Genomic DNA, 110,699 nt, shown 5'->3' on the forward strand with positions numbered 1-110,699 from the left:
CGTGGGCACCTACAAGGTGACGGTGCAGGCCGGCGACATGCTGCGCGGCCTGGCGCAGCGCCTCTACGGCAACAGCAACCTGTGGTACGTGCTGGCAATCCGCTCGATGCCAGCGAGGTAGTAGCCCGATTGCGCCACTCCACATCAGCCGAAAGCGAGCTGAACAATAGAGCCAGCCTTTCGAAATGTGACATCAGCCTCGGAAAAATCTTTCATTGACATGTTTCGCATCGCTTGACACACCTCCCGGGGGAGGTCGTAAAGTTCACACGGTCATCACAGGGGGATGCGGCGAGCTCGCTTCGGGGGATAGTGACTATCAGGATCGATAGCCACGCACGAGCGCTGCAACGACGGGTCCAAAACGTACCAAGGTTTCACCCATCGTTCTCTAGGCCGCCTGGCCTGGCATGGTGGTTTGCGTCTCATGGATGTGGCGATGTCGTCTGTCGATAAACTTCACGCCTATTGGGCACAAGATCCGGCCAATCCGGAGCTTGCCTGCCAGCTGATCGATGCCCTGATCGAAACCGGTCAGTCCGCGCGCGCAGAGGCCGTAATCGCTGCGTTGCCGACCGAGACGGTGCTGCTCGCGGGCGTGCAGTTCCGTGCTGCGCGGCTGGATCTGCTGGCTGGCCGCTATGCGGACGCCGAAGCACGCCTGCAGCCGCTGGCCGAACGCCATGCCGCCCCTGCTCTGGACCATGACATCGCCTTTGCGCAGCTGTGTCAGCAGAATCTGGACGGCGCTGCCGCCACGTTGGAAAAGGCGCGCGCACGCCATGGCGACAGCGCGGAGTTCGCTGTGCTGTCCGCACGTATCGCCCTGATGCATACCGATTACGCCGCCGCCGACGAGGCACTGGCGGCGGCATTGGCGTTTACGCCCGAGCATCCAACCGCATTGGGGTTGAGTGCGCTGTGCGCGCTGGATGCAGGCGATACAACACGTGCCGTAGAGCAGGCACATCGTTGCCTTGCGCTGTTTCCGGATCAGCACGAAGCGCTGCTGACCGCCGGTGCGCTGGCGCTATACGCGCAAGACGGCGCAGCGGCCGGAATGCATTTCGAGCGGGCGCTGGAGCGCTTTCCGATGTCTGGGCGGGCGCTATCTGGATTGGGTCAAGCGCTCATGCTGCAGGGCGCATTGGCGCCGGCCAAGGTGTTGCTGACGCAGGCAGCGCAGGCCATGCCGGACCACATCGGCACCTGGCATGCATTGGGTTGGCTGCATCTGCTCGATGGCGAGCGGTTGGCCGCCGATGCCTGCTACCGGCGCGCTTACGCGCTGGATCGCAACTTCGCCGAATCGCACGGTGGCCTGGCAGTGGTGGCCTTGCTGGATGGGCAGCGCGAAGAAGGCGAGGCGCATCTGCGGCGTGCACTGAAGCTCGATCCCAACAGCATCAGTGGTCGCTACGCACAGTCGCTGTCGCTTGCCGACCATGGCGAGCAGGCGCAATCGGAAGCTGTCTTTGCAGCCTTGATGCGCGAGGGCGCTCTCGCGGGTGCGCATGCGCTTGGCACGCACACGCCGGCGGAGATGGCGCGACGCCTGCGTGCGCGGCTGTCGTCCAACACCGCAGCAGCGCATTGAAGGCCCGCTTGTGGACGCCGACACCGCCATGCATCTGCTGGCAGAGACCTTGCTCGCCTCGGCCAAGATCTCGGCACCGATCCTGCTGATCACCTTGGTGGTCGGGCTGGTGATCTCGGTGCTGCAGGTCGTCACCCAGATCCAGGAAATGACGCTGACCTTCATCCCCAAGCTGATCGCAGTGGGCGCGGTGATCATGGTGCTGGGAAGCTGGATGCTGCTGACCGCCGTGGAGCTGGCCAAGCGCATGTTCGACTTTGCGGCCGGGCTCTGACGATGGAGGCACTGACCGGTCTGGCTCTGTTGTTTGGTTACGCATCGCTGCGCTACCTGCCGGTGATGGTGCTGCCCGGGCTGTCGCCGCTGGGATGGGCGCCGATGTTGGTGCGCATCACCACGATGCTGGCGTTCGCATGGTTGACGCTGCTGTCGCTGCCCGATGGCTACGCCTCTCCGACGATCGGGCAACCGATGGCGCTGCTGGTGGCCGCGCTTGGTGAGCTGATGATCGGCGGAATCTTCGGTCTGGCCTTCATGCTTCCCAATGCCGCGTTGCACACCAGCGGCTGGCTGTTGGACATGCAGGCAGGTCTGGGCGCTGGCGCCCTGCTCAACCCGGCAAGCGCCGACACGCAGGAATCGCTGCTGGGCCACGGGCTGATGCTGGCGGCCACCGTGCTGTTCTTCTCGCTGGATCTGCACGTGCTGCTGTTCAAGGGTCTGGTTGCGAGCACCACAGTGCTGCCGCTCGGACGCATGAGCCGGCCGATCGATGCGGAGGCGTTCTTCGCATTGCTTGGAGGCAGCTTTGTCGGCGCGCTGATGGTGGTGATGCCGGTGGTCCTGGGACTGTTCTTCGTCGATGTCGCGGTGGGCTATGCGTCGCGTTCGATGCCGCAGGCCAACGTGTACTTTCTGGCGCTGCCACTCAAGGTTGCCGTTGCGCTGGGGTTGCTGGCATTGACGTTGGCCTATGCGCCAGGCCTGATCGGCCGGTTGTTCGGCACTGCGTTGGATCAGGCACCGCAGATGCTGGGAGCGCCCTGATGGCCGACGCCGACCAGGACAAGACCGAGCAGCCGACCCAATCCCGGTTGGAAGAAGCGCGCCGCAAAGGTGAAGTCGCCAAGAGCCCGGACCTGACCGCCGTCCTGATGCTGGGGGTTTTTGTGGTGGTCACGATGTTGACCGGGCGCGACATTGCGGTGGCGCTTGCCGACGCCACGCGCAACACCATGCAACTGGCAGGAGTGCAACCACGCATCGGCGCGGATCTGGTGGCCTGGTTGATCGACACCTACAGCGGCCTGCTGCAGGCGATGACCCCACTGATCCTGGCGTTGCTGGTAGTCGCGGTGGTGGCCAATCTCTGCCAGACAGGGCCGATCTTCAGCACGCATGCGCTTGCACCAAGCCTGCAACGCTTGCATCCCATGAACGCGATCAAACGGCTGCTGTCGATGCGCGGTCTTTGGGAGCTGGGCAAGTTGATCCTCAAGCTGTCCTTGCTGGGCCTACTTGCCTATGGCGCGGTCGGCCGCGCAGCGGATTTCGTCGGCAAGATCGCGCTGTCGCCACCGGCACTGCTGATCGAGCAACTACGTTCGGGCTTCTGGACGACGTCGGTCTATGTCTTGCTGGTGCTGCTGGTGGTTGCGGTGGCGGACCTGGCATTCATGCGCAAGGACCATGGCAAGAAGATGCGCATGAGCCGGCGCGAAGTGCGCGACGATGCCAAGCGGCGCGATGGCGACCCGGAAGTGAAATCCAAGCAGCGCCGTCAGATCCGTGAGTTGCTCAAGACGGTGCGCTCGCTGCCGCGCGTGGCCGATGCCGATGTCATCCTGACCAATCCCACCCACTATGCCGTGGCCGTGCAGTACCGCCCGCGCAGCATGCGTGCGCCGATCGTGCTGAGCAAGGGACGCGGTTTGTTGGCCGCTCGCGTGCGGCGTGCCGCGCAGCGTGCCGGCGTGCCGGTGATCCGTATGCCGGCGTTGGCGCGTTCGCTGTATCGCGACTGCGCGATCGACGCACCGGTGCCGGAAGATCTGTTCGACGCCTTGGCACCGGTCTATCGCACGCTCTACGCCAGTCGACGTGCCGGGGGCGCCGCATGAAAGGGATTCTTGCGGCCTTCCTGCAGGACAAGCGCGACCTGGCCTTGGTAGGGCTGGTCGTCGGCATCTTGATGGTGCTGTTCGTACCGGTGCCATCGGCGCTGCTGGATCTGCTGCTGATCATCAATATCAGCCTGGCGCTGCTGATACTGCTGGTGACGTTCTTCACCGAATCGCCGCTGAACTTTTCGACCTTTCCGACCCTGTTGCTGATCGCGACGATGTTCCGGCTGGCGTTGAACGTGTCGGCAACCCGCCTGATCCTGGATGGTGCCGATGCAGGCCGGGTGATTGGTGCGATCGGTACGTTCGTGATCCGCGGCAATTACGTGGTCGGTATCGTGGTGTTCCTGATTCTGGTGGTGGTGCAGTACGTGGTAGTCACCACCGGCGCGCAACGTGTGGCTGAAGTAGCCGCGCGTTTCACGCTGGACAGCATGCCCGGCAAGCAGATGAGTATCGATGCCGACATGAACATGGGGCTGATCGACGAGCACGAGGCACGCCGGCGGCGCAAGCAGATCGAGAAGGAAGCCAATTTCTACGGTGCGATGGACGGTGCCACCAAGTTCGTCAAGGGCGATGCGATCGCCGGCATCGTCATCGTGTTGATCAACATCATCGGCGGTCTGGCGATCGGCATCGCGCAGATGGGGATGCCGTGGACCGAGGCGGTGCAACGTTTTACGTTGCTGACCGTCGGCGACGGCATCGTGACCCAGATTCCGTCGTTGGTGATCGCAGTGGCGACCGGCATCATCATTACCCGCGCTGCGGCGGACGCGCGCCTGGGTGCGGAGATTCCGCGCCAGATTCTATCCAATCCACGTGCGCTTGCGGTGGTTGCCGCCGCGCTGTTGCTGATGCTGACGTTGCCCGGCTTTCCCAAGCTGCCGGTGATCGCCGCGTTGATTGGGGTCGCGGTCTTGATCCGCTACAGCCTGATCAAACGCGATCCCAACGATGACGTGGGTGTGGAAGAGGCATCGCAAGGTCCGACTGCGCAGGAAGAACTGCAGCAGGCCATGCGGGTGGAACCTATCGAAATACGCATGGGTGCCGCATTGCATGAGCTGCTGCTGGGTCCGGCTGGCGACTTCGCGCTACGCATCGTGAACCTGCGCAAGCAGGTCGCCGGCGAGCTTGGATTCGTGATCCCGAAGGTGCAAAGCAGCCTGCGTGCGGAATTGGAGCGCAACCAGTACGAACTGCTGGTGGAGGGTAACCGCGTCGGCCAGGGAGAGATTCATCCGGATCGCTTGCTGGCGATCAATCCAGGCGGCTCGCGCGTCAAGTTGGAAGGGTTGGAAACACGCGATCCCGCATACGGCCTGCCTGCGCAGTGGATCAAACCGGAGGCGCGTCAGGCGGCTCGTGCGGGCGGCTACACGCTGGTCGAGCCCGACACGGTGCTGGTTACGCATCTCAACGAGTTGGTCAAGCGGCATGGCCCGGACCTGCTCAGTCGCAGCGAGACCGAACGCCTGCTGTCGCGCCTGGACGAGCATCGCGCGCCGCTGGTGGCCGAGTTGGTTCCCAATGTGCTGACGTATTCCGATGTGCAGAAGACGCTGCAGCTGTTGTTGCGCGAGCAGGTGAGCATCCGCAATCTGGAAGCCATCGTCGAAGTACTGCTCGATGCCGGGCGCAATCAGAAGCAGCCCGACGAGCTGGCCGAGCGGGTACGTGAGCGCCTGGGCGCGACCATTTGCCAGCGCTTCCAGGATGCACGCGGCGAGCTGCATGTGTTGACGCTGGAGCCGGGAATCGAACGGACGTTGATGGGCCAGCAGCGCAGCGGCGAGGGCCGCAGCGCGTTATTCACCGACATGGCGCAACTGGATGGTTTCATTCGCCAACTCGCCAAACAGGCAGAAGCGATGATGGGGCAGAACCGCCTGCCGGTGCTGTTGTGTCCTTCGCCGCTGCGCAGGCCGCTGCGTGCCTTGATTCAACGCTCACTGCCGCATGTTGCCGTGCTGGCGCTCAATGAGGTCCCTTCCACTGCCCCGGTCCGCTCGTTCGCGGCAGTGGGCACACCCTTGCAGGTTGCAGCATGAGCGACACCATCCAGGCAATCAGCCGAAGTTTGAATGCGGATATCGACGCCTTGACCGCGGTCAGCCAGAACGTGGCCAACCTCAACACGCCCGGTTACCAGAGCGTACGCGCCCGTGGTGATTTTTCCGCAGCCAGCGGGACGACGGCGATGAGCGTGCAGCGCGGCGATGGCGCCTTGCGTGAAACCGGGCGCGGGCTGGATCTTGCGCTGCGCGGCAATGGCTTCTTCGTGACGCAGCAGGACGGCCAGCAGCGGTTGCTGCGCATGGGAAGTTTCGTGCGGGGCGCCGATGGCAGCCTGCAGACCCGCGAAGGAGCCGCTGTACTGACCGATGCCGGCATGCTGACCCTGCCGCAGTCCGACATCCGTGTCGACGAACAGGGCGGCATCTGGGATGGCGATGCACTGCTGGCGCATCTGCGCATCGTCGATGTGGCCGAGCCGGGCCGCCTGATTCCCAGCGACGGCGGCTACCGCTATGACGGCGTGACCGCACCATGGAACGGCACCGTGCAACAGGGCAGCGTCGAACAGTCCAACGTCGATGCGGCGGCCGAAACACTGCAGCTCATCGAACTCTCGCGCCACGCCGAATCGGTACAGCGCGTGATTTCCCTCTACGACCGAGCGATGGATACGGGCATCAACCGTATTGGCGACAACTGACAGGACGGCTTTCATGATCGACGCCCTTTACATCTCATCCACCGGCCTGCGCGGTCAGCAGCAGCAGATCGACGTGATCTCCAACAACGTCGCCAACATGCAGACGCCGGGCTTCAAGCGCGGACGCGTCAACTTCGCCGAGATCGCCAATGCGCCGCTGCCCGGCCAGGGTATCGGCCAGGCCAGCAACGTGCATGGCGGTGGCATTCGTGTGAGCTCCACCTCGGTGGAGTTCGGTGCCGGCGCACTGCAGCCCACGCGCAATCCGTTGGATCTGGCCATCGATGGCGATGGTTTCTTCGAGATCGAGAATGCCAATGGCGAGCGGTTCTACACACGCTCGGGTCGCTTTCATGTCGATGCCGAAGGCTACCTGGCCATCTCCAACGGCATGCGTCTGTCGGCAGGAATCCAGATGCCACAGGGTGCTGCGGATGTGCTGATCTCTTCGGCTGGCGAAGTGAGCGCCAAGCTGGATGGCAGCGCAGAGCGTTCGGTGCTGGGTAGCATCGATCTGGTCAGCTTCGTGTCCACCGAGGGTCTGGAGTCGCGCGGAGAGAACGTGTTTCAGGCGGCGGCCCGTTCCGGCGACGCCATTCCGTTGGCCGCAGGCAGCAATGGGGCCGGGAAGGTGCAGCAGGGCTATCTGGAAGCGGCCAACGTGGACATGATCGATGAGATGACCGGGCTGGTGCTGGCGCAACGGGCGTATCAGCTCAACGCGCGGGTGCTGCAAGCCTCCGACCAGATCCTCGAAACCATCAACAACCTGCGCCGCTGATGACCAGGATGCTTGCCTTGTGGTTGTTGATGGCCTGTGCCAGCGCGCAGGCCAGCAACATCTCGCCCGATCGACTGATCGCGACGGCGCGCGCCTCGCTGGAGGCGTTGTCCAGTACGTTGCCGGGCGAGGTGATTCTGACCGCGTCCGCGCTGCCGGCCTCGCAATTGGACACGGAAACGGTTGCCACAAAGACGACGCTGCAGGCCGGACCGATCGACGGAACCTGGCCCCGCAAGCGTGTGGGCGTACCCGTCCAGATTCTGCTCGATGGCGTGCCGACACAGACCAGGATGGTCTGGTTCACCGTGCAATGGTGGCTGGAGCGGCCGACCTATGCACGTGCATTTGCCAATGGCACGCCGGGTGAGCAGGTGGTTGTCGTGACTAAGCGCATGGACGTGGCCGGTGTGCTTGCCGTCGACGCGCTGGCGGCGCCAGGCAAGGCGCCAGCGGCGGCCCGCTTGAAGCACGCGGTGCGGGCAGGCGATCTGGTGCAGACGCACGATTTCGCTGCCGCCCCTGCGATCGCGCGACGTGATCCGGTGACCCTGCGCATTCGCCGTGGTGCGGTCGAACTGCGGTTGCCGGCGATCGCGGCGGCCGATGGACAGCCCGGTGAGGCGATTGCCGTCCTGCCGCAGGGCGCACGCACGCCGGTGCAGGCACGTGTGGTCGCCAGTGGAGAGGTGTCCATTGAACACTAGAGACACGCTGATGCTCGCTGCGCTGCTGTCGGCGACGGCGAGCCAATGCGCCTTCGCGCAGGAAAGCCTCATCAATCCGAACACGTATCGCGGCATCGCTGCCGACCGACGCGCTTACCGCGTGGGCGATGTGTTGACGGTGAACGTACTGGAAGCGGCCAGGGCGCGCTCCGGTGCGGCCACCGATGCCGGTTCCGATGTTCGCCTGAGTGGCACCGCAGGCAACAATGCCTATCGCGGCAGCTTCGACGCCGGCCTGTCCGGTGCCACCAAGGGCAGCGCGGAAACGTCGCGGGTGGGTGAGTTGCGCACGCAATTGTCCGTACAGGTCAAGGATGTGCTGAGTGATGGATCGCTGGTGGTCGAAGGCGAGCAGTCGCTGTTGATCAACAAGGAAGATCAGCGCATCACGCTGAGCGGCATCGTGCGGCCGGACGACATCCTTGCCGATAACACCGTGTGGTCGCATCGGCTCGCCAATGCGCGTGTGGAATTCAACGGCAAGGGTGTGGTTGCCGAGTCGCAACGTCAAAGCGTGGCCTACCGGCTGCTCAAGTGGCTGAGGGTGCTATGAACCTGCGTTTGCTGGTGCTCCTGCTTACGCTTTCGGCTGCATCTGCGCATGCCGCCCCGGTCTCCGATGTCAGAATCAAGGACATCGCGCGCATCGCCGGTGTGCGCGAGAATCCGCTGACCGGCTACGGGCTGGTGTTCGGTCTTTCCGGGACCGGCGACTCGGCGCGCAACCGCGCGACCGTGCAATCGGTCGGCAATACGCTGCGCAACTTCGGTGTCAGCGTCGAACTGGGCGACCTGTCCAGTCGCAATGTCGCAGCCGTGCTGGTCACGGCCAAACTGGCGGCGTTCGCCGAGCCTGGCCAGCCGCTCGATGTGCAGGTCGCCTCCGCGGGCGATGCTCGCAGCCTCACCGGCGGGACCTTGATGCTGGCGCCACTGAGCGGGCCCGATGGCAAGGTCTACGCCATCGCACAGGGGGCGATTTCGGTCGGCGGTTATCAGTTCGAGGCGATCACCGCATCGGTGCAGAAAAATCATCCCACGGTCGGTTGGATTCCTTCCGGCGCCACCGTCGAGCGTGCAGCCGCGCTGGATGTCGCCGGTGAGCCGGGGACCTTGAGCATCCTGCTCGACGAAGCGGACTTCACCACCGCCAATCGCATCGCGCAGGCAGTGAGTGCCAGCCTGCCGGGCGTCACCGCAGAGGCCGAGCATGCCGGCAAGGTCGTCGTTCACTACCGAGACAATCCTAGCCGGGTGGCGCGCATCTCGCAGATCGAAAATGTACGGGTGGCGCGTGAGCGGCCGGCACGCGTGATCATCAACGAACGCACCGGCACGGTCGTGGCCGGAAGCAATATCCGCCTGGGGCAGGTAAGCATTTCCCATGGCGACCTGCGCGTGGAGATTTCCACGCGCTACAGCGTGTCGCAACCGGATGGGCTGTTGGTGCGTCCAGGCGCCGGGGTGCGCAGCGTGCTGGTCCCGGAGAGCACCATCAGCACCGAAGAGCCGATCGCACCGCTGGTGTCGGTCGCAGAAGGCGCCACTGTGGCCGACCTGATTTCCGCGTTGCGTACCGCCAAGCTGACCACCCGCGATGTCATCGCGGTCCTGCAATCCGTCAAATCCGCAGGCGCCCTGGATGGCGACCTGATCATTCAGTAGGTCACCCATGTCACAAGATCTCACCGTCGACGCCGTGCGCATGGCCCTGAGCCTCAACAAGCTCAAGGCCGAAGTCACCAGCTGGAATATCGCCAATGCATCGAGTCCCGACGCGCCGGTGTTCGTGATCGACCACAGTCGTACCGATCGTGTTCTCAATGCCGCTGCCGGCGCCAGCCCTGACGATGTTGCCGCACTGCTGGGCAACCCGGATTCGCCCACGCTGGCGATCGTGGACCAACGTTACGACCGCGCGCGCGCCAGCCTGGACGACCTGGTCGCCGAGTCGGTGTCGGCCGGCCTCAACTACCAGGCATTGACCGAATCGCTGAGCCGGCATTTCGGTCTGATGCGCCTGGCGGTGACCGGACGGAGCGGCGCATGAGCATCGACGCGATTCTGGACGCAAGCCGGGCAGGCATGCAGAACGAGCGGCTACGCATGGACCTGGCCGGGCGGCATATTGCGGTCGCCAATCAGCCGATCGATCCCCGCCAGCTGGCTGTCTCGGCCACCACTTCGTTCGCCGAGACGGTGGGCCTGGGCGATGGCATGGACGTGGCGCGCAGTCTTGGAACGCGCACGGTCCTGGATCCGAAGAACCCGATGGCCGACGCGCACGGGCAGGTGCACTACCCGGCAGTGGACATGGTGAGCGAGATGACCAGCCTGATGACAGCCAGTCGTGGCTACGAGGCGAATGTGCGCTCGTTCAACGTGCTGCGCAGCATGGTGTTGCGTGCTTTTGAGATTGGAGCCAAGTGATGGCGATCGAAGCAATTGGAGCGATTGCGCCTGCGCAGGTGGAAGCACTCGGCGCACCGGCTGCCGCCACCGAAGGCGTGAACTTTGCAGATGTGGTCGCGCGTGGCATCTCCGGTGCAGACAGCGCCATCCAGACGGCGGATCAGCAGATGCGTGCAATGGCCGCAGGCCAAGAAGTGGCGCCGCACGATCTGATGATCTCACTGGAAGAGGCGCGCATGCACCTGACGTTGCTGGCCGAGGTCCGTAACAAGCTGGTCGAGGGGTATCAGGAACTCTCGCGGATGCAACTGTAAGGACACTGACGTGCTTTCCTCTCTCAAAACGACATACTCGGCATTGACGCCTGCCCGCAGGGTTGGACTGCTGGCTGGCGTTGGCATCTTGCTGCTGCTGACGGCAGCCACGATCTGGTGGGTGCTGGCGCCGCGCCAGGCGCTGCTCTTCGGTGAATTGAAGCAAGCCGATGCTGCCGAGGTTTCTGCAGCGCTGGACGAATGGAAGATTCCCCACAGCTATACCGCAGACGGCAGCGGCATCCTGGTGGAACAGGCGCAGGTGCATCCATTGCGGATGCGCCTGGTATCTGCCGGTGTTCCGAAGGGGGGGCATGTCGGATTCGAGCTGTTCGATACCAATGAGTTCGGTGTCACCGAGTTCGCCCAGCGCATCAATTACCAACGTGCGCTACAGGGCGAAATCGAGCGCACCATCGCCACGATTCCCGGTGTCGAAGCGGTGCGCGTACACCTGTCGATTCGCCGCCCCGGGGTGTTTCTGGCCGAAGACAGCCAGTCAAAGGCCTCGGTGGCCGTGTCACTTGTGCCCGGTGCCGCGCTGACCGCAAAGCAGGTCAGCGGAATTCGCGATCTGGTTGCCTCGGCCGTGGACGGATTGGCGCCGGAGGCCGTGGTGGTGGTTGGGCCGACCGGCATGCAACTGGCGGCGGGCGCCAACGAGGCCGCCGGCGCAGGACAGGGCGATCTGGCACGCCAGCTGGGAGCCGATTACGAACGTGATATCCGCAAGATTCTCGCGGCGCAGCCGTCCACCGCGGGCGCATCGATTTCGGTCAATGTCGCACTGAACTTCGACAAGGTACGCACCACCAGCGAGCGCACGCTGGTGGCGCCAGGCCAGGATCACGGCACGCTGGTGCGTCGCAGCTCCAGCTCGGATCGCGCGACCGACGCCGGCAGCGGTGCGGTCTTGAACGAGCAGGTCGAGTACGCACACGGCACCGAGAAGCAGGAGATCACCCGTGCTACCGGACGCGTGGAGCGGATCAGCGTTGCGATTGCATTGCGCCAACCGTTGACCGAGGTGGAACAACAGCATCTGCAGCGTCTGGTGATGGCGGCAATCGGTGGCGATGCCGCGCGCGGCGATGTCGTCGAGATTGGCGTGGGAGCGGCTGCGTTACCCAGCCGGCAGACGGTGCAGCCGGCCGTGGCTGCACGCACTCCCGATCGCCCGGTTGCTGGTGGTGGCATCGTGTCGACCCGGCCAGCAAGCCTGTTGATCTGGTTACTGGTCGCCCTAGCGCTTGGCCTGATCGCCGGTCTATCGATAGGCAGGGCAGTGACGCGTGCGCGCAACAAGCGCCTGAGCCGGGAGCAGAGCGAACAGGCAGCGCAACAGATTCGAACTTGGCTGCTGGGGCCTGCGCATGAGCGAGGCTGAGTGCATGCGCAAGTCTGCGCTGCTTGCCAGCGTCATGCGCTCCGGCGAGCGTCGGCGGTTGCTGGCATCGTTGCCGGCGGCCATGGCGGCACAGTTGCGTGAGCAGATCGCAGTCGTCCGTCGTCACGGCTGGGACGATCTAGCGCTGGTGGAGCCGGCGCTGCAGCTGTCGAGGTCGTCGATCGCGCACGCCGACACCGAGCTGGGTCTGGCGCAGATCGTGCAGCTGTCTGGCACATTGGGTGCGGCCACCTTGAGTCGCGTGGTCATGGCAACGACATCGGCGGACCCTTCTTTCATCCTTGCCGCGCTAGCGCCTGCGACGGCCAGGGACGTCCGCGCCGAGCTTGCGACGGCCCGGCCATTGCCGCCAGCGCTGGCGGCTGCCGTGCGCAGCGCGGCACACGCCCAAGCTGCAGCTGCACATCCATCCATGCGGGCATTGCCATGAAGCGTCTTGCCGTCACGTCGGACTGCCGTCCCTGGTATGCGCCTGCAGAGCCTGCATCGGACGACAGGGCGCCCGCCGTCGCGCAAGAGCGCTTGGTGCTGGAAGACGCACGTGCAAAGGGATATCAGGAGGGTCTGGCACGCGCGCACGAGGAGGCCGCAACGCTGGCGCAACGCGAGTTGGAAAAGGTGACGGCCTCCTTGCAGGCCCAGGCCCACGCCGCGCACGAGGCGACCGAGCGCGTACGCGTGCAGATGCAAACCCTGATTGCCGGATTGGCACAGGTCATCGAGCAGCAGGCGCAACGCAGTCGCGAGGTTGCCGTGGAGGTGGCGTTTCACGCCGTCACCCACGTTGTCGGGGCCGCGTACGCAAAGGGAGCGCTGCTGACGGAGTTGTGCCATCGGGCAGTGCGGGATGCCGGTCATGAAGCGGTGGCGCTGCATGTAGCGGAGCAGGACCTCTCGCTCTGCGCCAATCTGGCCGCCTTGCCGGTTCACTGCGATCTGGCACTGCGGCCCGGCCAATGCATCCTGGAAACGCGCGCGGGCAGAACCGAGTTCGGGCTGGATGTGCGCCTGTCGGCGCTACAGGCCGCCTTGCTGGACGGCTTGTCCACCTATACCCCAGTGGCGGATTGATGAGCCTGAGCCAGCATCTGACCACAGCCATCCAGACAGCGCGCTACGAGCGTCGCTACGGGCGTGTCTGTGCGTTCAATGGGCTGGTGATCGAAGCCGACGGGCCTGACGCGCGCGTCGGGGATCTCTGTGAAGTGGTTATGGCGGCAGACGACCGGCGCGTGGATGCGCAGGTGGTGGGACTTCGGGACGGCAGGTTGCTGCTCATGCCCTACGGAGAGATCGCCGGTCTCGCGCCAGGGGCAAGAGTGGAGACCACGACACGGTCACTGGACGTACCGGTGGGCCATGCCTTGCTCGGGCGCGTCGTCGATGCATTCAGTCGCCCGCTCGACACGCTGGGGACGTGCGTTCTCGATCAACGCTACCCGCTGCATGCAGCGCCGCCCAATCCACTGGAGCGGCGTGACATCACCGAGGTTCTCGAAACCGGCGTCCATGCGGTGGATGGCTTACTGACCCTGGGCAAGGGACAGCGCGTTGGCATTTTTGCAGGCAGCGGTGTGGGCAAGAGCACCTTGCTGGGAATGTTCGTGAGGCATGTGAAAGCCGACGTGATCGTGCTTGCACTGATCGGCGAGCGTGGTCGCGAGGTTGGCGATTTTGTTCGCCATACGCTCGGGTCGGAGGCGATGAAGCGCTGCGTGGTGATGGCTGCCACTGCCGATCAGCCGGCATTGGTACGCACCCATGCAGTGCACGCAGCGCACGCAGTTGCGGAGTTCTTCAGGGATCAGGGTAAATCGGTGATGTTGGTGGTGGATTCGATGACCCGGTTCGCCATGGCGCAGCGCGAGATCGGTCTGGCCAGCGGCGAGCCCCCAACCTTCCGTGGCTATACGCCGTCGGTGTTTGCATGGTTGCCACGGATTGCCGAGCGCTGCGGGAACTTCCAGTGTGGCGCAATCACTGCGATCTATAGCGTGCTGGTGGAAGGCGACGATCTCAACGAGCCGATCACCGATCATATGCGCGCCATTCTGGACGGGCACATCGTGCTGGATCGCAGGCTGGCGTCCAAAGGGCAGTATCCGGCCATCAATGTACTTGCCAGCGTCAGTCGCCTGCTTACCCAACTTGCCACGCGCGGCGATGTGGACGTGGCGGCGCGCGTGCGGCGCGTGCTGGCCATTCTTGAGGACTCGCGTGATCTGGTGGAACTGGGCGCGTATCAATCCGGAGCGAATCCCGCGCTGGACCAGGCATTGGAGGCCTGGCCGCAGGTGGAGGCGGTTCTCAAGCAGGCCGGGCTCCCCTCAATGACGCGGCTGCAAACCCTGCAGACCTTGCAGCGCGCGCTACCGCTGGAGGATGCGCATGTCTGACGATGACGCACGTCGACAACTGCAACGACTTGCCGTGCTGGCGCGTGTGCGCGATCTGCAGACGCGCAAGGCGTCGCTGGCGCTGCAGGGCACGCTGCGGGAAAGCCGCAGAGCGCATGCGCTAGAGCGAGCCAGCCAACAGCGCGTCCACGCGGTCGCTGACTGGAAGCTGCGAGCAGCCAGTGGCCTGCTGCAGCTGGACACCTATCAGGTCGCGCTGCAGGTCGAGGCTGCCGTGCACGCAGAACATATCCAGGCCTCGCTCGAAGCGGATGCCTGCGACGCCAGTGTGGAAACCGCGCGAGCCGCTCATCGTGGTGCCTCGGCACAGGAGCGTGCTGTCGACGAACGCTATCGGCGCCTGTGCGAGCAGACCCTGCATGAGCGGGAACGTGCCGAATCCGACACCTGTGCCGAACTCTGGCTTGCAAGGAGGGCGTGCAATGGCCATTGAATCTGCAACGCCCTCGCCTGCTGCGGTTCCGCCACGGCCCCACGACGAGCCGCGCGAGCAGGGGCCATCGAATGACGCCGCGGCGTTCGAACGCTGGCTTTCATCCGAGCGCGAAGCAGGCGGTGCGTCTACTGCAAGTTCCGATCAGATGGTGCATGCGGGAACCGTGTCGACCACGCGTGTGTCAAACACCGTCGACCAGAGCCTGGCACTGGATTCGATCGTGTTCGAGTGGATGTCAACGGCGACGTATCTGATGTCGTATGTAGATCATCGCAGTCGTGGTCAGGATGCGGTGGTGCCGCGCGTTGCTGCACTCGATTTCAACGCGCAGCCGTCGGTACTGGCCGGGTCGGGCCTGCATGCACTGACCCTGCAACAGTCCACTCATCCGGCGTCACTTGCGTCGGGATCGCAGACAGCCGGCGCAGGCTTGCCGGTTACCTCGACCGCGCATACCGCAGCAGATGCAAACTCGTCGTCACGAGCGTCCTCGGCGAGCAGTATCGGTGCGTTGGCAGAGTGGATGACGCGCGCGATGAGACAGATCTCCGATGCGCAGGGGCGCTCCACCTGGTGGATACGCGACTACCGACTTTCCGCCACTCAGATTCCTGCCTTGCTCGATGCGCTCTTGCACTCCGGGCAAGGCCAGCCTGACCGGATCATGCTCAATGGTGCGCTCGTTTGGCAGCGCTCTTCCAATACTCAAGGAGTCAACAATGGCGATTGATTCGATCGGTGCGATCGTGAACAACGGAAGTGCAAGTGCGCAATCGAACAACACCATCGACCAGGATGGCTTCATCAAGCTATTCCTATCGCAGCTACAGTTTCAGGATCCATTGGAACCGGTGGATAACCGCGAGTTCCTGGCGCAGCTTGCGCAGTTCAGCAATCTGGAGCAATCGCGCCAGCTCAGCCTCAACTCCGAAGGGGCGCTGAGCATGAATGCCACCAGCCAGGGCCTCAGTCTGCTGAGCCGCAGGATCGAGGTCACCCAGGCAAGTGGCAACACCGCAACGGGTGTGGTCAAGGCAATCGAGTTCAGTGCCTCCGGTCCGCTATTGACGGTCGAAACCAGTGCCGGTGTTCTCACGGGCATCCGCCTTCCGCAGATCACACTGGTTCAGCAGTAAGGAGGCGATGCATGTTTCAGGCACTCTACAACTCGCTCTCCGGGCTTTTCAGCTTTTCCAAGAGCCTGGATACGGTGAGTAACAACGTTGCAAACATGAACACCCCCGGCTTTCGGGGAAGCGACGCGTTCTTCGAAAATCTGGCTGGCGAACATGGCACACGGATCGTGGGCTCCGGCTTGCGCACCACTGCAGGGGATCTGCGGCAGACCGGCAACGCGACGGACGTCGCGGTCGACGGTGCCGGCTATTTCGTCCTGCGCGACTCCAGTGGCGGGCTGCATTACACGCGCGCTGGCCAGTTCATCATCGATGACCGTGGCGTCCTGGTGGACAGCGTCAGTCGCTATGACGTGATGTCGATCAGCAGCGATGCGCAACTATCGCAGCTGAACCTGGACGGTCTGCGCACACTGGATGCAAAACCCACGACCAGTGTGCGATTGAGCGGCAACCTGTCGCCCACCTCCACCGGCAGTTCGGCGGCCGATATCAAAGTCTATGACGCGGCGGGCTCGGTCCACACCCTCAAGGTCACCACCAGCGCGCCGGTGGCATCGGCTGGATCCGGTCGTACCTACCGTGTCACCGTGACCGATGAATCTGGCGCACAGGTCGGTAGCGGCGATTTGCGTTTCAGTACCAGCGGGATGCTGGAAACGGGTTCGGGCAATCTCGAGGTCACCCTCTCGGTGGGTTCCAGCACCCAGAAGGTCGCACTCGGCTTCGGTACCCCAGGCACGTTTACCGGAACCACCAGCCTGTCCGGTCTGACCGACAGCCTGACCGCTACGGTGGAAGACGGTAGCCCGGTGCTAGGCATCAATGCGCTGGCGTTCGACAGCAAGGGCGTCCTGCAGGTCACCTACAGCTCGACGGAGAAACGGCAGGGCGGGCAACTGGCGTTGGCGGCGTTCCAGAGCGAGAGCACCCTGGAACTGTCCAGCGGACGCATGCTGTCGGACGTTGACAGCCAGCGCAGCGAGCTTGGGCGTGCCGGATCTAGCGTATTTGGAAGCATCCAGGGGGGCAGCCTGGAGATGTCCAACATCGATCTCACCCAGGAATTTGCAGACATGCTGATCATCCAACGCGGGTATCAGGCCAGCTCGCGTGTGATGACGGTCAGCAACGAAATGATCGAACAGCTCTACAACAGCACACGGGGCGGCTGACCGATGAGACGCCTTGGTTGGATACGACCTGCCAGCGCACAGGCGCTATGCGGCATGTTGCAGATGCGCTTCGGTGCATGGCTCGGAGAGTGGTCGGCTTCGGATGGGCAGGTCGATGCTGGTACTCGGGCTGAAGTCGCCGTGACCGAAGATGTTCCGGATGTCGTGCAGCACCAGATCGTGACGACACGCGCTGGCGGCCTGTTCGGGCTTCGTCTGTGCAAGGGAACGGCCTCAGCGCTCGGTGCGGTGTTGATGCATCTTCCCGGCGCTAACGACGTAACGTTGTGCGGATATGTCGGTGAGCAGGCGTTGCGTGCGCTGGTGGCTGCGCTGGCCGACACGATCCCTGCCGGGGCTTCCACGCCGACCCATCCCGTCGATCCACTCCGATTCCTGTCGAGACACGGCGCGCTGCGTGCCCGCGTGCAATGGGGCGACTTCCAGATGGAATTGATGGCCGATGCGGCGTGGTGCGCAGCGCAGGACGAGAGTGTCGAGCCAGTGCAGCGGCCTGTGCTGACGACACGTAGTGAGGCATTGCGCAGTCAATCCGTGGCGCTACATGCTCAATTGATCCTGGGCGAAGTAGAACTTGGCGAGTTCTCCACGTTGCGCGTGGGAGAGCTCCTGGTCGTCGAAACCGATGCCCATGCCCCAGTCCTGCTCATGAGCGGAACCCAAGTGTTGGCTGCTGCACGGCTGGTGGCCGCGGACGGCCAGCGTGCGCTTGAAGTGCATTGATCAACCAATCAGATTGAGGAAATGAAGATGAAAATGGAAACGACCACCGTGACGCGCGACCTTTCGATCTTCGCTCACGTCAAGGCGAAGCTGGTGGCGCATGTCGGACAGGTTGAGATGAGCGTTGACCAGATCATGGCACTCAAGCAGAGCGACGTCGTTCCGCTTGAAGAGTCCTGCGAAGCGCTGGTCACCCTCATGCTCAACGGCAAAGCGGTCGCCAGAGGGGAGCTGATGGCGGTCGGCGACAAGTTGGGCGTGCGCATCCAGGAACTGCTCTGAGCACGAACATGCCGTCTGCCATTCCCTACCGCAGCGATACGGTACTGAGCGCAGCATCGCTCAGTCCTGTTCTCATCTGGACGACCGTCTTGCTAGCGGTATTGATCGCCGTCTTGTTATGGCTCAAGAAGAAAGGCGTGATCGCGCGTTGGCAAGGTGGGGCGCAGGGAGCCGTTGCGGCTGGGGCCATCGTAAAGCGCTCGGAGTACCGGGTAAGCCGCCACACGGTCGTGCATTTGCTGGAAATCGAGGGCGAAAGGATCGTGGTTGCCGAATCCAGGGGCCAGATCAGTCTGCAACGCCTGGGTCCGACAGCAGGAGCCTCCACGTGACGCGCCTGCACGCCGGTCGCCGTTTATTGGCTGGACTTGCCGCAGTGGGCTTGTTGGTCGTCGCTACCACTGCTTGCGCAGATCCGCTGGGCGAGGTGATGAACGCTGCAGGCAAGCAGGAATTTTCGTCCACGTTGCGTGTCTTCGTGCTGATGACGATGCTCTCGTTCATCCCGGTCATCGTGATCGGGATGACATGCTTCACCCGCATCATCGTTGTGCTGGCCCTGCTGCGACATGCGCTGGGCATCCCACAGACGCCGCCCAATAGCGTGCTGATCACCTTGGCGATGCTCCTCACCCTGTTTTCGATGGGGCCTGTGCTGGACAAGGTTCAGCGCGACGCGTTCTCTCCCTATCTGGCGAACCAGATCACTGCGACAGAGGCGGTATCGCGGGCAACGCCTGCGCTACGCGACTTCATGGTCCGCCAGACGCGCGAGTCCGATCTGTTGGCGGTTACTGAAATGGCACGCGCAGCGCCGCCCAGGACGGTAGAGGACATCCGCTTCACCCATCTGGCGGCCGCTTTCATCTTGAGCGAACTGAAGACCGCGTTTCAGATGGGGTTCGTGATCTTCCTTCCGTTTCTGATGATCGACCTGGTGGTCTCGGCGGTGCTGATGGCGCTGGGCATCATCATGCTGCCCCCGGCAACCGTCAGCCTGCCGCTCAAGCTCTTGCTGTTTATTTTGATCGACGGATGGGTGCTCGTGTCCAGGACGCTGCTGGGCAGCATCTGGTCCTGAGCTGCGATGGACAGGGAGGCACTTGTCGCCGAGCTTTGGAGACGCTTCAAGGCCGACCACGATCTGCAGGCCAGGGATTTTCTGGTGACGGAGTATTCGCCCTGGGCCAGGTTGGTTGCCGCGGATGTGTATCGGCGTATTGGTCGCCGCGACCTGGATTGGGCCGATCACCTGCAGAACGCGCATGTCGGGATGCTGGAGGCGATGACCCGGTACGACCCGTCACGTGCGATTCCATTCACTTTGTACGCAAAACGCCGTGTACGGGGCGCTGTATTCAATGGCGTCCGCCAACAAAAGCGTTCCAGTCGGGCCGAAGACTCCATCGATGTCGTTGCCGACGACACCGGCGGACTGGAAGGTTTCATCGGTTCGATTCTGGAGATCGCCACCCAGCATCTGGTCGAGCATGCCACCGATGCGTGGCCTGGGCGGGATCTCGCAGAGGAACAGGCGCGCGGTATTCTTGCGCAGGCAATGTTGCAGCTGGCGCCACGGACGCGGGAGATCTTCATGTCCCACTATTACCTGCACAAACCGTTCGTTCAGATCGCAGGTGAGCTAGGCGTGACCAAGGGCAGGGTCTCCCAGTTGCATTCGCAAGGGCTCGGGATCCTGCGCGCGCAACTGAATGACGGATGTTTCCAGAAAGGCGACTTTCTGTAGCATCCGCCCCGAGCGCGTCCTGGGTGGCTTGCATTGCGCGTTTGGGTTGGGGCATCGATCCTGGCCGTCTACCAGGGGCTGTCCGACCGGCACGTATGCGAAAGAGTTTGTCCATGGCGTGCACTCCGGAACCGCTCACCTGCAGTCATTAGACACTGGACATACATCCACGCTGCCAAGCTATCCACTCAACGTTGGCGTGGAGCAGCATCGTGGCGAAGAAGAGAACGTTGGCGCGGTTTCTGGCCGAGACGCTGCAGAGCGCGGGCGTGGAGCGGATCTGGGGGGTGACCGGCGACAGCCTCAATGGCTTGACCGACGCGCTGCGCGAAATGCAGACCATCGCGTGGATGCACGTGCGTCACGAAGAAGTTGCCGCGTTCGCCGCAGGCGCGGAGGCGGCAGTGACCGGCCAGTTGGCGGTGTGCGCCGGCAGTTGCGGGCCGGGCAACCTGCATTTGATCAACGGCTTGTTCGACTGCCATCGCAGCCGGCAGCCGGTGTTGGCGATCGCCGCGCACATCCCCTCGTCCGAGATCGGGCTGAAGTATTTTCAGGAAACCCACCCGCAGGAGCTGTTTCGCGAATGCAGTCACTTCGTGGAATTGGTGACCAACCCGGCGCAGTTGCCGGAAGTGCTGCATCGTGCGATGCGCTCGGCGATCCTGCAGCAAGGTGTGGCCGTGGTGGTGATTCCCGGCGATATCGCGTTGCTGGATGTGGACAGGCATGTCTCCAGTGAATGGCCGGCACTGCGTCAGCCGCGTGTGCTGCCTGCCGACGAGGATGTACGGCAATTGGCCGTGCTATTGCAGCAAAGCAAAGCGGTGACCCTGTTGTGCGGCAGTGGCTGCGCCGGCGCGCATGATGCGGTGGTGGCCTTGGCCGATACCTTGGGGGCACCGGTGGTGCATGCGCTGCGCGGCAAGGAATACGTGGAGTGGGAAAACCCGTTCGATGTCGGCATGACCGGCCTGATCGGTTTCAGTTCCGGCTACCACGCGATGCTCAACTGCGACACCTTGATCATGCTGGGCACCGATTTTCCGTATCGGCAGTTCTATCCGAAGGACGCGACCATCGTGCAGGTGGATCGCGACCCGAGCGCACTTGGGCGGCGCACACCACTGCAATTGGGCATCGCAGCCGATGTGGGCGAAACCATCGCGGCATTGCTGCCGCATTTGCAGCGCCGCGAAGAACGCGGCTTCCTGGAAAAATCGCTTACGCACTACCGCAAGGCGCGCGAAGGACTGGACGATCTGGCGGTGCCGGCAGATCCGGGCGAGCCATTGCACCCGCAGTTCGTGACCCGGCTGATCAGCCAGATTGCCGATCAGGATGCGGTGTTTACCTGCGATGTCGGCACGCCCACGGTGTGGGCGGCGCGCTACTTGCGCATGAATGGCAAGCGCCGCTTGCTGGGGTCGTTCAATCACGGCTCGATGGCCAATGCGATGCCGCAGGCGCTGGGCGCGCAAGCGGCATTCCCGGGACGGCAAGTCATTTCGCTGTCGGGCGATGGTGGCTTTGCGATGCTGATGGGCGATTTCATTTCGCTGGCGCAGTTGAATCTGCCGGTGAAGGTGGTGGTGTTCAACAACGCATCGTTGGGTTTTGTGGCGATGGAAATGAAGGCGGCCGGGTACCTGGATACCGGCACCGAGCTGCGCAATCCGGACTTTGCGGCGATGAGCAACGCGATGGGCATCCTGGGGATTCGCGTGGATGAGTCATCGCAACTGGAACGCGCATTGCGGCAGGCCTTCGCGCATTCGGGTCCGGCGTTGGTGGATGTGAGGATCGCCACGCAGGAGCTGGCGGTGCCGCCGGCGATCAAGCTCGAACAGGCCAAGGGCATGGGCCTGTATCTGCTCAAGGCGGTGATGAGCGGGCGTGGCGATGAAGTGATCGAGTTGGTGAAGACCAACCTGCGTTAATTCAGTTGCACTCGCGCACACTGGCTGACCTCTTCAGGCCGCTTCGCCCATGCCCCGTTCGCTGCTCCGGCAACTGTTGCTGATCTGGATGGTGATCGTGGCCGCCTGTCTGGGCGTGGCCACGGTGTTGTACGGCTTGTACCGGCAGACCGAGGGAGTGCGGCTGGAGGAGGCGCGGCAGCAATTGAGCGGTCAATGCGCGCGCATCGTGCAGCGCTATGTCGGGGCCAGCGAGGCGGCACGTAGCGGCGACGATGGCGTGGGCCTTGCGGCGGTGGTGGTGCACCTGGTGCTGGCCGATGCTTCAGGTGTCGAAGGTGGCGTCTGGGACCTGCACAGAGGCTTTGTTGCCTATGCGTACCCGACCTACGACGGCAGCGATCACAAGACCGATATTCCCGCCGCGGAGTGGGCCAATATCGTCAGGACGGCGCAGCAGAGCGTGAGCGAGAAGAAGGCGGCGCAGTACCGTCGCGACGGTCGTCGCGAGGTGCTGCTGATCAGCGCCTGCCCGCTGTCATCGAACAGCGCGGCATGGACGATGACCCGGGTGCCGGCCAGCAAGGCCGATGCCTGGCGGCCGCTGGTCGTCGGCATGCTGTTGATCTTTGCCATGGTGGCGATGTCGGCGATTGCGCTAGGCGTGTTGGTGCGGCGCTGGAGCCAGCGCCTGCAGCGCATCCAGCAGGCGCTGGCCGCCGACACCCAGACGCCGCATATCCCGCCGACCGGCACGCCGGAGCTGGACCGGTTGGGCGCAGCGGTCAATGACTATGCGCAACGCAACGCGCAGGCACTGGCGCAGACCCGCCGCCTGGCCGACGAGTTGTCGCGACACGAACGGCTCGCTGCACTCGGACGCATGACGGCCACGGTGGCGCATGAAATCCGCAACCCGATCGCCACGATGCGGTTGGCGCTGGAGAACGAAATCGCACGCCGCGATGCGACGCCGGACGATGCCGCGCATGGCGAGTTGATGCTTGGGCAGATCCGTCGCCTGGACGGCGTGGTCGAGAGCCTGCTCGGCATGGTGCAGCCGATCCGCCTGCAGCTGGAGACGGTAGTGGTGCAGGACTGGCTGACGGCCCTGCTGGAGCCGAGCCTGGCGCCGCCGGGCACGCCGCCGCCCCGCTTGCTGCTGCCGGCTGTGCCGCTGCGCTGGACCCTGGATCCGCAGCAACTGGGGCGTGCGGTGCACAACCTGGTGCGCAATGCCATGCAGCATGCCGATCCAGGCAGCGAGGTCACGCTGCAGGCGGCAGACGTGGAGGGCATGTTGCAGCTGCAGGTCTCCAACCGTGGCGCGGCAATCGCTGAACCGATCGCTGCGCACTTGTTCGAACCGTTCGTCAGTGGCCGCACGGATGGCAATGGTCTTGGGCTGGCGCTGGTGCGCGAGATCGCGCGCGCGCACGGCGGGCAGGCACGCTACACACATGCCGACGGGCTGACGCATTTCATCCTGGAGTTGCCATGGCGTGCATCCTGATCATCGACGACGACGCGGCGTTTCGCACGACCTTGCAGGCCACCTTGCGCTCGCTCGGGCACACGGTGGTGGCGGCCGACAACGGGCCGGACGGACTGGCGCGGCTGAGCGAAGGCGGGATCGACATGGCGTTCGTGGATTTCCGCATGCCGGGCATGGATGGCATCGCGGTGCTGCGCGCACGCCTGGACGACGCGCAGGCGCGGCAGGTGCCGCTGGTGATGCTGACCGCCCATGTGTCCAGCGGCAACACCATCGAAGCGATGACGTTGGGTGCCTTCGATCATCTGGTCAAGCCTGTGGGACGCGCCGACATCGTCGAGGTGGTGGAGCGCGCGCTGCTCAGCCGTGCCGATGCACAGGCAGCAGCGACGGAAACGCAACAAGCCCCGCACGAGGACGACGATGCGTTGGTCGGCCACAGCCCGGCGATGCGCACGGTGCACAAGCGCATCGGGCTGGCGGCGGCGTCTGATCTGCCGGTGCTGATCACCGGTGAAACCGGCACCGGCAAGGAATTGGCCGCACGCGCCTTGCACCGCGCCAGTCAGCGCGCCGAGGCGCCGTTCGTTGCGGTCAACTGCGCGGCCATTCCACTGGAGTTGATGGAAAGCGAATTGTTCGGCCATCGCAAGGGTGCGTTTTCCGGCGCCAGCAGCGACCGTCTTGGGCTGATTCGCGAAGCCGATGGCGGCACCTTGTTTCTCGACGAAATCGGCGACATGCCGCTGCCGATGCAAGCCAAGCTGCTGCGCTTCCTGCAGGAAGGCGAGGTGACGCCGTTGGGCGGCAGCGGCCCGCAGAAAGTGGATGTGCGGGTGCTGGCCGCCACCCATCGTGACCTGGCGGCCTGCGTGGCCGACGGGCGCTTTCGCAGCGATCTGCGTTACCGCCTCAATGTGGTGCCGATCGAATTGCCGCCATTACGAGAACGCGGCCAGGACATCCTGCTGCTGGCGCAGCACTTTCTGAGCGCCAATGCAGCGCGCGCGCAGAGCCTGTCGCCGGCTGCACAGGAGCGCCTGCTTGCGCACCGCTGGCCTGGCAACGTGCGCGAGCTGCGCAACGTCATGCAGCGCAGCCAGGTCATGGTGCGCGGTACCAGCATCGATGCGGCGGATCTGGACGACGCGCTGGCCGAGGCCGGCGAGGCGCCGCCAGATGGTGTGTCGGCGCCGACCGGGACACTGCCCGAAGCGGTGGCGCGGCTGGAAAAACAGATGATCCAGTCGGCCCTGGAACACAGCCAGGGCAACCGCGCCGAGGCCGCGCGCCGGCTGGGGATCCACCGGCAACTGCTCTATCGCAAGCTGGAGGACTATGGCCTGTGACGATCGCGCGCATCGACCGCCGACCGGGTTGCAGCTGTCCCCGAAGCGGACAGGGTGCATGAAATGCAGACGTCTTCATCTCGACATTGGCCAATGAAATCCTTATTAAAACAAGCACTTGGTGATTGGCACGATTACTGCTTCGTCTCTGGTACGCGGCCCCTTCCCGCCGCGCTGGAGACATTCCCATGATGCGTCAGACCGTTCTTGCAATTGCCCTGGCCTGCACCGTCGGCGCCGCCGCTGCACAGGTTGCCGCCCCGCCGCCGCCGCCGGCTCCCAATGGCCCGATCGGCGGCCCGCCGGCTCCGCCCACCCCCGTTGCGGCCACGCCGGTGAGCGTGAGCGGTACCGTGGAGCGCTTCATGCTCAACCCCAATGGCGACGTCGACGGCCTGTGGCTGCGCGATGGCACCCAGGTCGGGTTTCCGCCGCATTTGTCCACCGAAGTGAAGGCTGCGGTACGTGCCGGCGACAGTGTCGTCGTGCAGGGCTTCCGCCTGGGCAATCTGCCGGTACTGCAGGTCAGTTCGATCCGCTCCGGCCGTAGCGGCCGCGAGGTGGTCGATCGCCCGCCCACCTTCGGCGCGCCGCCACCGCCGCCGCCGACCCCGGGTCAGCTGACCCCGCTGCAGGCCGATGGCAAGATCCAGCGCCTGGTGTATGGGCCTGCCGGTGAGGTCAATGGTGCCCTGGTCAGCGATGGCACGGTGGTGCGGATGCCGCCGCATCTGGCGCTGCAGTTCGCCGATCTGTTGCGCGTCGGCGCGCCGCTGAGCGCCAGCGGTTTCGGCGTGGCCACCCCGGACGGCCGTGCGATCGAGGCCACCCAACTGGGCCGCGACCGCTCTTCGCTGCGTGCATTGTTTACCGCACCGCGTCCGGACGGCCCGCTGCCGCCGCCCCCGCCGGGCGCTGCGGTCCCGCCGGCCGGTCGTTGAGTCGCACCGCACGTTTCTGGTTTGTTGGTTTCCTCCGCTGGCCACGCCCCCGCGTGGCCAGCGGCTTGATCGGCAGTGCCGGTCTTTTTTCGGAGTAACACCATGCATTGGGTCGACCCTGATTTCCTCCCCGCCACCCGCGGCACCCTGGCGCGTTTCCTGCTCAATCCCAAGGCCGATATCGATGGCCTGCTCCTCACCGATGGCACCGAAGTGCACACGCCGCCGCATCTGTCGGAGGCACTGCTGAAGGCACTCAAGCCTGGCAGCGCGCTCACCGTGCGTGGTCTCAAGCCGCGTGACGTGGACATGCTGGTGGCGTTGGCGATCGATCCTGAAGGTGGCAAGCGCATCCTGGATGAAGGCCCGCATGGGCCGCATGCCAAGCCCAAACCCAAGCCGCCCGGCAAACCGCCCAAGCCGGAAGTCACCCAGCACAGCGGCACCATCACCCGGCTGCTGCACGGTCCGCACGGGCAGGTGCATGGCGTGCTGCTCGACGACGCGGTCACGGTGCGGTTTCCGCCGCACGCCGGTGGCGACTTCGCCAAACAGCTGGTGGTTGGCAAACCACTGGTGGCCGAAGGCGATACCAAGGCCACGCCGCATGGTGTGCTGATCCATGCCCATGCCTTGGGCGGCAAGGCGGCGACGCTGAAGCAGATCGAGCATCCGCCGCACGGGCCCGGGCACAAACCCAAACCCAAACCCAAACCCAAACACTAGGAGCCGGACATGCGGCCAACGCGCGCGGTTGAGATGCTCGCCCTCTGGTCTGCCACGCGCGCCGGCAGGCGCGCTGGCGTTACAACCGACAGTGGAGCATTGCCATGCCGATGACCAAGGCCAGGCCACGCGGTACGCGCGCGCTGGAAGCACTGCACTTCAGCGTGGCCGATGTGCAGGACGGGCTGGGACCGTTCCTCAGCGTGTTCCTGCAATCCAAGGGCTGGTCGGTAGCGGCGATCGGCACGGTGATGAGCGTGGGCGGCATTGCCGGCATGCTCGCCACCACGCCGGCCGGCGCGCTGGTCGATGCCACCCGGCGCAAACGTGCCGTGGTGGTGATCGGCTGCCTGGCGATCCTGCTTGCCACCGCGTTGATCTGGCTGCAACCCACCTCTTCCGGCGTGGTCGCCGCGCAGATCGCCTCGGCGTTGGCGGCGGCCGGCATTGGCCCGGCATTGACCGGGATTACCTTGGGGTTGGTGCACGCGCACGGCTTCGACCATCAACTGGCGCGCAATCAGGTGGCCAACCATGCCGGCAATGTGCTCGCCGCGGTGCTGGCCGGCTGGTTGGGATGGCGCTACGGATTCGCTGCGGTGTTTCTGCTCACCGCGTTCTTCGGCGTCCTGGCGCTGGTGGCGGTGCTGGCGATTCCGGCTGCGGCCATCGACCACCGCGCAGCACGCGGCCTGGCAAGCAACAACGATGGCGATGCGCTCAGTGGCTGGCGCGTGTTGCTGACCTGCCGCCCGTTGGCGCTGCTGGCGGTCACGTTGGGGCTGTTTCATCTGGGTAATGCAGCGATGCTGCCGCTGTACGGCATGGCAATCGTGGCGGCGCATGCCGGCGACCCAAGTGCGTTGACCGCCACGACCATCGTGGTGGCACAGGCCACGATGGTCGTGGTCGCGCTGCTGGCGATGCGCTGGATCCGCGTGCACGGGCATTGGTGGGTCTTGCTGATGGCCTTTATGGCCCTGCCATTGCGTGCGCTGGTGGCGGCCTCGGTGATCCATGGCTGGGGCGTATTTCCGGTGCAGATCCTCGATGGGCTCGGCGCAGGCCTGCAAAGCGTGGTGGTGCCGGCACTGGTCGCGCGGTTGTTGCAAGGCACTGGGCGCGTGAATGTCGGCCAGGGCGCAGTGATGACGGTGCAGGGTATCGGCGCGGCGCTGAGCCCGGCGTTCGGTGGCTGGCTGGCGCATGCCTTCGGTTACCGCACTGCGTTTCTGGCGTTGGGGGCGATTGCGTTGCTGGCGGTGGCCTTGTGGTCCGGCTGTCGCGGCATGTTGCAGACGGCGACCGCTGTGCAGATGGCGGCGTAATCGCCACGCAGTGCGCGCACGTGCGTGCGACGCGATTGATGGCTGTTGCGGCTGGCGCTCGATCCACCGTAATGCACTGGCGAGGATGCCAAAGTGCGATATGTGCAAGCTCGAGAGATGCCAAACAAGGCGCGCATCGAGCGTGCAGATAAGGCGGCACGCATGATCGCTTCAACGACCGCTGGCCGATGCGGTGTCTCTCGCCGTCGATCAAGCGCGGACACAATAGATCGACAGTGATCGTCGGACGTCTACGTGCCTCACTCAAGATCGCAACCGAAGCGTGGCAGTGCGGTTCCAATAGTGCGTGCGCCGCGGTGTCTCATTGCGTGCAAGCGTGCTTACTGGCCGCCAGCAAAATTCCATTGCCGCCAGGCTTCGAACACCATGACTGCCACGGTGTTGGACAGATTGAGGCTGCGGTTGTCCGGGCGCATCGGCAGACGGAGCCGGTGTTGCGGCGGAATCGACTCCAGCACCTCGGTCGGCAGGCCGCGGGTTTCCGGACCGAACAAAAATGCATCGCCATCGGCGAACTGCGGTGTGTCGTAGCGCACCGTACTGCGGGTGCTCAGTGCAAACACGCGCTGGGGCGCGATTGCGGCCAGGGCGCTGGGCAGGTCGGCATGCACCTTGAGCGGTGCGTATTCGTGGTAGTCCAGGCCGGCGCGCTTGAGCTGCTTGTCGCTGAGGTCGAAGCCGAGCGGCTCGATCAGGTGCAGGCGCGCGCCGGTGTTGGCGCACAAGCGAATCACATTGCCCGTGTTGGGCGGAATTTCGGGCTGAAACAGGATGACATCGAGGACGGGTGCTGGCATGCGCGCAAGTGTAGCTGCGTGCGTGCTTAAAGGCCGATGGCGGCGTTGACCAGCGCTTCCAGCTCGGCCGGCGAGGGCTGCAGCTTCGGTGCCGGCAGGTTGACGATGACCTGGCCCATCAGCGCACCAATGGCGCCAGCTGCCTGGCTGGAGGCGGTCTGCGCGCTGGCGGCGGCGCTGCGCACGACCAGGTCGGCGCGCTGTTCGGCCGAAGGACGCACCTGCACCGCAGCCAGAGTGACGATACGCGGGCCGGCCTGGTCGGCAGCCAGCGCAGCCAGCTGTTCGACCGAAGGACGCACCTGCACGGCGGCCAGGGTGTGGATGTCGCTGTTGCGCTCCAGCGTCTGCTGGGCGATCTGGTCGGCGGCCGGGCGCACCTGCACGGTCTCCAGCGTGGTCAGGCTGGCGGCCTGGGCAAGACCGGTGAGGGTGGCGCCGGCGAACAGGGTGGCGGAGAGGGCGATGCGCAGGGTCTGGGTTTTCATGGCGAGGTCTCTTGGTGTAGTTAGTCAGTGGTGTGGTAGTAATGTAGTACACCGTTTCGGTAGGAACAAGAACTTTCGTCGTTCTTTTTATTTTGTTCAGCTGAAAGTCAGTTTATGGAGCTGTGGATGGTTGCGAGAGATATCAGAGCAAACGGTGTGCCAATCAAGGATCCTTGTTTTTAAAGGGTTTTCAGGTTCGTAGCAGTGTCCGCGTCCGGACACCCGGACGCGCTGCAGGACGGCGGACATCGCAGCCAGACGGGCGTCCGCACGCAAGGCAAGGCAGTTCAGTGCGCTGAATGGGTGGATTGCGGCGACCACCACGCGCCGAATCGTTGGCAGGCAACTGCGGCACAATCCGGCTCTCCCCACAGGTGTGATGACTTATGCGCGTACTGATGCTGTCTGTTCTGGTTGCCACCACCACCGCGGCTTGCACCTGGGTGCCGATCGAACAAAGCGGCAAAAGCGTGCAGGTGCTGCCCGCAGGCCCCGTGCCAGCGGGATGTCAGCAGCAGGGCGAAGTGGTGGTGACGGTCAAGAGCAAGGTCGGTTTCTACAACCGCAACCCGCTGCGTGTGCAGGAAGAGCTGGAAACACTGGCGCGCAACGAGGCGCCTGGTGCCAATGCCAATGCGGTGCAGGCACAAGGTCAGCCAGCCGATGGCAGCCAGCGTTTCAACGCCTTCCGCTGCCCGCCGCGCTGAACCGTTGGGCTGGGGCGCTGGCGATTCAAATGTAAAGATGCGGTAAAACCAGCCAGCGGCTAGACTAGCGCCCCCTCGCCTGACGCCATGGCGCTACTTCGATGCTCTTCCAGAATGTCTCCATTGCGGGACTGGCGCATGTTGATGCGCCGCACACGCTGACTTCCAAGGAAATCAACGAACGCCTGCAACCGACCTACGACCGCCTCGGGATCAAGACCGACGTGTTGGGCGACGTTGCCGGTATCCATGCACGGCGCTTGTGGGACCAGGATGTCCAGGCCTCGGACGCCGCCACCCAGGCTGCGCGCAAGGCGCTGATCGACGCCGGCATCGGCATCGAGAAGATCGGCCTGCTGGTCAACACCTCGGTGAGCCGCGACTACCTGGAGCCGTCCACCGCCTCCATCGTGTCCGGCAACCTGGGGGTGAGCGACCACTGCGTCACCTTCGACGTGGCCAACGCCTGCCTGGCCTTCATCAACGGCATGGACATCGCCGCGCGCATGCTTGAGCGCGGCGAGATCGACTACGCGCTGGTCGTGGATGGCGAAACCGCCAACCTGGTTTACGAAAAGACCCTTGAGCGTATGACCTCGCCGGACGTCACCGAGGAAGAGTTCCGCAACGAACTCGCCGCGCTGACGCTGGGTTGCGGTGCAGCAGCCATGGTGATGGCGCGCACCGAGCTGGTCCCCGACGCCCCGCGCTACAAGGGCGGCGTGACCCGCTCGGCCACCGAGTGGAACAAGCTGTGCCGCGGCAACCTGGACCGCATGGTCACCGACACCCGGCTGCTGCTGATCGAAGGCATCAAGTTGGCGCAGAAGACCTTCCTGGCTGCACGCCAGGTGCTGGGCTGGGCGGTGGACGAACTGGACCAGTTCGTGATCCACCAGGTCAGCCGACCGCACACCGCCGCATTCGTGAAGTCGTTTGGCATCGATCCGGCCAAGGTCATGACCATCTTCGGCGAACACGGCAACATCGGCCCGGCTTCGGTGCCGATCGTGTTGAGCAAGCTCAAGGAACTCGGCCGCCTGAAGAAGGGCGACCGGATTGCGCTGCTGGGCATCGGTTCGGGCTTGAACTGCTCGATGGCGGAAGTGGTTTGGTGAGTGTTGCTGGCTTAGGCGCGGCATAAGCGTTGGTTGATGCCGCACTGAGTCGCCGCTTAGGAAAGAAAGTGGTAGAAAAGTTTCCTTATTGGCCCGACCGTCGGTTGTAAGGAAAACGATGCCACATCGCACGACGGGTCATTACGTCTCCGGGGCCTTGGCCGCAAGCCGCTATCAGGCCTTCATCCCGGATCCGTTACCGCCACAGCCCGCCTTGGATTTCACCGCGGCCGAGCTGGTGGCGCGCAAAGAGCGCGCCGACCAGGCGCTGGGACGGCTGGACGGCATCACACTGATGCTGCCCGATCCGGAACTGTTTCTGTATCAGTACGTGCGCAAGGAAGCATTGCTATCGTCCCAGATCGAAGGGACGCAGTCGTCGCTGTCGGACCTGTTGTTGTTCGAAATGGACGCCGCGCCCGGTGTGCCCATCGACGATGTCGAAGAAGTCTCCAACTACGTTGCCGCGCTCAATCATGGACTTCGGCGCTTGCGCGAGGACGACTTTCCGCTATCGCTGAGGCTGTTGCGCGAAGTGCATGCCTTGCTCCTGCAGGGCGGGCGCGGAGCTGGCAAACAGCCGGGAGAATTTCGCCGAAATCAGGTCTGGATCGGTGGCGCGTCGCCCGCACTGGCACAGTTCGTCCCGCCACCACCGGATGCATTGCCTGCAGCGCTGGCTGCGCTCGAACAGTTTCTGCACGCCTTGCCCGGGCAGATGCCGCCGTTGGTGAAGGCAGCGCTTGCGCATGTGCAATTTGAGACCGTCCATCCCTTCAGCGATGGCAACGGGCGCCTGGGGCGCCTGCTGATCACCTTGATCCTGTGCAGCGAAGGCGTATTGCGCGCACCTAGCCTGTATCTGAGCCTGTACTTCAAACGTCGCCGTGCCGAGTATTACGACCGCCTCAATGCAGTCAGGACACGTGGCGATTGGGAAGGGTGGCTGGGCTTCTTTCTGGATGGCGTCGCGGAAACAGCGCAACAGGCTGTCGATACGGCGCAGCGGCTGCTCGCGCTGTTGGCACGTGATCGCGCACGGATCACGGCGCTGGGTCAGCGTGCCGGCAACGTCGGGTTGGTGTTCGAGCACTTTGCACGCCGTGTCGTCTTGTCCGTGCCGCAGGTTGCGCCGCAGCTGTCGCTGAGCGCGCCGACCATCCGCGCGGCAATACGCACCCTTGAGCAACTGGACATCGTCAACGAACTCACCGGACAGCAGCGGCATCGCATCTTTGCGTACCAGGCCTACCTCAACATCCTCAGCGAAGGCGCGCAGCCGCTATGACTGATGTAACGTGCGCGCTCTGTTGCGCCGCCGCCGATGGGGTCCGCGTGTCACTGTCGTGGCCGAGCGTACCGGTCGCACGTCAACATATTCATGAGAGAGATCCCGCTGCATTTGCAGATGCTGCGACAGGGCGCATTGCCTTGGATTCAACACAGTCGAGAAATCAATGAACTACCCAGGCTATCCCTTCACCCCACGGCGCCTCGATGTGCGGCCCGGCGTTGCGATGTCGTATCTGGACGAAGGTCCGCGCGATGGCGAGGTGGTCGTGATGCTGCACGGCAATCCGTCGTGGAGCTATTTGTGGCGGCATCTGGTCAGCGGTCTTTCCGATCGCTACCGCTGCATCGTGCCGGACCATATCGGCATGGGCCTGTCCGACAAGCCGGACGATGCGCCCGATGCGCAGCCGCGCTACGACTACACCCTGCAGTCGCGCGTCGACGATCTGGAGACCTTGTTGCGGCATCTGGGCATCACCGGCCCGGTCACGCTGGCGGTGCACGACTGGGGCGGCATGATCGGGTTCGGCTGGGCGTTGTCGCATCATGCGCAGGTCAAACGGTTGGTGATCACCAATACCGCCGCATTCCCGTTGCCGCCGGAAAAGCCGATGCCGTGGCAGATCGCGATGGGCCGCCATTGGCGACCGGGCGAGTGGTTCATCCGCTCGTTCAATGCGTTTTCGTCCGGTGCTTCATGGTTTGGCGTGTCGCGCCGCATGCCGTCGGCCGTGCGCCGCGCCTATGTCGCGCCCTACGACAACTGGCGCAATCGCATCTCCACGATCCGTTTCATGCAGGACATTCCGCTGTCGCCGGCCGACAGGGGGTGGTCGTTGCTGGAGCGCTCCGCACAGGCCTTGCCGTCGTTTGCCGACCGCCCTGCGTTCATCGCCTGGGGCCTGCGCGATATCTGTTTCGACAAGCACTTTCTGGCCGGTTTTCGCCGCGCATTGCCGAACGCAGAAGTGACTGCATTCGAGGATGCCAATCACTACGTGCTGGAAGACAAGCACGAGGTGCTGGTGCCGGCGATTCGCGCGTTCGTGGACGCGCATCCTATTGAGGGCTGATTTGCATGGGCGACTTGCTAACCGGTCTATCAGAGCAGCGTCCGCTGACGATAGTCATTGCCTCTCAAGCTTCTTAGCAGGAGCGCTCAGTGGCGCCTTTCTTCAGCATCGCGCTAGCGCCAAGCGTGCGTCGGATACATTTAGGCTAACTCTGCTTGAGGCCTTCTCAGGCATGTATCCGACACCGTCGAACTGGCCTTCTAACGTCGACACAAGATTACGGTCCGTCTATCCGAAGCTGGAGCAAGCCGTGGAGGCTTTTAGGCCTCATATTTCCTGGTGGAGGAAGCGATCCTTCAACCATGCATGGTTCCTCTACAGGCTGGGTGAGGAGGGGCGTGAGATCGATGTCCAGGTCTATCATCAGTACATGGAGTTCATTGAGGTGGGTCAGCCCTTCATTGATCCCCAAAAAGTTTTTAAGACGAATGTCCATCGACTGCTCACATTTGCGGCAAAAGCCTGAAACTACAGGTTGAACTGCCGGTGTCTTATATCTCCGGCGGTGGATTTTTTTCGCTCTCACGCACGTCCGACCAGTCAGCCTCGGTCAGCGCATGCAGACCATGCGCCAGGCGCGACTTGTCGCATTGCGCACTGCGCTGCCCGAATTCCAGCGACGCCGGCACGGCGGCGCAGGAGGACGGGCGGCGGTCGTGGATGCTGCAGCGGCTGTAGCGGCCGATGTCGGCATCCAGCGCAATGCAGCGTGGCTGCGATTGCGAGGTGCCGCGCATCACGCGCTCGTGCGTACGCAAGGAGTCGGTCAGTTCGATCGGTACCCTGCCGCCCAATGCGGGATCGGCTTCGCTCCAGTGGAAACTGACGCGGAAATAGGCGCAGCAAGCGCCGCAGGTAAGGCAGGGGTGTGCCATGGATGCCGGGCCTGGCGCGGCGAAATCGCGTGGGGAGCGCGGCATTCTGACCGAACCGTGCCGCGATACAAGAGGCAGGAGGCCGCCGCCGCTAAGCGATTCATGCGTCGGCATCGCGGGGGCGCGTGCCCCGACGACGGCGCGCATCCGTCGCAAGTCCAGCTGGGCCCTGCGCACAAGCGGCCGGCACCGTGAGTGCATGGGTGATAATACGGCGATGACTACTCTCTGCAATATTGCGGCCACCTTGCCGCAGCTGGCGCGCGAGCGCCCCGATCAGATCGCCATCCGCTGCCCCGGCCGCCGCGCCGCCAATGGGTTTGCCGCCTACGACGTGACCTTGAGCTATGCCGAACTGGATGCACGCAGCGATGCGATCGCCGCCGGCCTGGCGCTGCACGGCATCGGCCGTGGCGCGCGCGCGGTGGTGATGGTGCGGCCGTCGCCGGAATTTTTCCTGTTGATGTTTGCGTTGTTCAAGGCCGGTGCGGTGCCGGTGCTGGTCGATCCGGGCATCGACAAGCGCGCGCTCAAACAGTGTCTGGACGAGGCGCAGCCGCAGGCGTTCATCGGCATACCGCTTGCGCAACTGGCGCGCCGCTTGCTGCGCTGGGCGCGCTCTGCCAGGCAGATCGTCACCGTCGGCGGACGCTACGGCTGGGGCGGGGTGACGCTGGCGCGCGTGGAGCGCGATGGTGCCGGCGCCGGCAGCCAACTGGCCGATACCGCGCCCGACGATGTCGCGGCGATCCTGTTCACCAGCGGCTCCACCGGGGTGCCCAAGGGCGTGGTCTACCGGCATCGGCATTTTGTCGGGCAGATCGAATTGCTGCGCAATGCGTTCAACATGCAGCCCGGTGGCGTGGACCTGCCCACGTTTCCACCGTTTGCCTTGTTCGATCCCGCTCTTGGGCTGACCTCGGTGATTCCGGACATGGACCCGACGCGCCCGGGCAGCGCCGACCCGCGCAAGCTGCACGATGCGATCGCGCGCTTCGAAGTGACGCAGTTGTTCGGTTCGCCGGCATTGATGCGCGTGCTGGCCGACTACGGGCAGCCGCTGCCCAACGTGCGCCTGGCGACGTCGGCAGGCGCACCGGTGCCGCCGGATGTGGTGGCCACCATCCGCGGGCTGCTGCCGGCCGATGCGCAATTCTGGACTCCGTACGGCGCCACCGAATGTCTGCCGGTGGCCGCGATCGAAGGCCGCACCCTGGACGCAACGCGCGCTGCCACCGAAGCCGGTGCCGGCACCTGTGTGGGGCAGGTGGTCGCACCCAATGAGGTGCGCATCATCGCCATCGACGATGCGGCCATTGCCGATTGGAGCGACGTACGCGTGCTGGCGACGGGCGAGGTCGGCGAGATCACCGTCGCCGGACCCACCACCACCGACACCTATTTCAACCGCGATGCCGCCACGCGGATCGCCAAGATCCGCGAGCGCAGCGACGATGGCAGCGAGCGCATCGTGCACCGCATGGGCGATGTGGGCTATTTCGATGCGGAAGGACGCTTGTGGTTCTGCGGGCGCAAGACCCATCGCGTGGAAACGGCCACCGGCCCGCTGTACACCGAGCAGGTGGAACCGGTGTTCAACGTGCATCCCCAGGTGCGGCGTACGGCGCTGGTCGGTGTCGGCGCAGCCGGACAGCAGCAGCCGGTGCTGTGCGTGGAATTGCAGCCGGGGGTGGCGGCGTCGGCGTTTGCGGACGTGCAAACCGCCTTGCGTGCGCTGGGCGCTGCGCATGCGCATACCGCCGGTATCACGCGCTTCCTGCGGCATCCGAGTTTTCCGGTCGACATCCGCCACAACGCCAAGATCGGCCGCGAGAAACTGGCGGTCTGGGCAGCGCAGCAGCGTGCATAAGCACATGCAGCGGTGCGCGCATCTCCGTGGTTCTTCCGTGTTTCCTCTTGTGATCGGTGTAAAGCGATGAAGATTCTGGTGACCGGCGGTGGTGGATTTCTTGGCCAGGCGTTGTGCCGCGGCTTGCGTGCGCGTGGGCACGAGGTGGTGAGTTTTCAGCGCGGCGATTACCCGGTGCTGCAGAGCCTGGGTGTGGGCCAGATCCGTGGCGACCTGGCCGACCCGCAGGCGGTGCGACATGCGTTCGACGGGATCGATGCGGTGTTTCACAACGCCGCCAAGGCCGGCGCCTGGGGCAGCTACGACAGCTATCACCAGGCCAATGTGGTGGGCACGCAGAACGTGCTCGACGCATGCCGCGCCAATGGCGTGCCGCGGTTGATCTACACCTCCACACCCAGCGTCACCCATCGCGCCACCAACCCTGTGGAGGGCCTGGGCGCCGACGAGGTGCCGTATGGCGAAGACCTGCGCGCCGCGTATGCGGCGACCAAGGCGATCGCCGAGCGTGCGGTCCTGGCGGCCAACGATGCGCAGCTGGCCACCGTCGCATTGCGTCCGCGGCTGATCTGGGGGCCGGGCGACAATCATCTGTTGCCGCGGCTGTCCGCGCGCGCGCGCGCCGGTCGCCTGCGCATGGTCGGCGATGGCAGCAACCTGGTGGACAGCACGTACATCGACAACGCCGCGCAGGCGCATTTCGATGCGTTCGAACACCTTGCAGTGGGGGCTGCCTGCGCAGGCAAGGCGTACTTCATTTCCAATGGCGAACCGCTGCCGATGCGCGAGCTGCTCAATCGCTTGCTGGCTGCCGTCGATGCGCCGGCAGTCACGCGCTCGTTGTCGTTCAAGACCGCATATCGCATCGGTGCAGTGTGCGAAACGCTATGGCCACTGTTGCGTCTGCCAGGCGAAGTGCCGTTGACGCGGTTTCTGGTAGAACAGTTGTGCACGCCACATTGGTACAGCATGGAACCAGCGCGTCGCGACTTCGGCTATGTGCCGCGCATCAGCATCGAAGAAGGCCTGAAACGGCTGCGATCCTCATCTTCCAACGACATCGCCATCACCCGATAAAGACCGCCGGCTCTTCAGGATACGTCTGCGCCGATTCGGCACGACAACTTCTGGAACCCTTGCCATGCTGCATTACGCCATCATCTTTTTCGTCATCGCTATCATCGCCGCTGTGCTGGGCTTCAGCGGTATCGCCGGTGCGGCGACCAACATCGCCTGGATCCTGTTCGTGGTGTTCCTGATCCTGGCAGTGATCTCGATGTTCCGTCGCGGCAAGGTATAACGCTTAGCTGCGATACGTCACGGCAGCGGCGCTGCCGGTTGGCGCTCACAAGGCCCGCTTCTGCAAGGAAGCGGGCCTTGTGCGTGATGACGGGAAATAAGCACTTTTTCACGGATTACAGCGGTTCTTTTCCAGATGCTGCACCTGCTTGCCATTGGCCAGCATGGCATCGCAATCGGCGCAGAACCCAGCTGCCGATGCCGCGCCAGCGACGCGGGATTGACCTCGCATACCAGCGACGGCTGTCCTGCAGCATGGACCTGATGGATGAGTTCATCATACCGCTGCGTGGCATGGCCGCGCCGAGTTGTGTGTGCGGCAATGACGATGCGATCGACATACACGAACCGCGCGAAGCGCTCGCCATCCAGGCGACGTTCGTATTGGCATACGGCGCGTCTTGATCCAGCGCGAGCAGTAGGCCGACAGCCGGTGCGGCAGTGCATGCGAGCCACGCGATCTGCAGCGAGATCGTCAGGCCGTCTGTGTGGCGCAAGGACCGTTCGGTGGCATGCGTCGTGTTGAGTGCAAGCAATCCGGCGCGGTCGTGCGGTTGTACGGCGCGCAGCTGCATCGGGGTGATCAGTGCGGGTCGACTGCGCTACGCAGTAATTGGTCGTCGGCATGCCGTTCCAGCGCCAGCTCGATCAACCGCGTGATCAGGCCGCGATAGTCCAGTCCGCTTGCCTGCCACAATTTCGGATACATGCTGATGCGCGTGAAGCCCGGCAGCGTGTTGACCTCGTTGAGCACGATGCGCCCATCGGCGCACAGAAAGACATCCACGCGCGCCATGCCTGCGCAGTCCAGCGCCTGATAGGCCTGCACCGCGATGTGCTGGATGCGCTGCTGGGTCTGCGCATCGATGTCAGCCGGAATCACGATCTCGGCTCCGTGGTCGCTGATGTATTTGGTCTGGTACGAATAGAACGCGTCGTGCACCACCACCTCGCCGCAGACGCTTGCTCGCGGCGCGGCATTGCCGAGCACGGCGCATTCGATTTCGCGCCCGGCAATGGCCGCTTCCACCAATACCTTATGGTCATAAGCCAACGCCAATGCGAGTGCGGCAGCGAATTCGTCGGCCGTGCGTACCTGGCTGACCCCGACGGAAGATCCCTGGTTGGCCGGTTTGACGAACATCGGCAAGCCCAACTGCGCGATCAACGCATCCACATCGGCCTGTGCGGCGTTGTGGCGGTTGACGCAGACGAACGGTGCCACCGCCAGCCCGGCATCGCGCAACACGCGCTTGGCCATGTCCTTGTCCATCGCGACCGCCGAGCCGAGCACACCGGAGCCCACGAAGGGCAGGTTGGCCATGCGCAGCAGCCCCTGCAGCGAGCCGTCTTCCCCCAGTGTTCCGTGCACGATGGGAAACACGACATCGATGTGCGCCAGCGCCTGCTCCGGCTGGATGGGACGCAATTGCTGCTGTTGCGCGCCCGGTAGCAGTGCCACCCCGCGACCACTGCGATGCAGCGCAATGCGCGCCGGGTCGTCGGCATGGAGCAGGAAGCTGTCGGGGTCGTTGACATGCCAGTGGCCTTGCTTGTCGATCCCGATCAGCACCGGCTCGAAGCGTTGCGGATCCAGCGCATCCAGGATAGTGCGCGCCGATTGCAACGAGACCTCGTGCTCGGCCGATTTGCCGCCGAAGATGAGGCCGACCCGAATCTTGCGCATTGCCCGCTCCTGCCGCCGCGAATGGAAGCCGCCAGGATGCCTGAGGCGTGCGCACTGAAGGAAGTCCTGCAGCGCCAGGCAGTGCTGCCACACCGCCGTCAAGCAGCTGCGACATGCAGGGACGGTAGAATGCAGGCATGCCCGGATCACTCTTCACTTCCCTCAAGCCGCTCGCCGGCCAGGCCCTGCAGGCAGCGCTCAACCGTGCGCTGGCGCTGGACCCGGATACCCGCGACGCCCTGCTGCCGCTGGAAGGCCAGCGCATCGCGCTGACCCTGGAGGCGCCCGCGCTGGCCCTGCAGATCCGTGTGCACGAGCGCCGATTGCTGGTCGGCCCGGTCGATCAGGCACAGGAACCTGACCTGGCGGTGCGCAGCAGCCTGGCCGGTTTGCTCGGGCAACTGCCGCTGCTGGCCAACGCACGTCGCACCGGCGCGCCGGCCGGCCGGCTCAAGGTCTCCGGCGATGCCGAGTTGGCGCGCCAGCTACAACAACTGGCCGGCCGCTTCGACCCGGATTGGCAGTTGCCGTTCGTGGCGGTGTTCGGCGAGATCCTGGGCGTGCAGATCGCTGGCGCGGTGCGCGCATCGCTGCAGCAGGCACGTCGCAGCGCAGTGGATCTGGCGCACAGCGCGGCCGAATTCGTCACTGAAGAATCGCGCGATGTGGTGCCACGCGCCGAGCTCGAAGCCTTCCACGACGACGTGGACGAACTGCGCGACGATGTCGAGCGGTTGGCCGTGCGCGTAAGCCGCCTGCGCGCGCGCGGAGACGCGGCATGAAGGCGATCCTGCGGGCAAGCCGCATCGGCCGGGTAATCCTGCGCTACCGCCTGGATGCCTTGCTGGAAGGCACCCCGGCAGAGCGCTGGCTGCGCCTGGCCAAACCATTCGTGCCGCGTGCCAGTGCCGAAATCGCCGCGCAATCGCGCGGTGCGCGGCTGCGCCTGGCGCTGCAGGAGCTGGGGCCGATCTTCGTCAAGTTCGGGCAGATTCTTTCCACCCGGCGCGATCTGATTCCGGCCGACGTGGCCGAAGAACTCACCTTGTTGCAGGACCGGGTCAAGCCATTCGATGGGCAAGCCGCGCGCCTGATCGTGGAAGGCGCACTCGGCCTGCCGGTCAGCGTGGCGTTTGCCAGCTTCGACACGGTGCCGCTGGCGTCGGCGTCGATCGCGCAGGTGCATGCGGCCACGTTGCCGCCAGATGCCAACGGCGTGCGCCGCGAAGTGGTGGTCAAGGTATTGCGCCCGGATATCGAGCGCCAGATCGATGCCGATATCGCCTTGCTGCATTCGCTGGCCACCTTGGTCGAACGCACCCATCCGCGCGCCGATAAGATCCGTCCACGTGAAGTGGTGGCCGAGATCGAAGGCACCTTGGCCGCTGAACTCGACCTGCAGCGCGAAGGTGCCAATGCCAGCGTGTTGCGCCGGTTCTGGGAAGGCTCTGACGATCTGTACGTGCCCGAGGTGATCTGGTCGCACACCGCCGAGCGTGCGCTCACGCTGGAACGCGTGTACGGCATTCCATCCGACGACATCGCCAAGCTTGATGCGGCCGGTATCGATCGCAAGGCGCTCGCAGCCAAGGGCGTGCGGGTGTTCTACACGCAGGTGTTCCGCGACAACTTCTTCCACGCCGATGCACACGCCGGCAACATCTGGGTCGATTCGGACCCGGAACGTCGGCTCAATCCGCGTTTCATCGCGCTGGATTTCGGCATCATGGGCCAGCTCTCACAGGAAGATCAGTACTACCTGGCCGAGAACTTCATGGCGATCTTCCACAAGGACTACCGCCGCATGGCCGAGTTGCACGTGGAGGCGGGCTGGATGCCAAGCAACGTGCGCATCGACGAGCTGGAAGCGGCCGCGCGCTCGGTGTGCGAGCCGTATTTCACCCGGCCGCTGTCGGAAATTTCGCTGGCGCAGGTGCTGATCAAATTGTTCCGGGTGGCGCAGCGCTATGAATTGACCCTGCAGCCACAGCTGATCCTGCTGCAGAAAACGCTGCTCAATATCGAAGGCGTCGGCCGGCAACTCGACCCCAAGCTGGATATCTGGGCAGTGGCACGGCCTGTGCTCGAACGCATCCTGCGCGAGCGTTACAGCCCGCGCCGCGTGCTGCGCGAACTGAGCAAGCGTCTGCCGGAAATCATGACCCACGCGCCGGACATGCCGCGGCTGGTGCACAGCTGGCTGAAGCAGCAGGTGGAAGGCCGTCATCAGGTGGACATCCGTTCAACCGAGCTGCGCGCACTGGATCTGAGCCTACGCAAGCTGCAGACCCGCGTGGTCACCGCCATCACCGGTAGCGGGTTATTGGTGGTCGCGGCGGTACTTTACGGCCTGCATCCGGATGGCTGGTACCTGGGCACGGTGCCGGTGTGGAGCTGGATCAGCGGCGGCGCCGGATCGGCAGCGCTGCTGGTCGCCTGGCTGCGGCGTTAGGGCACGGCCATGCCCGACGACGCAACCGCCGCACTGGATGTACCGCCGCGCACGCACAGTTCCAGCTATCCGCCGGTGTTCGCCGCGCAGATGGGCGGCCGCCAGAAGCGTGCGCTGGGTGACGTGTTCGGACTCCGCAACTTCGGTGTCAACCTGACCACGTTGGCGCCAGGTGCACGCTCGGCGCTGCGCCATGGGCATTCGCTGCAGGACGAATTCGTCTACATCGTCAGCGGTGCGCCGACCCTGATCACCAACGCGGGCGAGCAGTTGCTGCAGCCGGGCATGTGCATCGGATTCCGCGCCGGTGACGGCGATGCGCATTGTCTGATCAATCGTAGCCAGGCGGCGGTGACATATCTGGAAGTGGGCGACCGCAGCGCCGGCGATTGCGTCACCTATCCGGACGACGATCTGATGCTGGTCAGTACTGAAGACGGGCAGTGGTCGTACCGGCACAAGGACGGCACGCCGTACTGAGCGCGCTTGCGGTGAGCGATCCGCGGGCTCGGCCACCGCTGTTGGTCAGTTCAACCGGCTGGCCGGCGCAGCGACGCGGTGGCAGACGCTGGCGGCGATGCGGATAATCCGCCGGTGAGCATATCCCCCAAGCATCTGCAGATTCTCTACCAGGACGATGTCCTGGCGGTCGTCGACAAACCCGCGGGCCTGATGGTCCACGACAGCAAGCTGGCGCGCGGGGAGGACGACTTCCTGGCCGACCGCCTGCGTGAGCAGCTGGGCAAGCCGATCTTTCTGGTGCACCGGCTTGACCGTGCTACCAGCGGCTGCCTGCTGCTGGCCTTCGATCGCGACAGTGCGAGTGCGCTCGGCAAGGCCCTGATGGCGGGCGAGGTGGAGAAACATTATCTGACCGTCTGCCGCGGCTGGCCGGCCGAGGAACGCTTCATCGTCGACCATGACTTGGATGGCGGGCCGGGCAAGCCAATCAAGAAATCGGCGGTGACGCATTTTCAGCGTTTGGCCACCGGCGAGCTGGAGATTCCCTCCACCGGTTTTACGACTTCGCGTTACGCACTGCTGCGTTGCCAGCCGCAGACTGGCCGCTTCCGGCAGATTCGCCGACACATGAAGCACCTGTCGCACCACATGATCGGCGACACCAGCCACGGCGACGGCCGCCACAACCGTAGCTTCCGCATGCTGGGCATCCATCGCATGTTGCTGCACGCCGAACGCCTGGAATTTCCGCATCCGGCCGATGGCAGGCGCATCAGCGTCACCGCGCCGCTGGATGTGGAATTTTCCAAGGCGTGTGCGTTGTTCGAGTGGGAGATGGCGGGGTTGGGCGTCATGCAGACGGCGTGATGTGGCGTGCCTGGTTCACAGATCCAGACACTCACTCGGCCTGCAAGATATCTGCGCGAGCGTCCCCTCACCCTAACCGCTCTCCCGCAGGCGGGCGAGGGGCTCAAGCGCGACGCTCAATGTCCGCCTTCCGCGTTGCTGCCTTCCCTGCTCGTCTTCCCCTTCCGCGTTGCTGCCTTCCCCCGCCTGCGGGGGAAGGTGCCCGAAGGGCGGATGGGGGCAGGCTCGCCGCTGCGCGCTCAAGACAGCAGCGCTTCCGGCGGGAGAAGCGCCAAGAGAGATCGAGACGACTACTCGGCCTGCAAGACATCTGCGCAGGCGTCCCCTCACCCCAACCCCTCTCCCGCAGGCGGGAGAGGGGCTCAAACGCGCGAGGGGCTCAAGCGCCACGCTCAATGCTCGCCTTCCACGCGTTGCCGCTTTCCCTGTCCGCCTTCCGGGTTGCTTCCTTCCCTGCTCGTCTTCCCTTGCGCGTCGCTGCCTTCCCTCGCCTGCGGGGAAGGTGCCCGAAGGGCGGATGGGGGCCTGCTTGCAACAGGCGCTTTCCCGGTGGGGAGAAGGACGCACCGTGTTCTTCCGTCACCAGAAAGGTAAAGCGCCGCCGTCACCAACAACGCCATCCAACCCCGCACCCGCACCCGTCGCAGCGATCACGCGGTTCGCACTCTCCAAGCTCGATTCTCCAATCCCCGCCCCTCAGGGCTTCTGCCCCGCAGCAGGCTCATTGACGATCTTCTCCAGGTCCTTCTGCAGGTCGGCAAACAGCGGCAGCATCTTCTGCTGGATCGCACCCATCAGGTTCTGAGTCAGGGCCGGGGTCTTGTCGAGCAGGCTTTGGCCGGCCGAGCTCTCGTAGAACTCGGCCATGGCCAGCACGTCCTCGCGCGAGAACGAGCGCTTGTAGATGTCCACATACATCGGCCGCAACTCCGACCACGACAGCGCCTTGCGCACGGTCTGGCGGGTGCGTTCCTGGATGCGCTGCAACTGCGCCTGTTGCTCGGCGTCGAGCTGGCGTTGTGCGGTGAGTTGGGCGAATTGCTGCTGCTGCATCGCTTCGATCTGCGGCAGCATCGTGTCCAGCATGGTCTGCGCGCGCGAGGCGGCCAGCAGACGGTTGATGTCGGCATCGCTGGGCGCCTGCGCCAGTGCGGCCGGGGCGGCCGCAACCAGCAGGGCCGCCAGCAGCAGCCGGCGAGCGAGGCCGCGCGTGGCCGCGAGCGAAGAAGAAGGTGTCATCGGAGCATCCTGCAAACGGGGGACCGGCCGCAGCATACGGGAAGCCGGCGTTCGCGCGCGCGTCCACGCCGCTGCCGATACAATCGCCGGACAATGGCCAGCGACCCGATCCAGATCACCCCCAGCCTGACGATTCCGCCCAGCGAACTCGTCGAACGCTTCGTGCGTGCCAGCGGCGCCGGTGGGCAGAACGTCAACAAGGTCTCCACCGCGGTGGAGCTGCGTTTCGACGTGGCCGGCTCGCCGTCACTGCCCGAACCCTTGCGGGCGCGGCTGCTGTCGCGACGCGACCGCCGCATGACCGCCGACGGCGTGCTGGTGATCGATGCGCAGCGCTTCCGTACCCAGGACCGCAACCGCGACGATGCGCGCGAGCGGCTGGTCGAAATCATCAGTGCGTGCCTATCGGTGCCCAAGCGCCGGGTCGCCACCAAACCGAGTCATGGGGCCAAGCTGCGGCGGCTGGATGCCAAGCGTGAGCGCAGCCATATCAAGCGTGGACGCTCTGCGTCCCACTGGGAGTAAGCGTGAGTCACACCGACCCGTCGTTGCCACCGGTAACACAGGCCAACATCCTGCTGCAGCCATCCCCTCCCAGAATGCCGCGCGCACACGGCCGCTTCATCCGCTGGCTGGGCCGCACTGCCTTGCGCATGACCGGTTGGCGCCTGCTCGGGCGGCTGCCCGACGAGCCCAAGCTGGTGATGATCGTGGCCCCGCATTCGTCCAACTGGGACGGCTTTGTGGGCTTTGCGGCCAAGTTCGCGCTGGGCTTCGACGTGCGGGTGCTCGGCAAATCGCAGTTGTTCTGGTGGCCGCTCGGCCCACTGCTGCGCAAGCTCGGCGCCATTCCACTGGACCGCAGCTCGCCGCAGGGCACCATCGGCCAGGCGGTGCGGCTGATCCGCAACTCCGAGCAGATGTGGTACGTGATCACGCCCGAAGGCACGCGCAAGCGCGTGGAGAACTGGAAGGCCGGTTTCTGGAAGATCGCCTCCGATGCCAAGGTGCCGATCCTGCCGGTGTATTTCGACTACCCCAGCAAGACCGTGGGCATCGGTGAGCCGTTCTGGACCGGTAACGACATGGCCGCCGATATCGCCGCCATTCGCACCTGGTACCGGCCGTGGCGCGGCAAGCATCGCGATACGTTATGAGGCCGGTGGTGCGCGGTTGAAGGATCGCTGGCGGTGATGGGTGAATCCGATGCGTCTGCCGTCGAACATGTACTCAATCGAGAAGCTCAATGATCGCTAGGACCGCACGCGCGTTGTGTCTGTCGTTCTCTCTGCTGCTCATCGCCGGACCGGCGCTCGCAGCCACGCCAATGCTGGTCATCCACGGCGGTGCAGGCGTTGAGAAATCCAGCCTTTCCAAGGACGAACAAGCCCAGGCGCGCGAGGCGATGCAGCGCGCGCTGCGTGCCGGGCATGCGGTGCTGCAACGTGGCGGCAGTGCGGTGGATGCGGTGGCCGCCACCATCACCGTGCTGGAGGACGCGCCGCAGTTCAACGCCGGCCGCGGTGCAGTGTTCACCCATGACGGCAAGAACGAACTGGACGCGGCCATCATGGACGGTGCCAGCGGCAAGGCCGGTGCGATCGCCGGTGTGCACACGGTCAAGAACCCGATCCAGCTGGCGCGCAGCGTCATGGACCGCTCCAAGCATGTGATGCTGGTCGGCGACGGCGCCGAGCAGTTCGCGCGCGAGCAGGGCGTCACGCTGGTCGATCCGTGGTACTTCCGTACCGACAAGCGTTGGCAACAGCTGCAGAAAGCGCTCAAGGCCGAAGCCGGTGACCGCCAGGCGCAGGCCGAGCTGGATCTGGAAACCGCCAAGCATTTCGGCACCGTCGGCGCGCTGGCGCTGGACCGCGACGGTCATCTGGCCGCCGGCACCTCCACCGGCGGCATGACCAACAAGCGCTATGGCCGCGTCGGCGATGCGCCGATCATCGGCGCCGGTACCTACGCCAATGCGCAGTGCGCGGTGTCCGGCACCGGCTGGGGCGAGTTCTACATCCGCGCGGTGGCCGCCTACGACATCTGTGCGCGCATGAAATACGCCGGACAATCGCTGCAACAGGCCGCCGAGACGGTGATCGATCAGCAGATCCCCACGTCCGGCGGCGATGGCGGCGCCATCGCTCTGGATGCGCAAGGCAACATCGCCTTTCCGTTCAATACCCAGGGCATGTACCGCGGCTGGATCGGCGCCGACGGTATTGCGCATGTGGCCATCTTCAAGGACGAGACGCTCTGACGGGGCGATCGGGTGTGGCGTGTGGTCCGAGTCGCCCTCATCCGCCCTTTGGGCACCTTCTCCCCTGCAGGGGAGAAGGCAAGCTCACGACTCCTCACTCCCGCAAGCAGGCATCTCCTTCTCCCGAGGGCGGGAGAAGGTGCCCAAAGGGCGGATGAGGGCGCACCAGCGGCAACCAAGTCTTCCAGTCGCCAACACCGCCCCACCGACCAATCCAACGGCACATGCCAGCGGTCGAGAAACCCGCTAGCGTGACCGGCTGCCGTAACAACCACTCAGGAATCACACGCCATGTCGCGTACCGTCGTTCTGGCCGCCGCCATCACCCTGGCATTGGCCGCATGTTCTGGAAAAGAGCCATCCGGTAAGGAGTCCACCACCGTGCCCGAAAAGACCACCACGCCGGCCGCGGACGCAGCGCCGAACCCCTTGCTGACCGCCAGCACGCTGCCGTTCCAGGCGCCGCCGTTCGACAAGATCAAGGATGCCGATTACCTGCCGGCGTTCGAAGAAGGCATGCGCCTGCATCTGGCGGAGATCCGCAAGATTGCCGATAACCCCGAAGCGCCCACCTTCGACAACACCATCGAAGCGATGGAGCGTGGTGGCGAAACGCTCACGCGCGTCTCGCGCATCTTCTTCGGGCTGGTGCAAGCCGATACCAGCGACGCACGCCAGAAGATCCAGGAAGAGATCGCGCCCAAGCTGGCCGCGCATCAGGACGAGATCAATCTCGACCCGAAACTCTTCGCCCGGGTCAAAACCATCTACGACCAGCGCGACACGTTGAACCTTGACCCGGAGCAGAAGCGTCTGGTCGAGCGCGATTACCAGGAACTGGTGCGCGCCGGTGCGCAGTTGTCCGATGCCGACAAGGACAGCCTGCGCAAGCTCAACGTGGAAGAAACCACGCTCTCCACGCAGTTCCATACCCGCCTGGTCGCCGCCTCGGCCGCCGGTGCGGTGGTGGTGGACGACAAGGCCAAGCTCGATGGCTTGAGCGAGGGCGACATCGCCGCCGCAGCCGATGCCGCCAAGGCACGCAAGCTCGACGGCAAATATCTGCTCAGCTTGCAGAACACTACGCAGCAGCCGGTGCTGGCGTCGCTGAAGGACCGTCAGCTGCGTGCCGATGTGCTCAAGGCGTCGGAAACCCGCGCCGAGAAGGGCGATGCCAATGACACCCGCCAGACCATCCAGCGTCTGGCGCAGCTGCGCGCGCAGAAAGCCAAATTGCTCGGCTTCGACAACTACGCCGCCTACAGCCTGGGCGACCAGATGGCCAAGACGCCGGACGCCGCGCTCAAGCTGCTGACCGACACCGTGCCCGCTGCCACCGCGAAGGCACGCCGCGAAGCAGCCGAAATTCAGAAGGTCATCGACGCGCAGAACGGCGGCTTCAAACTCGCCGCCTCCGATTGGGATATGTACGCCGAGCAAGTGCGCAAAGCCAAGTACGACCTGGACGAATCGCAGATCAAGCCGTACTTCGAACTGGACAACGTGCTCAAGAACGGCGTGTTCTACGCCGCCACCGAGCTGTACGGCATCACGTTCAAGGAACGCACCGACATCCCGACCTACCACGCCGACATGAAGGTGTACGAAGTCTTCGATGCCGACGGCACCTCGATGGCGCTGTTCTACACCGACTACTTCAAGCGCGACAGCAAGTCCGGCGGCGCCTGGATGGACGTATTCGTCGAGCAGGACGGCCTCACCGGCGCCAAACCGGTGGTCTACAACGTTTGCAACTTCACCAAGCCCGCTGCCGGCCAGCCGGCGCTGCTGAGTTTCGACGACGTCACCACGCTGTTCCATGAGTTCGGCCATGCGCTGCACGGCATGTTCTCCAAGGTGAAATATCCCTCCATCTCCGGCACCAGCACCTCGCGAGATTTTGTGGAATTCCCCTCGCAGTTCAACGAGCACTGGGCGTCGGATCCGAAGGTCTTCGCCCATTACGCCAAGCACTACCAGACCGGCGCCGCGATGCCGGCCGAGCTGGTGGAAAAGATCAAGAAGGCCAAGACCTTCAACAGCGGCTACGCCACCACCGAATATCTGTCGGCAGCGCTGCTGGATCTGGCCTGGCACACCCAGCCGGCGGATGCGCCGTTGCAGGATGTGAGCAAGTTCGAAGCCGATGCGCTCAAGCGGTTCAAGGTGGACCTGGCCGAAGTGCCACCGCGTTACCGCAGCAGCTATTTCGATCACATCTGGGGCGGCGGCTATTCGGCCGGTTATTACGCCTATTTCTGGTCGGAAGTGCTCGACGACGATGCATTCGAATGGTTCAAGGAGAACGGCGGCCTGACCCGCAAGAACGGCGACACCTTCCGTGCCAAGATCCTCTCGCGCGGCAACACGGTCGACCTTGCCACGCTGTACCGCGATTTCCGCGGCAAGGATCCCAGCGTCAAGGCGCTGCTGGAGAATCGCGGTTTGACCGAGTGAGACACCTGCGTGCACGACGCACGCAGATGCAGGCGATGATCGAAACGGGATGGCCTTGCGGCCATCCCTTTTTTGTTGCGTCGCTTTTGATGCATCGCCGCGGTCGGCGCCGCATCATGCCGGTTGCGGCGCCGGATCTTCCCCGATTTGCACGATCACTTCGTGCGACTGCGATGTGGACGCTCCTCCCGGACGCAGCTGCTCCACCGCCTGCGACAGGGTCAGCGACGGCGCGGCCTGCGCTGCGGAGGACGTGGCACCGGGCGGTTGGGCGAGCGCCTTGGCCCGATCCAATAACTGTTCCACGTCGTTGCCCTGCAGTAGCGCGTTGATCGCTCGGCTCGCCTTGGCCGCCCGACGCTGGGACAGCGCTTCCTGGGCTCCCCCCATCACGCCACGTAAGACTTGCTGCTTCAACCCGATGTCGGTGTCGCCCTCGCGGCGATTGTTCTTCACGGAGATGGCGGTGTGCTGATTCAGAGCGCCGACCGCAGCCATGGTTCCGGACAGGGCAGAGATCGCCAGGGTCTGTGCGGTCGGCACGTTCCGTGTTCCACCCTGCGCTGCAGAGCTGGCCTTGCCGATCACCGAGGATGCCGCGCTGCCCAGCACAACGAGATGGAACATCTGGCCAAGGCGCTGGGCGGTCTGTGCGGAGAACTCGCGCGAGGTGTACTTCTTTGCGATATCGCTGATCAGTTGATCCGACACCACCGACTTCTCGGCGCTGAGCAGTACCGCTGCAGCGACACCGTTTTGATCCAGTTCGTCCAACTTGCCTTCGCGCAAGGCTTGCAGATCCTGGCTCAGTAGTTTCAGCGCCTTCGCCGGGCCGGCGCCGTGGCCCGATTCCAGATCCAGGTCGTCGGCATCTGCCGCCCCCTGCGGCGAGGGCGATGCCTGCACCTCCGCTTTGAGCACTTTTTCCATCGACGCCAGTCCGTTGATGACGCGTTTCACCAGAGCCTGCGTGGGCGACTGAATCAGTTTGCGCAGTTTGTTCTGATCGATCTCCTGTGCCGTAACCGGCTCGCCACGTGCAAGTTTCGATTTACCTGCCTCGGTCAATACATCGGCGTACAGCAGATTGAGCTTGTTGTTGTAATCCTGTTTTGCCTGTTCGTCGAAGCCGGCGGCCACATGCTGCGCGGCTGTCATCAACAGTGCACCGACGGTCTGCGCGGTCGGCGACATTGCCCGCATTGCGCCGGTCTTGCTGAGCAGGCCCAGCATGCCCGACAGTGGCGAACGCAGGATGCGCGGGACTGCCTGCCAGCGATTGCCCTTCCATTGCCGGTCGTGCGCGCCCTGGGTCATGACAAAGTCGTGCTGGGCCTGATGCAGGCGCGTTTCGGCTTGCAGCAATTGGTGGGCAGCGTCGGTGAGCTCGGCAGTTGGCGTTGCGGAGGGACTCTGATCTGCTGCGTTCTTGAGGTTGCGGAACCTGTCGCAGCACTCGCCGAATGCTGCGATGTGGCTTTCCAGTGCCTTCGCAAGATCCGGTAGCCAATGCTTGTCGTTGATCTGCTTCTTGTCCGGCACGATGACGTGACCGCCATGCTCGCGGATGGACTCGCACAGACTGACCACCGCCGATTGCTGGGCCGCATTCATCGGTGCGGCGATGGCCGCTGTTGCAAAGCCGAACCCTGCGCCTGCCCATGGCTGACGGGTTGCGTAGTTGATCCACGGCGAAGCGATGTACTGCATCGCATTGTTTAGAAAACTACCGCTGGGATTGGCCATGCCGGACCACAACGCGGCGCGTCGCAAGTGGGAAACATCCACTTCGCTCAATCCCTGCGCCTTGTACCAATCCATCGCATCCGTTTCGCGGATGCGGCTCAACAAATCTGCGTGTGTCGCTGCGCGTTCCTGCACGCCGCTGGTGTCCGGCAGTTTCATCGGCCTAACCTTGTTGATCAATTCGGCGGCCAGTTGCGGCTCGACGGCACGGCTGTTGTCGGCAGCCAGTTGCTCTTTGAGTCGCACCAGCGACCCTCCGGCAGGATGCAACGGTACGACAGGCTGCGAAATCTCCAGACCAACCGGGTCCAGGTGGCTAGCCGTATGAGATGCGTGCGCAGTGGCGTCTGCGGTCTCCTTGCCGCGCTTGCTCGGGCGGCGGGATAGCATGGTCAATGCGCCATCGGGCTGGGCATCCGAGAGTCTGGGCGAGGTATCCGGGGACGCTTCTTCGATCTCATGGATGTTTGTACTTGAGGCTGAGACAATGCGACTGAGCGGATTGGCGGATGCAGCAGGTTTCATCAGATTTCTCCTAGCGCTTGGTGCAGTGGCGGCATCGGTCGATGGCCGGTGCCGATGAATGCGATCACCACGCAGCCAGGTGCTGGGTACATTGTCGATGGGCGGCGAGGTGGCCGTGTCTCGAAAAGCGCTTCGAGTTCAGGCATGCGAAGCAGCCGTCGCCGAGATAAAAATCCAAACTGCGGACCGCATTGAGCGAGGATTGAATCACTGTCCAGGCAGCATCCTTGCCAGGCAGCAGAACCGATGTCGCCGCACCCGAATCGCCGTGCGGGTACCGGTACCCGAGGTCTGGCCCGTCGTCGGCAGATGTCGAGGGCTGGGTGAGGCCGCTGCGCAGCGACGGGTGTCGCGCGCATCCGCGTGAGCGGTGCGTCGCCAGAACGCGATGGCAACGCGCCGGCATGCCTCCGGCCAGTTACCGCGACGTCACCAACCCATCCGCCGCCGCCGCATCCTGCCGCCACCAACGCACGCGATTGGCCGGCGCCTGCAGATCCACCCGATCACCCATGCAGGGCGTCGCCAGCGCAATACCAGCGCTATCGGCCAGCGCCACGATGCGCTCCAGCGGCTCGGACCAGACATGCATGGCCAGATCGAAGGTGCCGTTGTGGATCGGCAGCAAGGTGCGCCCGCCGACATCGATAAACGCCTGCAGGCTCTGCTCCGGCTGCATGTGCACGTCCGGCCACATCTGGTCGTAGGCACCGTTTTCGATCAGCGCCACATCGAATGGCCCCAGACGCTGGCCGATCGTCTTGAAGTGCGGGCCATAGCCGCCGTCGCCACTGAAGAACACCCGCAGGTCGGCGTCCTGGATCGCCCACGAGCACCACAGTGTGCGGTCGCGGTCGAACAGGCCGCGGCCGGAAAAATGCCGCGACGGCGTGGCGGTGAGGGTGAGGCCACCCACCTCCACCGATTGCCACCAGTCCAGCTGCCGCACCTTGGCCGGGTCCACGCCCCAGCGCACCAGCAGGTCGCCCACGCCCAGCGGCGCGACGAACACCCCGACGCGATCGGCCAGGGCGGCAATGGTGGCGCGGTCAAGGTGGTCGTAGTGGTTGTGCGACAGCAGCACGCCGGCCAGCGGCGGCAGCTCGTCCAGCGCGATCGGCGGCGCGTGGAAGCGCTTGGGCCCGGCAAACGCGAACGGCGAGGCGCGCTTGGAGAATACCGGATCGGTCAGCCACAGGCCGCCACGCAGTTTCATCAGCACCGTGGAATGACCGAGCCGGAACAGGCTGTGGTCGGGCGCCTCGCGCAGCTGCGCCGCGCTCAGCGGCAGCACCGGCAGCGCCTGCGAGGGCACCGTGTCTGTGGGTTTGTTGAACAGCACCTCCCACAACAGACGCAAGCCACCCAACACGCCGGGCTGGCTCAGGCGGGTGGGCAATGCGTTGCGGAAGCGGCCATTGCGGAACTGCGGCGAGGCGGCATGCGAGGCGGTGCGTGGCAGATGACGGGACTGGGTGGGCACGACGCTATCCATCGGTGGGGGCGGGCGAACCGGCGATGCCGGTACTGTAATTACACTACACAGTGTAGTTTTATCTTGGGAAATGTAAACCGGGCGGTGTAACATTGCGCCATGTCCAGCTCATTCGACGCGGCGCCGGCGCAGCAACGGCTCACCGACCGCAAGCGCCACGCCATTGTCGAGGCGGCCATTGCCGAGTTCCGGCAGCACGGTTTCGACGCCACCAGCATGGACCGCGTGGCCGCCACGGCGGGCGTGTCCAAGCGCACCGTCTACAACCATTTCCCCAGCAAGGACGCATTGTTCGGCGAGATCCTGCGCGGGCTGTGGCAACGCAGTGCCGAAGCGGTGAGTCTGGCGTATCGCCCCGACCAATCATTGCGCACGCAGTTGACGCAATTGCTGCAGCAAAAGCTGCGGTTGCTCGACGATGCCGCCTTCATCGACCTGTCGCGCGTGGCGATCGCCGAAGGCATCCACTCGCCGGAACGCGCCCGCGCGCTGCTGGCGCAACTGGGTAGCAAGGAAGAAGGCACCACCACCTGGCTGCGCGCTGCACTGGCCGATGGTCGCCTGGTCGAGGTCGATCCGGAATTCGCCTCGCAGCAGCTCCAGGCGCTGGTGAAGGGGTTTGCGTTCTGGCCGCAGTTGGCGATGGGCCAGCCGCCACTGTCGCCCGCCCAGCAGGCGCAGGTGGCCGAATCGGCGGTGGAGATGTTTCTGCGGCTCTACGGGCGCGAGTAAGCATCCTGGCAGCATGGTTTTTGCTCGCAGGCCGCAGTGCCGGTCGCGCAGTGCGGCCATTGCGCACGGTCCATGCGCACCTGACTCACTCGCTCGGTGTGTCGGCCGCTCAGCGGCGTCTGTGCGCACGTGTGGCCGGGCGCATGGGGTCATCTGAGCTGACGCTTGCGAGCCAGACATGCCGATGCAGTCGTACACCTGGCGCGGCACCGCACGCACCGCATATCACCGGCGACATGTACGCGCGACGGACTGCTGCACGCATCCGGCGCAGCCGACGGCGTGGGCGTGCATCTTGGCGCGGCAGGTAAATCGAGCAGAGCCACTCACGCGCCGTCAGCGTCCTGCGCCCATACCGCCAGCGCATAGCCATGCGGATCGGTGAAGTGGAACCGTCGCCCGCCGGGAAATGCGAACACCGGGCGCGTGATGGTGCCGCCGGCCGCGTCGATGCGCGCCTGCGTGGCCGCCAGATCGTCGGAGGCCAGCACCACCAGCGCGCCACCCGGCTGCGGTGTGCCGTGGAAGAACCCGCCAGTGAGCCTGCCGTCGCGGAACTCGCAATAGTCGGGGCCGTACTGCTGAAAAGTCCAACCGAACGCCGCGCCGTAAAACGCCTTGGCGACCTCGATCGAGGTGACTGCAAATTCCAGGTAGTCGATACGGTGATGCTGCTGGCTGTGGGGCATGGCGATTCCGCGTGTCGGGTGGCTGCACAGCATCGGCTGTCAGGCAGTCACTGACTTGGCGAAAACGGCCATCAACGTGCGTGTTGCTGCACCAACTCGCGCGGACTCAACCCGGCAAGCTGGCGCGCATCGCGGACCAGGTGCGGTGCATCGCCGTAGCCTGCTTCCAGCGCGGCAGCGGTGAGGGTGGGGGAATGACCAGCCAGGCGCAGGAAGCGCTGCAGGCGCAGGATGCGTTCCAGGGTCTTGGGGCCGTAGCCGAAGGCCACGTGACAACGCCGCCGCAGCTGGCGCGCGCTGATGCCCAGCGCTGTGCACAACGCCGGTACACGCAGCGTTGCATGGTCTGCCAGCTGCGCGAAGGTCCAGGCCATCTGCCGATCCACCGGCGTGGCGTGCTGCCGACACAGGCCGTGCAAGATGGGCAACGCATCGCCACTGTCGTGCAGCCGCTGTTGCCAGTGGCTTCCACGGGCGCCCCACAGCTCTTCCAGCGCCACGCGCTGGTCGGCAAGCTGATGCAGCGGGACGCCGAGCATGCCGGCCGCTGCACCGGCGCTCAGGCGCACGCCCGTCAGCACGTTGCCCGGGGCCACGCAGGCCATGTTCGCGGCATGGTCGGGGCCGGCGACGAACAGCGAGGAGCCATCCCAGATCAGATCGACGCAGCCATCCGGCAACACCCGCACCGGTGCGCTCGCCGCACCCTGCCGATACCGCCAACTGCAGCGCAGCTGTGTGTGCAGGTCGGGCGGCGGCGGCAGTTGTGCGTAACCGGATTCGAGGTCTGGGGACATGGCAGCGGTCTGTGGCAAAACGCGTCAACGCAGCCGCATGGCCGCGTCTGCCGATGTGCCCACACGGCGGCCCTGGCGCTCGGACAGGCCCGATGGCGTGGTGAGATCGTTCCAGGCAGTGGTAGGCATGGACTCATCATCCTGGTGGATTGCAGCCTGGCGCAACCGGCAATAGCGTCAGCTGCCGGCGCGCGCAGCCGGATGCTTTTGCGGCCGGGTGCCAGCACGCGCAGTACCCGTCAGCGCCCCGGGCGACCGGTGTCCAGTGCTGCGCCGGTGGCCGTGTCCCGGCGTCCATGGAACCAGGCCACCATCGGCGAGGCCATCACCGTAGTCACCAGCGTCATGCCGAACAACAGGGTGAACAGATCCGGCCCGATCACGCCGCTGTCCAGGCCGATCTTGATCACCACCAGTTCCATCAGGCCGCGTGCGTTCATCAGCGAGCCCACGGTCAGGCTGTCGCGCCAAGCGTGGCCGCTCAGGCGTGCACCCAGCGTGCAGCCAAGCAACTTGCCGCTCACCGCCACACCGATCACCAGTACGAATCCGCTCAGGCCGGCACCGGTGAACACACCAGCGCTCGTGGCCTGACCGGCAACCGCAAACAGCACCGGCATCAGCAAAGTGACCGCTAACGGCTCGATGCGCCCAGCCAGATGCTCCAATAGGCGATCCTCGCGCGGCAGGCAGATGCCGAACAGGAATGCACCAAAGATCGCATGCAGCCCGATCCACTCCGCCAGCGCGGCACACGCCAGCAGGCCGATCAGTACCCACACCAATGCCGTCGGCGAATACCGGCCGTCGGGCGCGCATGGTCGCAGCAGGCGCGCATACGCAGGCTTGAGCAAACCGAACGCGCCGGCGATCAAGAGCAACGCACCGATGGCAGTGAACGCCACGCCGCCATGCGCGTTGTTACCGGTCAAGGTCAGCACGATCGCAAGGAAGATCCATACCGTCGCGTCGTCGATCACGGCAGCGCCCAGTGCCAGGCGGCCGGCCGGCGTACGCGTCATGTTGCGGTCCTTGAGGATGCGCGCCAGCACCGGAAAGGCGGTGACTGACATCGCCGCGGCAATGAACAAGGCGAACGGCCAGAAGCCAACTCCTTGCGGTGCGAAGCGCGGGAACAACCATGACGCGGCTGCCAACCCAAGCAACAGCGGCAATACGATGCCGGACAGACCTACCAGCAATGACGCGCGCACCTGCGCCTTGGTGCCTTCGGGCGCGCGCAATTCCACGCCGACCACGAACATGAAAAGCACCGCGCCCATCGTGGCCAGGCCGGACAGCGGTGGCAGGCTTTTCGCGGCGAACAAGACGGCGTGCAGCTCCGGCAGCCATGCACCGAATGCGATCGGACCAAGCAACAGCCCAGCCGCCATTTCGCCGATGACCTGCGGCTGACCAATGCGTTGCAGCACTGCGCCGCAGAGGCGCGCTGCGCCCAGGATCACCGCCAGCTGCACCAGCAATAACGTCGTCGGATTCATTGCGTCAGCATTCCATTGGTTGAGTCGGCTCGGCCTCGCGCATCATGTAGGTGATCGGCTCGTTCTCCTGGTCCGACAGCACAGTGGCGCATCACACGCAGCAACGTAGTTTATGCGCGTCGCTGCACTGTAAGAATGTTGGTGCGCAACGCGTGCATGCGCTACGACCTGAACTCACGCTCATCTGGCCCGATGCAGGCAATGGCAATTTGTCGCGTTCGCTCGCATTGCTGCATGGCACATACGCCGAGCGCAGTGTCCCGGCGCTTGGCTTCGGCGCCTTGCGCATGATGGATGACACCACGCGTGGTAGGGATTTCAGTCGATGGCAACCTCGCTGTATCGCACGACTCAACGCTCCGAATCGCCGCTCTCGTCATAGCCGCGCGGGGTGAACAGATCCGGTTGGATCAGCTCGATAAATGCACGCGCCTGTGGCGACAGATATTTGCCCTTGCGCACTACCACACCATAACTACGGGTCGGGAAAAAATCCTTCAGCGAGCGCGTGGCGAGCTTGTCGCGGTCGGCCTCGGTGACGCAAATGGCGGTGACGATGGAAATGCCCATGCCCATCGCCACGTACTGCTTGATCACCTCCCAGCCGCCCACTTCCAGCGCCACCGTGTACGGCACGCGCGCCTGTTGAAAGATCAGATCGACCAGGCGGTAGGTCACCTGGCGGCGCGGCGGCAGGATCAATGGATACGGCGACAGATCCTGCAGCGAGACCTCTGCCTTGCTGGCCAGCGGATGGTCGGGTGGGGTGATCAGCAATTGCTCGAAACGGTAGACCGGCGCGTAGTTGAGGTCGGCGGGCACGTCCAGCATCGAGCCGATTGCCAGATCCACCGCATCTTCGCGCAGCAGGTCGGTGCCATCGGCGCTGATGGCGTTGTGCAGGGTCAGGCGCACGTCCGGATGGCGCGCGCGGAAGTTCGCCACGATGCGCGGCAGCAGGTACAGGATGGTGGAGCTATTGGCGGCGATATTGAGCTCGCCGGCATCCAGTCCGCGCACTTTTTCGCGAAAGCTCGCTTCCAGCCCATCCAGGCTTTCCACCAACGGCTGCGCCATGTCGTACAGCAACTGGCCCTCGCGGCTGGGCGCCATGCGTCGCCCGGAGCGTTCGAACAACGGCACGCCCAGGTCACGCTCCAGTGCCTGCAGCTGCAATGTCACCGCCGGCTGGCTGACATATAGCGCCTCAGCCGCACGTGAGACAGACCCTAGACGCACTGTCTGGCAGAAGGCACGCAGCGGTTTGAGACGATCAGATTTATAGGAAAATCGAGGGGTTGGCGCCATAACAGTGCGCTTCGCAGCTCTAATATAAACCAGGCTTATTTACAGCATTGATAAAACTGCTTTGTCAAATAGTTGTGTCGGGCGCACGGTGCAAGTCCGGATGTACAAGGACCTCCACATGGCTGCCACCGCGTTTGCTCCCCGTCCCACCGACCACGCCACACCCGGAATTTCGTTGACGACCCAGGTTGCCGGCCAGGCAGAAGTGCTGCCGGCCGCGGCTTTGGCCTTGCTGGTCTCGCTGCACCGGGCGATCGAGCCCGGCCGCCAGCAGCGTCTGGCTCAGCGGCGCGAGCGCCAAGCCGCCTTCGATGCCGGCCAGTTGCCGGACTTCCGCAGCGATACCCAGGCCATCCGTGCCGGCGATTGGCGCGTGGCCGCACTGCCGGCGGCGCTGCAGGACCGCCGTGTCGAAATCACCGGCCCCACCGACCCGAAGATGGTCATCAACGCGCTGAACTCCGGCGCCAAGGTGTTCATGGCCGACTTCGAAGACTCCACCGCGCCGACCTGGCGCAACCTGCTGGCCGGCCAGCGCACCTTGGCTGCCGCGGTGCGCGGCGATCTCAGCTTCGATGCGCCCAACGGCAAGCACTACGCCCTGCGCCCGGAAGCGGAACGTGCGGTGTTGATCGTGCGCCCGCGTGGATGGCACCTGGATGAAAAGCATGTGCTGATCGACGGCCAGCCACTGGCCGGCGGTCTGTTCGACGCGGCGCTATTCGCCTTCCACAATGGCCGCGCGCTGCTGGCCAAGGACCGCGGCCCGTACCTGTACCTGCCCAAGTTGCAGAGCATGGAAGAAGCCGCGCTGTGGGAGACCGCACTGGCGCATATCGAAGCGATGCTGGGCCTGCCGCATGGGCAGATCAAGGTGACCGTGCTGATCGAAACGCTGCCGGCGGTGTTCGAAATGGACGAGATTCTGCACGCGCTGCGCGAGCGCATCGTCGGGCTCAATTGCGGGCGCTGGGACTACATCTTTTCGTATCTGAAGACCTTTCGCGCGCACCGCGACCGTGTGCTGCCCGAACGCGGCCAGGTCACCATGCCCCAGCCATTCCTGAAGGCGTATTCGGAGCTGTTGATCAAGACCTGCCATCGCCGCGGCGCGCATGCGATGGGTGGCATGGCCGCGCAGATCCCGATCAACCACGACGAGGCTGCCAACGAACAGGCCATGGCCCGCGTGCGCGCCGACAAGCTGCGCGAAGTCAGCGCCGGCCACGATGGCACCTGGGTGGCGCACCCGGCGCTGATTCCGGTGGCGATGCAAGTGTTCGACGAACACATGCCCACCGCGCATCAGCAGCATGTGCTGCGCAACGACGTACAGGTGACGCGCGACATGCTGATCGCGCCTTCACCGGGCAACGTCACCCGCGCCGGCTTCGAGGGCAATGTCGAAGTCTGCGTGCGTTATCTGGCCGCCTGGCTGGACGGCAATGGCTGCGTGCCGATCCACCACCTGATGGAAGACGCCGCCACCGCCGAAATCAGCCGCGCACAGTTGTGGCAGTGGCTGCATCACGGTCAGCATCTGGACGATGGCACCGCCATCGATCAGCACCTGTTGCAGGCCACGTTACGCGCGCTGCCGGCGCGATTGGGAACCGCCACTGCATTGCCCGGCGCTGCACGGATCGATGAGGCGATCGCCTTGCTGGAAGAGTTGAGCCGCGCCGACGAACTGGCGGATTTTCTCACCGTGCCGGCCTACCGCCTGATCGATTGATCACCGCGTTGCAGGGACACCTCGCACGGTGTCCCTGCACTGCTCACCTCAACGCAGCACACCTCCCGTTGCGCGCAGACGCAACGACGGCTTCGCCATGCCGCATGCCGTGTCATGCACGGCCTTCCTTCCTCGTTCCATCCGTGGTTCCTCTTCAGGAGAACGCAAGATGAGCACTACACTGCAAAGCGCCGAACAACTGCAGCAGGATTGGGCCAACAACCCGCGCTGGAATGGCATCGCCCGCAATTACAGCGCCGCCGATGTAGTGCGCCTGCGTGGCACCGTGCATGTCGAGCATTCGTTGGCGCGCTTGGGTGCTGAAAAGTTATGGACCTCGTTGCACGCCACGCCGTTCGTCAATGCGCTGGGCGCGCTGACCGGCAACCAGGCGATGCAGCAGGTCAAGGCCGGTTTGAAGGCAATTTACTTGAGCGGTTGGCAGGTTGCCGCCGATGCCAATCTGGCCGGGCAGATGTATCCGGACCAATCGCTGTACCCAGCCGATTCGGTGCCGGCGGTGGTCAAGCGCATCAACAACACCTTGCTGCGCGCCGACCAGTTGCATCACGCCGAAGGCAACGATGACATCGATTTCCTGCAGCCCATCGTGGCCGATGCCGAAGCCGGTTTCGGCGGCGTGCTCAACGCCTTTGAATTGATGAAGGCGATGATCGAAGCCGGTGCGGCCGGTGTGCATTTCGAAGATCAACTGGCGTCGGTCAAGAAGTGCGGCCACATGGGCGGCAAGGTGCTGGTGCCCACGCGTGAGGCGATCGAAAAATTGAATGCGGCGCGTCTGGCCGCCGATGTGCTGGGCGTGCCGACGGTGCTGATCGCACGCACCGACGCCGAGGCGGCCGACCTGATCACTAGCGATGTGGATACCAACGATCAACCGTTCACCACTGGCCAGCGCACCGTCGAAGGCTTCTTCAAGACCCGCAATGGCCTGGACCAGGCGATCAGTCGCGGCTTGGCGTACGCACCGTATGCAGATCTGATCTGGTGCGAGACCGGCAAGCCAGACCTGGACTTCGCGCGTGCATTCGCGCAGGCCATCCATGCCAAGTTTCCCGGCAAACTGCTGGCCTACAACTGCTCGCCCAGCTTCAACTGGAAGAAGAATCTGGACGACGCCACCATCGCCAAATTCCAGACCGAGCTGGCGAGCTACGGCTACAAGTTCCAGTTCATCACCCTGGCCGGTTTCCACGCCTTGAACTACGGCATGTTCCATCTGGCGCACGGCTATGCGCGTCGGCAGATGAGTGCCTTCGTCGAATTGCAGCAGGCCGAATTCGACGCGGCGCAAATGGGATTCACCGCAGTCAAGCATCAGCGTGAAGTGGGCACCGGATACTTCGATGCAGTGACGCAGGCGATCCAGCAAGGGCAATCGTCCACCACCGCGTTGCGTGGCTCGACCGAGGAGGAGCAGTTCCACAGCGACAAGGCAGCCTGATCGCTGGTCCAAGGCAACGTCGGCAGATGTACCTTTGGCTGCAGTGACGCAGCTGCTGCACGCCTGAGTGACACTGCTGTCTCTGCAGGTGCCGATCACCACGCCAGAGGCAGCAGTGCGACCTGCGGCACCCTGGCAGGGAGAGGGCTCGGGAAACCAAGCCCTTTTTTTGCGTGAAAGACCCGTCAATTCATCTCTTTCCTCATGAGAAAGAGTGTGACCTGGTACTGAACAAAAGGGTCCTGTAGGATTTGTCTATGGGCTAAGGTTGCAGGCCGGCCTAGGGGAACACCGCATGACTTGCCACAACACCGCAGGCGCAGTCGAGCCAACGGGGACCGTTGCCAAAACGCTCTCCGACGGGCTGCATGCGTCGATGACTGCCGAGGAGCTGGCGTTTTTCGCCCGTTTCGGCCGTTCGCGCGAGGTGGCCGCGGGCCAGTCGCTGTTCGAGCGCGGTGAAGTGGGCACGCAGATGTACATCGTTGTCAGCGGACAGATCGATCTGGATTTCGGGGAGGATCTGATGCTCAAGCATCTGAGTCCCGGCGAATTCTTCGGCGAGCTCGGCCTGCTGATCGGCGACCACGCACGCAGCGCCGGCGCCAGTGCCTCGACCGATAGCCGCCTGATCGAGCTGGCACACGACGATTTCCAGCGCTTGGTGGACCACGATCCCTCGATGGTGGCGCACTTCCTGCGCCGCTCCATCGTGCGGGTGGTCAACAACGAACAACTGTTGATCCGTCAGCTGCGTCGCCGCAACCACGACCTGGAAGCGGCGCTGGACAACCTTTATGTCACCTCCCACCAGCTCAACCACACCGAAGAACTGAGCCGTACCGACGAGCTCACCGGTTTGCACAATCGACGTGGGCTGGCGTTGCACCTGCAGGAATGCCGGCGCGCCGGCCAGGTGCCGGGCGTTGGCCTGATCCTGATCGACTGCGACCGCTTCAAGCGCATCAACGACGAGTTCGGCCATCTGGCGGGCGACCGCGTGCTGCAGAACGTGGCGCATGCCTTGCGTTCGGTGATCGCCGAAGGCGACCTCGCCTGCCGTCTCGGCGGCGACGAATTTTGCGTGCTCGTCGCACAGGGCAACAGCGAGCTGGTGCACCACATCGGCGAATGCATCGTGCGGGCAGTGGAAGCGCGGCTGTGCAACGGCCAGGGCGAACAAGGCTGCTCGGTCAGCGTGGGCTCGTGCATGATCGATGCCGACGCGGCCTGGAACGACTGGTACACGCTGGCCGACAGCGCCTTGTACGAAGCCAAGCGGCAGGGCGGCAACGTGCTGTGCATGCAGGAGACGCTGGCTCTGGATCAGCCGCCTGCCTCCGGTCAGCGCTGAGCGATGAGTACCCGCACCCACGCACGCAAGGACGCGTCGTCGGAGGCGATCCAGGCGCCGCGTCTGCGGACCTTGCTGTTGACCGATCTCTGCGATTCGACTGCACTGGTCGAACGGATTGGCGATAACGCCGCAGCGGCACTATTCCGCGAGCACGACCGGCTGGTGGTCAAGCTGCAGCAGCACTGGCGCGGCCGCCTGATCGATCGTTCCGACGGGCTGTTGTTGTTGTTCGATCGCCCCATCGACGGCCTGGGCTTCGCGCTGGATTACGCGCGGGGGCTCAAGACGATGGGCGATGCCCACGCGCTGACGCTCTGCGCGCGGCAAGGTCTGCATGTCGGTGAAGTGCTGACGTGGCGCAACAGCGAGGAGGCGGTCAGCATCGGCGCCAAACCGCTGGAAGTTGAAGGGCTGGCCAAGCCCACTGCCGCCCGCCTGATGTCGATGGCCCGGCCCGGGCAGATCCTGATCTCGGCGGTAGCCGAATCGTTGACTCACCGTGCCGCACGCGAACTCGGCAGCCGCGCCGACCGGCTGTTGTGGAAATCGCACGGGCGTTGGCGCTTCAAGGGCATGCCCACCGCGATGGAGATCTACGAAGTCGGCGAAGTTGGTTTGACCCCACTGCGCATGCCGAAAAACTCGGCAAAAGCCTGGCGCGACGTGCCGCTGTGGCGCAGGCCGGCAGCATTGGTGGCGGAGGTGGGGGTGATGCTGGCGGTGGGCATCGCCGTGTGGTTTTTCATTCGGCCGCAGCCTGCGATTGCGTTTGCCGAGCGTGATTGGGTGGTGGTTGGCGATGTGCGCAATCTCACTGGCAATACAGTACTTGATGGCACGCTGGAACAGGCGCTACGCATCAGCCTTGAGCAGTCGCGGTACGTTAACGTACTGAGCGACATGAAGGTGCGCGACACCGTGGCGCGCATGAAGCGCGATCCCAACACGATTGTTCTCGATCGCAGCGTGGCGTCTGAGGTAGCGTTGCGTGATGGCGCCCGCGCAGTTGTTCTGCCGACGGTGGCTGAAGTCGGTGGGAAATTGCGTTTCAGCGTGGAGCTAGTGGATCCGCGCACGCAGACAACCGTGTATTCGGAGTTTGTACAAGGCGACGGCTTGCCGTCTGCTCTGTCTTCGGTCGATCAAGTCACCCGTAAGCTGCGGCAGGGGCTGGGCGAGATGGTTGCGTCGATCGACAAGAGTTCGGTGCCATTACCGGCGGTCACAACCTCGAGCCTGGACGCGTTGCGTGCGTATGCTCTCGGCGTGGAAGCCACTGCAAAAGGTCGTTGGCGCGAGGGCTTGGAGTTGTTCGATCGCGCGGTTGGGATCGACCCGACGTTTGCATTGGCTTACCTGGGTGCTGCGCGTATCAAGGTTGCGGTGTCCGACCGCAACGGCGCGCTTCCGTACCTGGACAACGCGGTTCGGTTCCGCCAGCGTTTGCCGGCGCGTGATCAGCTCTATCTAGATGCCTGGATTGCCGAATTGCGGGCGGTGAACACCGCATTGCCACTGTGGAGAACCTTGGCGTCGCTGTATCCGGATAATTTTGCCGGCGCTGCCAACACATCGTGGCATTTGTTTGTAGCCAACCGCTTTGCAGAGGCTCTGCCATACGCGCAGGCGGCCGACGTTGTACAGGATCCGCTGCGTTCCATTGCGTCCGATCGGATCGGGCGCATCCTGCTGGCACAGGGGAAGGTTGAGGCCGCGTTGCAGCGCTTCGAAAACTCGGGCGATGGCGATCGGGCAGGTCCGCTGCGCCGCAAAGCAGATGCCTTGGCGGTGTTGGGTCGTTATGTCGATGCGCGGCGGGCCCTCGACCAGATCGTGGAGAACGGCTACGCCAATGATGACGTGGTGCCGCTGATCGACCGCACCAGTATCGCTCTGGATCAGGCCAATTGGGCGGATGCGAATGCTGCGATGGCACAGGCTCTGGAACGCAGCAAGCACACCGATAACTTCAGCTATCGTCAGTTCTTGGTGATTGGGGCGACCACTGCCGCCATCACGGGTGAAACGGCACCTGTGGGCAAGATGGTGAGCTCGGCGTTTGATGAGCTGGTGGCTGCAATAAAGACCGAGGGCCCGGCCGAGCCAAACTTGCAGGATGACGCTGCGCTGGTGTTGGCTTTGGTCAGCCAGGCTCAGCGGAATGGCGACGATCACTTCACTGCACGCGCGCTTTCGGCGATAAAGCCTGCGCTCGCACACGAAACACCTGTGCTTGCAGAATTGCGCGCGATCGTCGAAGCCCAGCATCTAGCGCTGTCAGGGGATCGCACAGCAGCGATTGCCCGTCTGCCTACCAGCCCGGACGATCTGTTGCAGACGCGCGTCACCTTGTACACGTTGTTGCACGACAGCGGACGGCATGCGGAGGCACTGCAACAAGCACGCTGGCTTTCTCTGCAGCGCGGGCGCGCCTACATCGAGGCAAATGCCTCGCAGACGCTACAGCCGCTCAATGTGGCGCATACGCGGTTAGCCCAGCTATGGACTGCCGAGTCGCTGTATGCACTGGGGCATACCCAGGAGGCCCGCGAGCAGGCGCAGGCGTTCGTGCGCGCCTGGCCTGCATCGCGTCTGCCTGCTTACTTGCGCAGCAGGGTGGAGCGAATACTTTCCGATTCGAAAGCGAAGATCACGGTGTGATTGGTCTTTTCGGTCAGATAGCTCTGTAACTCGGCACGTGCCAGCGCGATGTCTTCTTTGGACGCGAGCTGATTGGTGGTCATGCAGTAATAGGGCTCTCCGGCACTGGGCACTGTTTTGTCGGCACTCGCACCGGTTACCCCGATCTGAGCGAGCGCCTGCACTGGGTTGCATTGGAAGCAATCGCGAAAATCGTCGTCGTTGGACAGCAGCTCCAACAACCTGTCGGCGGTGGATGCATCGAACGGAAGGTGTGCATTGTCGGCTGAGTCAGTCATCGTCTTGTCCGCAGAGTGAGGGGGTTGATGCATGGTGTGATGGGATAACTGAGACAATATCGACCATGCGCATGTGTCCTTGAGATGTCTATGCAGATTCGCCGCTGTGCCACGTTGTTCTTCGAGCTTCGCGACGATGCGACGTTCGATCTTGCTCAATTGCTTGCCGGTGGTGATGGCCTGCGCCGCCGCACCCGTTGGCTCGCGCTCGCGCCCCACCTTGATGCCGAAGTGGAAGTCGCTGCGCATGAGCGTGACTGGCTAAGTCAACTCAGTCCTACGCGCTGGCAGCCTGTCGATTCATTGCAACCGCCGCCGCCCTGGATGGGGCGGTTGCTCGATCAAGGGCTTGCGATCAGCGATCAACCCGAGCACGCAACCCACCGGGAGCACGACGAGCAGGTCCAGCAACAGCGCTGGTGGCCGTTAGCCGCGCTCTGGCATCGTTTTGCACGCTGGAAAGGCGAGGACAGCGTAGCGACAATGGAAGAGCAAGGCCTGACAACTGCCGAGGGGATGGTGGATCGCCTAGGCGCACCGCCCGCTGAAGTCGTGGAGCGTGGCGTAGGAGGTGTTGCTGCACGAATCACGCTGCCGCATGCGATACCTGGCACTTTCGATGAGCTGTTGTCACGCCGGGTGACCTGCCGCAACTTCGATACGCAGCGCGCGCTGTCAGTTGAGTTGTTGAGCCACATGCTCCAACGTAGCGTCATGGCGAGTGCGCGCGTTGCGGTGGGCCACGACACCGCGTTTTTGAAAAAGCCGGTGCCTTCGGGAGGAAGCCTGCATCCCACTGAGACCTATCTGCTGCTTCAGCGCGTCGAGGGCATGCCGAGCGGGATCTATCACTACCGTCCGATCGACCACGCTCTGCAGCCGCTGGACCTGCCGCCTGAGCCGCTGTCGGATCTCGCGCGTCGGGCGCTCTCTGGACAGCACTGGTTTGCCGAAGCACCGGTGCTGCTGATTCTGGTGCCGCGCTTTTTGCGCAGTTTCTGGAAGTATCGAAACCACGCCAAGGCCTATCGCGCGATGATTCTCGACGTTGGCCATATCGCGCAGACGCTCTATCTGAGCGCCACCGACCTGGGGCTGGGAGCGTTCGTGACCTCGGCCATCAACGAGGTGGACATCGAGCAGGCACTGGGCCTGGATGGCCTGCAGGACGGTCCACTGGCCATCTGCGGATTCGGTTGGCGGGCCGAAGAGATGGCCAACACCGAGCTGGATCCCAATGGGGCGGTATGGCAATCCGGTCGCGATCGGGATCGATTCAACGATCTGGAGCAGCACTGACAGATCTCGCGGCGCAGTATCAACGCAGGGCGGCCGTCTTCGAGTTTGTGGCTACCGCACTGACAGCAGTAAAAGCAGCGACGCAAGCGAGTTGCGTTGGCACTGGCTCGGTGGAAACGGCTTCGGTAGATGAGCCGGCGATAGCGCCGCCTGGTCCGGACGTACGCATCGTAAGCGGCATTACTCGCCGCAGCGGCGAGTAATGCCCTGCATGCGTCGCCTACCTTCGAATCGCCTGCGTATGGGTCTTCAAGGCATCGCTCAGGCCGTTGATCTTGTCGGCGCCTTCCGGGACGGTGATGCTGGAGCCTTCCAGATCCGTGCCGATCGGTTGCACGCGGCCACCCAGGCACTGGCTCAGGAAGCTTTCGGTTACTGCGTTGAAGGCCTTGCTGTTTTCCGGGCGGCGGAAGCCGTGGCCTTCGTCGGGGAACAGTACGTAGGTGACCGGAATGTTCTTGGCCTTCATCGCGTTGACGATCTGGTCGCTCTCAGCCTGTTTGACGCGTGGGTCGTTGGCGCCCTGGCCGATCAAGAGCGGCTTGCTGATCTTGTCGACATGGGTGAGCGGGGAGCGTTCGGTCAGCCACTGCTTGCCGGCGGCGGTGGCGGGGTCGCCCATGCGCCGGGTCAGCTGCTTGTAGAAGCTGGCCCAATACGGCGGTACGGTGCCGAGCAAGGTATTGAGATTGGCCGGCCCCACGATGTCCACGCCACATTTGAAAGCGTCCGGGGTAAAGGTCATGCCGACCAGCGTCGCATAGCCGCCGTAGCTGCCACCCATGATGGCGACGTCGTCGGGTTTGGTGACGCCTTGCTTGACCGCCCATTGCACCGCGTCGAGCAGGTCGTCGTGCATCTTGCCGGCCCATTCGCCGTTGCCTGCGTTGGTGAAGGCTTTGCCGAAGCCGGTGGAGCCACGGAAGTTCACCGACAGCACTGCGTAGCCGCGGTTGGCCAGCCATTGCTCGTACGGGCCATAGCCGTAGCTGTCGCGTGCCCACGGGCCGCCATGCACGAACAACACCAACGGCACCGGCTTGTCGGCCTTGCCGTCGTGGTTGGTGTCGGCTTCGGCGGGCAGGGTGAGGTAGCTGACCAGTTTGAGGCCATCGCGTGCGGTCAGTTCCTGCGGCCACATCGGCACCAGCGGTTTGCCATCCAGTGCGGGCCGTGCGGAAAACAGCTTGGTCAACTTGCCACCATCGGCGCGGTCGTAACGGTAGTACGTCAGCGGTGTTTCGGCCGCCGAATAACCGACGATCCAGATGCGGTCGTCGAGCGTGCGTGCGGCAACGCTGGCGTCTCCGCTGCCGAGCGATTTCAGTTTTTGCAGATCTGCGGCAATGCCGTCATCCAGCGGCTTCCATTCTTCGCGCAGGTAGTCGGTGGACACTGCCTGCACCACGCCGGTCTTGGGATCGTTCAAGGTGGCGCCGACATCGGCGCGTGGGTTTTCGAACAGCAGCGTGCGTGCATTGCTGGCGGTGTCGATGGCATACAGCGCTGCGGTATCGCGGTTGCGCGAATCCTGCATGTACAGCGTCCTGCCATCCTCGGTCAGGCCGTCGGGGGTGGTGTTGGTGACATCCTCGAACGGAATGCGGTCCACGCGCTTCCAGCGTTTGCCATCTGGCACAAGTAACTCTCTGCCGGCATCGTCTGTCGCGCGCGTGGCGTAGCGCAGCTGGTAGTCGCCATCGAACAGGTACGCATCCAGGCTGTCGGTGTTCTTCTGCACCAACGTACGCGTGCCGGAGGCCAAGTCCACGCGATACACATCGTGCCACTTGGCATCGCGATCGTTCATACCGACCATGATCGATTCGGGATGCTGCGCGCTGACCCGATATACCTCGGCATTGGTCTTGTTGAACGGGGTGAGATCCTTGCTCCCGCCATCAGCCAGATTGACTGAAAATAGATGGAAATCTTCATCGCCACCGTTGTCGCGCAGATACAGCAGGGTATTCGCTTGATGGGTCCAGAAGTAATTGCGGATACCGCGTGCGGTGTCCTTGGTGATCGCGCGGGCTTGATCTGGCGCATCCATCGGCGCGACCCAGACATTGAGTACGCCCTCCAGCGGTGCCACCCAACTGAGGTACTTGCCGTCCGGGCTGATGCTGACATTGGCTCGCTCGGGGTTGCCGAACAATGCATCGCGGGTGATCAGTTGGGCAGGCGCAGCGGGTGCCGCCGCCGCCGGGGTGGGCGTTGCAGCTTTTTCGGATGCGGGCGCGGGTTTGTCGCTGCAGGCAGACAGCGCGAGCAGCATGCTGGAAACGAGAAGCAGGCGTTGCATGAGGCCTCCGGTGGCACTGCGGCCACGTCGGCCGATGTGCCACGCTAGCGGCAGCCCGCGTACAGACGAACGTGCCGTTGGTCACGCAGCCATGCGTCGTTACGCAGATGCGGACACGAATTCCACCAGCGCTGCACCGTCGGCCACCAGATCGCCTTCGGCCACCAGATATGCCTGGACGGTGCCGTCGCTGGGCGCGTGCAGTGTGTGCTCCATCTTCATGGCTTCCAGCACCACCAGCGCCTGCCCGCGGGTGACCGGCTGGCCCACGGTTGCGGCCAAGGAGACGATGCGGCCGGGCATCGGTGCGGTCAGCCCGCCCGCGTCCTGGGTGGGTTGATCGGCTTCCACCAGCGCATCGTGGTAATGGAAGGTTGCCCGCTGCGTGGCACCGATCAGGGTCAGTGTATTGCCATCACGCAATGCCTGCGCACGCCATTGCCGGCCGTCCATCTCCACCCGCAAGCCAGTGTCGTGCGAGTGGTGGCGCAAGGTGTGCGTTTCGTTTGCGAAGATGACTTGCCAGCCATCGGCATCGCGACGCACATCGAGTTGGCGGCGCTCACCATTTGCTTCCAGAATCACGCGCTGCGCTGCACGCGCACCGATGCGCCAACCATCGTTCTGCTGCCACGGCGAGTGCGGATCGGCCGGATCAACGGCCGCAGCCGGCAACGCATCGGCGATCAAGACCGCCGCCAGACACCACCATGCGCTGTCGGGGCTGTGCGCCTGCGGAAACAGCACGGCATGCTCGCGCTCGATCAGCGCGGTGTCCAGATTCGCCGATGCGAACGACTCGGTCGCAATCAGGCGCGATAGGAATGCACTGTTGGTGGTGACACCCACCGCATGGAACTGCGCTAATGCCGCGCGCATGCGTGCCAATGCAGCGGGGCGATCGGTATCCCAGACGATCAGCTTGGCGATCATCGGGTCGTAGTAAGGGCTGATGGTGTCGCCTTGCTCCACGCCCGCATCGATGCGCACATGCGCGCTGGCGACAGGCAACTGCAGCTGGCGCAGCGTACCGGTGGACGGCAGAAAGCCGCGTTCGGCATCTTCGGCATACAGGCGTGCCTCCAGCGCATGCCCGTGAATGTGCAGCTCGTGCTGCCGACGCGGCAGCCGCGCGCCAGCGGCGACGCGCAATTGCCATTCCACCAGATCGGTGCCGGTGATCAACTCGGTCACCGGATGCTCCACCTGTAGCCGGGTGTTCATTTCCATGAAATAGAAATCGCCGTCCGGGCCAGCGATGAATTCCACGGTGCCGGCACCGACGTAGCCCACGGCCTGCGCCGCGTCCACGGCCGCCTTGCCCATCGCCGCGCGCCGCGCCTGACTCATGCCGGGCGCAGGTGCTTCTTCCAGCACTTTCTGATGGCGGCGCTGCACCGAGCAGTCGCGTTCGAACAGGTACACCACCTCGCCGTGCGTATCGCCGAACACCTGGATTTCGATATGCCGCGGCCGCTCAACATATTTCTCCACCAATACGTGCGCATTGCCGAATGCCGACTGCGCTTCACGCTGACAGCTAGCCAAGGCATCTTCGAAGGCCGCGCTGGCATCCACCCGGCGCATGCCCTTGCCGCCACCACCTGCGCTGGCCTTGATCAACACCGGGTAGCCGATTGCGTCGGCTTGCGCGCGCAAGAAAGCCGGCGCCTGCTCCTCGCCGTGGTAGCCCGGCGTCAGCGGCACGCCGGCACGTTGCATCAGGGCCTTGGCCGCGCTCTTGTCGCCCATTGCGCGAATCGCCGCTGCGGGCGGGCCGATGAAGACGATGCCAGCGTGTGCACAGGCTTCGGCAAACGCTGCGTTTTCCGAAAGAAACCCATAACCCGGATGGATCGCCTGCGCACCCGTTGCGCGTGCCGCTTCCAGAATCGCTTCGCCACGCAGGTAGCTTTGCTGCGCCGGCGACGCACCGATATGGACCGCCTCGTCGGCCAAACGCACATGCCGTGCAGCGCGGTCTGCATCCGAGTACACCGCCACCGTCGCAATGCCGAGGCTGCGGCAGGTTGCGATCACCCGGCAGGCGATCTCACCGCGATTGGCGATCAGGATCTTGTCGAAGGGCGCTTGCGTTGCTGCGGCGATAGGGTCGCGCTGGGTCATCGGATCAGTCTCTGCACGTCGCCGTAGCGGCGGGTCGTCCCACGAAGAAAAACGGCTTGTCTGTTTCACACGTACATCCAGCGGAAGCAGGTCTGTTGCTACACCGCGCTGTGTTGCCCGCAAGCCAGTTGCGCAAACGCCCACGATTGCCGGCACACATACGACGGAACCTCATTGCCGGCCTGTACACCAGCACCACCGCAGCGCGCAGCCCTGAAGCTGCAACGCATGCAACCAAGTTACATGCGAAACACGCCGAACCGCGTTGGTTCGATCGGTGCATTCAAGGCCGCCGACAAGCCCAGGCCAAGCACGCGGCGCGTATCTGCAGGGTCGATGATGCCGTCGTCCCATAGCCGTGCGCTGGCGTAATACGGATGACCTTGCTGCTCGAACTGGGCGCGGATCGGCGCCTTGAACGCATCCTCGTCTTCGCCCGACCACGCGCCGCCCTTGGCTTCGATGCCGTCGCGACGCACCGTGGCCAACACACTGGCCGCTTGTTCGCCGCCCATCACGCCGATGCGCGCGTTTGGCCACATCCACAGAAAATTCGGCGAATAGGCGCGGCCGCACATGCCGTAGTTGCCGGCACCGAACGAGCCGCCGATCACCACGGTGAACTTGGGCACCTTGGCGCAGGCCACCGCCATCACTAGCTTGGCACCGTCCTTGGCGATGCCGCCGTGTTCGTATTTGCGCCCCACCATGAAGCCGGTGATGTTCTGCAGGAAGATCAGCGGAATACCGCGCTGCGTGCATAGCTCGATGAAGTGCGCGCCCTTGAGCGCGGACTCCGAGAACAGGATGCCGTTGTTGGCAATGATGCCGACCGGGTAGCCATGCAGATGTGCAAACCCGGTGACCAGCGTGCTGCCATAGCGCGGTTTGAACTCGTCCAGACGCGAGTCGTCGACGATGCGCGCGATCACTTCGCGCACATCGAAGGGCTTGCGGGTATCGGCCGGAATGACGCCATACAAGTCTTCGGCTGCATAGCGCGGCGGTGATGGTGGCTGCAGTGACAGTGTTGCCGCTGGCTTACGCCAGTTGAGCTGCGCAACGATGGCGCGCACGCGCGCCAGCGCTTGCAGGTCGTTGTCGGCAAAGTGGTCGGCCACACCTGAGATGCGCGTATGCACCTCGGCGCCGCCCAGGTCTTCGGCACTGACTGCTTCGCCAGTGGCTGCCTTGACCAGCGGCGGGCCGCCCAGAAAGATGGTGCCCTGCTCACGCACGATCACCGTTTCATCGCTCATCGCCGGCACATACGCACCGCCAGCAGTACACGACCCCATCACGCACGCGATCTGCGGGATGCCATTGGCCGAGAGGTTGGCCTGGTTGTAGAAGATGCGCCCGAAGTGGTCGCGATCTGGAAACACCTCATCCTGCAATGGCAGGAACGCGCCACCGGAATCGACCAGATAGATGCACGGCAATCGGTTTTGCTGCGCAATTTCCTGCGCCCGCAGATGCTTCTTCACCGTCATCGGGTAATAGGTGCCGCCCTTGACGGTGGCATCATTGGCGACGATCACACATTCCACGCCGGACACGCGGCCGATGCCGGCCACTACACCCGCGCATGGCACCTGATCGTCGTACATGCCATGCGCGGCCAACGGCGCGATTTCCAGTAGCGCGCTGCCCGGATCCAGCAACGCATCGATGCGCTCGCGCACCAGCAACTTGCCGCGCGCAGTGTGCTTGGCGCGTGCCGCCTCGCTGCCGCCACGCGCAGTCTGCGCAAGTGTGTGGCGCAGGTCGTCGATCACCGTACGCATCGCGGCGGCGTTGTGTTGAAAACTCTCGCTGCTGACCTGCAGCTGGCTATCGATCACACTCATGGTGACTCCGTCAGGCGGTGCGTTCGAACAACTCGCGGCCGATCAGCATGCGGCGGATTTCCGAGGTGCCCGCGCCAATTTCGTACAGCTTGGCATCGCGCCACAAACGGCCGGTGGGGTAGTCGTTGATGTAACCGTTGCCGCCGAGCACCTGGATCGCCTGGCCGGTGAGCCAGGTCGCTTTTTCGGCGGCATACAGGATGGCGCCGGCGGCGTCCTGACGGGTGGTGCGCCCGGCATCGCAGGCGCGCGCCACCGCATACACATACGCGCGGCAGGCATTGAGTCCCACGTACATGTCCGCCAGCTTGGCCTGCATCAACTGGAAACTGCCGATCGGCTCGCCAAACTGCTTACGCTCGTGCACGTACGGCAGCACGACATCCATCGCCGCGGCCATCAGCCCGAGCGGGCCGCCCGCCAGCACCACGCGCTCAAAATCCAGCCCGGACATCAGCACGCGCACGCCGCCATTGAGCGTACCCAGCACGTTCTCGGCAGGCACTTCGCAATCGGTGAAGACCAGCTCGCACGTGTTGGAGCCGCGCATGCCCAGCTTGTCCAGCTTCTGTGCGGTGGAAAAGCCTGGCATGCCCTTTTCCACGATGAACGCAGTGATACCGCGCGCGCCAGCGTCCGGGTCGGTCTTGGCGTACACCACCAACACGTCGGCATCCGGGCCGTTGGTGATCCACATCTTGCTGCCGTTGAGCACGAAGCGGTCACCGCGCGCATCGGCGCGTAGTTTCATCGATACCACGTCCGAGCCGGAGCCGGCCTCGCTCATGGCCAGCGCGCCCACATGCTCGCCGCTGCACAGCTGGGGCAAGTAGCGCTGCTTCTGTTCGGGGGTAGCGTTCTTGCGCAGCTGATTGAGGCACAGGTTGGAATGCGCGCCGTACGACAGTCCGATCGCACCGCCGGCGCGCGAGATCTCTTCCATCGCCACCACATGCGCCAGGTAGCCCATGCCGCTGCCGCCGTATGCTTCTTCCACCGTCAGGCCGAGCAGGCCCTGCTCGCCGAACAGGCGCCATAGGTGCGCGGGGAACACGTTATCGTGATCGGCTGCCGCGGCCAGCGGGGCGATATGGTGGCTGGCGAAGGCGGCCACGCTTTCGCGCAGCAGATCGATCTCTTCGCCAAGCTCGAAGTTCAAGGACGGCACATGCATGCAACAACTCCACAGGGATCGGGATGTGCCGGGTGGGAGCGGGCGGGCCGCGCGGCGGATGTGGCCAGACTAGCGGTCCGCAACAAAAAAGTGAACTAAAATTCAACTATTGAATCCAGAATCACACCATGGCTTATCGACGCTCCGCCCTGATGGAAGAACGCCTGGCCGGCAACCGCGAACGCATCCTGCACGCGGCCCGCGTCTTGATTGCCGAAGGCGGCTACCGCAATGCACCGGTAACCGCGGTGGCAGCTGCGGCGGGCGTCTCAACCGGGCAGATTTATCGGCATTTCCCGTCAAAAGCTGACCTTTTCGTGGAAGTTCTCGACGAAGCCGTACAGCGGGAGATGACCATCCTGCGCGCGATCATCGCCACCCAGGCCAGCGCTGCCGAGCGCTTGCGCAGCGCGATCGCCACCTTCGTCCGGCGCGCCTTGGCCGGCCCGGCGCTGGCATACGCCTTTATTGCCGAGCCGGTGGAGAGCGAGGTGGACGCCGAGCGCATCCGTGGCCGGCGCCTGTTCGGCGAGGTCTTTCGCCAGCTGCTTGCCGAGGGCGTGGCGGCTGGGGAATTCCCGCAGCAGTCGCTGGATGCCGCCGCAGCCTGCATCGTCGGCGCGTTTACCGAAGCCTTGGTCGGGCCGATCGCCCCGAGTCGTGGCGATCCGCAACAAGGCGAGCAGCTGGTCGAAGCGATCTGTGGCTTCTGCCTGCGCGCGGTGGGCGCAGCGCCAACGATCCGCTGACAGCGCGCTGACTGGGTACCTCCATGTGCCACTTAGTTGCGTCTAACTGTGCATATACTGTGCACTCATCTTGCCGGAGTCGCGCGATGGTCGCCGTCCTCAACCCCCTGGCCCTGACCGAACGCTTGCGCGTGCCGGACCGGACCATCCTGTCGCCGTCGGCCATGGCCGGCCTGCTAGATCTGTCGCAACAAGAGCTGGCCGAGTTGGCAGGCGTGCACCGCAACAGCCTACGCGTGCATCCGGAAAGCCCGCGCGTGCAGGACCTGCTGCGCAATCTGTCGCGCCTGCTGGTGGCGATGGCGCAGGTGCAGCCGGACGAGCGCCAGGTGGTGTTCCACCTTAAGAACACGCCCATCCCCGCGTTCGAATTCGCCACCTTGCTGGAAGTGGTCAAGCAGGGGCGCACCGATGATGCGCTGACCTATCTGCGCACGGTCGCCGCGGGGGCGGCCGGTTGAAGCTGAGCGCCCCGGCGCACTGCACGCTCTATCGCGCCTTCACTCCGCGCTGGGCCGCCGAACCGCTGAGCGGCGCAGGTGCGGCGCGCTCGGGCGGCCGCTTCAATCGCTTCGGCCAGCCGGCGTTGTATTTGTCGCTGCAACTGGAAACCGCTGCCGCCGAATATGCACAGGCCGCCCCGTTCCTGCCGCCATTGACGCTGGTCAGTTATGCCGCCGATCTGCCGGCGCTTGCTGATCTGCGTCTGCTCGACGCCAGCTGGGATGCGTTGTGGGCCGACTGGGCTGACGACTGGCGCAAGGCGCTGGTCAACAAGATCGAACCAGTGAGCTGGGTGCTCGGTGACCTGCTGCGCGAAGCAGAGATCCCCGGCGTGATCTTCCCGAGCATGGCGCGGCCCGAAGGCGTCAACGTGGTGCTGTTTCTGGACATGCTCCAGCCCGAGCGCGTGCTGCAGGTGCTCGACGATGGCCGTCTGCCGCGCGATGGCCGTAGTTGGGGCGATCCGCCGACGGTGGTGTAATTGGGGGCGCGCCGACGGGTACGCACCACGTGCAGAGCGCATCACTCGACATCGGTATCGTGAACGTCACGGCACGTGCTTGCGGCGAAAACTCACTGCGCAGCGAAGAGGATCTCAACCCTAGCGCTGCATCAGACGCGTGTCGCCATCCAGAAACGCCACTGACGGAAACCGGCGCATGCGTTCATTGATGATCAAGGTCATCGCATCTCGCGTTAGCTCGGCGATCCCGTCCGCCAGTGATGCGTGCTCTTCATCCTGGTCATTGCCGCTGGATAAGCATGCCAACGCATGCAGTACATCGCCGACGTGCCACCACCCAGTTTCAACCCACCAACACCTGCACCACACCTGCTAGCACCGGCGCGGCCACCGCGGCCGGCACGATCGCGCCACGCCGATACGGCAACAGCCACAGCGACAGCACCGCTGCAGCCGCGGTCAACGTGCCCAGCCACAGCACCGGGCCGATGCCCCAGCCCTGCGCATGCACCGCCAAGCCGAACGTCAGCAATAGCAAGAACCAACCCAGCACACGCAGTTGCCGTGAGCGTGCAGCGCCCAACAGGCGGCCGCGCAACTCCTGCTGATGCTTGTCCATCGCCAGGCACAGCGCAGCAAAGCCGGAAAAATTCAGTGCCAGCAATAGCAGCACGCTCATGCGCTTTCCTGGATCGGCGCGGTGTGCTGCACAGGCGTTGCGGCAGCGGCACGGACGCGCCGCGCCGACGCAGGCTGCGGTGCCTTCCAGCGCTGCAGGCGAAAGCCGGCAATGCCCAGGCAGAGACCAAGAAACAGGCAGACTAGATCGACGCCCGCCAGCGCCCATTGCCCGGCCGGCAGCGTCACGCCTAGATGCTTATCGGTGGTGATCGCATTGAGCACCGGCACCAGTGCGAACAACGCTGCGCCCAGATACAACTGCCAACTCCACATCGTACGCCGCGGCCACACGAATGCGGCCAGCAGCGCCGTGGCCCACGCAGCGAAAAACAGATTGGCCTCCATCGCTGCGCGGGCTTCCAGGTTCACCGGCAACACGCGGTTGGCCCAGAAGAAACTGGCGAAGGCGATCGGCAAACCGGCCACCGTGCCGATGTTGAGTGCGTCCACCAGGCGCAGGCCGAAGCCGATGCGTCCGGCTTTCAGATGCTTGGGGCGTTCTTTCACAGCCCACATCACCACACCGCTGGCCACCATCAGGCAGCCAAGCAGGCCAGAGCCGAAGAACAATGCGCGTAGCCATGCACCGGCGAAGTGGGCCAGATGCAGTCCTACCATCACACCGCGCGTCTGGCTGGCACCGCCCGGCGGGCCGCTGCGTTGCAGGCGCTCGCCATTCACTGCATCGAACAGGATGGACGGCGCATCGGTGGAGAGGTGTTCGGCCAACTGACTTACGCCCACGGCGGCATGCGCATCATTGGGAAAGGACACCGCCACGCTGCCTACATCGCCGCCGCGCCAGTCGCTGCGCGCACGTGCCACGAACTGTTCCAGCGGCAGCATGTGCGCCGGTACCCCGGCCGCCTTACGCGTATCGGCCACACGATTGGCCGCCTCGTCGTAGAAGCGCATTTCATCGCCTGCATAGCGCGCCTTGATGCCCCACGGCAGGTACATAAACATCAAGGTCACGATGCCGGTGTAAGTAATCATCGCGTGGTACGGCAACGCGGTCACTGCGCTGACGTTGTGGAAGTCCAGCCATGACCGCAACCCCTTGCCCGGGCGGAAGGTAAAGAAGTCCTTGAAGATTTTCTTGTGCGTGATCACCCCGCTGATGATCGCTATCAGCATGAACATCGCGCAAAAACCCACGATATAGCGCGCCCACACCACCGGCACATAATGCAGATCGAAATGCAGCCGGTAGAAGAATTCGCCGCCCAGCGTGTCGCGAGCGGCGATGTCCTTGCCGGTGGCCGGGTCGATGATGGCGTTGCCATACATCTGTCGGCGGCTGGCCGGTTTGCCGTCGGCTGGCGCAGGGTTTTGCCAGTACATGCTCACCACCGGAGTGCGCGTGTCCGGCAAGGTAATGTTCCAGCTCACTGCATCGGCTGCGTGTGTTTGCAGATACTGCTCGGCGCTGCGCAGCGCAATGGCGGTGCTCACCGTGGTGGTGGGCAGTTCCGGGCGCATCCAGCGGCTGATTTCGTCGCGGTAATAACTGGCGGTGCCGCCCATGAAGATCAGCAGCAAGACCCAGCCGACCAGCAGCCCGGTCCAGGTGTGCAGCCACGCCATCGACTGGCGAAATCCCTGTTTCATGCCACGCTCCGTTGCAGCCACGCGGCCAGCGCAAACATCAGCGCCGCTGGCACCGCAATGCCGGCCCACGCACGCCACACGCTGGCGGTGGCGAACGCCCAAAGCGGCGCACACGCGCACACCACGATGCCGATCAGCATGCTGGTCAACACCGCTTCACTGCGCGGCATCGGCAATACCAGCGCCAACAACAGATTGGTTGCGCTGGCGAGCGCGTAGCCGCCGAAGATTGCTGCGAGCGTGCGCGCAAGCACTCCGAGCCAGGGGCGCTTGAACCAGGGCTGCGGCAAGGACGATGCGCTGGACATCAAGCGACCTGCGCGCGCGCGCGCGTTGAAGCAGGCGACCTGCCGCAGCGCGCAGTTGCCAGACCGGCATCGTCAGCAAACGCAATCGGCCCGCACGCGTGACGCCCGAAGCGCAACCGACGTGTCGCTCCTGCCGCGAGTTGGCACCGGCCACGCCCGGTCGACGATTGCGCGGGAGCAGTGTCGACCACGCTTACTCGGCCAGGAACGTCAGCGTGCTGATGTGATGCACCATCGACACCTGCTTGCCAGCGATCTCGCGCTTCACCGGTTCCTTGTTGGCAGCGACGAGAATGTGGCGGCCGGCACGCAGCTTGGGCAGGGTTACCTGGCCGTTGGCATCGGAGGTCAGCGTCTTCTGCCACTTCTGCGGATCGATCACTGTCACTTCCACCTTGGGCAGCGGCTTGTTGCGATAAAGCACGGTCAGCGTGTTGCTGTTGGCTGCGGTGGGGACCAGTTCGAAATCGAGCTTTGCTGCCGGGGTGGTACGGCCGGCGCGTGCGTAGTAGCTCACCGTCTCGAAACCGCCGGCTTCCCCCTTCCAAGGTTCAAACACGCTGTCGTCGCTCAACCAGGCATCGCCGCTGCCAGCCAAGGGCGCGGTCAGGAACTCGGTGCCGCGCTGCAGTGGACCGGCATTGCCGGCAGTGCCGAACACCTTTGGCTTGACCACGCGCTTGATCTCGTCTTCGCCGTGGTCCAGCGCTTCCTGCGCTGGCTCGCCGAAGAAGATGCGCACCGGACCACTGCTGTCGCGTTCGATCCAGATTTCGTGGGCCTGGGCAGACAAACTGATGCTGGCCAAAGCCAAGCATGACAGTAGGAAGGATTTCATCGCGGCGACTCCTCAAAGGCTGGACCGGTGAGGCGAGCACCGCGCCACCGTGTTGTTGGGAATGATACGCAATTCCCACAACGGAGACCAATGGGCCGCATGCGGCGCTGCGGCAATTCTCCAACCGACGCGATCATGTGTGCGGACGGAAGCATCGGCGCACCGGGGGCGTAGCGCACATCGCTGCGAAAACTGTCATGCAGGCTGGTCAGACTGGCCTGAACTGTGCTCTATACTCCGGCGCTAGCAGAGGTCTTCGACCAACAGCCAGGGGTGAGCGCGTGCGGAATTACGACCTCGAGTTCCTGAAAAAATTCTCGATGGTGATCGGTTTACTAGTGGTGATCACCCTGGGCCTAATCGCCCTGGCAGCATATTTGCAACGCGCTATCCCCGACGAAGTCTCGCCCACTGCCGCCAAACGCGTCCTGCAACGCATCGCGCCTGCGGGTGCGGTCTATGCCGGCGCCACTGGCGCGTCCGCTCAGGCTGCAGCACAGGCCGCAGCGCTGGCCAAGGCCGCCTCGCAGTCCGCTTACGGCGGCACGACCGATGGCAAGACCATCTTCAACAATCTGTGCACCGCCTGCCACACCACGGGCGTGGGCAAGGCGCCGACGCTGGACCATTCGCATTGGGATGCGCGTATCGCACAGGGCAAGGACACCTTGTACAAGCACGCCATCGAGGGCTACGCGGGCCCGGATGGCGGCATCATGCCCCCCAAGGGCGGCAACCCGGGGCTGACCGAAGAGCAGGTGCGTGCCACCGTCGATTGGATGCTGGGGAACCTGAAGTAAGGTCCTGGCGAGTGGTTGGGGGCTGTGGCTGCGGTGTGACGACTGACGCGGCTCGTCGTGCGCCTAGTCCGTTGTCATCGAATGCGCCGCGTGCAGATCGTGGCGCGGGCACGAACAGCGCGGCACCAACGCAATGCACTAGCCGTATCTGGTGTTTATAGCAGGCGCGCCTGGCGGTCATTGACCATGGTTTGTTAGCCTGCCTCCGCGCTTTCCGTTATCACGCGCCGCCCTCTCGGGCGGCGTTTGCGTTTGATCCACCTCTTTGGAGTCGTTCGATGTCGCATCGCCCGCTGGTTGTGCTCGGTTTCGTTTGTCTGTTGGCTCCGTTGCTCTGCAGCGCTGCCGACGGTGCAGCGCAACGGCTCTCGATTGCCGATGTGCAAGGGGAGGACAGCCGCAGCCCGTACGATGGCCGCATGGTCGAGGTGGAAGGCATCATCACCGCCGACACGCGCGTGGGGTTGGCCGGCCTGTTCGTGCAGCAACCCGGTTTCGAACCGCGGCGCTCGCATGGTCTATTCGTCACCGGTGCGGGAAATGCCGAGCTGGCGGTCGGCGACCGCGTGCGCATCGTCGGCACCGTGCGCGAGGTCTCGGCAGGCGGCGAGGCGAGCCTGACCACGGTGGACGCCAGCAGCATCGAGCGGCTCGCCAGTGGACAACCGGTCCCGCTGCGTATGCTCAGCGGCCCGCCGGCCAATTGGGAAGCGCTCGAAGGCGAACACGTGCGCATCGCCGCGCTCACGCTCAATGGCAGCGACCGCCTCGACACGTACGGCGAATTGGTCGCCGCGTTCGGTGGGCGCCTGTGGCAGCCAAGCGAAGTGGCCGTAGCCGGCACGCCGGCATTCGCGCAGGTGGAGGCCGACAACGCACGCCGTCGCGTGCTGCTGGACGATGCGCGCAACGGTCGCAGCCCCAAGACAGTGTCGTATCTGCCGGCCGATCCGGTGCTGCGCAGCGGCAGCCTGCTCAAATCGGTGGATGGCATCGTCGATCAACGCTACGACGGCAACTACCGGATCCAGGTGCTGAGCCCGCTGACCTTGCCGGCGATGCCGACCGCCGTTGCGCCGCAGGTGGGTGGCGATCTGCGCATCGCTTCGTTCAACCTGGAGAATTTCTTCAACGGCAATGGCCGCGGCGGTGGCTTCCCGACCAAGCGCGGTGCACGCACGCACGAACAGTTCCAGGCGCAGCTGGCCAAGCTGGTCGCCACCATCGTGCCGCTGGGCGCCGATGTGGCCGCACTGATGGAACTGGAAAACGACGGCAATGGTGCCGATGCGGCCGTTGCGCAGTTGGTGGCCGCGCTCAACGCTGCCGGCAAGGACAAGGATTGGCAGTTCATCGATACCGGCAGCGGCCCGGGCGCCGATGCGATCCGGGTCGGCATCGTGTATCGCAGTTCGCAGGTCACCCCGGTCGGCAAGTCGGCCACGCTGACCGGCGGGCCGTTCGACAATCACAGCCGCGTGCCGCTGGCGCAGGCGTTCCGTAGCACGCGCGGGGCCACCTTCGTGGTGGTCGCCAATCACTTCAAGTCCAAGGGCTGCGGTAACGCCAGCGGTGCCGATGCCGATCAGCAGGACGGCCAGGCCTGCTGGAACGCCACCCGTACCGAATCGGCCAAGCGGTTACACCAATGGCTGCAGACCGACCCCACCGGCGCGCAGACCAAGCTCGCCGTGCTGCTGGGCGACTTCAATGCCTATGCGATGGAAACGCCGATGCGCAGCCTGCGCGCCAGTGGCTGGCAAGACGCGTTTGCAGTGGCCGGGGTGAAGCAGCCTTACAGCTTCGTTTACGACGGCATGAGTGGGCGGCTGGATCACGCGCTGCTCAGCCCGGCGATGGCCAAGCAACTCCGTGGCGCGGTCGAATGGCATGTCAATGCCGATGTCATGGACGCCGCTGGCTATGCCAAGCGCAACCTGCCCGGGCCGTGGCGCAGCTCCGATCACGACCCAGTGTTGCTGGGCTTTTCGTTGTAGCACCCATCGGTCATCACCTGCATGCGCGTGTTCACAACCTGCCCGTGCAAGCGGCTCCGGCAAACGTCGCTGTAGCGGTCATTGATCGTGCCGTTCGCGCGCGCACCCTCGATGTCGGCGACGCAGGCGCAGATTGAGCAGATGCGTGCTGGCCAGCAGCAGGCTGCCGGTGACCGTGATCGGTGTTTCCAGCGCGTCGCCGGCCAGACCGCTCGCCCCGAGCGCCAACCCGGTTAGCCCGCAAAGCGCCAGTACCCAGACCGGCGCCGGCAGCGCCTGCCGGCGGTGCGTGCTCCACAGCGCGTAGCTGCTTAGGGGCACCGCTGCCATCGCGAACACCACATGGACCCATTCGGCCCGGCTCCAGGCACCCAGCAGCGGCAGCGTGGCCGCCAGCAGCGGCAGGGCAAGGCAATGCAACAGGCATAACCCGGACAAGGCGATGGCCGAGCTATCCAGCAAGGAGGCGGTGGCGCGCATGTGGGATGTCCCGTCGAGCAAATGTTATATAGTAACACTTCATTTCAGCCAGGCTTTCAGGATGTCCCTGTCTCCCAAGCGCGATTCGCGTCTCCCCGTCACCGTGTTGTCCGGCTTTCTGGGCGCGGGCAAGACCACCTTGCTCAACCGCATCCTGCATAACCGCGACGGCCTGCGTGTGGCGGTGATCGTCAACGACATGAGCGAGGTCAACATCGATGCGCAGCTGGTGCGCGAGGGCGGCGCGGCCTTGCGGCGCACCGAAGAGACACTGGTGGAATTCAGTAACGGCTGCATCTGCTGCACGCTGCGCGACGATCTGCTGCAGGAAGTGCGCCGGCTGGCAGAGCAGGGTCGCTACGACTATCTGCTGATCGAATCGACCGGCATCGCCGAGCCGATGCCGGTGGCCGCTACCTTCGCGGTGCGCGACGCCGACGGTTTCAGCCTGTCGGACATCGCCCGGCTCGACACCATGGTGACGGTGGTGGACGGCAGCCGTTTTCTGGAGGACTTCGGCTCGGCCGCAACATTGGCCGAACTCGGCCAGCAAGCCGGCCCAGACGATACACGCGGGCTGGTGCAGTTGCTGGGCGAACAGGTGGAATTCGCCGATGTGCTGGTCATCAGCAAATGCGATCGTATCGATGCGCAGCAGTTACAGCGCCTGCGCGCAGTGCTGCGTGCGCTCAACCGCGAAGCGGCGATTGTGGATGCCGCGCATGGCGAAGTGCCGCTGCAGCAGCTGCTCGACACCGGGCGCTTCGATTTCACCCGTGCGCAGCTGGCGCCGGGCTGGATGCAGGAACTGCGCGGCCAGCACACCCCGGAAACCGAGGAATACGGCATCAGCAGCTTCGTCTACCGTGCGCGTCGGCCATTTCATCCGCAGCGCTTCGCGCGCATGGTGCATAGCGGTCTGCCGCAGGTGATTCGCAGCAAGGGGTTCTTCTGGCTGGCCAGTCGCATGGATTGGGTGGGCGAACTATCCAGTGTGGGCGGCGCCACCCAGACCAACGCAGCCGGTTTCTGGTTTGCTGCGCGCCACCGTGTCGATGCGCAGGCGGTCGGCCAGCCGCTGCAGACCAGCATCACGCCGCTGCCCTACACCGACATCGGCTGGCAACGGCAACAGACGCAGTGCTGGACCGCGCCACTGCCGCAACCGCACGAGGTGGGCGATGCCAACGAATACGCCGCGATGCAGCGGCTATGGCATCCGCTGTGGGGCGACCGTCGCCAGGAGCTGGCGGTGATCGGCGTGGAAATGGACGCTCAGCGCACGCGCGCTGCGCTGGATGCCTGCCTGCTCAGCGACCAGGAACTGCGTCAGGGGCCGGCGCAATGGCAGCTGCTGGACGACCCGTTCCCGCATTGGGAGCGTTGACGGCAGCGCTGGCCGATGGCTGCGGCTTGCCTCGCAATTCGCCGCTATCGTCAGCGTCATGTAACTGGCGACAAGGCGATGTGCGGTCGATGGCATGCCGTGTCGTTGTGGGCAGCAAGGCCTGCGTGGGCGGTGCCGGCCCGCGCATGGTTTGCGCGTAACGACTGCATACTCACTCCTCAGTAATAGCCGTTGTCGATCGCCTCCTGATGGGCATCACGTTCGTCCTGCTCGGACAGCGCAAGCTCTTGCGCCGTCGTGGGGATGCTGTCCATCAAGCGTGGCGCACCCATCCGTTGCAGCTGGTCGTCGGTGCGTTTGACGATCTCTTCCAGTGCCAGCAAATTGGTGTAGCCCTGCATCATGCGTTGCAGGCGCCGGATCTTGTCGGGCGGCGCATCGCTCTCCTTCAGAGACACCAGACGCCGCTGCGCGCGTGCGTAATACGATGCCATCTTGGTCATGTCGAGCTTTTCGCGGCGTACCTCAAGCAGCGCATGTCGGTTGGACTGCATCACATTCCGTTGGACCATGGCTAGCGGGCTGCTGGTGGTTTTCGGCGCAGCGATCTTCTCCAATGGCGCCAGCGCCGCCAACATCCCATCGAGCTGACGATCGCGCACGGCGTTGCGCTCGGCGATCAGGGCCGCACGCGTCTGGAACACCGCCCTCTCCTCCGGGCTAGGCGCGCGGTCCTCTTGATAGAGCCGCCGGCTGATGTGCTCGCACTGCTCGCTCAGCGCGGCCAATTCCAGATTCATGTTGCGCACTGGGCGTAGCCGCCTGGGTGGCGAGGGTTGAGCCGGTGTCGCCGCGCTTGGGGCTGCAGACGGCGCCGGCCGCGATGGCAACGTCGGCTGCGACGGCGGTCTCATCTGATCGCGCCTGGCTGGGTGTGGAGCCTGCCGCTGCCACTGTTCCTCGGTACCGCCCTGACGTCGCTGGGGCCGCTCTGCAGTGCGTGCTGTCGGCAGCGGTTGTGGCACTGCAGTCTGCATCGGCACTCGATTGCGCGGGGCGGGCATTGCAGCGGGTGCTTCCCATCGCGCATCAACGCTGGCCTTGGTAACCGGCGGGCGTGGGTGGGTGTCGCGCCTGTCAGCGTGCGGTGCGGGTGTGGACAGCGGTGGCTGGCTCTGCGCTGTTTTTGTGGCTGGTGCTCCCATGCACATTGACGGCAACTGTTTGCGTAGCGTCGCCAGCGACTTGCGTGCCGATGCCAGCATGCCTTGCCGCGATTTGGACGCGCCCTGCGCGGCGCCGGTCTTGGGCGCGTGAGACAGTGGGTGCGGCGACGCAGCACCCGAAGCGCTCGCTGTCGCATCGGTGGATGTCGGGTTGAGCGGCTCCGGGGCGACCCGATGAGCGCTGCGAAAAAGCGAATTCAGGCGCATCACAAACTCCCGCGGGAATGCACGCTCATCCTAGCGACCGCCAAACGGTGCTGAAGGCAGGTGGCGAACCGGCGTCGCATAAGCCGAACGCGCGAGCGTCAAGCCAGACGCATCCCCCATGCGATCGCAGCGATCGCGGGGGCCGCCAGTGCCAGCCCCAACCAGCCGCGCAGGCCCAGGCGTTCGGCAAATCCCAACTTGCCGACCAGCGCCCCCAACACGACCACGCCCAGATTCATGCTGGCAAAAACGGTTGCCGGGCTGTGCGGCAACAGCTGGTGCGCACGCACGTAGCAGAGGATGTTGCCGAAATTGAGCGCACCCAACAGCACGCCGGCAAGCATGCTGCGGGTGCTCAGGCGGGCGCCTCGTGCCCAACGCACGCTCTGCACGCCAAGCATCAGCAAGAAGGCCAGCGCAAAACACAACGTCAACGATGTCAGCGAAGGCGTCCCGGCCTGCGCAATGTGCTTGAGCAGCAGGTCGATGAGCGCGAAGCCCATCCACACACCAATCAGCCAGGGCAGGCCGGTTGTGCTTGGCGGCGGATCGGTCGCGACGTGGTGACGGGGGCGTCGCACGATGCACACGATTGCCAACATGCCTAGCGCAAGCCCTGCCAGTTTCCAGCCATTGACCGGTTCGCCGAAAACGGTGAAGGCTGCAGCCAACGAGAGCACCAACGACAAGCGTTGCGCAACATCGGTACGTACGATGCCGGCCACCGCGACCGACCGCGCCAGCACCAGGAAGATGGAGGGCAGCGCCACAGCCAACAGCAGCAACGCCAACCAGGGAGTGGTAGTGGAGCGCAGCGTGTCCAGCGCAGGATGCAGGATCAGCCAGGCCAGGAGTGCAGCGGTGGCATAGTTCCAGGTGATGGCCTGAAACACGTCGATCTGGCGGCGTGGCGCAAGCTTCAACAGCACCGACACCAGGACACTGCAGATAACGGCAAACAGCAGGAAATGCATGGGCAACGCAACGAAGTGTGCAGGCAGGGCGATGAACGCGGCCGGCGGGGCGGCTATTATGCAGGCATGTCCAATCCCTCATTTCCCACCGAATCGGCTGCGTTGACGCTTCAGGGGCCGGTCGGCCCGCTGGATGTCGCGGTCGATCTGCCCGAGCCGGATGTTGCCGCACACGCGGTCACCGCCATCTTCTGCCATCCGCTCTCCACCGAGGGCGGCAGCATGCACAACAAGGTCGTCACCATGGCCGCGCGCGCGCTGCGCGAGCTGGGCATCACCGTGGTGCGCTTCAATTTCCGCAGCGTCGGCAATTCGGCGGGCGCGTTCGATCATGGCGACGGCGAGCAGGACGATCTGCGTGCGGTCGCTGGCTGGGTGCGGACGCAGCGCCCGGGCGACACGCTGTGGTTGGGCGGTTTCAGCTTCGGCGCCTACGTGTCGCTGCGTGCTGCCGGATCACTCGAACCGCAGGTGCTGATCTCGATCGCACCGCCGGCCGGGCGCTGGGATTTCAGTGATATCCAGCCGCCGGCGCAGTGGTTGGTGATCCAGGGCGATGCCGACGAGATCGTCGACCCGCAAGCGGTCTACGACTGGCTGGAAACCCTGGAGCAGCAACCCGAGCTGGTGCGCATGCCCGACACCAGCCATTTCTTCCACCGCAAATTGATCGACCTGCGCGGTGCGATCCAGCATGGTGTCCGGCGCTGGTTGCCGGCCGCCGTCTGACCGCGGCACGGCCCCTGCGCATCGCCCGGCGATGCGCTGTTGAGCGGGCCAGGCAGCAGCCGGTCCGCGGAGAATGTAATGAGTGAGATGACCCCGTCGCAGCGCTACGCCGCCGGCGTACAACGCGGCGACTGGCGTGCCGACCCCGCGCAGCTGGCGGCCCTGGCGGAACTGGACCGTATCCACGAAGCGCTGGTGGACGGCGAACAGGACGGTTGGCTGGATCGGTTGTCGGCGTTCTGGAAAAAACCTGAACCGGTACGTGGCCTGTACTTCTGGGGCGGTGTCGGGCGCGGCAAGACCTTTCTGGTCGATCTGTTCTACGACGGCCTGCCGATCAAGCAGAAATACCGCACGCATTTCCACCGCTTCATGCGCGGCGTGCACGAGCAGCTGCGCGAACACGCCGGGCAGAGCGATCCGCTGGCCAGAATCGCGCAGCAGTGGCGCGAGACTCTGCGCGTGCTGGTGCTGGACGAATTCTTCGTCACCGACATCGGCGATGCGATGTTGCTGGCACGCCTGCTCGAACGCCTGTTCGCCGAAGGCGTGACGCTGGTCACCACGTCCAACACCGCGCCGGAAAATCTCTACGCCAACGGATTGCAGCGCGACAGCTTCATGCCGGCGATCGGGTTGCTGCAGAAGTTCTGCGTGGAACTTTACGCAGAAGGCACCGAGGATTACCGCATGCGCGCGCTGACGCGCTCGCCGGTGTACCGCGCGCCGTTGGATGCGAAGGCCGATGCCTGGCTTGCACAGCGGTGGGGCGAGCTGAGCGGTAATGCGGAGGCGCGCGCGGGCAATATCGAAATCGAATCGCGCAAGATTCCGGTGCGCGCGCGTGGCAAGAGCATCGCCTGGTTCGATTTTGTCGCGCTGTGCGAAGGCCCGCGCGGACCCGGCGACTACATCGAGATCGCACGCGAGTTCACCACGGTGTTGGTGGGCGGCATTCCGCACTTCGACCGCATGAACGAAGACGCCGCGCGCCGCTTCGTCAACCTGATCGACGAGCTGTACGACCGCCACGTCAATCTGGTCTGCACTGCGCAAGACGCGCCTCCGGCCTTGTACAGCGGCCAGCGCCTGGCCGGCGCCTTCGAACGCACTGCCTCGCGCCTGATCGAAATGCAGAGCGCGCACTACCTGGCAACGGCGCATCGCGCGTAAGCGGATGATCGGGTAGGCGAGGACCTGTGCGATTGCCACTGCCGTGCATGGGCGGTGGTGGCACTGCGCTGCCGACAGGGCGATCGCTCAGCGCGTCGGCTGACGACGTCATTCGGTGTTGTCGCTAGTACGTCTTTCAATCACCTCGTGGAGCGAATGAGGCGCCGCGGGCGCTTCCGTGCGCGTCCGGCGAACGCGATGCGTGCCGTACAGGCGTGTGACGGGCGGCTGCGGCATCGCTATACCAGCGCTCATCCTGCAGTGCGCTACTGCGAGGTTCGCAGCTGCCAGCCCGAAGTCCGGCAGCAATGGCCGACTGGCCTTAGCGAGGCAAAGGGAGATCGCGCAAATAAATCGCTTGCAATTATATAGTGCGCAATGTAGATTGCAGTCATGGACACCGCCACAATCACCAACGCCCGCACCGATGCGCTGCTGCAGCTCGACAACCAGCTGTGCTTTGCGCTGTATTCGGCCAATCTGGCGATGCACAAGCTCTACCGCGGCTTGTTGAAGGCACTGGACCTGACCTATCCGCAGTACCTGGTGATGCTGGTGCTGTGGGAGACCGACGAACGCAGCGTGTCGGAGATCGGTGAGCGCCTGTATCTGGATTCGGCCACGTTGACACCGTTGCTCAAGCGCCTGCAGGCGGCCGGCTTGGTCACTCGCACACGTGCGGTCAACGACGAGCGTCAGGTCATCATCGCGCTGACCGAAACCGGCCGCGCGTTGCGCAGCAGGGCAGGCGCGGTGCCGGAACAGGTGTTTTGTGCGTCTGCCTGTTCATTGGACGAACTGCTTCAACTCAAGCAGGAATTGGAGAAGTTACGCTCCAGCCTCGGCGCCGGGTGAATGCCCCAACGCGCGTCCCTGTTTTGCAACACGTTGTACACGATTCAATCGTCAACTATGAAACCCCTCATGCGCTCACAGCGCTCACCCTGGAGAACCACCATGGCCTCACCTGAAAAAGTCCTCTACACCGCCCATGCCACTGCCACCGGCGGCCGCGAAGGCCGTGCCGTGTCCTCGGACAAGGCGTTGGACGCCAAGCTGTCCACCCCGCGCGAACTGGGCGGCGCCGGCGGCGATGGCACCAACCCGGAACAGCTGTTCGCAGCCGGTTACGCTGCCTGCTTCATCGGCGCGATGAAGGCCGTTGCCGCACAGGACAAGATCAAGCTGCCGGGCGAAGTGAGCATCGACAGCAGCGTTGGCATCGGCCAGATTCCTGGCGGCTTCGGCATCGTCGTAGAGCTGCGTATCGCCGTGCCGGGCATGGACCAGGCCGAACTGCAGACACTGGTCGACAAGGCCCATCAGGTCTGCCCGTACTCCAATGCGACCCGCGGCAATATCGACGTCACCCTGACCCTGGCGTAATGCAGCTCAGGCCGTGATGCGCATTGCGCATCACGGGATCAACAATGGCCCGGCGCACGCGTCGGGCCGCTGTTCGTTGTGGTTTGAGAAGGTTCCCGATTCCCGCACGCGCCCTGCAGCGATGCCGCGGGAGCGGGCACATCGGCGTCCCCTGCTATTCAATACACCGCCCATCGCGCATGCACCCTGTTGCGCGGCGCTAGCGTCAACCACGCCGTGCGCGTTGCAATACACGCTGTTTAGCGCGTCATCGTCGCCACGATGCGATTGGAGGTCGGTGCATCCTCCGATGGCGTCCGCGGATGCGCGTTGACTTCCAGCATCTGCAGGCGCTCGCCGTTGAAGCGGTACTCCAACGCTTGCTGCACTGCATAGAGCGCTTGTGCCTGCACACACAAGGTGCGCGCCTGGGCTTCCAGCACATCGCTGCGGCCCTGCATCTGCCGCTGCATCTGCGCGTCCAGGTCCGCACCGCGACGTTCCATTTGCGCGGTGCGTCCGGTCATCACCGTCCACAGCACGCTGCGGGTGAGGCGACCGGCTAGCGCCTGGGCGGCATGTTCGACGTTGGCTTGGAAGCGTTCGTCGAAGACTGTTTGCTCCCAGCGCCCGCGGCCGAGGCTGTCCTCCACCTGCGCGTGTGCGGCCATGCGCAGCCGCTCGACCTTGCGCTGCTGGCGCGTGCTGCCGGACAGCACGTGGACCACGCCATTCAGCGCGTCGAAGGTGATGTCGACCACCGATTGGGCGATGGACGTCGCCGCCGGCATCAAGGTGCGCGTGCGTTGCTCCAGCTCGCGCAAACGTTGCGCATCGGCCGTGCTGACGGGCTGCGGCTGGTGGTCCACGTTGAGCTCGCCACCATGAAAGAAGACGTCGCGCGGCACGCCCTGCTTGCGGTGCAGCCAGATACCGCCGCTATCGGCGAGCACGTCGTAGGACGTACTGACATCGCATTGCTGTGCGGACAGCTGCGGGGTGGCGGTCTCGGCCTGCGCAGCGCAGGCCACCAGCAGGCACAGCGGGACAAGAAACATGGTGCCGCGCATGGGGATGGCCTTGAGATCCGGATCTGCAGCATTACGCGGGGCGGACGCTGCCGTCATGGGAAGAAAGTCAGGGTGCCGTCAGGGCGCACGGGAGCCGGTGGTTGCGAAGCGTGAACCGGGTCGGGCATCGGCACACTGACGGCGTTCAAACGACTAGCTCACTTGATTCTCACGGCGTATGGTGTGAATTATGTTGCACAGCAGCATCGGAGCTTCGCAATGCTCGACCCACGCATCGAAAAGGTAGACCTGGCGCTTACCGAGATTGCCCAGGACCCATCGGAAAAGGTGGCGTTGTGGCAATGGGCGTGCCGCGAGATGCTGCATGAGACGCTGATCGGCATGCATCAGCTCTCGCACTTGGCCGGCATCGCCCGGCAGGTGGCGAACGACTGGCGCGAGCCGGTGGACGTCATCGCACCGGCAAAGCCCTACTTGGCTGCAGCTGCACTGGCCGACCGGCGCCTGCCGCAGGTGCTCGATGGCTTGGGCAGCACACATGACGACAACGACCGCGCCACCCTGTGGCGGCTGCGTTACGCCAGCCTGATCGCCTCGACCCTGCAAGGCATGCAGGCGCTGGCCGAAAAGCACCGTATCGACCGCCAGGCGATGGCGATCGGGCAGTTGAACTAAGCAGCGATCGCATCGGGCCGTTTGCAGGCGCGCGTGTCTTGCAGCGCGCGGTCGTCGAACGACGTGTTGTGATCGTGCGGGGCGTGCGATGCCTGCCTACAACGCGTATAGGCAACAACGCCGGGCGCTGCCTGAGCCGGTTTGTGGTGTTTCCATCTCGCTGACGCCAGTAGCACGCATGACCGACCGCATCCTCCTCAGTGCCCACCCACCAGTGAACGTCGCGCATTGCCCGAGGCTTGATCAGCGAGGTCAACGCTAACCGGTCAATGAGCGCTTGATCAGTGGCTCAATGCCGAACAGCCGCATCTTCCAGATGCCGCCAAGCATGCCGCACGATCCAGCGCGCCTGATCCCAGGGCACCGACAGCATCGGCAGACAGTGGTAGTAGCTGTCCTGCAGCACGCGATACAGCTGTGCTTCGGTTGCGCGTGGGTAGGCCAGGTAGATGTCGTAGCCGAGGGTAAGCAGCCGGGCGTAGTCGGCAAAGGCGTAACCACCCAGATGCCCTTCGGCATGGACGTCGCGCCAATAGGCGATCTCCGCGTCGAGATTGACGCTGCGGCGGGTCAAGACGGATGCGCTGTGCATGGGTAGGACTCCGGAATCGAGACTACCCCCCTGTACGGGCACCGTAGCAGCGGCTGGCGCACGCAACCAGCGCGCGACGACGAGCGGTCGTCGCGGCGGTTGCCGCCATGCACCGAGCGACGCCGGCGCATGGCAAAAACAAGAACTCAATCCCAGTCGGGCGCGATCGCCTGCGGATTGGCCAGGCGGTGCCCGCGGTCGAGTGCGGCGATCTCGCGCATGTCCTGCTCGGTTAGCTGTAGCGTCTGCGCCTTGAGGTTGCTTTCCAGATTCTCGCGCTTGGTCGAGGACGGAATCACCGAGTAACCCTGCTGCAGTGCCCAGGCCAGGGTGACCTGTGCCGGGGTGGCGGCGTGACGTGCTGCGATCGCCTGGATCACCGGATCCTTGAGTACTTCGCCGACCGCCAACGTCATGTACGACGTGACATGGATGCCTTGCTCGCGCAGGAAATCGGTGACGGCACGATTCTGCAGATAGGGATGCACTTCGATCTGGTTGGTGGCGATGGCGTCGGCTCCCAGGATCTCGATCGCCTGCTTGGTCAGGGCGATGGTGAAGTTGGACACGCCGATCGCGCGGGTCAGACCCTGCTGTCTGGCCTGCGCCAGGGCTTCCAGATACTCGCGCATCGGCACCTGGTCCTTCGGCGAAGGCCAATGGATCAGGGTGAGATCCACGTACTCGGTGCCGAGCTTGCGCAGGCTTTCCTGCAGACTGGGCAGCAAGGCGCCGTCGCCGAACTTGTCGACCCAGATCTTGGTGGTCAGATACAGCTGATCGCGCGCAATGCCGGAGGCTGCGATTGCTTCACCGACCTGCGCTTCGTTGTCGTAAATCTGCGCGGTATCGACCGCGCGATAGCCCAGTTCCAGTGCGCTACGCACCGAATCGATGACAACCTGGTCTTTGAGGCGAAAGGTGCCGAGGCCGAATGCGGGGACAGTCATTGTGTTCCTTTGGAAATGGGAAGTCGAAAATGGGGAATCGCAAGAGCGAAGGTGTGCGCAGCGCAGTCAATGTGGTTAGTCGAGGGCGACGACGGCTTTTCCGAAGTTTTTGCCGCGCAAGACGTCGATCAGGCCTTGCGCGGCGCTGTCCAGGCCGTGCAGTACGTGTTCGCGGTACTGAATCTTGTCCTCGCGCAGCCACTGGCCCATTTCGCGCAGGAACGCGGGCATCAGACGGATGAAATCCTGCTGGATGAAGCCACGCACCGTGAGACGCTTGCGCAGCACGTGCCCCATAAACTCGGGCAGGCGATCTGGACCGGGCAGTACCTGCCCCCGGCTGTTGTAGGTGGCGATCACGCCGCACACCGGGATGCGTGCGAAGTCGTTGAGCTGCGGCAACACCGCATCGAACACCTTGCCGCCGACGTTTTCGAAGTAGATGTCGATGCCGTCCGGTGTCGCTACGCGCAGCTGCTCTGCAAAGTCGTCGGCGCGGTGATCCAGCGCCACATCCACGCGCAACGTGTCGCGCAGGTAACGCACTTTTTCTTCGCCACCGGCAATGGCCACCACGCGCAGGCCTTGCAGGCGTGCCAGCTGCGCTACCGTGGCGCCAACCGGGCCGCTGGCCGCAGCCACCACCAGCGTTTCGCCCGATTGGGGTTTGCCGATTTCATGCAGGCCCGCATAGGCGGTAAAGCCGGGCATGCCATACACGCCGAGCGCGGTGCTCAGCGGCAGGCCATCGTCCGCTGGCAGCTTGCGTAACGGTGTTTTCGGGGTCAGCAGGCTATGCGTCTGCCAGCCACCGGGGAGCACCAGCAGATCACCGGGGTGATAGTCGGCGTGATTGGATTGGATGACTTCGCCAACGGTGCCGCCTTCCATCACTGCGTCGATGGCCACCGGCGCGGCGTAGGAGGGGCCGTCGTCCATGCGTCCGCGCATGTATGGGTCCAGCGACAGGAAGCGATTGCGTACCAGGATCTGATCGTGGCCGGTCGGCGCGACGGCCACGTCCTCGATGCGGAAGTTGCTGGCGCTGGGTTCACCGTGCGGGCGCGATGCCAGCACGATGCGGCGATTGGTCATGGATGTCATGGGAAATTCCTCGCAAAGAGTCCGCGCAAGCGCGGTCGGGTGCGCACAATGCGCGCGAGCGTGTTGTAAGAGGTGCACCAGGATGCATGCACGGCAGGCAACGCGACATGCCGAGCTCGTGCATCACGCTGTTGCCGATGGCTCCGGCGCACTGGCGGTGTCGAGCTGTGCAATCTGATCGGCACTCAACGACAGGCGTGCGGCTGCCAGCACATCGTGCAGTTGGGTCACGCTGGTGGCGCTGACGATCGGCGCGGTGAGACTGGGGCGTGCGATCAGCCAGGCCAGGGCGATTTGCGCGGGTGTGGCGTTGTGCGTGACGGCTAGATCGTCCAGCGCCTGCAGGATGCGCAGGCCACGCGGATTCACGTATTGCTTGACCACCGACGCACCACGCGCACTGCTCTTGCCGGCATCGTCGGCGCTGCGGTACTTGCCGGTGAGAAAGCCGCTGGCCAGCGAGTAGTAACTGATCACGCCAAGCTCGTGCTCACGCACGAGCGGTTCAAGTTCTGCTTCGTAACCGGCGCGATCGTACAGGTTGTATTCCGGCTGCAGGCTTTCGTAGCGTGGCAGTGTGTACTGCTCGGAAATATCCAGCGCATCGCGCAGGCGCGCGGCGCTGTAGTTGGATGCGCCGATCGCACGGACCTTGCCTTGTTCGATCAATCGGCCGAACGCAGCCAGCGTGGCTTCGAGCGGAATCGATTCGTCGTCTTCGTGCGCCTGGTACAGATCGATCACATCGGTCTGCAGGCGCGTCAACGAATCTTCCACCGCCGCGGCGATGTTGTCTGGCGACAGACCGGGATGCTCGCTCCACTTGGCCACCTTGGTGGCGATCAGCACCTTGTCGCGCTTGCCGCTGCGTGCAAGCCAACGCCCGATGATGGTTTCCGATTCGCCACCGCGGTTTCCGGGCACCCAGCCAGAATACGCATCGGCCGTATCGATCAGATTGAAGCCGGCGTCCACGAACGCGTCGAGCAGTGCGAACGAGGTCGCCTCATCGGCGCTCCAGCCGAACACATTGCCACCGAAGACAATCGGTTGAACCTGCAGGCCGGAGCGGCCGAGTGCGCGGGGTTGGGACATCATGGATGCTCCTGTTTCGAACTGCGCACAGGATAGTCACGCGTACCGATGTTGCGTGTGACATCTGTGTGGATTCAGCGTTCCGCCGATCGTCCTCAGCAGCTCACAGGATCTGAACATGTCGGCGACAGAGGACGCCGTAACGTGTCCTGTGCCGCCCAACGACGGGCACATGGCATGCCCCGGAGCACATGCTAGGCTCGCGCTACTTTTCCCGGAGGAGGGCGCTGCGATGATCCGCAACAAGCTGGCCTGTGCATGTGTGATGAGTGTGGTGGTGGTGATGAGCCTCCCTGTGGCGATGGCGGTGAAGCCTGCCGATAGCGCGACGTTGCCGGCGCCCGATACCGCGTTGCAGGCGGCCATCAACGGCAACTGGCGCGACCGCGTTTACGTGCAGCGCGACCAGTACCGCCACCCCGGCCAGACGCTGGCGTTCTTCGGCATCAAGCCGACCCAGACCGTCATCGAGATCACTCCGGGCGGGGGCTGGTATTCGGAAATCCTGGCGCCTTACCTGCGCGAGAAGGGAAAATATGTTGCGGCAGTGGTCGACCCCGCGGCGGCGCCGGAAGGCCGTAGCCGCGATTACGCACAGAGCGCGCGCGATGACCTGGAGAAGAAGTTCCAGGCCAAGCCGGAGGTGTATGGCAAGCCGTCATTCGTATCGTATGTGCCCAAGTCGCCGTCCTTCGGCGTGGACAACTCCGCCGACCTGGTGCTGACCTTCCGCAACGTGCACAACTGGCGCATGGCCGGCAATGCCGAGGCGATGTTTGCCGGCTTCTATAAAGTGCTCAAGCCCGGCGGCGTGCTCGGCGTGGTCGAACATCGCGCCAAGGCCGATGTGCCGGCCGACGACAAGAGCGGTTATGTCGGCCAGGCGCAGGTGATCGCGATGGCCGAGGCAGCCGGTTTCACGCTGGTCGGCAAGAGCGAGGTCAACGCCAACCCGCGCGACACCAAGGATTACCCGGGCGGTGTGTGGACGCTGCCGCCGAGCAACAGCCATGACAAGGCCGACGATGCAAAGTACAAGGCGATCGGCGAAAGCGACCGCATGACCTTGAAGTTCGTCAAGCGCTGAAGGCGTCGACTGCATGCCGGCGCGTTGCGCGTGTCGGCATGCAGATGTCAGAACTACGTGGGGCTGGGCAGCGCGTCGCGCAACAGGATTGCCATGTTGGTGTTGTTGAACAAACCCTACGGCGTGCTGTCGCAATTCAGCGACCGCTCGCAGCCGCCCAAGCGCACGCTGGCCGAATTCGGCTTGCCGCCCGATGTGTACGCGGCTGGCCGTCTGGATCACGATAGCGAGGGCTTGTTGTTGCTGACCGACGACGGCGCATTGGCGCATCGGCTCACCGACCCACGCCACAAGCAGTCCAAGACCTACTGGGTGCAGGTGGAAGGAGAGCCGCAAGCCGAGCAACTGCAGGCCTTGCGCGACGGAGTGGTGCTCAACGATGGCCCGACCCGGCCGGCACAGGTGCGCAGCCTCGATCCGGCACCGCCGCTGTGGCCGCGCGATCCACCGGTCCGCGTGCGCAAGACCGTGCCCGATGCCTGGCTGGAACTGCAGATCACCGAAGGCCGCAACCGTCAGGTGCGACGTATGACCGCAGCGGTGGGCTTGCCGACCTTGCGCCTGGTGCGCGTTGCGATCGGCGAGTGGCGGCTGGACTCGCTTGCGCCTGGACAGTGGCGCGTTGAAGAAACCACGCGCCCACGGCCGAGCCGGAGTCGGCGCTGAGTCGTTGCTTATATCGGTTGTATGACGAGCGCGGGACTGCAGTACGGTGTTTAGCGGCCAGCAGCAACGATCGCTGCGTTGTCAGGTGGGAGACCGGTGCGCGTGACCGGGACGTTATGTGGCTAACCCATGCGTCGTTTGAACCAGCCACGGCTGACGGTTGCTGGATACACCTCATGGCCGCCGCATCGCATGATGTGGACGCCACGCAGCGCGCGCAGCTGTGTCGTAGACATCAATGCACTGCGCTGCAGCGATGGCAGAAACGACAACGCCACGGCGCATGGCCGTGGCGTTGAGGGTTTGCTTCGCGCCTGGGCTTATTCGATGCCGTCGCTTGGGGTCACCGCACCTCGACGCTGGTAGGCAGCGCGACGTGCGTTGGCATTGCTGGCGTGTTCGCGATCCAGGCGATGCACGTTGCCGCCGAGCACCTGCTGATCGCGCTGACGCTTGCGGTACACCGCGTAGCCGATCAGGCCCAGGCCTGCGACCGCTGCGGCGACCGTCACGGCGGGGTTGCGCTTGACCAGCTTGCTGGCGGCCTTGCCACCGTTACGCACTGCGCCAATTGCGACGCCGGTCTTGAGCCATTCGCTAGCGCTTGGGCCGAAATGACGCAGGCTGCTGCCAGCGTTGCGTGCCTGATCGCCGGCGTTGGACGCGGCATGACGCAACTGGTCGCCTGCAGTGCCGGCCAGCTCCAGGGCACGCTCCAGGGCGCGTTCAGTGATCACAGTCAGCTTGCTCATCGGAGGCGTTTCCTTTCTGAGTACGTGGTCTGCAGTCTGTGCGCTGATGCGTATAGGCGGCGTTAGCGGGGTTGGGTCACGTTTGGCTTACGGTTAGGAAGGAGGCTGCGCGCTGGTGTGGGCGGCGCTGAGAATTGCGAGGCAATGGCGTGACAGGCTTGAGCGATGTCGTCCCTTGATTCTCCGCCCACGGGACATTTCAGGTGCCGCGTGGTCTTGCTCGGTGGGTTGCTGTAGCCGTCCAGGGGGCGTTGGGCCACGCCGCAGTGGATGTCGTGCACCGGCCTCTCTCACCGCCGCCGCGGGTCGATGCGTATCAGTCGATGCGTTTCAGGTGCCGCGCGGTTTTGCTCGGTGGGTTGCTGCAGCCGTCCAGGGGTCGTCGGGCCACGGATGCCTCGGATATCGCCCCTTCATCTCTTTTTTGACGTCCGGATACGTGTTCGCCCAGAAGCTCTTCAGGTCTTGTGTTACCTGCAACGGGCGGCCGCCTGGGGAAAGCAGGTGCAGGGTCAACGGGATGCGGCCGTCGGCGATGCGCGGCGTTTCGGCCAGGCCGAACAATTCCTGCAGTTTGACTGCCAGCACGGGCGGCAGCGGTTGCCCGGTGTGGTCGAGGGCATAGCTGATCTGCCGCTCCATGCCGGAAGGCACGCTGATCCGGGTGGGTGCGTGGCGGTCGATGGCCTGGCGGCGCTCCCACGGCAGTGCGGCCTTCAACGCTTCGCCCAGGCTGGCTTCGTCCAGTGCGTCCAGGCGGGTCTTGCCGGCAAAGGCCGGGCGCAGCCAGGTGTCCAGCGTCTCCAGCAGCGCGGTGTCGGAGAGATCGGGCAAGCCGAGTTCGGGCATCCACGCGCGCAGCGACTGCACGCGTGCGCGCCACTGCTGCAGGGTGTCAGTCCACGGCAGCGCGTCCAGGCCGAGTTGCCGCACCGCGTCGGTGAGCGCGGCGGCTGCGTGTGCCGGGTCGACGCGGCCGGCCGGGCGGCTGTCGAGCACGATGCGGTCGAAGCTGGATTGGCGACGGGCGACCAACGCGCGCTTGTCTGCGTCCCACTGCACCACGTCCTGCTGCACGAAGCGCTCGGGCAGGCTGTGGCGCAGGTAGGCGTCGTCTACCGGGGCGGCGCGCAGCAGCAGGGCGTCTTTGGCTTCGTAGCGCAGTTCGCTGGCGACCAGCCACGGTTCGCCACGGAGATCGCTGTGGTCGAACAGGCGCGCGCTGCGGCCATTGGCGAGCAGGTAGCGCAGCGGATCGGCCGGGTGGCGTGCGGCGATGCGATCGGGGAAGGCGTGCGACAGCAGATCGCCGAGCGCGTGCGCTTCCACACTGGAGGGCGGGGCGCTGTCGCAGCGTAGCCGGCGTCGCCATTGTTTGGCGGCGCTGTCGATTGCGGCCAGGCCACTGCGATTGGCATCGGCCGCGCTGCGGCCCTGGCGGAATGCCGCCAGCGCACGCCAACGCGCAGCCAGCCCGTCGCCACCCTGACGCAGCGGGTCGCGTGCTTCCAGCAGTGCGGCCAGGTCGCAGGCCAGCGCCACACGCGACGCGTCGCCGGCCTGCGCCAACATGGCGGCCAGACGCGGATGCGTGCCCAGCGCGAGCATGCGCCGGCCGAGCGCGGTGATGCCGCCGCTTGCAGTGAGCGCGCCCAGCCGCTGTAGCAACTCGTGCGCGGCGGCCAGCGCACCGCTCGGTGGTGCATCGACAAAGCGCAGCGCGCTGCTACCCCAGGCAGCCAATTCCAGTGCCAGGCCGGCCAATTCCACTTGAGTGATTTCAGCGCGGCGCTGTGGTTCCAGTCGTTGCGATTGCGGCCACAGCCGGTAGGCCCAGCCGCTGGCCACGCGGCCGGCGCGGCCGGCGCGCTGGTCTGCCGAGGCCTGCGCAATGGTGGTCACGTCCAGCCGCGAAAAGCCGCTGTTGGGGTCGTAATGCGGCTCGCGCGCGAGCCCGCTATCGATCACCACCCGCACGCCGGGCAAGGTGACCGAAGATTCGGCCACGTTGGTGGCCAGCACCACGCGGCGGCGGCCTTGCGGGTCGGGCTGCAGTACCTGGCTTTGCGCCTCCACCGATAGCTCGCCGTGCAAGGGCAGCACCTGGATGGCCGGGTCCAGGACAGCGAGCAAGGCGGCTTGCACGCGCGCGATCTCGCGCTGGCCGGGCAGGAACACCAGCACGTCGCCGGGATGTGTGGACAACGCGTGCTCCACTGCGCGTCGCGTCTGCGGCTCCAGCGCTTCGTCGCGGCGCGCGGGGAAATGCGCGATCTCCACCGGGAAACTGCGCCCGGCACTGCTCAGCCGCGGTGCCTCCAGAAAGTCGGCCAGGCGCTCGCCATCCAACGTGGCCGACATCGCCACGATGCGCAGGTCGTCGCGGACTTGCGCCTGCACATCCAGCGCCAGCGCCAGCCCCAGGTCGCCGGCCAGATGGCGTTCGTGGAATTCGTCGAACAGCAACACGCCAACGCTTTCCAGCATCGGGTCGTCCTGGATCAGCCGCGTCAGGATGCCTTCGGTGACCACTTCAATGCGGGTGCGCGCGGAGGTCTTGTTCTCGAAGCGGATGCGGTACCCCACCGTCTGGCCGACCGGCTCGCCAAGTTGGCGCGCCATGAACTGCGCCGCGCTGCGGGCCGCCACGCGGCGCGGCTCCAGCATCACGATCCTGCGGCCGGCCAGCCACGGTGCGTCCAGCAGCGCCAACGGCACCTGGGTGGTCTTGCCGGCGCCGGGCGGTGCTTCCAGCACCAGCCGCGGATGCGCGGCGAGACTGTCGAAAATCTGCGGCAATAACGGGGAGATCGGAAAAGCAGGGTCGGTCATGCGCGGGAAGGATACGTTTCTGCTGCATAGAGTGCGACAGAGACCTGTGCGCGACTGCCGGCAGCCCGCTGCTTTCCGGCTCACCATAATACAGCGCACGAAACGCTCCACGCTGCAGCGAAACATCGGGTGCGAGATACGTAATCGCAGCGCTAAATCGGAAATCCCGTATCCCACTTCGATCAAGGTCTTTCCACAATCAGCAGGCCACTCCGCCAATCCAGAGACGCTATGAACGACTACGGTTCTTATCGCTACCTGCCTGCCGATGGTTGGTACGCTACCTATCCCCAAGTGACCGATACCGACCAGGTGCGCGTCTTCCAACGTGTGGCGCTATGGCGGGTTGCCCCGCACGGTACCATCGTGGGTCTGATCTCCTCGCCCGACGGCGACCAGGAGGACATCGAGTCGCAGCTTCTCAGTGCCCCGCGCGGACAAGGCGTCCACTACATTCACATGGATGATATGACCGAACAAGAACGCGAGCAGATCCGCCACAGACGTTTCAGCTGATCGCACCTGCTGCGTTTTGGGCGCCGTCACGCGTAATCTGACGACTACGGTACGGATGGCGCATGGTCATTCGTACCGTGGTGGCGATTTAGATCGTGCGTGCTGTTCTCAATAATGCTCTTGCGCCGACAAAGGGCAAGCGCCAGCGGCCAAGCCCGTGCGCTGAAGATCATCCCGCTTCGCGCATCCGGGAGGTCAGGCCTTTGAGAAAGGCGCGCAGCAGCTGGTCGCCGCAGGGGCGGAAATTCTTGTGGCCTGGCTGGCGGAACAGCGCGGAGAGTTCCGGCTTGGACAGCGGGAAACCGGCGCTGGCGAAGATGGCATGCATGTCGACGTCCTTCAGTTCGAAGGCCACGCGCAGCTTCTTCAGGACCAGGTTGTTGCCGACGCGGGTTTCCAGCGGGCGGACCGGTTGGCTCTCGTCGCGGCCACGGAAGCGCAGCACCAGGCCATCGAGGAAGCGCGCCAGCATCGCATCGGTGCAGGGCTCGAAACCAGGCTCGTCTTCCTTCTTCAGCCAGGCCTGTACCTGCGGCTTGTCGAGCGCGAACTCGGGGTCGGCCAGGTGGGTGATGTCCACCACCTTGTCGTCGCTGAGGTCGAGCATGTAGCGGATGCTGCGCAGTACATCGTTGTGGATCATGACCGTTCCGGTGCCCCGGCCTGTCGCCGGAAAGCGGCCATTCTACGGGGCTTGGGTGAAACCGGTCTGACACTGTGCGCAGCGGGTCACTGGCGCCGGCCGTGCAGTGGAAGCGCAGACCGTCGGGTGGAGGACCGAACTGCCTGCGCTGCGGCGATACACCGCGCTCAGCTGCCGCGATAGGTGGAGTACCCGTAGGGAGAGAGCAGCAGCGGCACGTGGTAGTGGTCGTCGTCGGCGATACCGAAGGCGATCGGCACCTGTTCCAGGAACGGCGGATCGGCCAGCGCCATGCCGATGACCTGCCAGTAGCGCGCGACGTCGAATTCCAGCCGGTAGCGACCGGGCTGCAGCGTGAGGGCGGCCAGGTCAGGGCAGCGGCCGTCCTGGTTGGTGAGGCCTTCGAAGTGCAGCGCGTCGCCGGCGAACAGGCGCAGCGGCACGCCAGCTGCGGGGCGGCCGCTGGCGGTATCCAGCACGTGCGTGGACAGGGTGCTCATGCCACCGCCTGGGTCGGTTGTGGCCATTGGCCGACGAATTCGGGTTGGTCGTAGGCCAGATAGGTCTCGACGATGGCCTGGCGGTCGTCCAGGAACAGCTGATCGGCCACCGCGCGGGCAAGCCGCGGCAGTGCAATCTTCAGCCCGGACAATGCCGCGGCCGAGGGGCCGTGGTTGATCAGCGCCGAATAGTTGAACGCGAACAAGCCATGCAGCAGCGCGGCATCGTCGGGCGTGCGCGGCAGCAATTCAAAGCCCGGCCCGAGATACGGATGCGCGTCCAGCACCGGGTTGGCCTGCCCCGGCGGCGGCCGATAGCGGTCGCCCCAGCAGGCGATGCGCCCGGACAGCGCGGCCAGCTCGGGGCGTAGCTGTGGATCGGTGACCAGGCCGGTGGCCACCGCCAGAAAATCGAAACGGTAGTCGCCCTGCGGTGTGCGGACAACGATTTCTCCATCGCGTTCGGCGACGTCCAGCCACGGCGCGCCCAGATGCAGCGCAAAGCCGGCATGCGCGCAGGCGCGCTGGAAGGTGTCGTTGGTGGGCGGTTGGTTGTGCGCGAAGAAGCTGGCCATCATCCGGTACTTGTCCGCGTCCGGCAGGGTCAGAAAACGCGGAATGATGCCGGCCTGTTCCATGTGCCGAAATGGATTGATACGCGGCAATTCGCTACGGCGCACGAACACTTCGGCACTGGCAACGCCTTGTTCCAGCGCAAAGCACGCATTGTCGAAGGCCGAAGCACCGCCGCCCAGAATGCCCACGCGCTTGCCGGCCAATGCGGCGAAATCGATGTGGCAGGAGGTATGTGCGTAGCGCGCCGCGGGCAGGGCACGGCAGATCCAGTCGGGCACCACCCACTGGCCGCCACCCTGGATGCCGGTGGCCAGGATCAGCTTGCGGGTCAGCAGCGGCGCGCCCATCGTCAGATGCAAACGATGGATGCCGGGCGCGATGTCGGGTTCGACGCGCGCCAGCTGCGTGGCGTTGCGTACCGGCAGCCGCAGCGCCGCGCGGTACCAGCGCAGATAGTCCATCCAGCTGCCGCGCGGAATCTTGTCCAGTGCGTCCCAGGCCGAACCGCCGTGCTGCGCCTCCCACCATGCGCGGAAGGTGAGCGAGGGCACGCCCAGGTCGATCGAGGTGATCTGCTTTGGCGTGCGCAGCGTCTGCATGCGTGCATACGTCACCCACGGGCCTTCCTGCCCGGCGGGGTTTTCGTCGATGACCAGCAGGTTGTGCACGCGCTCGCGTTGCAGCGCGAACGCCGCGCCCAGGCCGCTCTGGCCGGCGCCGACGATCACCACGTCGTACACGTGGCCTGCCGGATGCACGCGCGGTTGCACCCAGGCATCGCCGCCATGGGCCAGGCATTGCAGGTCGTGGGCGAGCGCGCGTTCGAGTTGGGCCAGGCTCATGACAGTGCCTCCAGGCGCAGGTGGACGATCTTGCCGATCTCGGCGAGGGCGGTGGCGATCTCGGCGTCACGCGAGGCATCCAGGCGCTGCTCCAGCGCGGCCAGGATGCCGGCCTTGTCGTGCAGCCTTACGCAGATCACGAACGGGAAACCGAAACGCTGGCGATAGGCCTGGTTGAGTGCATGGAAGCGTTTGAATTCGTCTTCGCTCAACCGGTCAAGACCTGCCGATGCCTGCTCGGCAGCCGATGCGGCAGTGAGCGTGCGGTCGATCGCCGCCTTGCCGGCCAGCTCCGGATGCGCACGAATCAATGCGACCTGATCGTCCGGCGATGCGTCATGCACCACCTGCATCAAACCGCGATACACATCCTGGAACGGGCGACGACGCGCGGCGCGCTCCACCACCCATGGCGAATGCTCGAACAACTCGCGATACCGCGCGACGAAGGCGGCATCGTCCAGCACCGGATCGTCGGTCACGCTCATGCGTGCGTGCCTTGCAGCGAGACGTGCGCGGCCACCACTTTCCAGCCGTCGGCAAAGCGCACCCAGCTCTGGCTCTGGCGGCCGCGCGCGCTGCTGCCTTCGCGCTCGAATTCGGCATGCGTGGTCGCATGGTCGCGGCCGTAGCTGTGCACTTCCACGTGCACGAGCTGGCGTTGTGGCGAGCCGCCGCGGCCGATGCGGAATGCGCGGATGGCATCGATGCCGTACAGCACCTCGCCCACGCCGTAACGCACGGTGCTGGGCGCAGCGTGGAACAGCGCATCCATTGCCGCGATGTCATCGCGCATCAATGCGCGCTCGTAGGCATCAAAGGCCTCAGTCACCTGGGCAATCACCTCGGGCAGATCGATGTCGGCAGTGGCGATGCTCATGCCGGATGCACCTGCAGCCAGTGGCGCGCGATATCGATGCGCCGCGCAATCCAGGCATCGCCGCTGTCCAGCACATGGTCCACAAAGCGCGCCAGCGCCGCCGCGCGTGCCGGCTTGCCGACGATGCGCCCGTGCAGGCCGATCGAGAGCATGCGTCCGCCTTCGCTGCGCAGCTGCTCGAAGCTGTCGCGCAGATAGCGAAAGAACGGCTCGCCATCGGCAAACCCGTTATAGGCGACGAACTTCATGTCGTTGGCATCCAGCGTGTAAGGCACGATCAACTGCGCGCGGCCGTGGCGGCTGTCGTAGTACGGCACATCGTCGGCATAGCTGTCGGCGTCGTAGACAAAGCCGCCTTCTTCGGCAATCAGACGTGCAGTGTTGGGGCTGGTGCGGCCCTGATACCAGCCCAGCGGGCGGCTGCCGGTGACCTGGGTATGCACCGCGATGGCCTGCGCGATATGCGCGCGTTCGATGGCCTCGTCGATGTGTTGGTAGTCGATCCAGCGCAGCCCGTGGCTGGCGATTTCCCAGTCGGCGGCCTGCATCGCGGCCACTGCTTCTGGATTGGCGGCCAGCGCGTTCGCAACGCCGAACACGGTCACCGGCACCGCGCGTGCGGCGAACAGCCGATGCAGCCGCCAGAAGCCGGCGCGGCTGCCGTACTCGTACAGGCTTTCCATCGCCATGGCGCGTGCGCCGCGCTGCGCTTGCGCGCCGACCATTTCGGAGAGAAACGCCTCCGAGCCGGCATCGCCGTTGAGCACGCAGTTTTCCGCGCCTTCTTCGTAGTTGATGACGAACTGCACCGCGATGCGCGCGCCACCCGGCCACTGCGCCGCTGGCGGTGTTGCGCCATAGCCGACCAGGTCGCGCGCGCTGTTCATGCCTGCGGTTCCGCGTGCCAGGCGGCCAGTGCCGCTTCCACTGCCAGGCCCTGCGTGCAGGCATAGCCTTCGGCGCGCAGCACCGCTTCCAGCGCGGCCAGTGTGATCAGCACCTTGTGCTTCATCGCGTTGTAGCCCATCGCGCCAATGCGCCAGATCTTGCCCTGCAACGGCCCGAATGCCGTGCCGATTTCGATCTCGAAGTCTTCGCGCATGCGGCGGCGCACCGCATCGCTGTCGATGCCGGGCGGAATCACCACACCGGTGACATTGGTCATGCGATGCGCATCGTCGCCGAACACCTCCAGCCCCAACGCACGGATGCCGGCACTGACCGCGCGCCCGGCCGCGGCATGGCGCGCGAAGCGTGCATCCAAGCCTTCCTGCAGGGCAACGCGTGCGCATTCGCGTGCGCCGTACAGCATGGTGGTGGCTTCGGTGTGGTGGTTGAGGCGCTTGTCCGACCAGTAATCCATGATCATCGCCAGGTCGAAATAATTCGAGGCGATGCGCGGCCCGCGGCCGTTGACGATGTCCTCGCGCACGATGCCGCGTTCGACATGGCGGCGCGCGAAGATCGCCTCGGCTGCCGTGTTGGACACGGTGATCGGTGCCGAACCGGATGGCCCGCCCAGGCATTTCTGCAGGCCGCCGGTGACCACGTCCACGTCCCAGCGGTCGCTGGCGATCTCCATGCCGCCGATGGTGGCGGTGGCGTCCACATAACTCAGCGCGCCGGCCGCGCGGCACAGCGCGCCGACGCCATCGAGCGGCTGCGCCATGGTGGTGGAGGTGTCGCCGTGCACGGTGGCCACCAGCTTGGGCGCTACGCGCTCGATCGCCTCGGCAATGGCTGCCAGCGGTACCACCTGCCCCCATGGCGCATCCACGCTGTGCACCTCGGCGCCGAGCCGGCCCAGGATTTCGGTGAGCAATAACCCGAAGCGGCCGAAGTTGAGCACCAGCACGCGGTCGCCCGATTGCACCAGCGACACCAGCGCCGCTTCGATGCCGGCACGCGCGGTGCCGTCGACCAGGAACGTCCAGCGATTGTCGGTGCCGAACAACGGCCGGTAGAGCGCCATCACCTCGTTCATGTAGGTGGTCATTTCCGGGTCGAACTGGCCCAGCAGATCGGCCGCCATCGCGCGCAGCACGCGCGGATGCGCATTGACCGGGCCCGGCCCCATCAACAGGCGCTGTGGAGGATCGAGTTCGGCGAAGGTGTGCAGGTGACGCAGATCAGGTGACAAGGGGGTCTCCCAGATGTTCGATGAAGTGGCGCATGACCGCCAGGGCGAGCTCGGCATCGGCCGGGTCGACGTGTTCGTCCGGATGATGGCTGATGCCGCCGGCGCAGCGCACGAACAGCATCGCGGTTGGGCAGAGCGCGGCCATCGTCATCGCATCGTGACCGGCGCCGGAGACCAGCCGCCGGGGGGCGATGCCTTGCGCGGCGACGGCGTGTTCGAGCCGGGTCATCAGCGCCGCTGCGCACGGGCTGGCGGCGAGCGTCTGCAGCGGGTCGATGGCGATGGCGATGCCACGCGCCGCACCGATGCGCGCCAGTGCGTGTTCGATGGCACGCACGGCGGCGTCCCGGGTGGCGTCATCGCCGGCGCGCACATCCAGCGTGCAGTCCACGCGGCCCGGCACCACGTTGGTGGCACCGGGTGCGAGCTGCAGCTTGCCGACGGTGGCGACCAGATCGTCGCTGCCATCGCGCGCGATACGCTCGATCGCCAGCAACGCTTCGGCCGCTGCACTCAGGGCATCGCGACGCAGCGCCATCGTGGTGGTGCCCGCATGTCCGGCGCGGCCGTCGAAGCGCAGCGCAAACCGGCGTTGCGCGGCGATCGCGGTGACGATGCCCACCGGCAGGCCTTCGGCCTCGAGCACCGGGCCTTGTTCGATATGGGTCTCCAGATACGCCAGCACGCTGCCCGGCGCGCGCGCGGCGCGCTGGATCTGCGCGATGTCCAGATCCCAGTCTGCCAGTGCGCTGGCGACGTCGATGCCGGCGGCGTCGCTCACCGCCAACGTGGTCAAGTCGAGCGTGCCGGCCACCGCGCGGCTGCAGAACATGGAGGCGGGAAAGCGCGAACCCTCTTCGTCGCCGAAGGCGATGACGTCGATGGCGAATGGCATGCGTCGCGCTTGCGCCTGCAGTGCGGCCACGCATTCGATACCGAGCAGGATGCCGAGCGGGCCGTCGTAGCGGCCGGCATCGCGCACGCTGTCCAGATGGCTGCCGATCAGCAGCGTCTGCGCATCTGGTTGTGTTCCGGCGTACCGGCCGACCAAGGTGCCGAGGGGATCGATACGCACCTGCATACCGGCCGCCTTCATCCAGGTGCCGACCTGTTCCACGGTGGCGCGGTGGGCAGGACCAAGCCAGCCGCGGAATAGCCCGGTGTCGCTATCGCTGTAAGGTGCAATGCCCAGCGCGTCGCACCTTGCCACCGCACGCGCACCGCCAGGAGCGGTGAGGTCGGCGTTCGCTTGGCGGGAGGGAAGTGCAGCGGGCATCGACAGGACCAACGGGGCTCGCGGAGCTTCAGCAATCCGGGAGCAGGCGGGAGAGGGGACGCTTCGACTATAGGGAGGCAGTCCTGTCGCCATCAAAGAGTTTTTTCGCGGGCTGGCGCTGCAAAAAATGCAACGCGTCGATGGATGGGCTGGCCATGCATCGCATGGTGATGGTCCAAGGTGGGCCGATGCCATCCACCCGTACCCGCTTGACCACGACCGCCGGCGCTGCAGAACGATCGGCAGATCGAATTTGCGCACACACCAGCCGCCGCTGCCGACGCCATGAGGCAAGCGCGAGCAGTCTTCCTCCCCGCGCACGCGGGACTAGCGCAAGGGATCTTCCAACGACCGAACAGGGCGCCTTGCACACTGTAGATTGCAAATGACATCACTGATTTCTTTCCCGTAGGCTCAGGGCATCGGCATCACGCGGTGCATTTCTCCCCGCAATGCGGAAGTAGCGACAAGGATGCGTGCACGCGCAGATTGGAGGGCAATCCGGTGTGCTAGCTTTTCGCGATCACCGCCGAGAGACGCCGATGATCGCCTCGCACCGATGGACCGCGTTGTTTGTGCTCGTCAGCCTGATACCGGTGCCTGCGTTTGCGGGGACGCCGGAGGGCGGTTACCGGCAGCCACCGGAGCCGCTGCTGAGTGTGATGCGTGCGCCGCTGAATCCATCGCCGCGGCCGGATCCTACCGGCAAGACCTTGTTGCTGGTGCAGCGCACCCAGTATCCGCCGATCGCGCGGGTGGCCGAGCCCTATCTCAAGCTCGCTGGCGTGCGCGTGGAGCCGCGCACGCATGGCCGCCACGATATGTCCAACGGCTATGGCATTCGTTCGTGCCTGGAGGGCTTCAGCCTGGTGGACATCGCCAGCGGCAAGCAGACGGCTGTGAGCTTGCCGGCTGGCGCCTGCCCGGCATCGCCGGTGTGGTCGCCGGACGGGCGCCGCTTCGCCTTCAACAACACCGCCGCCGACCGCGTCGAGCTCTGGGTGGGCGAGGTCGCCACCGGCACCGTGCGCAAGATCGAGGGTGTGCAACTCAACCCGGTGCTGGGCGGCGAGATCCAGTGGCTGGGTGGCAGCGACACCCTGCTGCTGAAGACGGTGCCGCAGGATCTGGGCCCCGCACCGCGCAAGGCCGCGGTGCCACCGGGCCCGGAGGTCAAGGAAACCATTCAGGGCAAAGGCGAAAGCAGCACCTACGAGGCGCGCGACACGCTCTCCAGCCCGGAAGACGAGGCGTTGTTTACCTACTACGCCACCTCCCAGCTGCTCACGGTGGATGCGGCCACCGGTCGTCAGCGCAAGCTCGGTACGCCTGCGGTCTACAGCAATGTGGAGGGCGCACCCGATGGCCGCCACGTGCTGGTGGAGCGGTTGAAGCAGCCGTATTCCTACGTCACGACCTACGCACGTTTCGCTCACGATGTGGCGGTGCTGGATCTGACCACTGGCAACGAGCGTGTGCTGGCCGATCTGCCGGTCGCGGACCGGGTGCCGGTGCAGGGCGTACCGACCGGCCCGCGCGCCTACTCCTGGCGCGCCAACCAACCAGCCACGCTGGTCTGGGCCGAGGCGCTGGACGGTGGCGATTGGAAAACCAATGTGCCCGCGCGCGACAAGTTGATGTCGCTGGCTGCACCGTTCACCGCCAAACCGCGCGAGCTTGCGCGCGTGCAGCAGCGGTATGCAGGCCTGTCGTGGTTTGCCGAAGGCGGGCAAGCCTTGCTGGACGAGTACGACGAGAACCGCCATTGGCGGCGGACCACGCTCGTGGATGCCGAGCGCCCCGGCGCTGGCGAGCGGGTGTTGTTCGACCTGTCCACCGACGATCTGTATGCCGATCCCGGATTGCCAGAGATGCGTGTGCTCGCCAACGGCCAAGCCGTGCTGCGCGAGGCGCAAGGTGCGCTGTTCCTGAGCGGGCAAGGCGCCTCGCCCGCGGGTGACCGGCCATTCCTGGATCGCTACACGCTTGCCACCGGCAAGACCCAGCGGCTGTTCCGCAGCGACGCGACTGTAGACGAGGTGTTCTTCGGATTTGCAGGAGACGAGACGTCGCACCTGCTGACCTGGCACCAGTCGCTGACGGACCCGCCCAATGTCTATCTGCGGACGTTGGGCGAACCGTTGCCAGCGCCGGCAACGGGCGAAGCAGCCTTTGCGTCCACTGCCACGCCGGTGACGCATTTCGCGGATCCGACCCCGCTGGTGCGGCAGATCAAGAAGCGGCTGGTGAGCTACAAGCGCAAGGACGGCGTGGACTTGTCGTTCACCCTGTACACACCGCCAGGCTACACCGAAGGCACGCGCGTGCCGGCCATCCTGTACGCCTATCCGCTCGATTATGCCGATCCCTCCAAGGCTGGTCAGGTCAGCGGCGCCAGCGAGCGCGATTTCACCCGGCTCAATTACTACCAGCTGCTGCTGTTGGCCGGTTACGCCATCATCGACGATGCCGCTTTCCCGATCGTGGGCGATCCCAAGACCGCTTACGACACCTACCTACAGCAACTCGTGGACGACGCCACCGCTGCGGTGGACAAGGCCGTCGAGTTGGGCGTGGTCGACCGTCAGCGCATCGGCGTCACCGGCCATAGCCACGGCGCGTTGATGACGGCCAATCTATTGGCGCATACAGATCTGTTTCGCGCAGGCGCTGCCACCAGCGGCAGCTACAACAAGACCTTGACGCCATTCGGATTCCAGAACGAGCGTCGTTCGTTCTGGACGGCGCCGGACGTCTATGCGCAAGCGTCGGCGTTCTTTCACGCCGATAAAATCAACGAACCGTTGTTGATCGTGCATGGCATGGACGATGCCAACCCGGGTACCGAAACCACCCAGGCACCGCGCCTGTTCCAGGCCATTCGTGGCAACGGTGGCACCGCACGCCTGGTGCTGCTGCCGTTCGAGCCGCACTGGTACAGCGCACGCGAATCCAACGAGGACCTGGTGGCCGAAATGCTGGAGTGGTTCGACCGTTACGTCAAAAACGCGCCGCCGCGCGCGACGGGCAGCACGCCAAAGATGTGAGATGACGCGCACCGCACACCAAGGCGGAACTCGCCAGGCGTAGAGCAACTAACAAAACTACTGCGCAGCCGCCAGGCGGGCGCGGCCGGTGCTCGGAATCGGCATGTACCACGCGTACACTGCGGTTCCTCCGCGCCGCCCACGACCACCTGACGACTGCTCGCTACGTTTTGTTGGCTGCTCTTAGTCTGCCGACAGCGATCCCAGGGTAAAGCCGGAAACAGCATTCACCTTGCCACGCCACAG

108 protein-coding genes and 1 other RNA gene (1 of these 109 running past the window's edge) are annotated in these 110,699 nt (G+C 64.7%); 69 read left to right on the forward strand and 40 right to left on the reverse strand.

Annotated features, from left to right (window positions below; genetic code table 11):
• The first annotated feature begins 439 nt into the window (after positions 1-439).
• From XpruCFBP8353_RS18335 to XpruCFBP8353_RS18490, 32 genes are all read left to right on the forward strand, one after another.
• Positions 440-1,597, forward strand: a complete 1,158-nt coding sequence (locus XpruCFBP8353_RS18335) for a tetratricopeptide repeat protein (RefSeq protein ID WP_243391159.1) — start codon at positions 440-442, stop codon at positions 1,595-1,597.
• Positions 1,598-1,607: 10 nt separating this feature from the next.
• The gene (locus XpruCFBP8353_RS18340; protein ID WP_003488414.1) at positions 1,608-1,871 is read left to right on the forward strand and encodes a flagellar biosynthetic protein FliQ; all 264 of its coding nucleotides are present in this window, start codon (positions 1,608-1,610) and stop codon (positions 1,869-1,871) included.
• A gap of 2 nt (positions 1,872-1,873) precedes the next feature.
• Positions 1,874-2,644, forward strand: coding sequence for a flagellar biosynthetic protein FliR (locus XpruCFBP8353_RS18345; protein ID WP_101364499.1), 771 nt, complete (start codon positions 1,874-1,876; stop codon positions 2,642-2,644).
• Entirely contained in the window at positions 2,644-3,717 is a 1,074-nt protein-coding gene (locus XpruCFBP8353_RS18350) for an EscU/YscU/HrcU family type III secretion system export apparatus switch protein (RefSeq protein ID WP_101364500.1), read from the forward strand. The genes XpruCFBP8353_RS18345 and XpruCFBP8353_RS18350 overlap by 1 nt, the downstream gene beginning before the upstream one ends.
• Positions 3,714-5,777, forward strand: a complete 2,064-nt coding sequence (locus XpruCFBP8353_RS18355) for a flagellar biosynthesis protein FlhA (protein ID WP_101364501.1) — start codon at positions 3,714-3,716, stop codon at positions 5,775-5,777. Before XpruCFBP8353_RS18350 ends, XpruCFBP8353_RS18355 begins: the two co-directional genes overlap by 4 nt.
• On the forward strand, positions 5,774-6,445 hold the full coding sequence (locus tag XpruCFBP8353_RS18360) for a flagellar basal body rod C-terminal domain-containing protein (RefSeq protein WP_101364502.1): 672 nt from the start codon (positions 5,774-5,776) through the stop codon (positions 6,443-6,445). The genes XpruCFBP8353_RS18355 and XpruCFBP8353_RS18360 overlap by 4 nt, the downstream gene beginning before the upstream one ends.
• A 13-nt stretch (positions 6,446-6,458) precedes the next feature.
• Positions 6,459-7,226 (forward strand): flagellar hook-basal body protein, encoded by a 768-nt coding sequence (locus XpruCFBP8353_RS18365; protein ID WP_101364503.1) that lies wholly within the window; start codon positions 6,459-6,461, stop codon positions 7,224-7,226.
• The gene (locus XpruCFBP8353_RS18370) at positions 7,226-7,933 is read left to right on the forward strand and encodes a flagella basal body P-ring formation protein FlgA (RefSeq protein ID WP_101364504.1); all 708 of its coding nucleotides are present in this window, start codon (positions 7,226-7,228) and stop codon (positions 7,931-7,933) included. The genes XpruCFBP8353_RS18365 and XpruCFBP8353_RS18370 overlap by 1 nt, the downstream gene beginning before the upstream one ends.
• Positions 7,923-8,507 carry a flagellar basal body L-ring protein FlgH gene (locus XpruCFBP8353_RS18375; RefSeq protein ID WP_243391160.1) on the forward strand — a complete coding sequence of 195 codons (585 nt, stop codon included), beginning with the start codon at positions 7,923-7,925 and terminating at the stop codon, positions 8,505-8,507. Before XpruCFBP8353_RS18370 ends, XpruCFBP8353_RS18375 begins: the two co-directional genes overlap by 11 nt.
• Positions 8,504-9,619: a flagellar basal body P-ring protein FlgI gene (locus XpruCFBP8353_RS18380; protein ID WP_101364506.1), complete on the forward strand. Its 1,116-nt coding sequence runs from the start codon at positions 8,504-8,506 to the stop codon at positions 9,617-9,619. The genes XpruCFBP8353_RS18375 and XpruCFBP8353_RS18380 overlap by 4 nt, the downstream gene beginning before the upstream one ends.
• A 7-nt stretch (positions 9,620-9,626) precedes the next feature.
• Positions 9,627-10,004: a hypothetical protein gene (locus XpruCFBP8353_RS18385; protein ID WP_101364507.1), complete on the forward strand. Its 378-nt coding sequence runs from the start codon at positions 9,627-9,629 to the stop codon at positions 10,002-10,004.
• Positions 10,001-10,384 (forward strand): flagellar basal body rod protein FlgC, encoded by a 384-nt coding sequence (locus tag XpruCFBP8353_RS18390; RefSeq protein WP_101364508.1) that lies wholly within the window; start codon positions 10,001-10,003, stop codon positions 10,382-10,384. Before XpruCFBP8353_RS18385 ends, XpruCFBP8353_RS18390 begins: the two co-directional genes overlap by 4 nt.
• Positions 10,384-10,680, forward strand: a complete 297-nt coding sequence (gene fliE / locus XpruCFBP8353_RS18395; protein WP_101364509.1) for a flagellar hook-basal body complex protein FliE — start codon at positions 10,384-10,386, stop codon at positions 10,678-10,680. Before XpruCFBP8353_RS18390 ends, fliE begins: the two co-directional genes overlap by 1 nt.
• 10 nt (positions 10,681-10,690) lie before the next feature.
• Complete coding sequence (gene fliF, locus XpruCFBP8353_RS18400) at positions 10,691-12,067, forward strand: flagellar basal-body MS-ring/collar protein FliF (RefSeq protein WP_243391161.1); 1,377 nt, start codon at positions 10,691-10,693, stop codon at positions 12,065-12,067.
• Positions 12,068-12,071: 4 nt separating this feature from the next.
• Positions 12,072-12,518 (forward strand): hypothetical protein, encoded by a 447-nt coding sequence (locus XpruCFBP8353_RS18405; RefSeq protein ID WP_101364633.1) that lies wholly within the window; start codon positions 12,072-12,074, stop codon positions 12,516-12,518.
• Positions 12,515-13,159, forward strand: coding sequence for a FliH/SctL family protein (locus XpruCFBP8353_RS18410; protein ID WP_101364510.1), 645 nt, complete (start codon positions 12,515-12,517; stop codon positions 13,157-13,159). Before XpruCFBP8353_RS18405 ends, XpruCFBP8353_RS18410 begins: the two co-directional genes overlap by 4 nt.
• Entirely contained in the window at positions 13,159-14,484 is a 1,326-nt protein-coding gene (locus tag XpruCFBP8353_RS18415; protein ID WP_101364511.1) for a FliI/YscN family ATPase, read from the forward strand. Before XpruCFBP8353_RS18410 ends, XpruCFBP8353_RS18415 begins: the two co-directional genes overlap by 1 nt.
• A gap of 34 nt (positions 14,485-14,518) precedes the next feature.
• Positions 14,519-14,938, forward strand: coding sequence for a hypothetical protein (locus tag XpruCFBP8353_RS18420; protein ID WP_243391162.1), 420 nt, complete (start codon positions 14,519-14,521; stop codon positions 14,936-14,938).
• The gene (locus XpruCFBP8353_RS18425) at positions 14,865-15,671 is read left to right on the forward strand and encodes a hypothetical protein (RefSeq protein WP_243391163.1); all 807 of its coding nucleotides are present in this window, start codon (positions 14,865-14,867) and stop codon (positions 15,669-15,671) included. Before XpruCFBP8353_RS18420 ends, XpruCFBP8353_RS18425 begins: the two co-directional genes overlap by 74 nt.
• Entirely contained in the window at positions 15,661-16,077 is a 417-nt protein-coding gene (locus XpruCFBP8353_RS18430) for a flagellar hook assembly protein FlgD (protein WP_101364513.1), read from the forward strand. The genes XpruCFBP8353_RS18425 and XpruCFBP8353_RS18430 overlap by 11 nt, the downstream gene beginning before the upstream one ends.
• Positions 16,078-16,088: 11 nt before the next feature.
• On the forward strand, positions 16,089-17,252 hold the full coding sequence (locus XpruCFBP8353_RS18435; RefSeq protein WP_101364514.1) for a flagellar hook-basal body complex protein: 1,164 nt from the start codon (positions 16,089-16,091) through the stop codon (positions 17,250-17,252).
• 54 nt (positions 17,253-17,306) lie between these two features.
• A complete protein-coding gene (locus XpruCFBP8353_RS18440) occupies positions 17,307-17,996 on the forward strand; it encodes a FliM/FliN family flagellar motor switch protein (protein ID WP_243391164.1) in 690 nt (229 codons plus the stop codon).
• A 21-nt stretch (positions 17,997-18,017) separates the two neighbouring features.
• Positions 18,018-18,278: a FliM/FliN family flagellar motor switch protein gene (locus XpruCFBP8353_RS18445; RefSeq protein ID WP_101364516.1), complete on the forward strand. Its 261-nt coding sequence runs from the start codon at positions 18,018-18,020 to the stop codon at positions 18,276-18,278.
• A gap of 8 nt (positions 18,279-18,286) precedes the next feature.
• Positions 18,287-18,610: a hypothetical protein gene (locus XpruCFBP8353_RS18450; protein ID WP_101364517.1), complete on the forward strand. Its 324-nt coding sequence runs from the start codon at positions 18,287-18,289 to the stop codon at positions 18,608-18,610.
• Between the two features lie 134 nt (positions 18,611-18,744).
• A complete protein-coding gene (fliP, locus tag XpruCFBP8353_RS18455; RefSeq protein ID WP_243391166.1) occupies positions 18,745-19,359 on the forward strand; it encodes a flagellar type III secretion system pore protein FliP in 615 nt (204 codons plus the stop codon).
• Positions 19,360-19,365: 6 nt separating this feature from the next.
• Positions 19,366-20,025, forward strand: coding sequence for a sigma-70 family RNA polymerase sigma factor (locus XpruCFBP8353_RS18460; RefSeq protein ID WP_101364519.1), 660 nt, complete (start codon positions 19,366-19,368; stop codon positions 20,023-20,025).
• A 230-nt stretch (positions 20,026-20,255) separates the two neighbouring features.
• Positions 20,256-21,965 carry a ubiquinone-dependent pyruvate dehydrogenase gene (gene poxB, locus XpruCFBP8353_RS18465; protein WP_207759688.1) on the forward strand — a complete coding sequence of 570 codons (1,710 nt, stop codon included), beginning with the start codon at positions 20,256-20,258 and terminating at the stop codon, positions 21,963-21,965.
• Positions 21,966-22,014: 49 nt separating this feature from the next.
• Entirely contained in the window at positions 22,015-23,457 is a 1,443-nt protein-coding gene (locus XpruCFBP8353_RS18470; RefSeq protein ID WP_101364520.1) for a sensor histidine kinase, read from the forward strand.
• Complete coding sequence (locus XpruCFBP8353_RS18475) at positions 23,442-24,788, forward strand: sigma-54-dependent transcriptional regulator (protein WP_101364521.1); 1,347 nt, start codon at positions 23,442-23,444, stop codon at positions 24,786-24,788. The genes XpruCFBP8353_RS18470 and XpruCFBP8353_RS18475 overlap by 16 nt, the downstream gene beginning before the upstream one ends.
• A 188-nt stretch (positions 24,789-24,976) precedes the next feature.
• Positions 24,977-25,729: a hypothetical protein gene (locus tag XpruCFBP8353_RS18480; RefSeq protein ID WP_101364522.1), complete on the forward strand. Its 753-nt coding sequence runs from the start codon at positions 24,977-24,979 to the stop codon at positions 25,727-25,729.
• A gap of 102 nt (positions 25,730-25,831) precedes the next feature.
• Positions 25,832-26,455: a hypothetical protein gene (locus XpruCFBP8353_RS18485; RefSeq protein WP_101364523.1), complete on the forward strand. Its 624-nt coding sequence runs from the start codon at positions 25,832-25,834 to the stop codon at positions 26,453-26,455.
• Positions 26,456-26,559: 104 nt separating this feature from the next.
• Positions 26,560-27,783 carry an MFS transporter gene (locus XpruCFBP8353_RS18490; protein ID WP_101364524.1) on the forward strand — a complete coding sequence of 408 codons (1,224 nt, stop codon included), beginning with the start codon at positions 26,560-26,562 and terminating at the stop codon, positions 27,781-27,783.
• Positions 27,784-28,124: 341 nt separating this feature from the next.
• Here XpruCFBP8353_RS18490 and XpruCFBP8353_RS18495 read toward each other — a convergent pair whose 3' ends face one another.
• Together XpruCFBP8353_RS18495 and XpruCFBP8353_RS18500 are read right to left on the reverse strand one after the other, a co-directional pair.
• Positions 28,125-28,601 carry a tRNA (cytidine(34)-2'-O)-methyltransferase gene (locus XpruCFBP8353_RS18495; RefSeq protein WP_101364525.1) on the reverse strand — a complete coding sequence of 159 codons (477 nt, stop codon included), beginning with the start codon at positions 28,599-28,601 and terminating at the stop codon, positions 28,125-28,127.
• A 26-nt stretch (positions 28,602-28,627) separates the two neighbouring features.
• On the reverse strand, positions 28,628-29,089 hold the full coding sequence (locus XpruCFBP8353_RS18500) for an XAC0231 family protein (RefSeq protein WP_101364526.1): 462 nt from the start codon (positions 29,087-29,089) through the stop codon (positions 28,628-28,630).
• A gap of 386 nt (positions 29,090-29,475) precedes the next feature.
• Between XpruCFBP8353_RS18500 and XpruCFBP8353_RS18505 the strand changes: the two genes are divergently transcribed.
• The 4 genes from XpruCFBP8353_RS18505 to XpruCFBP8353_RS18520 all read left to right on the forward strand — a co-directional run bounded on the left by XpruCFBP8353_RS18505 (position 29,476) and on the right by XpruCFBP8353_RS18520 (position 33,280).
• Positions 29,476-29,796, forward strand: coding sequence for a DUF4156 domain-containing protein (locus XpruCFBP8353_RS18505; RefSeq protein ID WP_010370565.1), 321 nt, complete (start codon positions 29,476-29,478; stop codon positions 29,794-29,796).
• A gap of 101 nt (positions 29,797-29,897) precedes the next feature.
• Complete coding sequence (locus tag XpruCFBP8353_RS18510; protein WP_101364527.1) at positions 29,898-30,914, forward strand: 3-oxoacyl-ACP synthase III; 1,017 nt, start codon at positions 29,898-29,900, stop codon at positions 30,912-30,914.
• Positions 30,915-31,032: 118 nt separating this feature from the next.
• On the forward strand, positions 31,033-32,202 hold the full coding sequence (locus tag XpruCFBP8353_RS18515; protein WP_207759686.1) for a Fic family protein: 1,170 nt from the start codon (positions 31,033-31,035) through the stop codon (positions 32,200-32,202).
• A 169-nt stretch (positions 32,203-32,371) separates the two neighbouring features.
• Positions 32,372-33,280, forward strand: coding sequence for an alpha/beta fold hydrolase (locus tag XpruCFBP8353_RS18520; RefSeq protein WP_101364528.1), 909 nt, complete (start codon positions 32,372-32,374; stop codon positions 33,278-33,280).
• 491 nt (positions 33,281-33,771) lie between these two features.
• On the opposite strand, the gene XpruCFBP8353_RS18530 is transcribed toward XpruCFBP8353_RS18520, so the two are convergent.
• A complete protein-coding gene (locus tag XpruCFBP8353_RS18530; protein WP_101364637.1) occupies positions 33,772-34,155 on the reverse strand; it encodes a YkgJ family cysteine cluster protein in 384 nt (127 codons plus the stop codon).
• Positions 34,156-34,372: 217 nt separating this feature from the next.
• Between XpruCFBP8353_RS18530 and oleC the strand changes: the two genes are divergently transcribed.
• The 3 genes from oleC (at position 34,373) to XpruCFBP8353_RS18545 (ending at position 37,325) form a co-directional block, all read left to right on the forward strand.
• A complete protein-coding gene (gene oleC / locus XpruCFBP8353_RS18535) occupies positions 34,373-36,025 on the forward strand; it encodes an olefin beta-lactone synthetase (RefSeq protein WP_101364530.1) in 1,653 nt (550 codons plus the stop codon).
• 66 nt (positions 36,026-36,091) lie between these two features.
• A complete protein-coding gene (gene oleD, locus XpruCFBP8353_RS18540) occupies positions 36,092-37,102 on the forward strand; it encodes a 2-alkyl-3-oxoalkanoate reductase (protein WP_101364531.1) in 1,011 nt (336 codons plus the stop codon).
• 64 nt (positions 37,103-37,166) lie between these two features.
• Entirely contained in the window at positions 37,167-37,325 is a 159-nt protein-coding gene (locus XpruCFBP8353_RS18545) for a DUF1328 domain-containing protein (RefSeq protein WP_003468167.1), read from the forward strand.
• Positions 37,326-37,440: 115 nt separating this feature from the next.
• On the opposite strand, the gene XpruCFBP8353_RS24115 is transcribed toward XpruCFBP8353_RS18545, so the two are convergent.
• Together XpruCFBP8353_RS24115 and ddlA are read right to left on the reverse strand one after the other, a co-directional pair.
• On the reverse strand, positions 37,441-37,899 hold the full coding sequence (locus XpruCFBP8353_RS24115) for a hypothetical protein (protein WP_157935130.1): 459 nt from the start codon (positions 37,897-37,899) through the stop codon (positions 37,441-37,443).
• An 8-nt stretch (positions 37,900-37,907) separates the two neighbouring features.
• Positions 37,908-39,011: a D-alanine--D-alanine ligase gene (ddlA, locus tag XpruCFBP8353_RS18555; protein ID WP_101364532.1), complete on the reverse strand. Its 1,104-nt coding sequence runs from the start codon at positions 39,009-39,011 to the stop codon at positions 37,908-37,910.
• Between the two features lie 137 nt (positions 39,012-39,148).
• On the opposite strand from ddlA, the gene XpruCFBP8353_RS18560 reads away from it, so the two are divergent.
• From XpruCFBP8353_RS18560 to XpruCFBP8353_RS18575, 4 genes are all read left to right on the forward strand, one after another.
• Positions 39,149-39,793, forward strand: coding sequence for a ubiquinone biosynthesis accessory factor UbiJ (locus tag XpruCFBP8353_RS18560; RefSeq protein WP_101364533.1), 645 nt, complete (start codon positions 39,149-39,151; stop codon positions 39,791-39,793).
• The gene (gene ubiB / locus XpruCFBP8353_RS18565; RefSeq protein WP_101364534.1) at positions 39,790-41,463 is read left to right on the forward strand and encodes a ubiquinone biosynthesis regulatory protein kinase UbiB; all 1,674 of its coding nucleotides are present in this window, start codon (positions 39,790-39,792) and stop codon (positions 41,461-41,463) included. Before XpruCFBP8353_RS18560 ends, ubiB begins: the two co-directional genes overlap by 4 nt.
• Before the next feature lie 9 nt (positions 41,464-41,472).
• A complete protein-coding gene (locus XpruCFBP8353_RS18570; protein ID WP_101364535.1) occupies positions 41,473-41,943 on the forward strand; it encodes a cupin domain-containing protein in 471 nt (156 codons plus the stop codon).
• A gap of 78 nt (positions 41,944-42,021) precedes the next feature.
• Entirely contained in the window at positions 42,022-42,792 is a 771-nt protein-coding gene (locus XpruCFBP8353_RS18575) for a pseudouridine synthase (protein WP_101364536.1), read from the forward strand.
• Between the two features lie 696 nt (positions 42,793-43,488).
• On the opposite strand, the gene XpruCFBP8353_RS18580 is transcribed toward XpruCFBP8353_RS18575, so the two are convergent.
• Positions 43,489-44,067: a DUF2059 domain-containing protein gene (locus XpruCFBP8353_RS18580; protein ID WP_162301111.1), complete on the reverse strand. Its 579-nt coding sequence runs from the start codon at positions 44,065-44,067 to the stop codon at positions 43,489-43,491.
• A 57-nt stretch (positions 44,068-44,124) separates the two neighbouring features.
• On the opposite strand from XpruCFBP8353_RS18580, the gene arfB reads away from it, so the two are divergent.
• The 4 genes from arfB (at position 44,125) to dcp (ending at position 48,751) form a co-directional block, all read left to right on the forward strand.
• The gene (gene arfB / locus XpruCFBP8353_RS18585) at positions 44,125-44,556 is read left to right on the forward strand and encodes an alternative ribosome rescue aminoacyl-tRNA hydrolase ArfB (RefSeq protein ID WP_101364537.1); all 432 of its coding nucleotides are present in this window, start codon (positions 44,125-44,127) and stop codon (positions 44,554-44,556) included.
• Positions 44,557-44,558: 2 nt separating this feature from the next.
• Positions 44,559-45,188, forward strand: coding sequence for a lysophosphatidylcholine acyltransferase (locus tag XpruCFBP8353_RS18590; protein WP_101364538.1), 630 nt, complete (start codon positions 44,559-44,561; stop codon positions 45,186-45,188).
• 89 nt (positions 45,189-45,277) lie between these two features.
• A complete protein-coding gene (locus XpruCFBP8353_RS18595; RefSeq protein ID WP_162301112.1) occupies positions 45,278-46,294 on the forward strand; it encodes an isoaspartyl peptidase/L-asparaginase family protein in 1,017 nt (338 codons plus the stop codon).
• Positions 46,295-46,585: 291 nt separating this feature from the next.
• Complete coding sequence (gene dcp / locus XpruCFBP8353_RS18600; protein ID WP_162301113.1) at positions 46,586-48,751, forward strand: peptidyl-dipeptidase Dcp; 2,166 nt, start codon at positions 46,586-46,588, stop codon at positions 48,749-48,751.
• Between the two features lie 114 nt (positions 48,752-48,865).
• On the opposite strand, the gene xopN is transcribed toward dcp, so the two are convergent.
• Entirely contained in the window at positions 48,866-51,022 is a 2,157-nt protein-coding gene (gene xopN, locus XpruCFBP8353_RS18605) for a type III secretion system effector XopN (RefSeq protein ID WP_101364540.1), read from the reverse strand.
• A gap of 418 nt (positions 51,023-51,440) precedes the next feature.
• Positions 51,441-52,517 (reverse strand): MBL fold metallo-hydrolase, encoded by a 1,077-nt coding sequence (locus XpruCFBP8353_RS18610; protein ID WP_101364541.1) that lies wholly within the window; start codon positions 52,515-52,517, stop codon positions 51,441-51,443.
• A 99-nt stretch (positions 52,518-52,616) separates the two neighbouring features.
• On the opposite strand from XpruCFBP8353_RS18610, the gene XpruCFBP8353_RS18615 reads away from it, so the two are divergent.
• On the forward strand, positions 52,617-53,249 hold the full coding sequence (locus XpruCFBP8353_RS18615; RefSeq protein ID WP_101364542.1) for a TetR/AcrR family transcriptional regulator: 633 nt from the start codon (positions 52,617-52,619) through the stop codon (positions 53,247-53,249).
• Between the two features lie 326 nt (positions 53,250-53,575).
• Here XpruCFBP8353_RS18615 and XpruCFBP8353_RS18620 read toward each other — a convergent pair whose 3' ends face one another.
• From XpruCFBP8353_RS18620 to XpruCFBP8353_RS18640, 4 genes are all read right to left on the reverse strand, one after another.
• On the reverse strand, positions 53,576-53,938 hold the full coding sequence (locus XpruCFBP8353_RS18620; protein ID WP_101364543.1) for a VOC family protein: 363 nt from the start codon (positions 53,936-53,938) through the stop codon (positions 53,576-53,578).
• A 71-nt stretch (positions 53,939-54,009) separates the two neighbouring features.
• Positions 54,010-54,735: a helix-turn-helix domain-containing protein gene (locus XpruCFBP8353_RS18625; RefSeq protein WP_101364544.1), complete on the reverse strand. Its 726-nt coding sequence runs from the start codon at positions 54,733-54,735 to the stop codon at positions 54,010-54,012.
• Positions 54,736-54,974: 239 nt separating this feature from the next.
• Positions 54,975-56,237 (reverse strand): cation:proton antiporter, encoded by a 1,263-nt coding sequence (locus XpruCFBP8353_RS18630; protein ID WP_101364545.1) that lies wholly within the window; start codon positions 56,235-56,237, stop codon positions 54,975-54,977.
• A 351-nt stretch (positions 56,238-56,588) separates the two neighbouring features.
• Entirely contained in the window at positions 56,589-57,545 is a 957-nt protein-coding gene (locus XpruCFBP8353_RS18640; RefSeq protein WP_101364547.1) for a LysR family transcriptional regulator, read from the reverse strand.
• A gap of 118 nt (positions 57,546-57,663) precedes the next feature.
• Between XpruCFBP8353_RS18640 and aceB the strand changes: the two genes are divergently transcribed.
• From aceB to XpruCFBP8353_RS18660, 4 genes are all read left to right on the forward strand, one after another.
• Positions 57,664-59,280 carry a malate synthase A gene (gene aceB / locus XpruCFBP8353_RS18645; protein WP_101364640.1) on the forward strand — a complete coding sequence of 539 codons (1,617 nt, stop codon included), beginning with the start codon at positions 57,664-57,666 and terminating at the stop codon, positions 59,278-59,280.
• Between the two features lie 169 nt (positions 59,281-59,449).
• Positions 59,450-60,745 carry an isocitrate lyase gene (gene aceA / locus XpruCFBP8353_RS18650; RefSeq protein ID WP_101364548.1) on the forward strand — a complete coding sequence of 432 codons (1,296 nt, stop codon included), beginning with the start codon at positions 59,450-59,452 and terminating at the stop codon, positions 60,743-60,745.
• A 295-nt stretch (positions 60,746-61,040) separates the two neighbouring features.
• A complete protein-coding gene (locus XpruCFBP8353_RS18655; RefSeq protein ID WP_101364549.1) occupies positions 61,041-62,099 on the forward strand; it encodes a GGDEF domain-containing protein in 1,059 nt (352 codons plus the stop codon).
• A gap of 3 nt (positions 62,100-62,102) precedes the next feature.
• Entirely contained in the window at positions 62,103-64,763 is a 2,661-nt protein-coding gene (locus XpruCFBP8353_RS18660) for a putative peptide modification system cyclase (RefSeq protein ID WP_101364550.1), read from the forward strand.
• Here the strand turns inward: XpruCFBP8353_RS18660 and XpruCFBP8353_RS18665 are convergent.
• A complete protein-coding gene (locus tag XpruCFBP8353_RS18665; RefSeq protein WP_101364551.1) occupies positions 64,703-65,041 on the reverse strand; it encodes an NHLP-related RiPP peptide in 339 nt (112 codons plus the stop codon). The genes XpruCFBP8353_RS18660 and XpruCFBP8353_RS18665 overlap by 61 nt on opposite strands.
• Before the next feature lie 90 nt (positions 65,042-65,131).
• On the opposite strand from XpruCFBP8353_RS18665, the gene XpruCFBP8353_RS18670 reads away from it, so the two are divergent.
• The gene (locus tag XpruCFBP8353_RS18670; RefSeq protein ID WP_101364552.1) at positions 65,132-66,340 is read left to right on the forward strand and encodes a putative peptide maturation dehydrogenase; all 1,209 of its coding nucleotides are present in this window, start codon (positions 65,132-65,134) and stop codon (positions 66,338-66,340) included.
• A 220-nt stretch (positions 66,341-66,560) separates the two neighbouring features.
• On the opposite strand, the gene XpruCFBP8353_RS18675 is transcribed toward XpruCFBP8353_RS18670, so the two are convergent.
• From XpruCFBP8353_RS18675 to XpruCFBP8353_RS18690, 4 genes are all read right to left on the reverse strand, one after another.
• A complete protein-coding gene (locus XpruCFBP8353_RS18675) occupies positions 66,561-68,645 on the reverse strand; it encodes a S9 family peptidase (RefSeq protein WP_101364553.1) in 2,085 nt (694 codons plus the stop codon).
• Positions 68,646-68,744: 99 nt separating this feature from the next.
• Positions 68,745-70,772, reverse strand: a complete 2,028-nt coding sequence (locus XpruCFBP8353_RS18680; RefSeq protein WP_101364554.1) for an acetyl/propionyl/methylcrotonyl-CoA carboxylase subunit alpha — start codon at positions 70,770-70,772, stop codon at positions 68,745-68,747.
• 239 nt (positions 70,773-71,011) lie between these two features.
• Complete coding sequence (locus XpruCFBP8353_RS18685; RefSeq protein ID WP_101364555.1) at positions 71,012-72,622, reverse strand: carboxyl transferase domain-containing protein; 1,611 nt, start codon at positions 72,620-72,622, stop codon at positions 71,012-71,014.
• Between the two features lie 10 nt (positions 72,623-72,632).
• The gene (locus tag XpruCFBP8353_RS18690; RefSeq protein ID WP_101364556.1) at positions 72,633-73,796 is read right to left on the reverse strand and encodes an isovaleryl-CoA dehydrogenase; all 1,164 of its coding nucleotides are present in this window, start codon (positions 73,794-73,796) and stop codon (positions 72,633-72,635) included.
• Between the two features lie 128 nt (positions 73,797-73,924).
• Here XpruCFBP8353_RS18690 and XpruCFBP8353_RS18695 point away from each other — a divergent pair, with 128 nt between their 5' ends.
• The 3 genes from XpruCFBP8353_RS18695 to XpruCFBP8353_RS18705 all read left to right on the forward strand — a co-directional run bounded on the left by XpruCFBP8353_RS18695 (position 73,925) and on the right by XpruCFBP8353_RS18705 (position 75,530).
• Positions 73,925-74,545, forward strand: a complete 621-nt coding sequence (locus tag XpruCFBP8353_RS18695) for a TetR/AcrR family transcriptional regulator (protein WP_101364557.1) — start codon at positions 73,925-73,927, stop codon at positions 74,543-74,545.
• Positions 74,546-74,631: 86 nt separating this feature from the next.
• Positions 74,632-75,006, forward strand: coding sequence for a hypothetical protein (locus tag XpruCFBP8353_RS18700; RefSeq protein WP_017156918.1), 375 nt, complete (start codon positions 74,632-74,634; stop codon positions 75,004-75,006).
• Positions 75,003-75,530: an RES family NAD+ phosphorylase gene (locus tag XpruCFBP8353_RS18705; RefSeq protein WP_101364559.1), complete on the forward strand. Its 528-nt coding sequence runs from the start codon at positions 75,003-75,005 to the stop codon at positions 75,528-75,530. The genes XpruCFBP8353_RS18700 and XpruCFBP8353_RS18705 overlap by 4 nt, the downstream gene beginning before the upstream one ends.
• Positions 75,531-75,855: 325 nt before the next feature.
• Here XpruCFBP8353_RS18705 and XpruCFBP8353_RS18710 read toward each other — a convergent pair whose 3' ends face one another.
• The 4 genes from XpruCFBP8353_RS18710 to XpruCFBP8353_RS18725 form a co-directional block, all read right to left on the reverse strand.
• Positions 75,856-76,191 (reverse strand): DUF3325 domain-containing protein, encoded by a 336-nt coding sequence (locus XpruCFBP8353_RS18710; RefSeq protein ID WP_101364560.1) that lies wholly within the window; start codon positions 76,189-76,191, stop codon positions 75,856-75,858.
• Positions 76,188-77,804, reverse strand: a complete 1,617-nt coding sequence (locus tag XpruCFBP8353_RS18715) for a PepSY-associated TM helix domain-containing protein (protein ID WP_101364561.1) — start codon at positions 77,802-77,804, stop codon at positions 76,188-76,190. The genes XpruCFBP8353_RS18710 and XpruCFBP8353_RS18715 overlap by 4 nt, the downstream gene beginning before the upstream one ends.
• A complete protein-coding gene (locus XpruCFBP8353_RS18720) occupies positions 77,801-78,112 on the reverse strand; it encodes a DUF3649 domain-containing protein (RefSeq protein WP_101364562.1) in 312 nt (103 codons plus the stop codon). Before XpruCFBP8353_RS18720 ends, XpruCFBP8353_RS18715 begins: the two co-directional genes overlap by 4 nt.
• 193 nt (positions 78,113-78,305) lie before the next feature.
• Positions 78,306-78,950, reverse strand: coding sequence for a DUF4198 domain-containing protein (locus XpruCFBP8353_RS18725; protein WP_101364563.1), 645 nt, complete (start codon positions 78,948-78,950; stop codon positions 78,306-78,308).
• 281 nt (positions 78,951-79,231) lie between these two features.
• Here XpruCFBP8353_RS18725 and XpruCFBP8353_RS18730 point away from each other — a divergent pair, with 281 nt between their 5' ends.
• On the forward strand, positions 79,232-79,750 hold the full coding sequence (locus tag XpruCFBP8353_RS18730; RefSeq protein ID WP_101364564.1) for a c-type cytochrome: 519 nt from the start codon (positions 79,232-79,234) through the stop codon (positions 79,748-79,750).
• Between the two features lie 278 nt (positions 79,751-80,028).
• Positions 80,029-81,747 (forward strand): ExeM/NucH family extracellular endonuclease, encoded by a 1,719-nt coding sequence (locus tag XpruCFBP8353_RS18735; protein ID WP_101364565.1) that lies wholly within the window; start codon positions 80,029-80,031, stop codon positions 81,745-81,747.
• A 78-nt stretch (positions 81,748-81,825) separates the two neighbouring features.
• Here XpruCFBP8353_RS18735 and XpruCFBP8353_RS18740 read toward each other — a convergent pair whose 3' ends face one another.
• On the reverse strand, positions 81,826-82,227 hold the full coding sequence (locus XpruCFBP8353_RS18740) for a MerC family mercury resistance protein (protein ID WP_101364566.1): 402 nt from the start codon (positions 82,225-82,227) through the stop codon (positions 81,826-81,828).
• Between the two features lie 61 nt (positions 82,228-82,288).
• Between XpruCFBP8353_RS18740 and XpruCFBP8353_RS18745 the strand changes: the two genes are divergently transcribed.
• Positions 82,289-83,614, forward strand: a complete 1,326-nt coding sequence (locus tag XpruCFBP8353_RS18745) for a GTP-binding protein (RefSeq protein ID WP_101364567.1) — start codon at positions 82,289-82,291, stop codon at positions 83,612-83,614.
• A 179-nt stretch (positions 83,615-83,793) separates the two neighbouring features.
• Here XpruCFBP8353_RS18745 and xopR read toward each other — a convergent pair whose 3' ends face one another.
• Positions 83,794-85,008 carry a type III secretion system effector protein XopR gene (xopR, locus tag XpruCFBP8353_RS24485; protein WP_279327773.1) on the reverse strand — a complete coding sequence of 405 codons (1,215 nt, stop codon included), beginning with the start codon at positions 85,006-85,008 and terminating at the stop codon, positions 83,794-83,796.
• A 98-nt stretch (positions 85,009-85,106) separates the two neighbouring features.
• Positions 85,107-85,982, reverse strand: a complete 876-nt coding sequence (locus tag XpruCFBP8353_RS18755) for a DMT family transporter (RefSeq protein WP_162301114.1) — start codon at positions 85,980-85,982, stop codon at positions 85,107-85,109.
• Between the two features lie 66 nt (positions 85,983-86,048).
• Here XpruCFBP8353_RS18755 and XpruCFBP8353_RS18760 point away from each other — a divergent pair, with 66 nt between their 5' ends.
• From XpruCFBP8353_RS18760 to XpruCFBP8353_RS18775, 4 genes are all read left to right on the forward strand, one after another.
• Entirely contained in the window at positions 86,049-86,711 is a 663-nt protein-coding gene (locus XpruCFBP8353_RS18760; RefSeq protein ID WP_101364641.1) for an alpha/beta hydrolase, read from the forward strand.
• Positions 86,712-86,789: 78 nt separating this feature from the next.
• The gene (gene zapE / locus XpruCFBP8353_RS18765; protein WP_101364570.1) at positions 86,790-87,884 is read left to right on the forward strand and encodes a cell division protein ZapE; all 1,095 of its coding nucleotides are present in this window, start codon (positions 86,790-86,792) and stop codon (positions 87,882-87,884) included.
• Between the two features lie 393 nt (positions 87,885-88,277).
• Positions 88,278-88,739, forward strand: a complete 462-nt coding sequence (locus XpruCFBP8353_RS18770) for a MarR family winged helix-turn-helix transcriptional regulator (protein ID WP_101364571.1) — start codon at positions 88,278-88,280, stop codon at positions 88,737-88,739.
• A gap of 102 nt (positions 88,740-88,841) precedes the next feature.
• Entirely contained in the window at positions 88,842-89,270 is a 429-nt protein-coding gene (locus XpruCFBP8353_RS18775) for an organic hydroperoxide resistance protein (RefSeq protein ID WP_101364572.1), read from the forward strand.
• Between the two features lie 239 nt (positions 89,271-89,509).
• Here the strand turns inward: XpruCFBP8353_RS18775 and XpruCFBP8353_RS18780 are convergent, their stop codons facing one another.
• Entirely contained in the window at positions 89,510-90,376 is an 867-nt protein-coding gene (locus XpruCFBP8353_RS18780; RefSeq protein WP_101364573.1) for a DUF2884 family protein, read from the reverse strand.
• Positions 90,377-90,538: 162 nt separating this feature from the next.
• Between XpruCFBP8353_RS18780 and XpruCFBP8353_RS18785 the strand changes: the two genes are divergently transcribed.
• Complete coding sequence (locus XpruCFBP8353_RS18785) at positions 90,539-90,955, forward strand: hypothetical protein (RefSeq protein WP_162301115.1); 417 nt, start codon at positions 90,539-90,541, stop codon at positions 90,953-90,955.
• 289 nt (positions 90,956-91,244) lie between these two features.
• On the opposite strand, the gene XpruCFBP8353_RS18790 is transcribed toward XpruCFBP8353_RS18785, so the two are convergent.
• The 4 genes from XpruCFBP8353_RS18790 to XpruCFBP8353_RS18805 all read right to left on the reverse strand — a co-directional run bounded on the left by XpruCFBP8353_RS18790 (position 91,245) and on the right by XpruCFBP8353_RS18805 (position 94,696).
• A complete protein-coding gene (locus XpruCFBP8353_RS18790) occupies positions 91,245-91,547 on the reverse strand; it encodes a hypothetical protein (protein ID WP_101364575.1) in 303 nt (100 codons plus the stop codon).
• A gap of 146 nt (positions 91,548-91,693) precedes the next feature.
• Complete coding sequence (gene dkgB / locus XpruCFBP8353_RS18795) at positions 91,694-92,497, reverse strand: 2,5-didehydrogluconate reductase DkgB (RefSeq protein ID WP_101364576.1); 804 nt, start codon at positions 92,495-92,497, stop codon at positions 91,694-91,696.
• Between the two features lie 75 nt (positions 92,498-92,572).
• Positions 92,573-93,601, reverse strand: a complete 1,029-nt coding sequence (locus XpruCFBP8353_RS18800; protein ID WP_101364577.1) for an NADP-dependent oxidoreductase — start codon at positions 93,599-93,601, stop codon at positions 92,573-92,575.
• Positions 93,602-93,724: 123 nt separating this feature from the next.
• On the reverse strand, positions 93,725-94,696 hold the full coding sequence (locus XpruCFBP8353_RS18805) for an aldo/keto reductase (RefSeq protein ID WP_101364642.1): 972 nt from the start codon (positions 94,694-94,696) through the stop codon (positions 93,725-93,727).
• A 232-nt stretch (positions 94,697-94,928) separates the two neighbouring features.
• Between XpruCFBP8353_RS18805 and XpruCFBP8353_RS18810 the strand changes: the two genes are divergently transcribed.
• Together XpruCFBP8353_RS18810 and XpruCFBP8353_RS18815 are read left to right on the forward strand one after the other, a co-directional pair.
• Positions 94,929-95,783: a class I SAM-dependent methyltransferase gene (locus XpruCFBP8353_RS18810; protein WP_101364578.1), complete on the forward strand. Its 855-nt coding sequence runs from the start codon at positions 94,929-94,931 to the stop codon at positions 95,781-95,783.
• 93 nt (positions 95,784-95,876) lie between these two features.
• Positions 95,877-96,449: a pseudouridine synthase gene (locus XpruCFBP8353_RS18815; protein WP_101364643.1), complete on the forward strand. Its 573-nt coding sequence runs from the start codon at positions 95,877-95,879 to the stop codon at positions 96,447-96,449.
• A 320-nt stretch (positions 96,450-96,769) separates the two neighbouring features.
• On the opposite strand, the gene XpruCFBP8353_RS18820 is transcribed toward XpruCFBP8353_RS18815, so the two are convergent.
• Both XpruCFBP8353_RS18820 and hrpB read right to left on the reverse strand, forming a co-directional pair.
• Positions 96,770-97,201 carry a hypothetical protein gene (locus XpruCFBP8353_RS18820; protein ID WP_101364579.1) on the reverse strand — a complete coding sequence of 144 codons (432 nt, stop codon included), beginning with the start codon at positions 97,199-97,201 and terminating at the stop codon, positions 96,770-96,772.
• 330 nt (positions 97,202-97,531) lie between these two features.
• Positions 97,532-100,033, reverse strand: coding sequence for an ATP-dependent helicase HrpB (gene hrpB, locus XpruCFBP8353_RS18825; RefSeq protein WP_101364580.1), 2,502 nt, complete (start codon positions 100,031-100,033; stop codon positions 97,532-97,534).
• Between the two features lie 231 nt (positions 100,034-100,264).
• Here hrpB and XpruCFBP8353_RS18830 point away from each other — a divergent pair, with 231 nt between their 5' ends.
• Entirely contained in the window at positions 100,265-100,549 is a 285-nt protein-coding gene (locus tag XpruCFBP8353_RS18830; RefSeq protein ID WP_101364581.1) for a hypothetical protein, read from the forward strand.
• Positions 100,550-100,718: 169 nt separating this feature from the next.
• Here XpruCFBP8353_RS18830 and XpruCFBP8353_RS18835 read toward each other — a convergent pair whose 3' ends face one another.
• The 8 genes from XpruCFBP8353_RS18835 to XpruCFBP8353_RS18870 all read right to left on the reverse strand — a co-directional run bounded on the left by XpruCFBP8353_RS18835 (position 100,719) and on the right by XpruCFBP8353_RS18870 (position 107,340).
• On the reverse strand, positions 100,719-101,192 hold the full coding sequence (locus tag XpruCFBP8353_RS18835; protein ID WP_010370381.1) for a YehS family protein: 474 nt from the start codon (positions 101,190-101,192) through the stop codon (positions 100,719-100,721).
• Positions 101,193-101,359: 167 nt separating this feature from the next.
• Positions 101,360-101,719, reverse strand: a complete 360-nt coding sequence (gene uraH / locus XpruCFBP8353_RS18840) for a hydroxyisourate hydrolase (protein WP_101364582.1) — start codon at positions 101,717-101,719, stop codon at positions 101,360-101,362.
• Positions 101,689-103,110, reverse strand: a complete 1,422-nt coding sequence (gene hpyO / locus XpruCFBP8353_RS18845) for an FAD-dependent urate hydroxylase HpyO (RefSeq protein ID WP_101364583.1) — start codon at positions 103,108-103,110, stop codon at positions 101,689-101,691. Before hpyO ends, uraH begins: the two co-directional genes overlap by 31 nt.
• Positions 103,107-103,598, reverse strand: coding sequence for a 2-oxo-4-hydroxy-4-carboxy-5-ureidoimidazoline decarboxylase (uraD, locus tag XpruCFBP8353_RS18850; RefSeq protein ID WP_101364584.1), 492 nt, complete (start codon positions 103,596-103,598; stop codon positions 103,107-103,109). Before uraD ends, hpyO begins: the two co-directional genes overlap by 4 nt.
• Positions 103,595-103,990: an oxalurate catabolism protein HpxZ gene (gene hpxZ / locus XpruCFBP8353_RS18855; RefSeq protein ID WP_101364585.1), complete on the reverse strand. Its 396-nt coding sequence runs from the start codon at positions 103,988-103,990 to the stop codon at positions 103,595-103,597. The genes uraD and hpxZ overlap by 4 nt, the downstream gene beginning before the upstream one ends.
• Positions 103,987-104,877 carry an allantoinase PuuE gene (gene puuE / locus XpruCFBP8353_RS18860; RefSeq protein WP_101364586.1) on the reverse strand — a complete coding sequence of 297 codons (891 nt, stop codon included), beginning with the start codon at positions 104,875-104,877 and terminating at the stop codon, positions 103,987-103,989. The genes hpxZ and puuE overlap by 4 nt, the downstream gene beginning before the upstream one ends.
• Positions 104,874-106,130 carry a pyridoxal-phosphate-dependent aminotransferase family protein gene (locus tag XpruCFBP8353_RS18865; RefSeq protein WP_101364587.1) on the reverse strand — a complete coding sequence of 419 codons (1,257 nt, stop codon included), beginning with the start codon at positions 106,128-106,130 and terminating at the stop codon, positions 104,874-104,876. The genes puuE and XpruCFBP8353_RS18865 overlap by 4 nt, the downstream gene beginning before the upstream one ends.
• Complete coding sequence (locus tag XpruCFBP8353_RS18870; RefSeq protein WP_243391167.1) at positions 106,120-107,340, reverse strand: allantoate amidohydrolase; 1,221 nt, start codon at positions 107,338-107,340, stop codon at positions 106,120-106,122. The genes XpruCFBP8353_RS18865 and XpruCFBP8353_RS18870 overlap by 11 nt, the downstream gene beginning before the upstream one ends.
• 608 nt (positions 107,341-107,948) lie before the next feature.
• On the opposite strand from XpruCFBP8353_RS18870, the gene XpruCFBP8353_RS18875 reads away from it, so the two are divergent.
• On the forward strand, positions 107,949-110,453 hold the full coding sequence (locus XpruCFBP8353_RS18875) for a S9 family peptidase (RefSeq protein WP_101364589.1): 2,505 nt from the start codon (positions 107,949-107,951) through the stop codon (positions 110,451-110,453).
• A gap of 103 nt (positions 110,454-110,556) precedes the next feature.
• Positions 110,557-110,632, forward strand: a non-coding RNA gene (locus XpruCFBP8353_RS18880) — sX9 sRNA.
• 4 nt (positions 110,633-110,636) lie between these two features.
• Here the strand turns inward: XpruCFBP8353_RS18880 and gvpU are convergent.
• Positions 110,637-110,699: the end of a gas vesicle accessory protein GvpU gene (gene gvpU / locus XpruCFBP8353_RS18885; protein WP_101364590.1), read on the reverse strand. The gene runs 396 nt beyond the window's last position; only the last 63 of its 459 coding nucleotides appear in the window; the start codon falls outside the window, past its right edge — the gene reads right to left on this strand; it ends in the stop codon at positions 110,637-110,639.

Origin of the sequence: Xanthomonas prunicola (assembly GCF_002846205.1) — a bacterium.
In the GTDB taxonomy this organism is placed as follows: domain Bacteria; phylum Pseudomonadota; class Gammaproteobacteria; order Xanthomonadales; family Xanthomonadaceae; genus Xanthomonas; species Xanthomonas prunicola.

Excerpts from the sequence above, each read along its gene's own strand:
- XpruCFBP8353_RS18385 (WP_101364507.1), top strand. The coding sequence starts at position 9,627 with ATGTCACAAGATCTCACCGTCGACGCCGTGCGCATGGCCCTGAGCCTC.
- XpruCFBP8353_RS18790 (WP_101364575.1), bottom strand. The coding sequence starts at position 91,547 with ATGCACAGCGCATCCGTCTTGACCCGCCGCAGCGTCAATCTCGACGCG.
- XpruCFBP8353_RS18695 (WP_101364557.1), top strand. The coding sequence starts at position 73,925 with ATGGCTTATCGACGCTCCGCCCTGATGGAAGAACGCCTGGCCGGCAAC.
- XpruCFBP8353_RS18680 (WP_101364554.1), bottom strand. The coding sequence starts at position 70,772 with ATGACCCAGCGCGACCCTATCGCCGCAGCAACGCAAGCGCCCTTCGAC.
- XpruCFBP8353_RS18370 (WP_101364504.1), top strand. The coding sequence starts at position 7,226 with ATGACCAGGATGCTTGCCTTGTGGTTGTTGATGGCCTGTGCCAGCGCG.
- aceB (WP_101364640.1), top strand. The coding sequence starts at position 57,664 with ATGGCTGCCACCGCGTTTGCTCCCCGTCCCACCGACCACGCCACACCC.
- XpruCFBP8353_RS18620 (WP_101364543.1), bottom strand. The coding sequence starts at position 53,938 with ATGCCCCACAGCCAGCAGCATCACCGTATCGACTACCTGGAATTTGCA.
- ubiB (WP_101364534.1), top strand. The coding sequence starts at position 39,790 with ATGAAGGCGATCCTGCGGGCAAGCCGCATCGGCCGGGTAATCCTGCGC.
- XpruCFBP8353_RS18595 (WP_162301112.1), top strand. The coding sequence starts at position 45,278 with ATGATCGCTAGGACCGCACGCGCGTTGTGTCTGTCGTTCTCTCTGCTG.
- XpruCFBP8353_RS18725 (WP_101364563.1), bottom strand. The coding sequence starts at position 78,950 with ATGAAATCCTTCCTACTGTCATGCTTGGCTTTGGCCAGCATCAGTTTG.
- XpruCFBP8353_RS18505 (WP_010370565.1), top strand. The coding sequence starts at position 29,476 with ATGCGCGTACTGATGCTGTCTGTTCTGGTTGCCACCACCACCGCGGCT.
- XpruCFBP8353_RS18335 (WP_243391159.1), top strand. The coding sequence starts at position 440 with ATGTCGTCTGTCGATAAACTTCACGCCTATTGGGCACAAGATCCGGCC.
- XpruCFBP8353_RS18360 (WP_101364502.1), top strand. The coding sequence starts at position 5,774 with ATGAGCGACACCATCCAGGCAATCAGCCGAAGTTTGAATGCGGATATC.
- XpruCFBP8353_RS18715 (WP_101364561.1), bottom strand. The coding sequence starts at position 77,804 with ATGAAACAGGGATTTCGCCAGTCGATGGCGTGGCTGCACACCTGGACC.
- dcp (WP_162301113.1), top strand. The coding sequence starts at position 46,586 with ATGTCGCGTACCGTCGTTCTGGCCGCCGCCATCACCCTGGCATTGGCC.
- XpruCFBP8353_RS18685 (WP_101364555.1), bottom strand. The coding sequence starts at position 72,622 with ATGAGTGTGATCGATAGCCAGCTGCAGGTCAGCAGCGAGAGTTTTCAA.
- XpruCFBP8353_RS18580 (WP_162301111.1), bottom strand. The coding sequence starts at position 44,067 with ATGCTGCGGCCGGTCCCCCGTTTGCAGGATGCTCCGATGACACCTTCT.
- puuE (WP_101364586.1), bottom strand. The coding sequence starts at position 104,877 with ATGAACAGCGCGCGCGACCTGGTCGGCTATGGCGCAACACCGCCAGCG.
- XpruCFBP8353_RS18630 (WP_101364545.1), bottom strand. The coding sequence starts at position 56,237 with ATGAATCCGACGACGTTATTGCTGGTGCAGCTGGCGGTGATCCTGGGC.
- XpruCFBP8353_RS18755 (WP_162301114.1), bottom strand. The coding sequence starts at position 85,982 with ATGCATTTCCTGCTGTTTGCCGTTATCTGCAGTGTCCTGGTGTCGGTG.
- XpruCFBP8353_RS18345 (WP_101364499.1), top strand. The coding sequence starts at position 1,874 with ATGGAGGCACTGACCGGTCTGGCTCTGTTGTTTGGTTACGCATCGCTG.
- aceA (WP_101364548.1), top strand. The coding sequence starts at position 59,450 with ATGAGCACTACACTGCAAAGCGCCGAACAACTGCAGCAGGATTGGGCC.
- XpruCFBP8353_RS18670 (WP_101364552.1), top strand. The coding sequence starts at position 65,132 with ATGCAGATTCGCCGCTGTGCCACGTTGTTCTTCGAGCTTCGCGACGAT.
- XpruCFBP8353_RS18515 (WP_207759686.1), top strand. The coding sequence starts at position 31,033 with ATGCCACATCGCACGACGGGTCATTACGTCTCCGGGGCCTTGGCCGCA.
- XpruCFBP8353_RS18470 (WP_101364520.1), top strand. The coding sequence starts at position 22,015 with ATGCCCCGTTCGCTGCTCCGGCAACTGTTGCTGATCTGGATGGTGATC.
- XpruCFBP8353_RS18770 (WP_101364571.1), top strand. The coding sequence starts at position 88,278 with ATGGACACCGCCACAATCACCAACGCCCGCACCGATGCGCTGCTGCAG.
- XpruCFBP8353_RS18720 (WP_101364562.1), bottom strand. The coding sequence starts at position 78,112 with ATGTCCAGCGCATCGTCCTTGCCGCAGCCCTGGTTCAAGCGCCCCTGG.
- XpruCFBP8353_RS18435 (WP_101364514.1), top strand. The coding sequence starts at position 16,089 with ATGTTTCAGGCACTCTACAACTCGCTCTCCGGGCTTTTCAGCTTTTCC.
- XpruCFBP8353_RS18615 (WP_101364542.1), top strand. The coding sequence starts at position 52,617 with ATGTCCAGCTCATTCGACGCGGCGCCGGCGCAGCAACGGCTCACCGAC.
- XpruCFBP8353_RS18835 (WP_010370381.1), bottom strand. The coding sequence starts at position 101,192 with ATGATCCACAACGATGTACTGCGCAGCATCCGCTACATGCTCGACCTC.
- oleD (WP_101364531.1), top strand. The coding sequence starts at position 36,092 with ATGAAGATTCTGGTGACCGGCGGTGGTGGATTTCTTGGCCAGGCGTTG.
- XpruCFBP8353_RS18830 (WP_101364581.1), top strand. The coding sequence starts at position 100,265 with ATGAACGACTACGGTTCTTATCGCTACCTGCCTGCCGATGGTTGGTAC.
- XpruCFBP8353_RS18735 (WP_101364565.1), top strand. The coding sequence starts at position 80,029 with ATGTCGCATCGCCCGCTGGTTGTGCTCGGTTTCGTTTGTCTGTTGGCT.
- XpruCFBP8353_RS18530 (WP_101364637.1), bottom strand. The coding sequence starts at position 34,155 with ATGGCACACCCCTGCCTTACCTGCGGCGCTTGCTGCGCCTATTTCCGC.
- uraD (WP_101364584.1), bottom strand. The coding sequence starts at position 103,598 with ATGAGCGTGACCGACGATCCGGTGCTGGACGATGCCGCCTTCGTCGCG.
- XpruCFBP8353_RS18410 (WP_101364510.1), top strand. The coding sequence starts at position 12,515 with ATGAAGCGTCTTGCCGTCACGTCGGACTGCCGTCCCTGGTATGCGCCT.
- XpruCFBP8353_RS18560 (WP_101364533.1), top strand. The coding sequence starts at position 39,149 with ATGCCCGGATCACTCTTCACTTCCCTCAAGCCGCTCGCCGGCCAGGCC.
- XpruCFBP8353_RS18760 (WP_101364641.1), top strand. The coding sequence starts at position 86,049 with ATGTCCAATCCCTCATTTCCCACCGAATCGGCTGCGTTGACGCTTCAG.
- hrpB (WP_101364580.1), bottom strand. The coding sequence starts at position 100,033 with ATGACCGACCCTGCTTTTCCGATCTCCCCGTTATTGCCGCAGATTTTC.
- XpruCFBP8353_RS18365 (WP_101364503.1), top strand. The coding sequence starts at position 6,459 with ATGATCGACGCCCTTTACATCTCATCCACCGGCCTGCGCGGTCAGCAG.
- XpruCFBP8353_RS18500 (WP_101364526.1), bottom strand. The coding sequence starts at position 29,089 with ATGAAAACCCAGACCCTGCGCATCGCCCTCTCCGCCACCCTGTTCGCC.
- XpruCFBP8353_RS18610 (WP_101364541.1), bottom strand. The coding sequence starts at position 52,517 with ATGGATAGCGTCGTGCCCACCCAGTCCCGTCATCTGCCACGCACCGCC.
- dkgB (WP_101364576.1), bottom strand. The coding sequence starts at position 92,497 with ATGACTGTCCCCGCATTCGGCCTCGGCACCTTTCGCCTCAAAGACCAG.
- XpruCFBP8353_RS18350 (WP_101364500.1), top strand. The coding sequence starts at position 2,644 with ATGGCCGACGCCGACCAGGACAAGACCGAGCAGCCGACCCAATCCCGG.
- XpruCFBP8353_RS18655 (WP_101364549.1), top strand. The coding sequence starts at position 61,041 with ATGACTTGCCACAACACCGCAGGCGCAGTCGAGCCAACGGGGACCGTT.
- XpruCFBP8353_RS18380 (WP_101364506.1), top strand. The coding sequence starts at position 8,504 with ATGAACCTGCGTTTGCTGGTGCTCCTGCTTACGCTTTCGGCTGCATCT.
- XpruCFBP8353_RS18820 (WP_101364579.1), bottom strand. The coding sequence starts at position 97,201 with ATGAGCAAGCTGACTGTGATCACTGAACGCGCCCTGGAGCGTGCCCTG.
- XpruCFBP8353_RS18405 (WP_101364633.1), top strand. The coding sequence starts at position 12,072 with ATGCGCAAGTCTGCGCTGCTTGCCAGCGTCATGCGCTCCGGCGAGCGT.
- XpruCFBP8353_RS18510 (WP_101364527.1), top strand. The coding sequence starts at position 29,898 with ATGCTCTTCCAGAATGTCTCCATTGCGGGACTGGCGCATGTTGATGCG.
- XpruCFBP8353_RS18665 (WP_101364551.1), bottom strand. The coding sequence starts at position 65,041 with ATGACTGACTCAGCCGACAATGCACACCTTCCGTTCGATGCATCCACC.
- ddlA (WP_101364532.1), bottom strand. The coding sequence starts at position 39,011 with ATGCGCAAGATTCGGGTCGGCCTCATCTTCGGCGGCAAATCGGCCGAG.
- XpruCFBP8353_RS18520 (WP_101364528.1), top strand. The coding sequence starts at position 32,372 with ATGAACTACCCAGGCTATCCCTTCACCCCACGGCGCCTCGATGTGCGG.
- zapE (WP_101364570.1), top strand. The coding sequence starts at position 86,790 with ATGAGTGAGATGACCCCGTCGCAGCGCTACGCCGCCGGCGTACAACGC.
- XpruCFBP8353_RS18780 (WP_101364573.1), bottom strand. The coding sequence starts at position 90,376 with ATGACGGCAGCGTCCGCCCCGCGTAATGCTGCAGATCCGGATCTCAAG.
- XpruCFBP8353_RS18480 (WP_101364522.1), top strand. The coding sequence starts at position 24,977 with ATGATGCGTCAGACCGTTCTTGCAATTGCCCTGGCCTGCACCGTCGGC.
- XpruCFBP8353_RS18740 (WP_101364566.1), bottom strand. The coding sequence starts at position 82,227 with ATGCGCGCCACCGCCTCCTTGCTGGATAGCTCGGCCATCGCCTTGTCC.
- XpruCFBP8353_RS18625 (WP_101364544.1), bottom strand. The coding sequence starts at position 54,735 with ATGTCCCCAGACCTCGAATCCGGTTACGCACAACTGCCGCCGCCGCCC.
- XpruCFBP8353_RS18810 (WP_101364578.1), top strand. The coding sequence starts at position 94,929 with ATGATCCGCAACAAGCTGGCCTGTGCATGTGTGATGAGTGTGGTGGTG.
- XpruCFBP8353_RS18450 (WP_101364517.1), top strand. The coding sequence starts at position 18,287 with ATGCCGTCTGCCATTCCCTACCGCAGCGATACGGTACTGAGCGCAGCA.
- XpruCFBP8353_RS18690 (WP_101364556.1), bottom strand. The coding sequence starts at position 73,796 with ATGCATGTGCCGTCCTTGAACTTCGAGCTTGGCGAAGAGATCGATCTG.
- XpruCFBP8353_RS18545 (WP_003468167.1), top strand. The coding sequence starts at position 37,167 with ATGCTGCATTACGCCATCATCTTTTTCGTCATCGCTATCATCGCCGCT.
- oleC (WP_101364530.1), top strand. The coding sequence starts at position 34,373 with ATGACTACTCTCTGCAATATTGCGGCCACCTTGCCGCAGCTGGCGCGC.
- xopR (WP_279327773.1), bottom strand. The coding sequence starts at position 85,008 with ATGCGCCTGAATTCGCTTTTTCGCAGCGCTCATCGGGTCGCCCCGGAG.
- fliE (WP_101364509.1), top strand. The coding sequence starts at position 10,384 with ATGGCGATCGAAGCAATTGGAGCGATTGCGCCTGCGCAGGTGGAAGCA.
- XpruCFBP8353_RS18660 (WP_101364550.1), top strand. The coding sequence starts at position 62,103 with ATGAGTACCCGCACCCACGCACGCAAGGACGCGTCGTCGGAGGCGATC.
- XpruCFBP8353_RS18440 (WP_243391164.1), top strand. The coding sequence starts at position 17,307 with ATGTTGCAGATGCGCTTCGGTGCATGGCTCGGAGAGTGGTCGGCTTCG.
- XpruCFBP8353_RS18805 (WP_101364642.1), bottom strand. The coding sequence starts at position 94,696 with ATGTCCCAACCCCGCGCACTCGGCCGCTCCGGCCTGCAGGTTCAACCG.
- XpruCFBP8353_RS18815 (WP_101364643.1), top strand. The coding sequence starts at position 95,877 with ATGTTGGTGTTGTTGAACAAACCCTACGGCGTGCTGTCGCAATTCAGC.
- XpruCFBP8353_RS18445 (WP_101364516.1), top strand. The coding sequence starts at position 18,018 with ATGAAGATGAAAATGGAAACGACCACCGTGACGCGCGACCTTTCGATC.
- XpruCFBP8353_RS18460 (WP_101364519.1), top strand. The coding sequence starts at position 19,366 with ATGGACAGGGAGGCACTTGTCGCCGAGCTTTGGAGACGCTTCAAGGCC.
- XpruCFBP8353_RS18570 (WP_101364535.1), top strand. The coding sequence starts at position 41,473 with ATGCCCGACGACGCAACCGCCGCACTGGATGTACCGCCGCGCACGCAC.
- xopN (WP_101364540.1), bottom strand. The coding sequence starts at position 51,022 with ATGAAACCTGCTGCATCCGCCAATCCGCTCAGTCGCATTGTCTCAGCC.
- XpruCFBP8353_RS18475 (WP_101364521.1), top strand. The coding sequence starts at position 23,442 with ATGGCGTGCATCCTGATCATCGACGACGACGCGGCGTTTCGCACGACC.
- XpruCFBP8353_RS18800 (WP_101364577.1), bottom strand. The coding sequence starts at position 93,601 with ATGACATCCATGACCAATCGCCGCATCGTGCTGGCATCGCGCCCGCAC.
- XpruCFBP8353_RS18775 (WP_101364572.1), top strand. The coding sequence starts at position 88,842 with ATGGCCTCACCTGAAAAAGTCCTCTACACCGCCCATGCCACTGCCACC.
- XpruCFBP8353_RS18495 (WP_101364525.1), bottom strand. The coding sequence starts at position 28,601 with ATGCCAGCACCCGTCCTCGATGTCATCCTGTTTCAGCCCGAAATTCCG.
- hpyO (WP_101364583.1), bottom strand. The coding sequence starts at position 103,110 with ATGAGCCTGGCCCAACTCGAACGCGCGCTCGCCCACGACCTGCAATGC.
- XpruCFBP8353_RS18675 (WP_101364553.1), bottom strand. The coding sequence starts at position 68,645 with ATGCAACGCCTGCTTCTCGTTTCCAGCATGCTGCTCGCGCTGTCTGCC.
- arfB (WP_101364537.1), top strand. The coding sequence starts at position 44,125 with ATGGCCAGCGACCCGATCCAGATCACCCCCAGCCTGACGATTCCGCCC.
- XpruCFBP8353_RS18390 (WP_101364508.1), top strand. The coding sequence starts at position 10,001 with ATGAGCATCGACGCGATTCTGGACGCAAGCCGGGCAGGCATGCAGAAC.
- uraH (WP_101364582.1), bottom strand. The coding sequence starts at position 101,719 with ATGGCCACAACCGACCCAGGCGGTGGCATGAGCACCCTGTCCACGCAC.
- XpruCFBP8353_RS18710 (WP_101364560.1), bottom strand. The coding sequence starts at position 76,191 with ATGAGCGTGCTGCTATTGCTGGCACTGAATTTTTCCGGCTTTGCTGCG.
- XpruCFBP8353_RS18640 (WP_101364547.1), bottom strand. The coding sequence starts at position 57,545 with ATGGCGCCAACCCCTCGATTTTCCTATAAATCTGATCGTCTCAAACCG.
- XpruCFBP8353_RS18745 (WP_101364567.1), top strand. The coding sequence starts at position 82,289 with ATGTCCCTGTCTCCCAAGCGCGATTCGCGTCTCCCCGTCACCGTGTTG.
- XpruCFBP8353_RS18355 (WP_101364501.1), top strand. The coding sequence starts at position 3,714 with ATGAAAGGGATTCTTGCGGCCTTCCTGCAGGACAAGCGCGACCTGGCC.
- XpruCFBP8353_RS18425 (WP_243391163.1), top strand. The coding sequence starts at position 14,865 with ATGAGCGGGAACGTGCCGAATCCGACACCTGTGCCGAACTCTGGCTTG.
- XpruCFBP8353_RS18875 (WP_101364589.1), top strand. The coding sequence starts at position 107,949 with ATGATCGCCTCGCACCGATGGACCGCGTTGTTTGTGCTCGTCAGCCTG.
- XpruCFBP8353_RS18490 (WP_101364524.1), top strand. The coding sequence starts at position 26,560 with ATGCCGATGACCAAGGCCAGGCCACGCGGTACGCGCGCGCTGGAAGCA.
- XpruCFBP8353_RS18430 (WP_101364513.1), top strand. The coding sequence starts at position 15,661 with ATGGCGATTGATTCGATCGGTGCGATCGTGAACAACGGAAGTGCAAGT.
- XpruCFBP8353_RS18485 (WP_101364523.1), top strand. The coding sequence starts at position 25,832 with ATGCATTGGGTCGACCCTGATTTCCTCCCCGCCACCCGCGGCACCCTG.
- XpruCFBP8353_RS24115 (WP_157935130.1), bottom strand. The coding sequence starts at position 37,899 with ATGCAGCTGCGCGCCGTACAACCGCACGACCGCGCCGGATTGCTTGCA.
- XpruCFBP8353_RS18785 (WP_162301115.1), top strand. The coding sequence starts at position 90,539 with ATGCTCGACCCACGCATCGAAAAGGTAGACCTGGCGCTTACCGAGATT.
- XpruCFBP8353_RS18700 (WP_017156918.1), top strand. The coding sequence starts at position 74,632 with ATGGTCGCCGTCCTCAACCCCCTGGCCCTGACCGAACGCTTGCGCGTG.
- XpruCFBP8353_RS18415 (WP_101364511.1), top strand. The coding sequence starts at position 13,159 with ATGAGCCTGAGCCAGCATCTGACCACAGCCATCCAGACAGCGCGCTAC.
- hpxZ (WP_101364585.1), bottom strand. The coding sequence starts at position 103,990 with ATGAGCATCGCCACTGCCGACATCGATCTGCCCGAGGTGATTGCCCAG.